This window comes from Metallosphaera sp. D4-4 (assembly GCF_046245145.1).
Taxonomy (GTDB): Archaea; Thermoproteota; Thermoprotei_A; order Sulfolobales; family Sulfolobaceae; genus Metallosphaera; species Metallosphaera sedula.
The window spans coordinates 1,688,866-1,803,516 of record NZ_CP176412.1; the positions used below are offsets into that span (position 1 = coordinate 1,688,866).

At 46.7% G+C, this 114,651-nt stretch carries 111 protein-coding genes (2 of these 111 cut by a window edge); 56 read left to right on the forward strand and 55 right to left on the reverse strand.

Translation table 11 applies throughout. The features are described from left to right. Positions 1-1,493, forward strand: partial view of a proton pump complex cytochrome B SoxC gene (gene soxC / locus ACI49J_RS09175; RefSeq protein WP_248547294.1) — the 3' portion only. The gene continues 154 nt to the left of window position 1, outside the view; the window shows 1,493 of its 1,647 coding nt (coding positions 155-1,647); the start codon falls outside the window, past its left edge; its stop codon occupies positions 1,491-1,493. A gap of 31 nt (positions 1,494-1,524) precedes the next feature. Continuing rightward, positions 1,525-1,815, forward strand: coding sequence for an antibiotic biosynthesis monooxygenase (locus ACI49J_RS09180; RefSeq protein WP_248547293.1), 291 nt, complete (start codon positions 1,525-1,527; stop codon positions 1,813-1,815). Position 1,816: 1 nt separating this feature from the next. Here ACI49J_RS09180 and ACI49J_RS09185 read toward each other — a convergent pair whose 3' ends face one another. Next, entirely contained in the window at positions 1,817-2,554 is a 738-nt protein-coding gene (locus ACI49J_RS09185) for a 5-formyltetrahydrofolate cyclo-ligase (protein WP_248547292.1), read from the reverse strand. Further along, positions 2,526-3,458: an agmatinase gene (gene speB / locus ACI49J_RS09190; RefSeq protein WP_318552103.1), complete on the reverse strand. Its 933-nt coding sequence runs from the start codon at positions 3,456-3,458 to the stop codon at positions 2,526-2,528. Before speB ends, ACI49J_RS09185 begins: the two co-directional genes overlap by 29 nt. Before the next feature lie 126 nt (positions 3,459-3,584). On the opposite strand from speB, the gene ACI49J_RS09195 reads away from it, so the two are divergent. The 5 genes from ACI49J_RS09195 (at position 3,585) to cpsA (ending at position 6,913) form a co-directional block, all read left to right on the forward strand. Beyond that, positions 3,585-4,778 (forward strand): AAA family ATPase, encoded by a 1,194-nt coding sequence (locus tag ACI49J_RS09195; RefSeq protein ID WP_318552102.1) that lies wholly within the window; start codon positions 3,585-3,587, stop codon positions 4,776-4,778. Positions 4,779-4,809: 31 nt separating this feature from the next. Next, the gene (locus tag ACI49J_RS09200) at positions 4,810-5,037 is read left to right on the forward strand and encodes a HEPN domain-containing protein (RefSeq protein ID WP_248547289.1); all 228 of its coding nucleotides are present in this window, start codon (positions 4,810-4,812) and stop codon (positions 5,035-5,037) included. Continuing rightward, entirely contained in the window at positions 5,022-5,228 is a 207-nt protein-coding gene (locus ACI49J_RS09205; protein WP_248547288.1) for a hypothetical protein, read from the forward strand. The genes ACI49J_RS09200 and ACI49J_RS09205 overlap by 16 nt, the downstream gene beginning before the upstream one ends. Next, positions 5,213-5,536 carry a nucleotidyltransferase domain-containing protein gene (locus ACI49J_RS09210; RefSeq protein ID WP_318552101.1) on the forward strand — a complete coding sequence of 108 codons (324 nt, stop codon included), beginning with the start codon at positions 5,213-5,215 and terminating at the stop codon, positions 5,534-5,536. Before ACI49J_RS09205 ends, ACI49J_RS09210 begins: the two co-directional genes overlap by 16 nt. Before the next feature lie 201 nt (positions 5,537-5,737). Beyond that, complete coding sequence (cpsA, locus tag ACI49J_RS09215) at positions 5,738-6,913, forward strand: carboxypeptidase CpsA (protein ID WP_318552100.1); 1,176 nt, start codon at positions 5,738-5,740, stop codon at positions 6,911-6,913. Positions 6,914-7,107: 194 nt separating this feature from the next. Here cpsA and ACI49J_RS09220 read toward each other — a convergent pair whose 3' ends face one another. After that, positions 7,108-7,632, reverse strand: a complete 525-nt coding sequence (locus tag ACI49J_RS09220; protein WP_318552099.1) for a TRASH domain-containing protein — start codon at positions 7,630-7,632, stop codon at positions 7,108-7,110. A gap of 116 nt (positions 7,633-7,748) precedes the next feature. On the opposite strand from ACI49J_RS09220, the gene ACI49J_RS09225 reads away from it, so the two are divergent. Then, positions 7,749-7,916 (forward strand): YHS domain-containing protein, encoded by a 168-nt coding sequence (locus ACI49J_RS09225; RefSeq protein ID WP_248547284.1) that lies wholly within the window; start codon positions 7,749-7,751, stop codon positions 7,914-7,916. Beyond that, positions 7,906-10,140 carry a copper-translocating P-type ATPase gene (locus tag ACI49J_RS09230; protein ID WP_318552098.1) on the forward strand — a complete coding sequence of 745 codons (2,235 nt, stop codon included), beginning with the start codon at positions 7,906-7,908 and terminating at the stop codon, positions 10,138-10,140. Before ACI49J_RS09225 ends, ACI49J_RS09230 begins: the two co-directional genes overlap by 11 nt. Here the strand turns inward: ACI49J_RS09230 and ACI49J_RS09235 are convergent, their stop codons facing one another. The 3 genes from ACI49J_RS09235 to ACI49J_RS09245 all read right to left on the reverse strand — a co-directional run bounded on the left by ACI49J_RS09235 (position 10,141) and on the right by ACI49J_RS09245 (position 12,066). Further along, positions 10,141-10,476 (reverse strand): nucleotidyltransferase domain-containing protein, encoded by a 336-nt coding sequence (locus ACI49J_RS09235; RefSeq protein WP_318552097.1) that lies wholly within the window; start codon positions 10,474-10,476, stop codon positions 10,141-10,143. A gap of 218 nt (positions 10,477-10,694) precedes the next feature. Then, positions 10,695-10,838, reverse strand: coding sequence for a hypothetical protein (locus tag ACI49J_RS09240; RefSeq protein WP_318552096.1), 144 nt, complete (start codon positions 10,836-10,838; stop codon positions 10,695-10,697). A 37-nt stretch (positions 10,839-10,875) separates the two neighbouring features. After that, a complete protein-coding gene (locus ACI49J_RS09245; protein WP_318552095.1) occupies positions 10,876-12,066 on the reverse strand; it encodes an FAD/NAD(P)-binding oxidoreductase in 1,191 nt (396 codons plus the stop codon). Positions 12,067-12,431: 365 nt separating this feature from the next. Here ACI49J_RS09245 and ACI49J_RS09250 point away from each other — a divergent pair, with 365 nt between their 5' ends. Then, positions 12,432-13,181, forward strand: a complete 750-nt coding sequence (locus ACI49J_RS09250; RefSeq protein ID WP_318552094.1) for a CBS domain-containing protein — start codon at positions 12,432-12,434, stop codon at positions 13,179-13,181. Positions 13,182-13,230: 49 nt separating this feature from the next. On the opposite strand, the gene ACI49J_RS09255 is transcribed toward ACI49J_RS09250, so the two are convergent. From ACI49J_RS09255 to ACI49J_RS09265, 3 genes are all read right to left on the reverse strand, one after another. Next, entirely contained in the window at positions 13,231-14,943 is a 1,713-nt protein-coding gene (locus ACI49J_RS09255) for a cbb3-type cytochrome c oxidase subunit I (RefSeq protein WP_409366334.1), read from the reverse strand. Between the two features lie 283 nt (positions 14,944-15,226). Continuing rightward, positions 15,227-15,691 carry a hypothetical protein gene (locus ACI49J_RS09260; protein ID WP_240254434.1) on the reverse strand — a complete coding sequence of 155 codons (465 nt, stop codon included), beginning with the start codon at positions 15,689-15,691 and terminating at the stop codon, positions 15,227-15,229. A gap of 6 nt (positions 15,692-15,697) precedes the next feature. Beyond that, the gene (locus ACI49J_RS09265; protein WP_240254432.1) at positions 15,698-15,904 is read right to left on the reverse strand and encodes a hypothetical protein; all 207 of its coding nucleotides are present in this window, start codon (positions 15,902-15,904) and stop codon (positions 15,698-15,700) included. A gap of 340 nt (positions 15,905-16,244) precedes the next feature. Here ACI49J_RS09265 and ACI49J_RS09270 point away from each other — a divergent pair, with 340 nt between their 5' ends. The 10 genes from ACI49J_RS09270 (at position 16,245) to ACI49J_RS09315 (ending at position 24,878) form a co-directional block, all read left to right on the forward strand. Then, on the forward strand, positions 16,245-16,763 hold the full coding sequence (locus tag ACI49J_RS09270) for a hypothetical protein (RefSeq protein WP_240254430.1): 519 nt from the start codon (positions 16,245-16,247) through the stop codon (positions 16,761-16,763). Between the two features lie 451 nt (positions 16,764-17,214). After that, positions 17,215-17,826, forward strand: a complete 612-nt coding sequence (locus tag ACI49J_RS09275; RefSeq protein ID WP_240254428.1) for a quinol oxidase — start codon at positions 17,215-17,217, stop codon at positions 17,824-17,826. Positions 17,827-17,830: 4 nt separating this feature from the next. Continuing rightward, positions 17,831-18,073, forward strand: coding sequence for a hypothetical protein (locus ACI49J_RS09280; protein WP_240254426.1), 243 nt, complete (start codon positions 17,831-17,833; stop codon positions 18,071-18,073). A gap of 88 nt (positions 18,074-18,161) precedes the next feature. Then, complete coding sequence (locus tag ACI49J_RS09285) at positions 18,162-19,757, forward strand: ethylbenzene dehydrogenase (protein WP_240254424.1); 1,596 nt, start codon at positions 18,162-18,164, stop codon at positions 19,755-19,757. 37 nt (positions 19,758-19,794) lie between these two features. Continuing rightward, positions 19,795-20,703, forward strand: coding sequence for a hypothetical protein (locus ACI49J_RS09290; RefSeq protein ID WP_240254421.1), 909 nt, complete (start codon positions 19,795-19,797; stop codon positions 20,701-20,703). Between the two features lie 413 nt (positions 20,704-21,116). Further along, entirely contained in the window at positions 21,117-21,314 is a 198-nt protein-coding gene (locus tag ACI49J_RS09295) for a SepZ protein (protein ID WP_240254419.1), read from the forward strand. 9 nt (positions 21,315-21,323) lie between these two features. Then, on the forward strand, positions 21,324-21,932 hold the full coding sequence (locus tag ACI49J_RS09300) for a DUF1404 domain-containing protein (protein ID WP_240254417.1): 609 nt from the start codon (positions 21,324-21,326) through the stop codon (positions 21,930-21,932). Between the two features lie 98 nt (positions 21,933-22,030). Beyond that, the gene (locus ACI49J_RS09305; protein ID WP_240254415.1) at positions 22,031-22,183 is read left to right on the forward strand and encodes a hypothetical protein; all 153 of its coding nucleotides are present in this window, start codon (positions 22,031-22,033) and stop codon (positions 22,181-22,183) included. 9 nt (positions 22,184-22,192) lie between these two features. Beyond that, on the forward strand, positions 22,193-24,064 hold the full coding sequence (locus ACI49J_RS09310; RefSeq protein WP_240254413.1) for a hypothetical protein: 1,872 nt from the start codon (positions 22,193-22,195) through the stop codon (positions 24,062-24,064). Positions 24,065-24,101: 37 nt separating this feature from the next. Then, entirely contained in the window at positions 24,102-24,878 is a 777-nt protein-coding gene (locus tag ACI49J_RS09315; RefSeq protein ID WP_240254411.1) for a hypothetical protein, read from the forward strand. A 103-nt stretch (positions 24,879-24,981) separates the two neighbouring features. Here the strand turns inward: ACI49J_RS09315 and ACI49J_RS09320 are convergent, their stop codons facing one another. From ACI49J_RS09320 to ACI49J_RS09330, 3 genes are read right to left on the reverse strand one after another with little or no spacing between them, the layout of a single operon-like run. Continuing rightward, positions 24,982-25,176, reverse strand: a complete 195-nt coding sequence (locus ACI49J_RS09320) for a hypothetical protein (protein WP_012020437.1) — start codon at positions 25,174-25,176, stop codon at positions 24,982-24,984. Between the two features lie 5 nt (positions 25,177-25,181). Further along, positions 25,182-25,466: a hypothetical protein gene (locus tag ACI49J_RS09325; protein WP_240254409.1), complete on the reverse strand. Its 285-nt coding sequence runs from the start codon at positions 25,464-25,466 to the stop codon at positions 25,182-25,184. Beyond that, positions 25,459-27,561: an AAA family ATPase gene (locus ACI49J_RS09330; RefSeq protein ID WP_240254407.1), complete on the reverse strand. Its 2,103-nt coding sequence runs from the start codon at positions 27,559-27,561 to the stop codon at positions 25,459-25,461. Before ACI49J_RS09330 ends, ACI49J_RS09325 begins: the two co-directional genes overlap by 8 nt. A 473-nt stretch (positions 27,562-28,034) precedes the next feature. On the opposite strand from ACI49J_RS09330, the gene ACI49J_RS09335 reads away from it, so the two are divergent. Together ACI49J_RS09335 and ACI49J_RS09340 are read left to right on the forward strand one after the other, a co-directional pair. Next, on the forward strand, positions 28,035-29,894 hold the full coding sequence (locus ACI49J_RS09335) for a 4Fe-4S binding protein (RefSeq protein ID WP_240254405.1): 1,860 nt from the start codon (positions 28,035-28,037) through the stop codon (positions 29,892-29,894). A 9-nt stretch (positions 29,895-29,903) separates the two neighbouring features. After that, positions 29,904-30,884: a CBS domain-containing protein gene (locus tag ACI49J_RS09340; RefSeq protein ID WP_240254403.1), complete on the forward strand. Its 981-nt coding sequence runs from the start codon at positions 29,904-29,906 to the stop codon at positions 30,882-30,884. 15 nt (positions 30,885-30,899) lie between these two features. Here the strand turns inward: ACI49J_RS09340 and ACI49J_RS09345 are convergent, their stop codons facing one another. Beyond that, a complete protein-coding gene (locus ACI49J_RS09345; RefSeq protein WP_240254401.1) occupies positions 30,900-31,979 on the reverse strand; it encodes an MFS transporter in 1,080 nt (359 codons plus the stop codon). 244 nt (positions 31,980-32,223) lie between these two features. Between ACI49J_RS09345 and ACI49J_RS09350 the strand changes: the two genes are divergently transcribed. After that, positions 32,224-32,550, forward strand: coding sequence for a ribbon-helix-helix domain-containing protein (locus ACI49J_RS09350; protein WP_240254399.1), 327 nt, complete (start codon positions 32,224-32,226; stop codon positions 32,548-32,550). 24 nt (positions 32,551-32,574) lie between these two features. On the opposite strand, the gene ACI49J_RS09355 is transcribed toward ACI49J_RS09350, so the two are convergent. From ACI49J_RS09355 to ACI49J_RS09365, 3 genes are all read right to left on the reverse strand, one after another. Next, entirely contained in the window at positions 32,575-33,543 is a 969-nt protein-coding gene (locus tag ACI49J_RS09355) for an acetamidase/formamidase family protein (protein WP_240254397.1), read from the reverse strand. Positions 33,544-33,583: 40 nt separating this feature from the next. Next, on the reverse strand, positions 33,584-34,483 hold the full coding sequence (locus ACI49J_RS09360) for an alcohol dehydrogenase catalytic domain-containing protein (RefSeq protein ID WP_240254395.1): 900 nt from the start codon (positions 34,481-34,483) through the stop codon (positions 33,584-33,586). Positions 34,484-34,614: 131 nt separating this feature from the next. Beyond that, entirely contained in the window at positions 34,615-35,961 is a 1,347-nt protein-coding gene (locus ACI49J_RS09365; RefSeq protein ID WP_409366335.1) for an MFS transporter, read from the reverse strand. 184 nt (positions 35,962-36,145) lie between these two features. Here ACI49J_RS09365 and ACI49J_RS09370 point away from each other — a divergent pair, with 184 nt between their 5' ends. Continuing rightward, positions 36,146-37,483, forward strand: coding sequence for an MFS transporter (locus ACI49J_RS09370; protein ID WP_240254391.1), 1,338 nt, complete (start codon positions 36,146-36,148; stop codon positions 37,481-37,483). Positions 37,484-37,486: 3 nt separating this feature from the next. On the opposite strand, the gene ACI49J_RS09375 is transcribed toward ACI49J_RS09370, so the two are convergent. The 6 genes from ACI49J_RS09375 to ACI49J_RS09400 all read right to left on the reverse strand — a co-directional run bounded on the left by ACI49J_RS09375 (position 37,487) and on the right by ACI49J_RS09400 (position 45,344). After that, the gene (locus ACI49J_RS09375) at positions 37,487-39,022 is read right to left on the reverse strand and encodes an APC family permease (RefSeq protein ID WP_240254389.1); all 1,536 of its coding nucleotides are present in this window, start codon (positions 39,020-39,022) and stop codon (positions 37,487-37,489) included. Between the two features lie 140 nt (positions 39,023-39,162). Further along, positions 39,163-40,572, reverse strand: a complete 1,410-nt coding sequence (locus ACI49J_RS09380) for an MFS transporter (protein ID WP_240254387.1) — start codon at positions 40,570-40,572, stop codon at positions 39,163-39,165. 203 nt (positions 40,573-40,775) lie between these two features. Beyond that, a complete protein-coding gene (locus ACI49J_RS09385) occupies positions 40,776-42,425 on the reverse strand; it encodes an ABC transporter permease subunit (RefSeq protein WP_240254385.1) in 1,650 nt (549 codons plus the stop codon). Beyond that, positions 42,422-43,372, reverse strand: a complete 951-nt coding sequence (locus ACI49J_RS09390) for an ABC transporter ATP-binding protein (RefSeq protein ID WP_240254383.1) — start codon at positions 43,370-43,372, stop codon at positions 42,422-42,424. Before ACI49J_RS09390 ends, ACI49J_RS09385 begins: the two co-directional genes overlap by 4 nt. 2 nt (positions 43,373-43,374) lie before the next feature. Then, the gene (locus ACI49J_RS09395) at positions 43,375-44,823 is read right to left on the reverse strand and encodes an extracellular solute-binding protein (protein WP_409366336.1); all 1,449 of its coding nucleotides are present in this window, start codon (positions 44,821-44,823) and stop codon (positions 43,375-43,377) included. A gap of 185 nt (positions 44,824-45,008) precedes the next feature. Continuing rightward, positions 45,009-45,344, reverse strand: a complete 336-nt coding sequence (locus ACI49J_RS09400) for a hypothetical protein (RefSeq protein WP_240254380.1) — start codon at positions 45,342-45,344, stop codon at positions 45,009-45,011. Between the two features lie 188 nt (positions 45,345-45,532). Here ACI49J_RS09400 and ACI49J_RS09405 point away from each other — a divergent pair, with 188 nt between their 5' ends. From ACI49J_RS09405 to ACI49J_RS09420, 4 genes are all read left to right on the forward strand, one after another. Continuing rightward, positions 45,533-45,841: a hypothetical protein gene (locus tag ACI49J_RS09405; RefSeq protein WP_240254379.1), complete on the forward strand. Its 309-nt coding sequence runs from the start codon at positions 45,533-45,535 to the stop codon at positions 45,839-45,841. A 636-nt stretch (positions 45,842-46,477) separates the two neighbouring features. Then, complete coding sequence (locus ACI49J_RS09410; RefSeq protein ID WP_240254378.1) at positions 46,478-46,747, forward strand: hypothetical protein; 270 nt, start codon at positions 46,478-46,480, stop codon at positions 46,745-46,747. Between the two features lie 216 nt (positions 46,748-46,963). After that, the gene (locus tag ACI49J_RS09415; protein ID WP_240254377.1) at positions 46,964-48,418 is read left to right on the forward strand and encodes a CARDB domain-containing protein; all 1,455 of its coding nucleotides are present in this window, start codon (positions 46,964-46,966) and stop codon (positions 48,416-48,418) included. 70 nt (positions 48,419-48,488) lie between these two features. After that, positions 48,489-49,673, forward strand: a complete 1,185-nt coding sequence (locus ACI49J_RS09420; RefSeq protein WP_240254376.1) for an MFS transporter — start codon at positions 48,489-48,491, stop codon at positions 49,671-49,673. Positions 49,674-49,711: 38 nt separating this feature from the next. Here ACI49J_RS09420 and ACI49J_RS09425 read toward each other — a convergent pair whose 3' ends face one another. The 3 genes from ACI49J_RS09425 to ACI49J_RS09435 form a co-directional block, all read right to left on the reverse strand. Beyond that, the gene (locus tag ACI49J_RS09425) at positions 49,712-50,074 is read right to left on the reverse strand and encodes a single-stranded DNA-binding protein (protein ID WP_240254460.1); all 363 of its coding nucleotides are present in this window, start codon (positions 50,072-50,074) and stop codon (positions 49,712-49,714) included. A gap of 143 nt (positions 50,075-50,217) precedes the next feature. Beyond that, complete coding sequence (locus ACI49J_RS09430) at positions 50,218-51,138, reverse strand: lactate/malate dehydrogenase family protein (protein ID WP_240254375.1); 921 nt, start codon at positions 51,136-51,138, stop codon at positions 50,218-50,220. Between the two features lie 151 nt (positions 51,139-51,289). Further along, positions 51,290-51,766, reverse strand: coding sequence for a DUF4382 domain-containing protein (locus ACI49J_RS09435; RefSeq protein WP_012020419.1), 477 nt, complete (start codon positions 51,764-51,766; stop codon positions 51,290-51,292). Positions 51,767-52,161: 395 nt separating this feature from the next. On the opposite strand from ACI49J_RS09435, the gene ACI49J_RS09440 reads away from it, so the two are divergent. From ACI49J_RS09440 to ACI49J_RS09450, 3 genes are all read left to right on the forward strand, one after another. Beyond that, complete coding sequence (locus ACI49J_RS09440) at positions 52,162-52,911, forward strand: AAA family ATPase (RefSeq protein ID WP_240254373.1); 750 nt, start codon at positions 52,162-52,164, stop codon at positions 52,909-52,911. A 47-nt stretch (positions 52,912-52,958) separates the two neighbouring features. Beyond that, on the forward strand, positions 52,959-53,756 hold the full coding sequence (locus tag ACI49J_RS09445) for an aldo/keto reductase (protein ID WP_240254371.1): 798 nt from the start codon (positions 52,959-52,961) through the stop codon (positions 53,754-53,756). 62 nt (positions 53,757-53,818) lie between these two features. Continuing rightward, entirely contained in the window at positions 53,819-55,018 is a 1,200-nt protein-coding gene (locus ACI49J_RS09450; protein ID WP_012020416.1) for an NRAMP family divalent metal transporter, read from the forward strand. On the opposite strand, the gene ACI49J_RS09455 is transcribed toward ACI49J_RS09450, so the two are convergent. Next, complete coding sequence (locus tag ACI49J_RS09455; protein ID WP_240254369.1) at positions 55,015-55,344, reverse strand: DsrE family protein; 330 nt, start codon at positions 55,342-55,344, stop codon at positions 55,015-55,017. The genes ACI49J_RS09450 and ACI49J_RS09455 overlap by 4 nt on opposite strands. A gap of 102 nt (positions 55,345-55,446) precedes the next feature. On the opposite strand from ACI49J_RS09455, the gene ACI49J_RS09460 reads away from it, so the two are divergent. Further along, entirely contained in the window at positions 55,447-56,205 is a 759-nt protein-coding gene (locus ACI49J_RS09460) for a class III extradiol ring-cleavage dioxygenase (protein WP_240254368.1), read from the forward strand. 1 nt (position 56,206) lies between these two features. Here ACI49J_RS09460 and ACI49J_RS09465 read toward each other — a convergent pair whose 3' ends face one another. The 6 genes from ACI49J_RS09465 to ACI49J_RS09490 all read right to left on the reverse strand — a co-directional run bounded on the left by ACI49J_RS09465 (position 56,207) and on the right by ACI49J_RS09490 (position 61,956). Then, on the reverse strand, positions 56,207-56,986 hold the full coding sequence (locus ACI49J_RS09465) for a zinc ribbon domain-containing protein (protein ID WP_240254367.1): 780 nt from the start codon (positions 56,984-56,986) through the stop codon (positions 56,207-56,209). Positions 56,987-57,138: 152 nt separating this feature from the next. Next, complete coding sequence (locus tag ACI49J_RS09470; protein WP_240254366.1) at positions 57,139-57,648, reverse strand: hypothetical protein; 510 nt, start codon at positions 57,646-57,648, stop codon at positions 57,139-57,141. Then, positions 57,617-58,558: an ABC transporter ATP-binding protein gene (locus ACI49J_RS09475; RefSeq protein WP_240254365.1), complete on the reverse strand. Its 942-nt coding sequence runs from the start codon at positions 58,556-58,558 to the stop codon at positions 57,617-57,619. Before ACI49J_RS09475 ends, ACI49J_RS09470 begins: the two co-directional genes overlap by 32 nt. Further along, positions 58,555-59,541: an ABC transporter ATP-binding protein gene (locus ACI49J_RS09480; protein ID WP_240254364.1), complete on the reverse strand. Its 987-nt coding sequence runs from the start codon at positions 59,539-59,541 to the stop codon at positions 58,555-58,557. The genes ACI49J_RS09475 and ACI49J_RS09480 overlap by 4 nt, the downstream gene beginning before the upstream one ends. Before the next feature lies 1 nt (position 59,542). Further along, positions 59,543-60,955: an ABC transporter permease gene (locus tag ACI49J_RS09485; protein ID WP_240254363.1), complete on the reverse strand. Its 1,413-nt coding sequence runs from the start codon at positions 60,953-60,955 to the stop codon at positions 59,543-59,545. Further along, positions 60,952-61,956, reverse strand: a complete 1,005-nt coding sequence (locus tag ACI49J_RS09490; RefSeq protein ID WP_404809775.1) for an ABC transporter permease — start codon at positions 61,954-61,956, stop codon at positions 60,952-60,954. The genes ACI49J_RS09485 and ACI49J_RS09490 overlap by 4 nt, the downstream gene beginning before the upstream one ends. 337 nt (positions 61,957-62,293) lie before the next feature. Here ACI49J_RS09490 and ACI49J_RS09495 point away from each other — a divergent pair, with 337 nt between their 5' ends. Both ACI49J_RS09495 and ACI49J_RS09500 read left to right on the forward strand, forming a co-directional pair. Beyond that, positions 62,294-63,454, forward strand: a complete 1,161-nt coding sequence (locus tag ACI49J_RS09495) for a hypothetical protein (RefSeq protein WP_240254359.1) — start codon at positions 62,294-62,296, stop codon at positions 63,452-63,454. Positions 63,455-63,666: 212 nt separating this feature from the next. Further along, positions 63,667-65,952 carry an ABC transporter substrate-binding protein gene (locus ACI49J_RS09500; protein ID WP_240254358.1) on the forward strand — a complete coding sequence of 762 codons (2,286 nt, stop codon included), beginning with the start codon at positions 63,667-63,669 and terminating at the stop codon, positions 65,950-65,952. A 23-nt stretch (positions 65,953-65,975) separates the two neighbouring features. Here ACI49J_RS09500 and ACI49J_RS09505 read toward each other — a convergent pair whose 3' ends face one another. Further along, the gene (locus ACI49J_RS09505) at positions 65,976-67,586 is read right to left on the reverse strand and encodes a S9 family peptidase (protein WP_240254357.1); all 1,611 of its coding nucleotides are present in this window, start codon (positions 67,584-67,586) and stop codon (positions 65,976-65,978) included. A gap of 248 nt (positions 67,587-67,834) precedes the next feature. Between ACI49J_RS09505 and ACI49J_RS09510 the strand changes: the two genes are divergently transcribed. Further along, entirely contained in the window at positions 67,835-69,142 is a 1,308-nt protein-coding gene (locus ACI49J_RS09510) for a deoxyribodipyrimidine photo-lyase (RefSeq protein ID WP_240254356.1), read from the forward strand. Positions 69,143-69,212: 70 nt separating this feature from the next. Here ACI49J_RS09510 and ACI49J_RS09515 read toward each other — a convergent pair whose 3' ends face one another. The 4 genes from ACI49J_RS09515 to ACI49J_RS09530 all read right to left on the reverse strand — a co-directional run bounded on the left by ACI49J_RS09515 (position 69,213) and on the right by ACI49J_RS09530 (position 73,889). Further along, the gene (locus tag ACI49J_RS09515) at positions 69,213-70,196 is read right to left on the reverse strand and encodes an alcohol dehydrogenase catalytic domain-containing protein (RefSeq protein ID WP_240254355.1); all 984 of its coding nucleotides are present in this window, start codon (positions 70,194-70,196) and stop codon (positions 69,213-69,215) included. Between the two features lie 323 nt (positions 70,197-70,519). After that, positions 70,520-71,653, reverse strand: a complete 1,134-nt coding sequence (locus tag ACI49J_RS09520; RefSeq protein WP_240254354.1) for an MFS transporter — start codon at positions 71,651-71,653, stop codon at positions 70,520-70,522. Further along, positions 71,646-72,989: an FAD-binding oxidoreductase gene (locus ACI49J_RS09525; protein ID WP_240254353.1), complete on the reverse strand. Its 1,344-nt coding sequence runs from the start codon at positions 72,987-72,989 to the stop codon at positions 71,646-71,648. Before ACI49J_RS09525 ends, ACI49J_RS09520 begins: the two co-directional genes overlap by 8 nt. A 39-nt stretch (positions 72,990-73,028) precedes the next feature. Beyond that, a complete protein-coding gene (locus ACI49J_RS09530; RefSeq protein WP_240254351.1) occupies positions 73,029-73,889 on the reverse strand; it encodes a zinc ribbon domain-containing protein in 861 nt (286 codons plus the stop codon). Between the two features lie 153 nt (positions 73,890-74,042). Here ACI49J_RS09530 and ACI49J_RS09535 point away from each other — a divergent pair, with 153 nt between their 5' ends. Next, positions 74,043-74,984 carry an NAD(P)-dependent oxidoreductase gene (locus tag ACI49J_RS09535; protein WP_240254349.1) on the forward strand — a complete coding sequence of 314 codons (942 nt, stop codon included), beginning with the start codon at positions 74,043-74,045 and terminating at the stop codon, positions 74,982-74,984. Positions 74,985-74,999: 15 nt separating this feature from the next. On the opposite strand, the gene ACI49J_RS09540 is transcribed toward ACI49J_RS09535, so the two are convergent. Then, entirely contained in the window at positions 75,000-75,683 is a 684-nt protein-coding gene (locus tag ACI49J_RS09540) for a hypothetical protein (protein ID WP_240254348.1), read from the reverse strand. A gap of 213 nt (positions 75,684-75,896) precedes the next feature. Between ACI49J_RS09540 and ACI49J_RS09545 the strand changes: the two genes are divergently transcribed. Further along, on the forward strand, positions 75,897-77,513 hold the full coding sequence (locus ACI49J_RS09545) for a thiamine pyrophosphate-requiring protein (protein WP_240254347.1): 1,617 nt from the start codon (positions 75,897-75,899) through the stop codon (positions 77,511-77,513). 42 nt (positions 77,514-77,555) lie between these two features. Here the strand turns inward: ACI49J_RS09545 and ACI49J_RS09550 are convergent, their stop codons facing one another. From ACI49J_RS09550 to ACI49J_RS09560, 3 genes are all read right to left on the reverse strand, one after another. Beyond that, positions 77,556-78,452, reverse strand: coding sequence for a PEP/pyruvate-binding domain-containing protein (locus ACI49J_RS09550; RefSeq protein ID WP_144418724.1), 897 nt, complete (start codon positions 78,450-78,452; stop codon positions 77,556-77,558). Positions 78,453-78,642: 190 nt separating this feature from the next. Next, a complete protein-coding gene (locus ACI49J_RS09555) occupies positions 78,643-79,197 on the reverse strand; it encodes an isochorismatase family cysteine hydrolase (protein WP_012020395.1) in 555 nt (184 codons plus the stop codon). An 86-nt stretch (positions 79,198-79,283) separates the two neighbouring features. After that, a complete protein-coding gene (locus ACI49J_RS09560; RefSeq protein ID WP_240254346.1) occupies positions 79,284-79,928 on the reverse strand; it encodes a DUF3834 domain-containing protein in 645 nt (214 codons plus the stop codon). Between the two features lie 170 nt (positions 79,929-80,098). Between ACI49J_RS09560 and wrbA the strand changes: the two genes are divergently transcribed. Next, positions 80,099-80,692, forward strand: coding sequence for an NAD(P)H:quinone oxidoreductase (gene wrbA, locus ACI49J_RS09565; protein WP_318552106.1), 594 nt, complete (start codon positions 80,099-80,101; stop codon positions 80,690-80,692). On the opposite strand, the gene ACI49J_RS09570 is transcribed toward wrbA, so the two are convergent. From ACI49J_RS09570 to ACI49J_RS09585, 4 genes are read right to left on the reverse strand one after another with little or no spacing between them, the layout of a single operon-like run. After that, complete coding sequence (locus tag ACI49J_RS09570; RefSeq protein ID WP_240254344.1) at positions 80,682-80,975, reverse strand: hypothetical protein; 294 nt, start codon at positions 80,973-80,975, stop codon at positions 80,682-80,684. The genes wrbA and ACI49J_RS09570 overlap by 11 nt on opposite strands. 26 nt (positions 80,976-81,001) lie before the next feature. Further along, positions 81,002-82,360 (reverse strand): MFS transporter, encoded by a 1,359-nt coding sequence (locus ACI49J_RS09575; RefSeq protein WP_240254343.1) that lies wholly within the window; start codon positions 82,358-82,360, stop codon positions 81,002-81,004. 55 nt (positions 82,361-82,415) lie between these two features. Beyond that, positions 82,416-83,027: a phosphatase PAP2 family protein gene (locus ACI49J_RS09580; RefSeq protein WP_240254341.1), complete on the reverse strand. Its 612-nt coding sequence runs from the start codon at positions 83,025-83,027 to the stop codon at positions 82,416-82,418. A gap of 55 nt (positions 83,028-83,082) precedes the next feature. Further along, positions 83,083-83,676, reverse strand: a complete 594-nt coding sequence (locus ACI49J_RS09585; RefSeq protein WP_240254339.1) for a 2-keto-4-pentenoate hydratase — start codon at positions 83,674-83,676, stop codon at positions 83,083-83,085. Between the two features lie 50 nt (positions 83,677-83,726). Here ACI49J_RS09585 and ACI49J_RS09590 point away from each other — a divergent pair, with 50 nt between their 5' ends. Next, positions 83,727-85,478: a molybdopterin-dependent oxidoreductase gene (locus ACI49J_RS09590; RefSeq protein WP_240254337.1), complete on the forward strand. Its 1,752-nt coding sequence runs from the start codon at positions 83,727-83,729 to the stop codon at positions 85,476-85,478. 267 nt (positions 85,479-85,745) lie between these two features. Then, positions 85,746-86,381: a sulfurtransferase TusA family protein gene (locus ACI49J_RS09595; protein WP_240254459.1), complete on the forward strand. Its 636-nt coding sequence runs from the start codon at positions 85,746-85,748 to the stop codon at positions 86,379-86,381. A gap of 7 nt (positions 86,382-86,388) precedes the next feature. On the opposite strand, the gene ACI49J_RS09600 is transcribed toward ACI49J_RS09595, so the two are convergent. Beyond that, positions 86,389-86,865, reverse strand: a complete 477-nt coding sequence (locus ACI49J_RS09600) for a hypothetical protein (protein ID WP_240254335.1) — start codon at positions 86,863-86,865, stop codon at positions 86,389-86,391. A gap of 45 nt (positions 86,866-86,910) precedes the next feature. Further along, complete coding sequence (locus ACI49J_RS09605) at positions 86,911-88,149, reverse strand: MFS transporter (RefSeq protein ID WP_240254333.1); 1,239 nt, start codon at positions 88,147-88,149, stop codon at positions 86,911-86,913. 330 nt (positions 88,150-88,479) lie between these two features. Between ACI49J_RS09605 and ACI49J_RS09610 the strand changes: the two genes are divergently transcribed. Together ACI49J_RS09610 and ACI49J_RS09615 are read left to right on the forward strand one after the other, a co-directional pair. Further along, a complete protein-coding gene (locus tag ACI49J_RS09610; RefSeq protein WP_342781136.1) occupies positions 88,480-89,658 on the forward strand; it encodes an MFS transporter in 1,179 nt (392 codons plus the stop codon). Positions 89,659-89,813: 155 nt separating this feature from the next. Continuing rightward, positions 89,814-90,467: a DUF72 domain-containing protein gene (locus ACI49J_RS09615; RefSeq protein ID WP_240254331.1), complete on the forward strand. Its 654-nt coding sequence runs from the start codon at positions 89,814-89,816 to the stop codon at positions 90,465-90,467. Here ACI49J_RS09615 and ACI49J_RS09620 read toward each other — a convergent pair. The 3 genes from ACI49J_RS09620 to ACI49J_RS09630 are packed head-to-tail and all read right to left on the reverse strand — an operon-like array spanning position 90,442 to position 94,386. Further along, on the reverse strand, positions 90,442-91,536 hold the full coding sequence (locus ACI49J_RS09620; RefSeq protein WP_240254330.1) for an MFS transporter: 1,095 nt from the start codon (positions 91,534-91,536) through the stop codon (positions 90,442-90,444). The two genes, ACI49J_RS09615 and ACI49J_RS09620, sit on opposite strands and share 26 nt — an antisense overlap. Before the next feature lie 36 nt (positions 91,537-91,572). Next, positions 91,573-92,706 carry an MFS transporter gene (locus ACI49J_RS09625; RefSeq protein ID WP_240254329.1) on the reverse strand — a complete coding sequence of 378 codons (1,134 nt, stop codon included), beginning with the start codon at positions 92,704-92,706 and terminating at the stop codon, positions 91,573-91,575. 48 nt (positions 92,707-92,754) lie between these two features. After that, positions 92,755-94,386: an NAD(P)-binding protein gene (locus ACI49J_RS09630; protein WP_240254328.1), complete on the reverse strand. Its 1,632-nt coding sequence runs from the start codon at positions 94,384-94,386 to the stop codon at positions 92,755-92,757. Between the two features lie 117 nt (positions 94,387-94,503). On the opposite strand from ACI49J_RS09630, the gene ACI49J_RS09635 reads away from it, so the two are divergent. Further along, entirely contained in the window at positions 94,504-94,827 is a 324-nt protein-coding gene (locus tag ACI49J_RS09635; protein WP_240254326.1) for a hypothetical protein, read from the forward strand. On the opposite strand, the gene ACI49J_RS09640 is transcribed toward ACI49J_RS09635, so the two are convergent. Next, positions 94,824-95,114, reverse strand: coding sequence for a hypothetical protein (locus ACI49J_RS09640; protein WP_240254324.1), 291 nt, complete (start codon positions 95,112-95,114; stop codon positions 94,824-94,826). The two genes, ACI49J_RS09635 and ACI49J_RS09640, sit on opposite strands and share 4 nt — an antisense overlap. A 116-nt stretch (positions 95,115-95,230) precedes the next feature. Here ACI49J_RS09640 and ACI49J_RS09645 point away from each other — a divergent pair, with 116 nt between their 5' ends. Next, a complete protein-coding gene (locus ACI49J_RS09645) occupies positions 95,231-95,482 on the forward strand; it encodes a hypothetical protein (RefSeq protein ID WP_240254322.1) in 252 nt (83 codons plus the stop codon). Further along, complete coding sequence (locus ACI49J_RS09650) at positions 95,473-95,889, forward strand: type II toxin-antitoxin system VapC family toxin (protein WP_240254320.1); 417 nt, start codon at positions 95,473-95,475, stop codon at positions 95,887-95,889. The genes ACI49J_RS09645 and ACI49J_RS09650 overlap by 10 nt, the downstream gene beginning before the upstream one ends. 123 nt (positions 95,890-96,012) lie before the next feature. On the opposite strand, the gene ACI49J_RS09655 is transcribed toward ACI49J_RS09650, so the two are convergent. After that, positions 96,013-96,399 (reverse strand): hypothetical protein, encoded by a 387-nt coding sequence (locus ACI49J_RS09655; protein ID WP_240254318.1) that lies wholly within the window; start codon positions 96,397-96,399, stop codon positions 96,013-96,015. A gap of 64 nt (positions 96,400-96,463) precedes the next feature. On the opposite strand from ACI49J_RS09655, the gene ACI49J_RS09660 reads away from it, so the two are divergent. The 6 genes from ACI49J_RS09660 to ACI49J_RS09685 all read left to right on the forward strand — a co-directional run bounded on the left by ACI49J_RS09660 (position 96,464) and on the right by ACI49J_RS09685 (position 104,589). Further along, the gene (locus ACI49J_RS09660) at positions 96,464-98,044 is read left to right on the forward strand and encodes an APC family permease (protein ID WP_240254316.1); all 1,581 of its coding nucleotides are present in this window, start codon (positions 96,464-96,466) and stop codon (positions 98,042-98,044) included. Between the two features lie 134 nt (positions 98,045-98,178). Continuing rightward, a complete protein-coding gene (locus ACI49J_RS09665; protein WP_240254314.1) occupies positions 98,179-99,411 on the forward strand; it encodes an APC family permease in 1,233 nt (410 codons plus the stop codon). Between the two features lie 51 nt (positions 99,412-99,462). After that, positions 99,463-100,746, forward strand: a complete 1,284-nt coding sequence (locus ACI49J_RS09670) for an MFS transporter (protein WP_240254313.1) — start codon at positions 99,463-99,465, stop codon at positions 100,744-100,746. A gap of 92 nt (positions 100,747-100,838) precedes the next feature. Next, positions 100,839-102,425, forward strand: a complete 1,587-nt coding sequence (locus ACI49J_RS09675; RefSeq protein ID WP_240254312.1) for a PQQ-binding-like beta-propeller repeat protein — start codon at positions 100,839-100,841, stop codon at positions 102,423-102,425. A 33-nt stretch (positions 102,426-102,458) separates the two neighbouring features. Then, positions 102,459-104,153 (forward strand): acyl--CoA ligase, encoded by a 1,695-nt coding sequence (locus tag ACI49J_RS09680; protein WP_240254311.1) that lies wholly within the window; start codon positions 102,459-102,461, stop codon positions 104,151-104,153. 28 nt (positions 104,154-104,181) lie between these two features. After that, positions 104,182-104,589, forward strand: coding sequence for an alanyl-tRNA editing protein (locus ACI49J_RS09685; protein WP_318552105.1), 408 nt, complete (start codon positions 104,182-104,184; stop codon positions 104,587-104,589). A 1-nt stretch (position 104,590) separates the two neighbouring features. Here ACI49J_RS09685 and ACI49J_RS09690 read toward each other — a convergent pair whose 3' ends face one another. Beyond that, the gene (locus tag ACI49J_RS09690; RefSeq protein WP_240254309.1) at positions 104,591-105,325 is read right to left on the reverse strand and encodes a P-loop NTPase; all 735 of its coding nucleotides are present in this window, start codon (positions 105,323-105,325) and stop codon (positions 104,591-104,593) included. A gap of 198 nt (positions 105,326-105,523) precedes the next feature. On the opposite strand from ACI49J_RS09690, the gene ACI49J_RS09695 reads away from it, so the two are divergent. After that, positions 105,524-106,903: a TldD/PmbA family protein gene (locus tag ACI49J_RS09695; protein ID WP_240254308.1), complete on the forward strand. Its 1,380-nt coding sequence runs from the start codon at positions 105,524-105,526 to the stop codon at positions 106,901-106,903. After that, a complete protein-coding gene (locus ACI49J_RS09700) occupies positions 106,904-108,121 on the forward strand; it encodes a TldD/PmbA family protein (RefSeq protein ID WP_240254306.1) in 1,218 nt (405 codons plus the stop codon). Here the strand turns inward: ACI49J_RS09700 and ACI49J_RS09705 are convergent. After that, positions 108,107-109,714 (reverse strand): long-chain-fatty-acid--CoA ligase, encoded by a 1,608-nt coding sequence (locus ACI49J_RS09705; protein WP_275691923.1) that lies wholly within the window; start codon positions 109,712-109,714, stop codon positions 108,107-108,109. The genes ACI49J_RS09700 and ACI49J_RS09705 overlap by 15 nt on opposite strands. A 168-nt stretch (positions 109,715-109,882) precedes the next feature. Here ACI49J_RS09705 and ACI49J_RS09710 point away from each other — a divergent pair, with 168 nt between their 5' ends. The 3 genes from ACI49J_RS09710 to ACI49J_RS09720 are packed head-to-tail and all read left to right on the forward strand — an operon-like array spanning position 109,883 to position 114,004. Beyond that, complete coding sequence (locus ACI49J_RS09710; protein WP_240254304.1) at positions 109,883-111,091, forward strand: acyl-CoA dehydrogenase family protein; 1,209 nt, start codon at positions 109,883-109,885, stop codon at positions 111,089-111,091. Between the two features lie 40 nt (positions 111,092-111,131). Then, complete coding sequence (locus tag ACI49J_RS09715; protein ID WP_240254457.1) at positions 111,132-113,057, forward strand: 3-hydroxyacyl-CoA dehydrogenase/enoyl-CoA hydratase family protein; 1,926 nt, start codon at positions 111,132-111,134, stop codon at positions 113,055-113,057. Then, entirely contained in the window at positions 113,057-114,004 is a 948-nt protein-coding gene (locus ACI49J_RS09720) for an alcohol dehydrogenase catalytic domain-containing protein (protein ID WP_240254302.1), read from the forward strand. The genes ACI49J_RS09715 and ACI49J_RS09720 overlap by 1 nt, the downstream gene beginning before the upstream one ends. Positions 114,005-114,171: 167 nt before the next feature. On the opposite strand, the gene ACI49J_RS09725 is transcribed toward ACI49J_RS09720, so the two are convergent. Next, positions 114,172-114,651 carry the 3' portion of a Zn-ribbon domain-containing OB-fold protein gene (locus ACI49J_RS09725; RefSeq protein WP_240254300.1) on the reverse strand. It continues 54 nt past the right edge of the window, so 480 of the gene's 534 nt are visible here — the last part of the coding sequence; its start codon lies beyond the right edge, outside the window — the gene reads right to left on this strand; its stop codon occupies positions 114,172-114,174.

Below are 114,651 nucleotides of genomic sequence, written 5' to 3' on the forward strand. Positions count from 1 at the left end.
TAATACTCCTGCTATATTATAACGCAGCAGCAGGTTACCAGTCGACTGAGACCATAATCAATCAAGTGCCCTATGGGTCCGTGGTGCTTTATAGTCACCTATACGGCTCCTACGCCATGATTATCCTGGCTTACGTTCACATGTTCAGGAACTATTTCGTGGGGGCATATAAGAAGCCAAGGGAACTCCTATGGATACTTGGCGTTCTAATGCTCGTCCTCACTCTAGGTGCCTCCTTCCTGGGATATAGCCTTATCGGGGACGCCCTCGCGGTAAGTGCTGTTGACGTTGGAGCCGGGATCATCACCTCTATTCCGCAACTGTCCTTCTTAATACCCATCATCTTCGGGAATTATGACACTGGAGACTACACGAGAGTACTTGCATTACACATAATCCTTGTGGCCTTAATAGGTCTACTTTTCGTGTTCCACTTCTTCCTTGCGGAGCAGTATGGAATGATGCCTTCAAGGAAGGTGAAGCCAAAGGCGCCGGCAGTTTACACCAAGGAGGAATGGTCAAAGTTTAACCCGTGGTGGCCTAGGAACTTCGTTTACATGAGCTCGCTGATTTTCATGACTTGGGGTTTCATTCTGGCTATCCCGAACGCGCTCGCCTACCTAAACGGACTGCCACAATACTTCAACCCCTTCATGAACCCGAAGCCAGCTCCTCCACCCAATAGCCCTGCTGCAGCGCACATTACAACCTATCCACCGTGGTTCTTCCTGTTCCTCTACAAAATCGCAGACTTCACCAGCGACGTGGTAGTATTCCTAATGATAGGTGTAATAATACCGCTGGTATACCTCATCATCTTGCCATTCATAGATAGAACAGACGAACTTCACCCGCTCAAGAGGAAGGTATTCACTGGGATAGGTATTCTCATGATTACGTACCTGATACAGACCTCCCTGTGGGGTGATCTTGCTCCCGGAGTTGAAGTAAGTGTTAAGGACCAGGTAATCGCTTATCTCATACCAGCGATTATAGTAGCTCTAGGTTTAACCTTCATTAAGCCAATGGACGTCCAGACGAAACAGGTTAGGGGAATATCACCCCTTACATCGCTACTCTTCGTGGTGGTGGCAATGTTGTTCGCTGGTTCTGTCGTGGAGCTAATCGACTATCCAACCCTGTTTACCTTCGCCGTCACACTATTCACAGGCTCGCTGTTCTTTATAGGAAGTAAGGCCATGGGCAAGGTAGTTCTGAATAAGGGTCTTCCCAACAATGCTGTACCCGAAGTTAGAACAACCACTGAGACTCCCACCTCCAATGAGACCAAGAGGAAGTTCGCAGAAGTTCTCATGAGCATTCTCTTCATTTTAGTCGTGATAATAGTGGCGCAAATGTGGACCATCCCACCAACCGGGTATGCCTCAAACCTGTTCGGAGTGGATCTGGGACTGGTATTTCTGATGTTGGGAGAGGTAATCTCGCTCTACCACTACGTGGTCTACAAGAAGCCCATTGAGAAGGAAGAATAATTTTTTTAGCTTCTTTTCCTTTTTACAAAATATGATAAATGTAGGATTTTATTATAGGGTCAAGAAGGGTCATGAAAAGGAATTCGAGGAAACCTTTTCGAAGGTTCTCGAGTATCTGAAGAAGAACTTCCCAGGTTTCAAGGACGGGAAGCTATACAGAAGCGTATCGGATCCTCAGGAATACCTCATCTATAGTGAGTGGGAAAACTTGGATGTATTTAGACAATTCGTGTCAAGTCAGGCGTATAGGGACACCACCTCATATGGTAAAACAATCATCGAGGGAAGACCAACTCACAGGGTCTTACAGCAGGTGGAGTGATCTACGTTAGGCGAAGAACCTTGTTAAGTCTGCCAGTCTCCTTCAGATATTCCAGGAGGTAAGGAGTGTCTACTACTTTCTCTGGGGTTAGGTACTCAAGAAGGAGCCCCTGGGGTTTAGGTTTAGATGGAGTCTTGAAGAGTTCCTTTTCCGTTGCGAAAATGTCCACGGGGACATCGAAGGGCTCCAACGGAATACTTTCAACAACCTGGAGAGAGTGCACAGTGGTCACGACTGGTACTCTCTCATCCACTAAACCCTGTTCCCTGAGGATAGCATATTCAAGTTCACTGTAACCTTCCCCCTTTCCTACCCTGCCTCCGTCCCGTGAGACCGCTACCGAGCCCACCACGACTAGATCTATCCTTGGTATGTCCCTAAAGTGAACCCTTTCCCCGAAGGAGGAAAAGTTTGAGATCCTTGAGGCTTCCCTGGGACTCTCCCATGCCTTTTCGGTCATGAGAAAGAACTCTCCCCTCAACCTCGGGGTAGGGACCAGTAACACCTTCCTCGATCTCAGGACCAGTTCCCTGAGGGGTGCCTGAGGGGAGTCAGGGTTGCACTTGATAACCCTCGCGTTTCTGAACTCCTGGGTCCCTGAAAGAATCCTGGCCGCCTCTGCACTTCCCTTGAAGTTGGGTATTCTCCCCCTAACAGGTCTAGGGAATGAGGCTACGTTCTTCTCCTCCATTAATCTCCAGATTCTCTCCCTAATTTCCCGCTTTACCTCCCTCTCCATGCTTCATCCTCGCCTTCAAGCTCATGGCCTCATATATCAGGTTTGCCCCCAACATGGAGGTTATTTCGCTCACGTCGTAGGGCGGGGAAACCTCAACTACGTCGAACCCCACCAGGTTCAGGTTTAGGGATCTTAGGATCTCCAGTGCCTCAAACGAAGTTAGCCCGCCCACCTCTGGTGTCCCGGTCCCAGGGGCGAAAGCTGGATCAACCACGTCTATGTCAAAGGAGATGTAGGTGGGTCCCTCGAGACCATTAATTTCCCTGATCACCTTCTCCGGGTTAGCCTTCACCTCCCTAATGTTGTAGGAGGTTATGCCAAGTCTTTTGGAGTCCTCTACATCCTCGTGAGAGAAGAGTGAGCCCCTTATCCCAAGCTGTATTACCTTGTTCAGAAGACCCTCCTCGAGGGCCCTCCTGAGCCAGGTTCCGTGGTCGTATTTCTTACCCCAGTGAGAGTCCCAGAAGTCGTAATGCGAGTCCAGGTGAACCAGGTTTACCCTCCCGTGAACCCTGTGCACCGCCCTCAGCACCGGTAGGGTGACGGAGTGATCCCCCCCAGCTATGAAGAGGGTCGAGTTCCTCATCCTTTCCACGAGGACCTCCTCAATCCTTTTCATGGTATCTTCAATGTGACCCGGAATCACATCCACATCTCCCCCATCACAGGCGGAGAGCTCGTCGAGTGGATATACCTTCTGGAAGGGGTTGTAGGGCCTCAACAACCTAGAACCATCCCTTATACCCATGGGACCGAACCTTGCCCCTGGCCTGTAGGTTGTGGCATCATCGAAGGGAATTCCCATGAAAACTGCCTCGACCCTCTCGTCTCCGCAGAGGGGTAACCTAGCAAAGGTCGAAATCTGAGAAAATCTTGGGGATTTAAGGGCATCTATCTGCCTCATACTTAAGACAGTGTCACAAAACTAAAAATGAATTCATGGTGTTTTCTCCCTTAAACTGGTTTGAAACTCGTACCATTTTCACGATAAATTATATAACCAGGATTATATAACCAGAGCTATATAACCATGGAAATACAAAGAAGGGAACAAAGGGACGTAATGAGCCTCAGGGATTGGACCCTGATATTCGGGCGAAGGAAGGTTGGTAAGTCCTTTCTGATCAGGAAATACCTCAAACACGATCTCTATTTCACGGTGACAAGGAATCTACAGGCCTTCTATCTTGACGGGGAAATTAGGCCCCTCCGAGATGCGCTTAAGGAGTTGAGCGAGACTCTGAGGCGTGATGGAACCGTAGTGGTGGACGAATTTCAGAGAATGCCTGAAAGGTACTGGGAAATGTTTGGTCCCTTGAGTCAGAACGGTAAACTCGTGTTGGTAGGTTCGAGTTTCAGAATATCTAGAAGGGTATTTGATTCCAAGAGTCCGCTTCTCGGTCTGGTAATACCCTACAGAATGGGACTCATCCATTACGCTGAGACCCTTCACGCCGTGAGGGATCCCCTGCTGGCGGTCCTGTACAAGGATCCGTGGGTGATCTCCTTTCTGAGAGACGTAAAGGACTTGCAGGAAAGGGGGTACCAGCTCTACATGGTCACCAAGGGCCTTGTGGGGGAAGTCTTTGAGGAAGAGGAGAGGCAGTTAACAACCCTTTATGAGGCCATCCTCATGTCCCTCGCGGAGGGGGAGTGGAACACCTCGATAATAGCTGGGAGCCTTGCGGGGAAGGGGATCGATATCACGGCCTCCTCGGTCAGCGGTTACCTTGACGTATTGGCAGGCCTGGGATTGGTGGACAAGGTGGAGATCTTCGGTGCCAGGAGGAGAGCAAGGTGGTATTACAGGTTATCCTCTCCGGTTCTGTCGCTCATGTTTTACGCGGAGGCCAAGTACAACGTCTCCGTGACGGAAAGGGTGGGCGAGTTACCCCTGGGTAGGGAGGTTCAGTTCGCCGTTGGAGAACTTCTGGCGGAGAGGTATGATGGTGTGATGGCGTACTCGCCTTACGAGGATATAGACGTCGTGATACTCAAGGATGGTAAGCCAGTGATAGGGTATGAGGTGAAGGTGGGGGAAATCGATAGAAGGGAAGCGGAAAGGGCAATCTCCAGGATAAGGAGTTCTGGAATTCCGCGTGTGGGACTGGTGAGCCTCAGGGACAAACCCAAGTTCGAGGTCGAGGAGAGTCTGGGTCCAGAAGAACTCATGGAGGTCGCAGACGAGATATATGGGAGGGTCTTGAGTCAACAAGGCCCCTAAGATTATTTAGCTGGTTCGTAGATGATTTCAAATGGGATCATTGGATAAAGCACTCCTCATGTGTAGAAGATCCCTCTCCTACTTCAAGGTGGCAAAGACAGCTTACGAGCAGGGATATTATGATGTGTCTGCGACAAACTGTGAAATTTCATCCGAGCTACTCATTAAGTCAACCTTCCTCTATCTAGGTTTCTCGTACCTACAACGAGCCGAATTCGTCAGCTATTATCTCAACTTGGGTTATTGGTACCTAACCTAAAGGAGGAAATTTCATCATTGGTAAAGGCCAAGAGGAAGGACCTCAATCAGGTCGAGATTAGTCGCTTTGAAGGACAGTACGCACCAGTGGACGTCGATGAAGATATCTCAAGGGATTGCCTAGACACGCTGGAGAAGGACCTGATTCCCCTTATCAAAAAGGTGTGGGGTGACAAATGGTGTGGGGACTGAGATATATTGAGTATCTAAGGAAAAACTGGAGAGATATAGCAGAGAGAGTTAAGGAGGTAGCCCAGAGATACGGTAAGGTTCACAGGATAGTAGTGTTTGGGTCAGTGATAAAGGACGAGATTACAGGTTCAAGCGACCTTGATATAGCAATATTTTACGACGAAAATCTAAGTAATAAGGAGAAATTGAGGAGAACTTTGAACATCCTCAACGAATTAGAGGAGGAAGTGGCGATCGACCTGAAGGTAATGAGAAAGGATGAAGAGGAGTTCTTCCTCAACCTTGTGGGCAAATACGTTGATGTGTGAGCTACTTCGCCCTATGGACGGAGCATCTCCACCTCGCGATAGAGGTTTCCTGCTTTCTTGAGGGAACTAACTGCACACCGACTAGCGAAAGGTGACGGTTATAGAGTCTTCTCCTCGATAGGCAATGAGTCAGTCCAATCCCATTCAGAATCTTCATGAGAAGGTAACTCAGCTTTTAACGGGGGTTGTGTATAATATGTTATGGACGCTCAAAGGATTTACAACGAAGCGAGGGAAATAGAGGATAAGGTAATAGAGTTAAGAAGGAAGATACACGAAAATCCAGAACTCTCATACCAGGAGTATGAGACTGCGAAGTTAGTCGCCAACTACCTGAGGTCTCTTGGGATAGACGTCAGGGAAGGGGTAGGGACCGAGACAGGGGTCCTTGGTATCATCAAGGGAAGGAGAAGTGGAGTAGTTGCCCTAAGGGCAGACATGGACGCCCTCCCCGTGACCGAGGAGACAGGTCTACCCTTCGCCTCAAAGAAACCAGGAGTTATGCATGCATGCGGTCACGATGCTCATACTGCCATGCTCCTAGGTGCAGCCACAATACTCTCACGTCACCTTGACGAGATCGGAGAGGTTAGACTCATCTTCCAGCCGGCAGAGGAGGATGGAGGAAGGGGTGGTGCGCTTCCTATGATAGAGGCCGGAGTAATGGACGGCGTTAACTACGTTTTCGGGTTACATGTGATGTCGGGCTATCCCTCAGGTACCCTGGCAACGCGTGGAGGACCTATAATGGCCTGTCCCGATTCCTTCAGGGTTGAGGTAGTGGGAAGAGGGGGTCACGGATCCGCTCCCCATGAGACAATTGACCCGGTCTTCATCTCCGCCATGATAGTTAACGCGTTACAGGGCATAAGGTCGAGGCAGATCAATCCCCTTGAACCCTTCGTCCTTTCCGTGACCAGTATTCACTCTGGTACTAAGGATAACATAATACCTGACAGAGCAGTAATGGAGGGAACAATCAGGACCCTAAACGAGAAGGTGAGAGAGACGGCACTTAAGTCCTTCAGAAACATTGTGAAATCGGTGTGTGAGGCATATGGAGCCGAGTGCTTGGTTCAGTTCAAGGAGGACGCATACCCTGTCACCGTGAACGATCCCGATACCACGAAGAGAGCCATGGAAATACTCAAGGAGATTCCTGGGGCAGAGGTGAAGGAGACGCAACCCGTGATGGGTGGAGAGGACTTCTCGCGTTTTCTGCAAAGAGCTAAGGGATCTTTTATCTTCCTCGGAACCAGAAATGAGAAGAAGGGAATAGTCTACCCTAACCATAGCTCTAAGTTCACAGTGGATGAGGATGCCCTAAAGGTTGGGGTAACTGCGCTAGCACTCCTGGCAAGTAGGTTCTCGTCATGACGGTTTACTAGTCTCTTGTATTTTAGAACGAGATGACAGGAAAGGTTATCCAAGATGTGGAGTATCCTAAACGTTCCTGATCGCACGCAATTTCTGAGGAAAAATGAAATTGACCGTAGCTCGTTTAACACTGCAAAGGCCATACAATTCCTTGGTTAGAAATTCTTCCTGAATCATACTCCAACCTTACGTATCTATCCCTGATCCAATTCCCCTTTGGTCCTTAGTTTTTTGATGAGCTGGCTTTGGCAGGTCGCACAGCATGTATAGTACACCTTCTTTCCCCTCTTCACTATGAGAGGTTCTCCCGCTATCTCTCCTCCACAGTAGTCGCACTTTAAACCGGATCTCCTAATACTCCTTGAACCAACTTTCTGAACCGCAATGAAGTATCTCTCAGTCTTCAACTTGGATAATACATCTTCAATTTGATCCATGTTGCCCGTGACGGTCACCATGAATTTACCGTCAATAAGTCTGTAGCACTCCGCTCCCTCTGTGCAACTGTCCGCCACTGCAAAAACAGTGAGTTTGCCTTCCTCGTAGAAGTCAACCGTGAACCTTATTCCCTTCTCCCTTAGGGAACGAAGGATCTTTGCCACTGTGGCCCTGCTGACTCCCAGTTCCTTAGCCAGTTTAGTGGAACTTATCCTGGAGTCTGATTTGAGAATGGTTAGCATTCTGTACTCAAGTTCGCTTAATGAATTTACATCTGTCAAGTTAATCCCCCATAGATCACAGTTATAATGTCATTTTGATTGCATTTCATCGTAAACAATAGACAATGGATACAATGTATATTTAAACTTTCAACGAGATACTATCAAGATAAAACATGATGGATCCTGTCTGCGGAATGGAAGTTAAGGAGACCTCAACCTATAAGACCATGTACAAGGGAAAGATGTACTACTTCTGCAGTCCACACTGTAAGACGGCCTTTGAGAAGGACCCAGAGTCCTATCTCAAGGGTGGCCCAAGGGGAATGCCCCATGGGCACTGAGGAGAAGTCCTCACTTAGACTGAGGAAGGAAGAGGAACTCAAAATCCTGGGAATGCACTGTGCCACATGCGAGGTAACCGTAACCAAGGCGATTTCTGGAGTTAAGGGAGTTCAGGAGGCTAGGGTTAACCTGGCTTCTGGAAATGCTAAAGTTATACTGCAGGGGGGCAGGCTCAAGGAAGTTGTTGACGCTGTCAGGAAGGCTGGATATGACGTTGCCCTTCAGAAATTCACAGCGAAGGTTAGGGTAAGCGAGGAGGAGTCCCACAGGTTAACAGAGATTCTAGAGGGGATGGACGGAGTAGTCTCTGCCAAGATAAATCCCTCCTCAGGGCTAATCATTGTGGAGTACAACCCCGTGACTACGTCGTCCGACAGGATCAGGGAGGAACTGGAGAGACGCGGTTACAGGATAGAAATCGAGGAGGAGAGACTATCCAGATCAAGCGATTTCAAGGACCTTTCGACTCGTCTAATCGTGGGGGCTCTCATCTCCCCCTTTACTTTGATCAGTATTCCTGTTCTCCAATTCATTCTTTCAATCCCTGTAGTCTTCTTTGCGGGAATGAGGTTCCACACGGGTGCCTACAGGGCACTCAGGAATAGGACCACGAACATGGACGTCCTCGTTTCTCTGTCGTCCTTAACGGCGTGGGTTTATAGTCTGGTGTCCCTCCTATACCTTCACGCGGGATACTTCTTCGACTCGGCCTCCCTCCTGGTTACATTCATCCTTGCTGGGAAGACCCTCGAGGCATACATCAAGGAAAGGACCAGCAACGATGTTGTTAGTCTCCAGTCAGTGAAGGCCACAAGGGCCAACGGGGAGACAGTGGACTCGAGGAAATTGAGGGTTGGTGACGTGGTCGTGGTTAAGGCAGGGGAGGTGGTTCCAGCAGATGGCATTGTAGATGAGGGAGAGGGATACGTAAACGAGTCCATTTACACGGGAGAACCTCTGCCGGTAAAAAAGAAGAAGGGCGATTCAGTGATAGGGGGATCCACTCTCGTCTCCGGTTTCCTCAAGGTTTACGTTACCAGGACTGGGGAGAGAACCTACATATCTCAGGTTATCGAGGCATTGAGGGAGGCAGAGGCCGTGAGGATACCGATACAAGGTTTGGCGGACAGGATATCCGCAGTCTTTGTTCCCACAGTGATTGTGGTAGCCTTAATCTCCTTTGCGGTGTGGTTCTATACGTTACATCAAACCCTAACGTTCTCTATCCTAATCGCGGTTGCGGTTCTGGCATCTGCCTGCCCTTGTGGTTTTGGCTTAGCTACTCCCATGGCAGTCATGGTCGGGATTAGGAAACTCTTGAGGAGAGGGATAGTGGTGAAGAGGGGCGAGAGCCTGGAGAAGCTTGGTGACGTTAAGACGTTCGTGTTGGATAAAACAGGGACAATTACACGGGGAGAGATCAAGGTGGAGAGATTTCAGGAGTACGTGCCAGGTGCGGTGGAACTAGCCTCTTCCCTCGAGAGACTTAGTAATCATCCAGTGGGAAGAGCCATAGCTTCTCTCTCGAGTTCATCTCACGGCGTGGAAGGATTCACTGAGATGGATGGTGGAGTTTACGGGAAGGTGGACCAACATGAGGTTCTGGTTGGGAAGCCTGATCTCGTTAGGAGGAACTGTGAAGGTGAGCCTCGCGGAGATGTCAGCGTATGCGTAGACTGGAAAGTGGCGGGAGATTTCTGGCTAAATGACGAAATGAGGGAGGGGGTCAAGGAGGTAGTTGAGGAACTAAAGAGGAGATTCAGGGTAATCATTGCCACAGGGGATTCCAGCGAGTACGCTGATAGGATTGCGTCGGAGCTAAGAGTAGAGCTGAGAAAGGGACTAACCCCTGAAGATAAGGTAGAGCTAGTGAGGCAACTTAAGAGGGAGGGAGGTGTGGCATTTGTGGGAGATGGAGTCAATGATGCCCAAGCCTTGAAGGAGGCAGACGTGGGGATTGCGGTGTCTAGCGGGACGGACCTAGCAAAATACGCCGGAGACGTCGTTATACCTGGGTTGAACGCCTTGCCCTTTCTCATAAGGCAGTCCCACAGGACAGTTAGGAAGATCAAAGAGAACATTGCGTGGGCCCTTACCTACAACGCGGTGTTGGTGCCCGTAGCGGCTGGAATGCTTTATCCCCTTGTTCTACCACCCGAGTACGCAGCCCTAGGAATGGCCATGAACAGCGTGAGCGTTGCCCTCTGGAGTTTCGTCCAGTAACTAAATCTCAACCCATACATCTATGAACTTCTTATACCAGTTTTCGTATTCCTCCCGTGTAACGACGTGTATCTCAAAGAATTCATTGTTTAGTATTTCCATTATATCTCCCATGGTCTTAGCCTTGGTTCTCAGGTTCTTCCCTAGGACGTCAGAGATTACCAGAACGTCTATGTCGCTATCAGGCCTTGAGTTTCCCCTTGCCACGCTTCCAAACAGTAGAACTCTACCTTGAGGGTCCATAGAGATTACGAATTCCTTTATCTGCTTGAGGAAGTCGCTAAGCCTAGATAGGGCTTCCTGTCTCTTCCTTGCTAACCTCTGGTAGTCAGACATTGTCCCAGCTCCCTAAACTTGTTAGCAAGGGAGACTGCCCTTTCCGCATCGTCTCTTGTAAAGACAGTTCCAAAGTACCTTCCCTGAGTATACGAGAGAAATATATGACGTAGAGGAAGTCCTTATTGTCCCTTCTAAACACGTTGATATTGCACTTATCTTCATATAAATCCTTGATTCTCTCTGGGAGTGAAAGAATGTTGTGGGTCTTTGGGAAATCACCGGCCTTCAGGTAAATGAGATATAGCGTATAGTTGAATGAATTGTTCCACGTTGAAGAGGGCTAAGTTATAGGATCCCTTACCCAAACTGTATTTGGCATTGTCCGGGAATTCCTCCAGCCCATCCCTCAGGAAGCTCATGTGAGATAGAAGTTGACGTGGATTAAAAACTAGACCGTTAAGCCAGTTCAATATCCTCGTTACTCAACCTTTCTGGACTTACTTCCCTCCTTTCCTTGATAATGGAGTTAAGCGCCTCCAGCTCCTCCCCAGGTCTATTCACGGCAACGTACCCGTTCACTAGGCCTTGCTTGATATATATCACATTGAAAGACAGGTTCTCCATCTTTCCCCTTACCACATACTCGTCATAACCCGTGGTCTCCCCAGCAGATTCAATGTGCAGGTCAAAGATATCTGACCACACAGTGGAGAGAAAGTCATACTTCTCCTCCTTCCCCATCATGTTTCTAGCTGCGAGCCTTCCTGTATACTCAGCGTTATTCCAATGTTCTATCCTCCTCCTCTTCCCGGAGACTGGATCCTCAATATTAGCAACGTCTCCTGAGGCGTAGACGTTGTCGAGACTCGTTCTCAGGTGCTTATCCACCAAAATCCCGTTGTTCACTGAAATACCACTCCTCTCGGCAAGTTCCACATTGGGCTGAATTCCCGTCGCAACTAGAACTAGGTCAGCCTCAATCTCACCGCCGCCACCAAGAGTAGCCTTCACCTTTCCTCTTTCCTCAAATGCGTTAACTGACTCGTTAAGGAGGAACTTCACCCCTCTCTTCTCGAAATATTCCTGGAAGAATCTAGAGATCCTCTCATCCACGAAGGTACTCCAGATGTAGGGCTTAACCTCCACCATTTGTACCTGGATTCCAAGTTTTGTGAGGCTTGCTCCAACCTCCATTCCTATGAACCCAGCGCCAACAATGAGGGCTGATTTCGAGGTCTTAGCTTTCTCCCTGATTCTGTCAGCGTCATCAAGAGTCCTAAGGTATTTCACCCTATCTCCCCCTGGTACATTGAGTTTTCTAGGCCTTCCTCCTGTTGCAATCAACGCCTTTTCAAACTCAATTTCATCCCCGTTACTTAGCTGGGCCACGTTAGTCTTGATCCTTTCCACAGTTATACCCGTGCGGATCCTGTCCCTGTGGGTCTCGGGTAACTTGAAGAAGATCGACTCCCTATCAACTTCCCCTCTCATATACTCCTTGGAGAGAGGGGGTCTATCATAGGGAAGAGAACTATCGTTAGTTACCATAATCATGTCAACCTTTGGATCAGCGTTGATCAGTTCATCCAATGCGTGATAGCCCGAAACTCCGCTCCCTATTATGAGGTAACGAGTGGAGGTTCTCATACAAATAAATTATTTATCGCAATTATAAAGATATGGAAAACACTTAAGGTGTTAGGGTGTCATTAACTTCATTGAGTGTGGCCTAAGAACCAGTAATGGTGCTATTATATATGATTAAATTCCAAAATATCGTAATATCAAAATATTTGAGATTTTAAATCTTTCGATCTAGATTGTTGGTTCGAACTACGAAATTAAACTCTCATCTTTACGTAATAATTAACTATATCATATCGGGATTCATCACATCATGATTTTTATCTCTGGAATCATTTTAGCTCTTTTCTCATATTCTCGTATTCAATTTTAATCAGTAACCGTAATCTAGAGAAAAGCTTATGTCATTTAAATCATTAATATTAATCATGATAAAAGTTTCCGACGTAATGACTCCGGTGATCGTGTCAGTTACTCCCGAGTCAGATATGCGAGAGCTCATAGAGGTGTTGGGCAGGGATAAATCTGGAAGAGTTATAGTACTGAAGGACGGTAAACCCGAAGGTATAGTCACTACAAGGACTGTTGTAAATGCCTATGCTCAGTATGGAAGGAAGATAATGGAGTTAAGGGTCAAGGATCTAATGAGTGAGAAGTTAATCAAGGTTAACGTGGACGATAGTGTCCAGGACGTTTTGAGAGTATTGATAGCCCATGACATTGGTGGCGTTCCAGTGATGGATGGAGATGTAATAGTAGGTATATTCACTGAAAGGGATTTAGTTAGGTTGATGGCTAAAAGAACGTATTCAGGGCTTGTGGACTCCATAATGTCACCTAACGTATTCACAGTGGACAAGGAGACGGACTCACTAGAGGCCTCTAAACTTATGAGCTTGCATAAGGTGAGAAGGTTGCCCATCATGGACGGGGATAAACTCGTGGGAATCGTTACCGCAGCAGATATTGTGAAATCCCTCTTGAGAAGTGTGGAACCACAAAACGTACTCGAAATTGGATCTAAAGACCCCATCACGGTGAAAAGGTTGGATACAATCATGAAAGCGGTTAGGATAATGGAGGAGAGGAGAATAGGTACGATACTAGTTGTCGAGGAGAAACTAGTTGGGATAGTTACAGAGAGAGATCTATTATACTCAGCACTTAATAGTTTATGAAGAAGATGAGAGAGGGAAAAGCAAAAAACATTTTTCTTTTTGCAAAATCTTAACTTTTTCCTAGATCCGTCAGTCCCTTACTAGGACTTCCCTTACTAACATCAAGAGAGTTGTTATCTAGCGCCTTTGCTCCAACAGGGGTCCCATTGGAGATTCCCGAGTTCTCCTCTAGCCTTATCATACCGTCAGCGGGAAGAGCCACAGGTAGCTCCTCCTCCTTGTATCCTTCCCTTCTCATAGCATACCTTTCTATGGCAACCGTTTGAACTGCCCATATGGGTATGTCTGTCTTGGGTACCTTCTCGCCATATAGCAGAGTTAATATTAAGTTGTAGGCAAATATTATGGTTGCGAAGCCAGCTAACCAACCTGCTATCAGGATGAGCTGGTAGTAAACCTCGTAGAATCCGGCCCACGCCACTTCCCTTCTGATTAGCCCGAAGAATCCACCCTCACTCGAAACGGCTGAGAACAACCCCATACCTGCTTGCCATCCCCAGAAGTGTAACCATCCTAGCTTAGTACTGTACCAGTTCTTTCCAAGTAAGTAGGGTCCTGCAATATATACTACACCCAGTACACCGCCTACAGAGTATAGTGTGAGCATTATGTGGAAATGACCGAATATCCATCCCGTGTTGTGAATCGTCGGGTCCAGCGCAGGGGTTGGGTTGGTGGGCTCAGCCTGTATTCCTCCGATGATGTTCCAGACAGCTGCGGCGTATATGAAGGCAAATCCTGGATCCCACTTCAACTTCCTAGGATCTCCTAGGGTGATGAAGAAGAGTAGCCAGAGGGCAGCGAAGGGAACTGCCACCAAGGCAGTGCTGGTCTGGGCGAATATGTCCCTCAGGATCAGGGGCCACGGGTCGTCCACTATGTGGTGAACGTAGACGCTAGATCCCAGTACGAACATGACTGGGATGAGCCACCTAGTGAATCTCACGCTGTACATTGGTCTCCTTGCGTAGAGCGGGGTTATGGCGACTATGGCGCCTGTTAACGTGTAAGGAACGAAGTACACCAGGGGATGGTCAGCGAACCAGAACAGTCCCTTCCACACCTCTGCGTTGGGAATACCGAACAGGTATATGTTCAGTCCACCTATGGGCGAGAACAAGCTCCACATGTCAGCGATAAACACGGGAATATTTGCCAAGGCCATCATTATCATGTCCATGACAATGAAACCTATGGGAGTAGGTACTAGCTTACCCTGTACTCTGCCCTCGAAGCTAGTACCAATTACCGAGGCCATCTCCAACCATTCTGCAACAACCATGGTTCCATATCCTATGTACCACGTGACTGATGCCTGCAGGGGATTGAGGAAAGTGAACAGATACTGGTTCTGTATTCCTCCCAAGTTCATCATAAAGAGGGCGAAATTGTTTAGCCAGAACCCGAAGTTCGCCACCTTGGGCCATTTTACCAACCTAGAACCATTCAGTGCAGGGATCATGTAGAATGCCAGCGAGAACACTGCCGTGAAGGCTGCACCGAACACCATGTCCATGACGTGGTTAGTCATGGCCTGGAAGTAGTATGCTGGATCGAGGACCACCGGTACGCCTTGGCTACTGAGCCCCGCTTGTCCCCTGAGAAATAGCGCGAACGCACCGCCTATGAACAGCCATGCTACTGCCGCTAACAGTAGCTTTATACTCAAGGCCTTGTAGTCTTCGGTGTAAAGGACTTTGACCAACAGGGATCTTTTTGCCTCTCTTTCTTGGACTTGCTGATACTTTCTACTCCATTCCATCAGTTTCTCCTGTTCGAGTCTCCTAATTTCCTCTCGAGTAGCCATTTCTATCAAGATCAACTTGAAGGAGAATTCTTTAAATCACAACGAATTTTTTGAAACTCGAAGGACTCATGGAGATCAGGAAAGATCAAGTTTATCGTTTACAAAGGGGCCACAAAATTTCACAAAAATGATTAAAAATAGTGGTTATTTGATTAATGGTGCTTATTCTACGGATAGTTCTGATCTAAAGAAGAACGTTAATTTTTCGGGTTTACTCTACATCACCAAAAAACTTTGCTTAAGTGGAGACGTTAGATGTAACAGTGAAGGAAAATTGATTCCCATCAGTTAGGACTATGTTATATTGACCAGGGGACAAGTTGACTGGGATAATGAGAGTGTCATAGCCCACGTATATCTCGTAGACGGGAGCGTAGGCACTCGCAATGGAACCGTTTGAAAGGGGCACGGACTCGAGGTAATAATAAACCGAGGGTGTTGTGGAGAATGAAGAGTTCGAAATGGACGATATCCTCACAACAGTGTTGTTATCCTCGTTATCAATTACTAACTTTAAGCCCTTGATTGTCTCATAGGAAATGCTCCCGTGAGAGTATACAGGGATCGTGTAAACTCCGTATGAGACGTTGTAGGTCGGAATAAACTCGGAATTAGGTATGAGACTTTGAAAGATAAAATAACCCGTTAAGCCTACTAGTATAACCACAGAGGCTACCACAAAAAAAGTTCTTAACTTCGCCATCTCATCTCAATCCTGCATATATGCACCGGCCATTATAAGTGCTAGCCCAACAACGGCTATGGCTAGACCTGCCAAGTCAGTGCCAGTGACAGAGAAGGCGAAGGAAGCTGGATTGGGCTTCAGCAGAGTGTAGCTGTACATTGTTAACATGATCACCGAAATGGCCACCAAAAAGCCTCCAGGAATTATTAGACCCCAGACCTTCATGTTCATTTTATACTCACGTATAACTTTCGAATCTAACAAAAATAAAAACCTTTCCTTATTTTCCTCGATAAGTGATATTTAGATTATATCGGCTCATAACACTCAGCGCTCTAAGTCGATAACATGATCAGGCATTCATTCAATCTATTTTACGAATTCATGATCCTGTGAAATCACCATCTCATGGTCTTGTTACTTTGAAGAACTGTTGCGTGTTCAGGAATGAGTTGTGATTTCTAGACTTTAAGGTGGTCATACCATCCTTGTTGAAGATACTTCCATTATTTGAGGAAAATAAAGCTTATAAATATCAAATCAATGGTTACATCAAAAAGAAGGATGTCTCATGTGCCATTACAAGATCCTGAAGGTCAACAGGCCCATAAAAAAGTCGGGCAGGATCCTTCTCTTGAAAGAGAATATCTTTGAGATGATAATGAATGAGCCCTATTTCTCCGTTCTTGTCTCCGATGACAGGAACGAGTCCGGAGTCAGTAAGAGCTATTACTACTCGCTACTAAAGGATCTAAGAAAGTTAAAGCTTGTGGAAGATAATGCACTGGCATTTAAGATTATTTTATCTCATAGATATGAGACAAACTGTATAAAGCTTATTCCAGACAAGATAGCCTTTGTGTCTGACGGTAAGATTCAGGTAACCATGGAACTGGACGAAAAGGCTAACTGTCTTTCTTGTTCATTAATGGCCGAGTGTGTATACGGGCTCAAGTTGTTAAGGAATGAAATTAAGATCAAGATTCCTTCGTCCATCACTGATCCACACTCTAGATGGCTTAACACAATCCTAGGATTAATAGAGGACATAAAGAGGGCAGAACGTGAAGCAGAGATTATTATAGGGTAGTCCATATTCTTCAATATTAAGGATTTATTTAAACCTAATTAGATTTATTGAAGAGCATGAAGTGATACGTTGTACTTAAAACCATTTAACCATAAACACTTTTACAACATTAGTGAAAACATAATGAACAATCAGTGAAAACAGTCTCTTTCAAACTAAGCTAGTTTATCCCTAAATTAAAAAAACTTACCATGATTACCCATTCAATAGCTATACTAAAAAATCTTTAAACCCTGTTAATGTACAGTATGATGTAAAAGTTTTTTGGGATTTTACAAAACTAGTAGATATATCTATCGAAGTGAAGCCGACATGTCGATGGCTCAACAGTATGTCCAAATCTCGATAATGTTCTGTAATCATTATTTTAGAAATACAAGAAAATGGTATCTTACTAAAGAAACAAAAGGTTTTTAAGTAGGTTTATTGGGGTTGTTATTAAGGTGAAAAGGTGAAACGTGGTACTGTAATTGCTCTATTCTTCGTTTTAGTTATCGTAGCTATTATATCATTGGAGACACAGTACAGCACTTACGACTACCTTGGGTTTAACCCAAATTTTGTCTCTGATCATATTCCTGCCGGTGAAGGCGTCGTGCACGCTGAATTCTCTAATGCCATAGGCTCCTATAAGGGTCCATATGTCATCATTTACGTTACAGGACAGCAGTGGCACTGGGACTTCTACCCCCACGATAAGGTTTACACCAACTTCACGGTGGTGCCCGTGGGTGAGCCAGTGGTTTTCGTGATACATAGCGTAGACGTGTTCCACGAGTTCTTCATTCAGGCTGCAACATCTAACTTCACTATTCCACTAAGCGTAGGTGCAGAGGCAGTACCTGGCTACTACTCGTATCTTGTATTCGTCTTCCCGAAACCAGGGCTATATCACGTTGCCTGTGCTGAGTATTGTGGTACTGCTGCCACTGGCCTAGGCCATTCGTGGCTGGTCGGGACAATACTAGCCACCTCCAACGCAACGCTAGCCTCTGAGATAACGGGTGGAATAATGCCACAGGGAACATGGGATCCATACGTGAATTCCTCGTCCAGCGGGTGAGAAAATGGCCAACAGTAATTCCTTCTTATATCTTGGAATTATCCTAGCCATAATTGGGCTTATAATACTAGTAGCAGGAACAAGGACTGTTACGTATCCTGTGGAATACTTCGACGTTAATGGAATGAACTTAACAACTGGGACTACAGCCAACTACTTCATAAACTTCTTCGGCCTTGCTATCTTCCTATTCGGGATAGGTTCCCTATTATCTCACGCGGAATTAAGGAGGAGGTCAAGGAAATGATGTTTTCACAGTTCATGGTTTATGAGGTGAAAGCGTAATGGCAAATGGAAATAATGTAAAAACTCTTCTTATATTAGGTTTCGTTTTTATGTTAGTTTTAGTCGGTGTAGCATACGGTGCGGATGTTCTATTGAACGCTGCTTCTAACGCTGCCAACACTGTAACCGCCTACTACATACCCAACGCTCAGATAAATGAAGGAAACCCGGGATCAGAGTCATTCTGGCAGCAAATACCCTATAGCGCAGTTCCATTGGAGCCAACAGTTCCAGTTCCCGATGGAATATCAGGGCATACGACGATAGTGTATGTTAAGGCTGCCTGGACATATGTCCAGGGAGTACCCTACATCTTCATTCTGATGAAGGCTCCAGTGGTTGGACAGGAATCTTGGTTAGCTTGCCCAGAAAGGACACCAACAGGACAATTATGGCAACCATTCGTGGATGCGGTTCCAGAGGGCTGGTGGGTTGTGAATGTGTCCTACAGCTCGAGCAACCAAGGTGTGGCTTCAGTCTATACTCTTCCCACATCAGAGCAACTAGGTTATCCACCAGGTCAGGCGCTCGTAAATCCAATAACGATATATGTGTATAACCAAAGTGGAAAGCTATATGGCCAGATAATGGGTGCTGTAGATGCTCAAGGCAATCCTCTCAACAATGGAAATCCAATAAACATAACCTCCATCAACCTGAACTACAATGGTACTCCAGTGACATCATTGAGCCAGTTCCTTGCCATGGGGCTTAACGGGAGTACATGGGGACAGGATACCTACAACCTGTTCTATCCAGAGGACACTGCTGGGTATGTATCCCTATTCTATAACAGCACGTACATGTATCCTGAGAGGTTAGCCATCCTGTGGTTGTTAGGTGGAGTTCCCAGTTCATGGACCCAGGTAGCTTACACACCTCACATGATGCCTGGAACCTCTGGAGCCCTATCTGCCGGGCAAGCTGAACTCTGGATATTGAACAATAACCCAAGGGCGAACAACACACAGGACGCTGGTTATCCAGGTCCCACCCTATTTAGCAGAAACTCTCCACCACCTTACACTCATTATCCTCAGTACAAGGACCCGCTTAACCTAGGATATCTGCAAAATCAGGGATTAATAGCTGATGCCTTCGTGAACGGTTCATCGATCTACTACATAGGTGGCGACTACCAAGTTGCTTTCCCCTCGCTTAACAATCCCCACGTCAATCCCTTCGAGGTCATAAATGGTATGGTCAATGGGTCGCAGTTATGGGATCCCTCAGTAGTAGCTACAGGCTTCCAGTTCGTCAACTCCCCAACAGGCCCATACATGATTGCTGAGTTCGCTAGGACCTTCTCCACTGTGGGAGTGTCTGGAGGACAGGGTGAGTCCCACTATCAGATCCAGCTACAACCAGGGCAGACCTATCACGTGGCATTTGCCGTCTTCCAGGGAGGCTCAGGCGAGTCCGTAGACTTCAAGTCTATATCCTTCTGGTGGAACCTCTACATCCAGCCAGCTAACTCCAGTTCCACAGGATTCCTGCCATTTATACTGCTGGGTAACGCCTTTGCAGCTCCAGCTATTGCCTTCTTCCTATTGAATTATAGGACTCTTCCAACCCAACTGATAAGGCTAAATACAATAATCAAAATATTTAGGCAGATAGGAAATGGACCACAAAACAGGAGTTAATTTAACTCTTTTTTCCTTTATTTATGTTTTGGCCCTTATGTTCGAGCTCATGTTTAATAGGGAATTTCTAGCTGGGGTCATTCCCATTGGTATGGCAGCAAGTACGCCTATCGTGGAAAGGGTATTTTCAGTCATGTTCGTAATAGGGGAGATAGCCTTTGGCTTAGTTCTTATCATCCAGCCAATACTTATTGGTATGGCGGGTTATTACTCGGGGATTAACGCCAAGGGTAAGGCTCTGATTTGGGCAAGCCTCTATCTTTCCTTGCTTTTAGACGCAGTTCATCTTTACCTAGGTTACGACAATACTTCCTTCAATCCACCAGTTTTATACTCCCTGGTCTACGTCTTTGTGCTTATTTCAACCTTTATTGTGGTGACGGTATATCTCAAAGAATGGATTCTCTTGTTTGCTTTCATACCAGATCTGCTAGCTTACTTTGTACTGGTGGGGAACTGGCTCATCGAGTTAAGTAATAGTTCGGCTTACGGCGTAATTACGTCATTTGCAGGCGAGATCATGGCCTACACTGTTATCATTTCTGGCTCTATATTCATAGCATACGCAATCAAGCGAGGCATTTCGAAGAAATATTTGGCGCCTATAGCAGTTTTGGCGACCGCTATTGGTGCACTGGTGTATATGAACGCTATTCCTGGACTTGGAATTATGATAGGGGTCGTATTTCCCTACGTCTTAGGCATTCTAGGAGTAAGGAATTGGATGCCCCCCATAATATTCGCTGTAGCGATACTGGGGCTAGGTTCAGCCTTTCTCCTTTATAAGAAAGATCCTGCTGTCTCCTTGGCCTCTCTGGCGTTGTTCTTTGGGGCTCTAGTATTTGATACCGTGGATACGACTGTTTATCTTCTGATACCTGTAACTGCGATCTCCATACTCGCTCTTTTACATGGACGTGGGGTTCCTCAAAGGACCGAAGGGTAATGCGACTCTGTTTCAATGCAAATTCCTTCCCCTTTCTAGACAATTTTAGTGACATAGTAATTCAAACGATTCCCGTAGAGAAATAATAGGCAGAAATGAACTTGTATACTACATTCCTAAAATGCTGGATTCATGTAGGTTAAGGGAAATAAAAGGACCGGAGCAACAAAGTCCTTATATATAAGTTAGTTATCACTTTATTGTATTACATGAGTTTAATTTGATATTCAATTAATTCCATTAGACTAATAAAAGTAATATCATACTACGGCCACTGTGCCCAATCTGGATATTAATGTTGTTCTCTACTTGATCCTTAACTAACTTGTAACAATTCTCTGAAAGATCGGGGAATCGAATCCTCTAGTCATAAACATTTATAAAGTAGAATAATAAAGTAAAACATGATAAGTATGGCTGGAGTAAAATTTGCTCGAAGGGTATTAGGCTCTGTTATAGCAGCTATAGGTGTAGCTGCCTGGATATCAGATTTATTCCTGATCCAGACTTTACCATACACACAGTATGCCGATGATGCGCTTGTAGCCATAGTTCCACTTTCAGGTGCGGTACTGGTCGCAGGAGGCGTGATTCTAGGACTATGGAATTAGGGGGTGAACGTGACGCCTAAGGCAAGTGACTCATATCTTTTTCTAGGGTTGGCCCTTGTGGTGGCCAGCATAAATCCTTTCTCGTTGCAGATTTCCGCGTCTCAGGAAGTTGCGAAATTCTCCTTTGATATGATGCTAGTTTGGGGTGCAGGGCTCATAGGGATATGGCTTGCGAAATTCATGTACTCCAAGGGAGGCAGGACTTTCTCCTCCTTCCTAGACTTTAACTATAAAACAAGAGGACTAGTCCTATCTTGGTTAATAGGGGGCGCACTTCTGACCTTTTGGTATATTCCAGGTCCATTTGAGGCTAGCGTGATAAACCCGAGTGCTAGAGCTCTTCAGTTGATCTCCTTCACGGTGGCTGGACTTGTATCAGGTATAGGTTGGGATGCCATGACGAGGGTGTGGAAGAGTATTACAATCTTCGCGGTCTTTAGCATGATGGCCACCATGGCGGAGATCTTCCTAGAGATGGGTTCTTACTATGCCATAGACGTGTATAAGCCGTATTCAGTCTCACAACTAGTGGAAACGTCCTATTTCCTATTTGCCATGGCCTTTGTACCGTCGACATATTACATGGTGAAGATACTCAAAGACCTAGATATATTCTGAACAAGTTTTTCTTTATTCCAGAATATTTTGAAAGCATTCCTATCAAACATCCTCGAAAGGTTTTTATATCATTTCTAAGTATTCTATCTTGATAAATAATGGCACTTTTAGAGACTCAGCTAAACCTCTACCAGGTTAACTATTTTCTGATGTCAATAGTATTTCCGATCTGGTACTACATAATAATGTGGAAGGCTGACAAGGATCCCCAAGTTGACCTGGATCAGCTAGTCAAGCAAGAGTCGTCATGAGGGGGTCCTTTGGAGTCAATAAAGTTAACTGATATTTTTAACATTAGGAGGAACAAAATTATTTTTTTCACCACTTTTGTCCTTTATTTTCTCTTCTATCAGTACGTGGATAGGATCCTTCTCGTGAGTAATGTACTTCTTCCCCAAGGAGTTAACGTAATAGTCACTACTTCAACACCAGTTCCTCCCTCACAGATGCCATATCCCCTATGGGGTCCGTTCCTCGCAATTACCACGAGGTATTTTGATTGGGCCATGACACCTCTGTCCTTGGGGATATCCTTCATTCTTTCCTTCCTTGTTGCGCTGAACGTCACGCTTTACGTGGCTCTCTTCACGCTCATGAGGACTAGGACTACGCATAAGCTTGCTGTATCCCTAGGTCTCCTTGCAACCTCGCTCTCCTGCTCATGTGAGCTCTTCACTGCGTTGATCGGGGCTACGGTCTCCAATATTCCCTTTCTAGTCTCAATTGCATTCATGGACACCTTAGGTGAACTTCTAACCATAGTTGCCGGCGTGATACTAACGATTTCCTCGTTGGTGATTGCCTCTGAAATTACCGGATCCAATCCCTTTGCCTGGATGAAGTGGAATCACGGAGTTGTGCCAGCCCTTGTGTTCACTGGAGCTATGTTCTTGATACCGAGCTCAGAGACTTTCTTCCTTGTTAGAATTATTGATGGACTCTTGGCGGGTGGGATATGGGGGTACATCCTTTCAAGGAAGCTGACTGAAAGGATTAACTTGTCCCAGGGTGTAAGGAAAACACTGTTCCTGGCTTCAGCGGTCCTGGTTAGTATACAATTTCTTCTCTTTCCCCTAATGCCCATATGGTCTTTTTCCGCGGTTTCGTTGCTGGCCGGTTTGCTGGGATCACTTGGATATACATCCCTCAAGCCCTGGGTGAGACTGGGTCTACTGCACGTTATTGGTTGGTCCCTTATCATGCCTGGTCCTATCTCTCTCATTTTAGGATCCCCCATCCCCTTCTTCAACATCACGGGGGGACAGGCCATTCTCCTTTGGATAACTGCGTGGATATTTGGAACCCCCATAGCCTGGTTGGCAGGGATACAGTATCTCCAGTACATCAGGGATAAAATGAGTCAGTACTCCCTAACTCCTTCCCAATTGAGAATACCTCAGAGGTCTAGAACCGACGGATTAACCTGGATAGTCCTAGGAGGGGTTGCAGTCTTCTCTCAGATCGTCTTCTTCATTACCCACTCGGCCTACTTCCTTGATTATAACGGCTACGATCTAGTCTTCCTGGAGACCATGACCCTTTCAGCAACAGGATTAATGATCGCGGGCCTAGTTCTCATGGGTTACGGAGGTTACCTGATGATCAAGTCGAGGTATACCATACCTAAGATCAACAGGAGGTACTTTGTGATAGCCAGCGTAGCCTACGCGATAGTGGAGATGCTTGTCACCAAAATGATGATAATAGCGCCTACAGGCTATCCCTACCCTCCAGTACTACTTCTAACGTATGGGGAGCCCATGTATGCCCCAGCGGTCACAATTTACGTACCTGGGATCATAGGATTTTACCTTTATCCGGCCTCAGTTCTGGCCCTTATAGCTTCCTCTGTTTTGTCAGGTGCAATATGGGCACTGGTGTTTCAGACTAGGAGGAGAAACCTAGGTTCGCTAACAGCCTTCAGCGTTCTCACTGCGTGTCCCTCATGTGGACTCTCCGCTGTGGGATACGCGGTCACCTCGGTAGTGACGGCCTCAAGTGCCCTCATGACCTTCTACGGCGATCTAGGTTTTACCCTAGCCTCTGTGGGAATATTGGTGGGGCTACTAGTCTACGTTATTAAGAGCACGACCACCTGTAGGGTAGACCTCACTAAGATAAGGCAGTCTTAAGTCCTATACTTTTTTACCCTTTAGGTAATCTTTATTTATGGGAAATGTTAGTCTGGTTCTTTTGATAGGGATTGCCTCCCTCATGGTAGCGATAATAGTAGCACTTCTTTACTACGTTTTCAAGGTGACAACAAAGATAGGGACCTTCTTCCTTTACTTTGCCTTTTTCATGATGGCATTCATGTTGGTAGGCGCATCCATTTATCTCTTCAATCCCACAGAGACGAATCTTGGAATAGCTGTCGGGGTAAACATGGCGTCCATGATACTCCTCCTGGGATATTTCTTTGCAGTCGCTGAGAGGCTTACGGAGAGGATTGAGTTCAAGTGGTATCATTACTACTCCCTTTCAGGGCTTGTGGTGGTCAATGAGGCACTCATGGGACTCACCTTTGGTCTGGCGCAATTTGGGGTGAAGAGTTTCTCCTCCCTGGTTTCGGCCGTTGACAACTCCTTGAATAGCTACTGGTTCTTTTACCCCATGATGGCCGAGATGCTCTCGCTTTATCTCATCTCACTTAGTAGGGGGAGAAACAACCTGAGTCTCTTCCCGCTAATAGGTATCTCCACTTTTCCGCCTGTAATCTTTCAAAACTTGCTGATCTGGAGATACTTCTCCCTTATTGCCTCCCTAGGATTTTCGGTGGTGGGAATAACGTTCAAGGGATATTGGAGATATATTTACGTGGTGTTGGCCTTGGGGTCTCTCCTTAGCATAATCACTCCTTGGTTGTTTGACCTAGGTATACTTGCTGGCATGATTGAGTATTATGCCACCTCCTTCAGGGTTGAAAGAATTTCGAGGTCTAGCTGATTGTAAAATGGTAAGGACGAGATTTTGGCTCTCAAAATCTAACTTGCCAAAGGTAGGCCACAGCTTCTTTGCCCTAACCGGTCCCGCTCGCAAGTCCCAGGAACTAGTAGTCGAAGTACTTCTGAATATCCTTAATTACGAAGAACAGAAGAACAGCGCAAACCACAAGGTCCAACGCCAAGATTCCCATGAACAAAACAGAACTCTTAACGAATATTATATCAAGGAAAAGTACTATTGCGAAGAGAAGTCCTATCTGAACCAAGTTTACTAGTGATCTCATCCCCTCCGTCGGCATCTTCTTCACCTTCTGAATATCTTACGTGAGAACAAAACCACGAGGAATGGAATCATTTCCACCATTATGATGTAAGCTGGAGTGTACACTACTGTTCCCTCCAAGAAACCAAGAATACCAAGATATAGAATTATCATGAATATAAGTTTTATCTCGATACTTGATAAATAGAAGAGATCTAGCCAACTCACGAAATCCTGCCATCCAATACCCAGGACTATCAGCGTAAATATCCCTGACATTCCAACGGAGTAAACCCAGAGTCCCGCAATGGAAAATATTTCAAGCATATGTGCCAGTTAACTTCACCCTTTCCATGAATGAATTATAATAGTTTACCATGGCTTGAGTCACCGTGGGCTTCACCGATTTCAGGGACTCCACAAGGTCCTCGAAGGTTATTCTTGAGGTTTTCCCTTCTTTCAATGACCTCCTGATGGCCAAAAGGACTGCCCTGTTAACAACCCCCTTGATGTCGGCTGGGGTAAAACTCTCGGTCATCTTAGCCAAGTAGGAGAAATCAATGGATTCGTCAAAGGGATGTTTAGTGACCAGCCTCTGGAACATTATCTTCCTAGTCTCGAAATCGGGTGGAGGGACGTAAACTAACTTCTCAAGTCTTCCAGGCCTGATGAGTGCAGGGTCCACTATGTCCGGCCTATTTGTGGCTGCCATAAATATCACTCTCTCCTTTCTTGAGGAAACTCCGTCCATCTCTGTGAGCATTTGGCTCAGTGCCCTGTCTGTCACCTTGTTCGGGTCTGATCCCCTAACAGTGGCAATTGCATCAATCTCGTCAAAGAATACGACTGTTGGTGATGCCTGTCTTGCCCTCTTAAACACCTCCCTTATGGCTCTCTCGGTCTCACCAACCCACATGTTCATGAGTTCAGGTCCGCTCACCGCTATGAAGTTAGCCCCACTCTCGTGGGCCACTGCCTTTGCCAACATGGTCTTACCTGTTCCTGGAGGACCGTAAAGCATTACGCCAGATGGCACTTCAGCTCTCATTTCCTCGTATAACTTGGAGTACTTGAGAGGCCACTCCACGACCTCCTTCAACTCCTGTTTTACCTGGTCCAGTCCTATGATGTCCTCCCACGTTACATTTGGAATTTCTATCCTAAACTCCCTCAAAGCCGACGGCTCCACAATCTTCATGGCGTTTTGAAAGTCTGCAATTGTTACCTTAACCTCCTCTGGATTCTGAGTCCTGCGCAGGGCACTCATTGTGGCTTCCCTAACTAGGGCCTCAAGGTCTGCCCCAACAAACCCGTTAGTCATGGAAGCTATGGCCTCTAAGTCCACATCCTCCGCGAGCGGAATCCTCCTGGTATGTATCTTTATGATGTCCAATCGCGCCCTCTTATCGGGGACAGGTATTTCTATCTCCCTGTCGAACCTTCCAGGTCTCCTGAGGGCAGGATCAATGGCGTTAGGCCTGTTTGTTGCCCCCAAAACCAGCAGTCCCCCACTTGAGGACACTCCGTCCATGAGGGTAAGCAATTGGGCCACAATTCTCTTGTCAGCCTCGCCGTTAGTTACATCCCTATTGGGAGCAATTGCATCAATTTCGTCTATGAATATCATTGAGGGGGCGGATTTCTCCGCCTGTTCGAATATCTCCCTCAATCTTTTCTCGCTTTCTCCGTAGTACTTGGAGCCTATTTCAGGTCCACTGATGAAGAAGAAGTTTGCCATAACGGAGTTAGCTAGGGCCTTAGCTATCAAGGTCTTTCCTGTACCCGGTGGACCATATAGGAGTACCCCCTTGGGAGGGCGGAAGCCAAAGAGTCTCGGAACCTCGGGCTTTACCAATGCTATATCTATGATTTCCTTGAGCGACATAATTTGATCAGTTAGACCTCCTACGTCCTCCAATGATACTAGCGGTATGTTCTTTTGGGTTTGCTTGATTATTTCGCCAGTTATTTCAATTTCTGTCTCCCCGACTATCATGCCAACCTCGGCCCTAGGTTCAAAGGAAACCACGGCAAACTCTCCTTGCTTAGTACTTAGGGGTATGCCCCTCGACACGGGAATGCTTCTCAGTTCTAGGTTGAGCCTCTTGGTGTCAAAGGTCTTTTGTGATGAGGGGGCTAAAACAAGGGAGTTCAAAGGAACTGGCTCAACTTTCCTAACAACCACTTTCTCTCCGTTCCTTATCCCAAGATATCTCATTACCTCCTCATGGACTGATATACCTCCTGTGCTCTCCCTATCCTCTTGTACAAGGAGAGGGTAAATCCTATTGGTTACGAGGATTATGGTCTCGCCATAGGAGACACCCTTAGACCTCATGAGCTCTGGGTCCAGGAGACAGGTATTCCTATTCTTTACCTTTCTAGTCCCATTAAAGACCTTAGCGAAGAACTCGTTAGTCATCACTATCAAATAATGTAATACCCCTTGGGATAAAAACTTTCATAAGAAAATCTAACGCATTTGAAGCTCCAATTTTGAAGAAGACTTCACGATGAATTGGAAGCCTGTCTGGTTAGACAATTGGATTGAAAGAGGCAGAGGATGAGACTGGAACCGGAGTTAATCCATTAAAATATGAATCTAAAATTAGGCACTAAAGTTAACATCTAACTCTATTCTACGGTCTTTAATAAAAAGAGTACATCGATTTCCTTATCTATTACTTAAAAAACTAACTTCTGTTCATAAGTTATTCATAATTATAATTACATTATTATAGCAAAGACACTATAAAGTTTAAATAATTTATTATCAAACTTCATGTAAGTTAACAAATCTTAGAAATCTTTATAAATGATGTCTTCTCTAGAGAAAGAGAGGTTGTACACAAAAATGGTTAGTCATGTTAAATTATGTATAAATATGGTGAGACTATGGAGAAGTTAGAGTACAAGGTTACTAACAGGATTAGGAATTATGAAAGGAGATTCAATTTTTATGTGGCTCTCTCAACCGTGGGAACAGGGGCATTCACTGGAATAGCAGTATTACTTAAACAAGTTTTGATGATAGAGACCGGTATATTACTTTTCACTACAGCTCTCACAATTCTGGCCGTTAATCTCGTACTGGATCTAACGGTGAAGTCCCATTCCAACACCTGGGTCTTTGCCTCTCCTCCTAGAGAGATAGTGAAGAAGGTTGACAGGGTGGGAAAGGAGATCTGTGAACATCGTCCATCCCTACTTGAGGGGAATAACCCAGTGTCCAGGTTGGTTTCTAAGCTGTTTAAGAAGAGCTGGGCCCATTTCGCAATCATTCTTCCAAGTTTCATAATATTCTACGTAGTAATGGTTGTGGGTTTAGTGGGGTATCAGAAGCTTGGTCCTGCAGGGATATCCTTGGTGAATTTTGCCTCAGACATTAGCTGGTTGTTCTGGTTTCCCTTACTCTGGTTGTTGACCTGGCTAGCTAACGGCAGAGCGTGGTGCCAGACCTGCCCCTTTAGCGGTCAGGCAGAGTGGGTCCACAGATTGCATCCCTGGAAAAAGATGAGCAAGAAATTAGGGCTCAACCTCAGGTGGCCCATAAAGTACAGCACCATCTTCTATTCTGCCGTAGGCTTCTCGGTCCTAACCTGGATGGAGGAGTTTTACGGAATTGGAGGTCCTGGAATTCCGGAACTGACCTCAGTGGTGTTGATATACATTGGTGCCCTGGAGCTCTTCATTAGCCTGCTCTTCCAGGACAGGACCTTCTGCAGGACAATTTGTCCCCTAAGCGCCCCTTTGGCCATAACCACGACAATCTCTCCACTTGGAACCTTCAGGGCGAAGAATCCTGAGGTATGCAAGTCCTGTACCACTAAGGATTGCATGAAGGGGAACGATAAGTTCCACGGTTGTCCTTGGTTCGCCTCCCCAGGAAGTAAGGAGAGCTCACCCATGTGCGGGCTAGCCTCGGACTGCTACAAGGCATGCCCCCACGACAACATTGACTGGCAGGTTAAGAGGTTCCCATGGTTGAGCGATCTCGCCGGAGGCAAGAAGAGGTTTGATATAGCCCTCTCAGTGACTCTCCTAACTGGGGTTGTCCTCTTCCAGTTCCTTAATGCATTACCCTTCTACTCCATGATAGATACCTGGCTAAGCAAAGTGACAGGATGGGTTAATTTCGCCCAGCTACTAGTTCCTGGACTGTCCAAGTTTGGCTATTCGACCCAAGGTTATCCCAACCCCCTGGATTACTTTGCCATCAACATGATACCTATCCTTGTGGTCCTGGCTGCAGCCAAGTTTGAGGAAAGGAGGGGAGTACCCCTGAAGTGGGGATTCACGTCGATATCCTATGCACTGATACCCATCTTCGCGGCATCGTTACTGGTGAGAAACCTACCCAAGTTTCTAGGCGGATCTCCGTTGATCCTCAACGAGATCCTTGACCCCACTGGGGCCGGTATGCATAACAGTGAGATCTACTCAACCTTCTGGGGAAGCCTGCTTCACTCCCTGGGTCACGATCCGCTCAACGCCACGGCTGCCTGGTGGGTTCTCCTTGTGATGGAAGCTGTAATGGCCTTCGGCATCTACCTAGGATTGAGGGCTTCAAACATGCTCGCTGAGACTGACGGAGTGAGCAAGTGGACATACTATGCCGTAGTTCTGGGGTTTGGGCTAACCTTCATGCTAGTGACCTACTGGATGTCTTCCCCGGCCTCTCCCACGGCGCCCTTCTACAACCAGTATCTCGGAAACCTCCTCTACAACCCACTTCAGGCTACTCCGCCGTTCTGAGGTGATAACATGGATCCCATAGTTCTGATTGATGTGGATAGATGCGTAGGATGCTACATGTGCCAGAGGGCCTGTGCCCTGGCTCAGTGCATAGAGATCAACGAGGTGACTAGATTTGCGGAGGTTGTTAGGCCCGAGGATTGTACCGGTTGCATGGCTTGCGAAAGGGCTTGCCCATATGACTGTATAGTTGTGCTAAGTGATGAATCGCAGGTCCCCTTGAGGGCAAAGATCACCCTTTCCAGGGTGAGGAGATACGCCACGAAGAGACTGGTGATGGGTGATCCAAGGTGGAGCGTGAGGAGGGGAGCTGAGGAGATGACTAAGGAAGGTGTGGGATCTCTCCTGCTGATGAACGGAACCAAGATCGTTACTGAGACCGACGTACTGGAGGCTTGGATAGGTGGCAGAGAGGAGGAGCCACTAATTAACTTCTCCAAGGACGCAATAACCATTGAGGGAAAGGCTACGGTTGAGGAGGCCCTCAGGATCATGCTTGAGAAGTGTATTAGTCATTTGCCTGTCATAGAGAGAGGGAAATTATCAGGCATGATCTCCCTCAGGGATGTGTTGAGGGCTTCTTCCGTGACCTCTCCAATACTTGACGAGAGTATTCTTCCCATAAATCCTAGGGAGAAAATTGAGAAATACGCGATTCAGGTTCCTGTCGTAGGAAGAGTAACTAACAGGGAGCTATACTCTATCCTTAAGGAGAGGAAACTTAAGGCTACCGTAGTGAGAGAGGGCGAGAAGGTAGGTTTGATCTCAATAAGGGATCTAACCAAGGCCCTGGCTAAGGGTAAAAGTCTCGATGATTTGATAGATCCTAGATGGATAAATCCTGTATCCTCAGAGGAACAGATTTCCAAGGCAATAGCAATAATGATGGAGCATAACCTAAGGCATCTGCCGGTGTTCCAGGGGGCAGAACTGAAGATGCTCAGCGTAAAGGAGATAGCCAAGCATGCAGTGTGGATCAAAGTGACATGACCTTCATAGACTTTTTCACTCTACCTTTTCTATCCTAGTTTCTTCTAAAAATGGTAAAATAAGGCTTAGAACCATAAGGGAAAGGGAAGTCGCAAGGAGCACCTCTTTCAACTCGTATCTAAGAAGTGGATAAGAGAACGTGCCTATGGCTCCTCCTAACCTTCCCATAAAAAAGAGGAATCCATTGAAGGTTCCTCTATCGGTGGCGCTTCTAAGTTCTCCCACGTACAAGAATGAGAATCCGAAGGCTAAACCCGAGAAGAACCAGACAGAGACAATTGCACTGAACCAGCCAGTGACGGAATATGTAACTAGCAAAACCCCTATTAGAAAGTAGGAAAAGAAAAGCATGTGCTTTCTCCTGAGTGCCGAGATAGTCAAGACTGAACCTATCGCGAAAAGTGTCCAATTGATTAACTGAGTTCCCATGGAGTATCCAGGTACGTAAACAGCAAACGATGCTAAGACCATGGTGAGGACAAGTTGACCTAACCCGGTGACCAAGGTTGCTATACTTGAGGCGTTATTAACTGTAAACTTTGAGGCGTTATTAATCCTGGACGAATTGAGCCAAACTTCGCTCTCCCTAATCCACCTGTGGAGGGCCACGGCAATTAGCGGTGGAACTACTCCTAGCAACAACGCAATCCTCCAGGGATATACGAAAAAAGGTATTATCGTGGCACTGAGTGCTCCTATGGCCCAAGAAGCAAAGATAAGACCTACCCATTTTTTCGAAATCTCCGTTAGAAGGGTGGTTGAGGATGGAATTTCACCTCCAATTCCTAGACCTACCAACAACCTTCCGAGGATAAGTGCACCGTAATTCTGTGCCGTGGCACTGATTAGAGACCCCACAATGAAAAGGATTAACGAGATGAGATAGCTCTTTCTCCTTCCCATGATGTCACATACTAGTCCAAGGATAATTGCCCCTACAATGGATCCTAGAAAAGAAGTTGAAACTAGAAGTCCAGTCTCAAGCTGTGTAGGTTTAAAGGCCTTAAGTACTTCTCCCAGTACTCCTGCAATAATCAGGAGATCAAATCCGTCGGTGTAACCACCCATTGCCAGTACCAGGAGTGTCTTTTTCATCGGGCATGATAGGATCAATAACTTAAATGATCAACGAAAAATGCAAAAATTGCACATATCTAGAAAGGACTCAGGGTACCATAATGTCAATGATCTCTAGGCACGTTGATGACTCAGACAAGGCAATCTCCTGTCTCCGTCCTGTTTCTCAAAATCTCGAGGAATCTCTATTTTCTAAAAAGTTAAACATTCACCCGCAAAATTTAACTAAAATTTATTATCCGGTGGACGGTATATTACCTAAATGAAAGTAATATCCTTTAAACTAGAAAGAAACAAAGCCGAGGAGGCGCGGGAAATTCTTAGGGGGCAGAAGGCCACGCTGTCCTCCCAGATAAGAAAATATGTGGAGAGAGTAATTGACCAAAACATTCCAGTTTCCGCTGAACTTGAGGGAGACAGGCTTGTGATCATTACAGTTAAGGTCCCAGATGAACTGTATCAAAAAATATCGAGATTCGTTGAGGAGAAGCATGTAAAGAGAAGTGCCCTACTGAGAACTGCAGTCTATATGTTTGTCGAAGAGAATAAGAGGGCCAAAAACGATCTTACCCCTCTCAATACCACATGAAGGAATGTGATCTATACACTAGGGCTATCTAATTAACCTCAATTTAGGCCTTATCTCCTCAGGGAATATGTCCCTAGGCAAGTATGCCGTCACTATCCAGTTCGGAACATCGACCACTTGGCTTACCTTAAGGTCCACAACGGCGCTAGCGAGCATGTAAGCCTCTACAGGGGTCATATGAGAGGAGAGAACGCCAATAATCCCCTTAATCGCCTTCTTAGCTGCTTCCCATAAGTTGGGATCTATTCCAGGGTATGCCAGGTATTCCTTGAAGTCACCTTCTTTGACTGCAGTAGTCTCAAAGAGGGGTTGAGTAATCCCAGCGTCCTTGTGCAAGGTGACTTTAATTGTCACGTCCATCGGAGCCTCTATTGCAGTCCCGCATACCTCTCCGTCTCCTTGCGCCACGTGTGTGTCCCCAAGGGATAGGAGACCCCCTCTCACAAACACAGGGAGATAAAGCTTCGTACCCTTGGTCAGGTGTTTAATGTCCATGTTTCCACCGTTCTCCCTTGGAGGTATTGTGCTGAATTTACCAGGTGTAGGAAGGGCAGTACCTATAACCCCGGGGAAGGGTCTTGATGGAACCCTTACCTCTATGTCACCGAACTTAGCAATTGCCTCCCTTTCCACCTTCCATATTTTCAGGGCTGGACCTGCTAGGTCAATCGGGGTAGTGTAGGGTTCATTGGCCAGGAATCCGAAGCCTGGCAGAACCCCTGTCCATCCCCATCCCTTCGTCGCAAAATCCAGGAACTCTATCTCAAGTGCGTCCCCCGGTTCTGCTCCCTCAATCTCAACAGGTCCTGTAAGCGGATGAATCCTTGAGAAATCTAGCTTCAGTAGGTCGGAAGGGGAAGATGAAGGGGTCACCTGACCATCTGATGCCTCTCTGGACTCGACCGTTATCACGTCGCCAGACTTGATGGTTAGGACAGGAGACAAGGAGTTGTCCCACTTATTGTGAATTTTACTTGAATGAATTGTGTACATGTTATTACATACACAGGTTAGGAAATTAAGGATTTAGGCCCTAGATCATGAGGACCGCCTTAACCACTCTACGGTTTAGAACGTCTCGGAAAGCCCTTTCGTATTCCGTGAATGGATATGTGGTAACTATTCTCCTTAAATCGAGCTCCTTGATAAGGTGCATTGCCTTATCCCAGAGATAGAACGGACCACATCTGCTCCCTATTAACTGTACCTCATTGACTACGGCGTGGGTTACGTCCAAGGAAACTTCGAGACCATGGGTTGACTTAAGGGCTATCTTCCCCATGGGTCTCACATATCTCATTGCTTCCTCAAGGGCCCTTGTACCCGTGGCCTCAACAACCACATCGTACTTGGGTGAAGATCTAATCGTGGGAATCCCGAGATTCTCAGCAACTCTCATCCTCTCCGGATTATGTCCGTTCAATTCCACGTCGAAACCGTAGTGCTTAAGGACCGCTGCAGATATTATGCCCACGGGACCGTCTCCCAGGACAAGAACCCTGTCGGAAGGTGAAGGATGAACGAGCTCCACCATTCTCAGAACGGCAGCAGTAGGTTCCATCAAGGAAAGTTCCTCAGGTCTAAGACCAACCCTGTCCTCGTGGAGTAGATATCCTGGTAGATCCATGTATTCCCTCATGGCTCCATCCACATCAATCCCCAAGGCCTTCCTATTCTCGCAATGGGTATACATCCCCCTTCTACAGTATTTACAAGTCCAATCAACTAAGTTGATCTCCGAGGTGTAGAGAGCCCCATCCCTCTCCATCGCAAATTCATGACCCAGCACTAGGGGATCCTTCCTAGGAGGATAGTTCCCCTTAACCATTGCAACGTCCGTACCGCACACTCCCACAGATCTTACCTTGAATTCTCCCTTTGTTTCCATCTCCTCCATGGATAATTTCCCTTTCCTTAAAACTAAGGCCCTCATGTCTGAAATGAGATGTCACAGTTAACATAAAAGTTGGTAGGTCTTATCGAGGGCGTAATCAAGCTGAGACGTGAATATAAAACCTTTCAACTAACAACTGATTTATCAGTTCATGAAATAAAAAAGAAGAATTAGTGGGACAATTCTTCCAATTCAATCCTGGATGCTCTTGGACCTAGGACTCCAACGTCTAGAGCAACTATCACAGCCATCACAAACACCACTGTGTACATGCCGACCGCGCCATACTTGGCCAGAACCAGAGGCAATACGCTGAGCCACACATAGTTACCCAGCCTACTAAGGGAGTATTGTACTCCGTCAGCGAAGGCCCTCATCCTAGTGGGATAAAGTTCAGCTCCGTATTGATGGAACGCATTAGAGAATATGTTTGAGAGGAACCCAAACAGGAACCCAGTCGCCACCACTTCCACTGGCGTGATAGCGAACCCAAAGGCCAACCCTGTTATCCCCATGAGTAGCATCACTATACTCACTTGCCATTTCCGGTCAAACCTTTGACTATCAATGATGAAGACTGAGGCAAGAGAACTAAGGAAATAGGACGTGTATATCAACATGGAGTACTCTAACGTATGAACTAGTGTGAAACCCTTACTGGCGAGAACAGATGGAGCCAGTGAGGCGAAACCGTAATAGACCCCGGCCTGAAGGAACTCGAAGATCCATAACATTACCGTCCTTTTCCTATACTCGTTGCTGAAAAGTTCACTTATTCTCACCCTTTGGGACGTGATTACCTGAACCTGTAAAGGCTCCTCCAATGACCCCTTCTCCCTCATTGCTATACTCTCCATGTTGCTGACTATCTTGTCGGCCTTGTCAACTCTTCCCTTGGACTCTAGCCATCTGGGGGACTCTGGAATAAGGAACCTGAAGGGTATTATGGTGAATATCCCCAGGCCTCCTATAATGAATAACCATTTCCATCCAGGAATAAGGTATACGTGGGGAATAAGGAGATAAGCCAGAATCGCCACCACTATGGGAGCTGTCCAGGACGCGGTGTACGCTATGGCAAGGGCTCTTCCCCTAATCCTCGAGGGAAAGAACTCCGTGATTAAAACGTCTAGGACGATGAGGGCCTCCGGACCTACTCCCAGACCCGTAACGAACCTTAAGGCACCCAGTACCTGTATGCTAGGTGAAAACGGGGTTAGCAATAGACCAATACCTGCAATGACCATGTTCAGAATAAGTGATGTTCTTCTGCCGAGTGCATCTCCCACATATGTGAAGATTATGGCTCCCAGAAATGCGCCTAGGAAGAACACGGCAATGTTGTAGTATATTGCGACCGCCGTGGATACCTTATAAAATGCAGAGATAGGGGCAACCACGAAACCCCCCACGAATAGGTCGTATAGCTCAAAGAACTCCCCTAGACTTAACAACACCAGCAACCTGGTGTGGAATGAGGTCCAGGGAAGTCTTTCTATTCTTCCTGCAACAGTCATGACTAACAATTGAATGTTTAGATAATATCTTTTGCTTATACATCCTTCAACTCCTGCTTATTCAGCATTACAATAAAACATTAATCAGGTGTCATTTTTCCTGATAAAATGAAAATAAACTTCATTATATTGGACTTGAATTGAAAGAAAATTCTATTAACCTATGATATTATGGACAGTTGCCATGGAACCTGAAAGATTTGGAGTTGATTCTGTAAAGGCGGTCTCATCCCAGTTTGTGGGATTCCTTCTCGACTCCTACGATCTCACAATGATTTTGAGTATAGCTCCCATCTTAGCCAAGGTTCTTCTACCTCCCGAGTCCCCCCTGCTTGCTACCTTCAACATCATTCTGAGTTACTCCTTAACCATCATCTTTAGACCCCTAGGCTCAGCCATATTTGGAAACCTTGGCGATAAGATTGGGAGGAGAGCTGACCTAATCATCACAGTACTTGGCCTAGGCTTGGTAAGTGCACTCACTGCTGCCCTTCCCACATACTCGGAGGTGGGAATACTCTCCTTCGTTCTTTTTGTTCTCCTCAGGGTACTGGTTGGGATTTTCGCTGGCGGCGAATACTCGGCAGGCCATCCCTTCGCCATGGAGTGGACCCCCTTCAAGTGGAGAGGTTTAATAAGCGGATTTGTACAGGGAGGTTTTTCCTTTGGAGCTGCCTTAGCAGCTGTGGTTGAGGGGGCTTTCGTGGGAATATACGGGTTAAAGGGAGTGGAGGACTTTGCATGGAGATATGTTTTCCTTACTGCTCTAGCACCCGCGGTCATCGCCCTAGCTGTGAGGCTATCAATGAAGGAGACTCCCGTGTTTCAGGATGTGAAGAACAGGAACATGGTCAGGAAAAGTCCGCTCACAGATCTGTTTAGAAAGCCCTACAGGAGGGACTTCTTTCAGGTTATGGTGTACATGACTGGTATGTTCTTTTACGCCTATTCTCTATTTGCCTTCGTGCCAGCGATTCTCGAACATGCTCCCTCGGTGTTTTCCCTTCAAGAGGCTGAGAGCATCTACTCCTACGGTACTTACGCAGCCTTTGCAGGTGCAGTGATGTTTGGGGCCCTTTCCCAGTACCTAGGGAGGAGAAGATTGACACTGATTTGGGTCTTCATTACCTTAATTCTCTCAGTCCCTGTATACTATCTTCTCTTTACCTCCGCGAAGTCAGGTAATGTGATTGGCGCCTCCCTAGCCTCTATGTTGATAGGTATAATAACTCAGGCTCCCTGGGGAATAATACCCATTTATCTCTCCGAGAGATTCAAGGCCTCAATGAGGGCGTCGGGTGTAGGTTTTGGGTATTCATCGGGAATTTTTGTGGGAGGTTGGTTTAGCATATACGTGGAACTCATGCATGAGTATCTGTTCAAGGGAATTGACACGCCAGAGAACGTTTGGTTCTCCACAGCAGCCCTGCTGATTCTAGGTGCAATATTTGTGGGCATAGGACAATACCTGGGTCCAGAAACCCTGGGAACGAGACTAACCGAAGAACTCCAAAAGGTATAAAAATTATTGATTTTCTATTTCTTGTTCGGTTGGGATTTTTATATCTCTCTTCGCTGATATTATACCCCATGGGAAAAACACTGCAACCGAGATTACGGCGACAAGTGCAGATGCCAGATAGAAGTTGATCAAGGAGAGTGCTCCATCACTTCCTATATAGGTCATGAGGGTAATGAAAGCTATATAGGCAATGTACCATAGAGAATTGAAGACGTTTTCAAAAGCCCTGTATACAGCACCGAATATCCCAACAGCTATGGCAATTATGATCACCGAGTAAGGCACCGATGGCCAGCCACTCCAGAATGCAATGAGAGACGAGAACACGAAGGCTAGAGCTGCTATTATTGGTCCCCCCTTGAGTTTATACTCGTATTTCTTCCTCATGGCCATCATAGCCACTGGGTTCACTGCAAATCCTAGATAACCAGCAACAACGGCATCGCTAATCAAGCTGTATATTGTGGGTATTGGGGATGTCAGGAAAGTTATCACTGCGCCCACAATCCCGAACACGAGGAGAGCCCAAACGGGGATTGAGTAGGTACTGTGTAGCTGTTTCATAAGTTTAGTGACTATACCTGTCCTCCCCATGGCAAACAGAACCCTTGTCCCAGCCCCAAGGTAGATGTAACCTGTCACGAATGGCCCAATCAGTGCCACGATGAGAGCCAGTATCAGAAGAGCTGAATTGCTCTGCGATAGGTCCACGAATGGGTTTCCTGGAAGGGCTGAGGTTACCCCTGTCCAGTTTCCTGGAGATAGGGCAACTTTACTCCAGTTTACTCCCCCAACGAATGCGATAGCAAATAATACGTAGATCAAGGTTTGTCCAATCACGGTTAGAATTATGGCAGACGAGAGCCTTCTCCTATCCCTGGCCTCCTCTGCGTAATCCGGTATTACCCTTATTCCTCCGAAGGCAAACATGGCGAGAGGTATTGCCGTGAACATTCCCGCTAGTCCAAATGGTGCTAAACCGCCGTAACTCACGAAGTTCCTGGCAGAGAAAAACACTCCCATAACGCCTAGCGCAAGGGCTACGTACAATACTAGTTTAACTGCTCCGAAGGATGTGGTTGACCTTCCAAAAGCCTTAACGCCGAAATAGTTGAACGGAATGAAGAGGATAAGGAGGATAACTCCAACAAGCCCTCCGATTAGGGTTGGAGTTCCAGCTGGGGTAAGCAAGGAAGGGAAAAAGAAAGTAAGTCCCTCAACCACGGCCAGGGCCTCTATGGGCGGAATGAAAAGGTACCATACTAGATCTGCCATCGCATTAATCAGATTGGTAAGTTTCCCATGCGAATACAGACTGTACCTGGATGGACCACCAGCCTCAGGCAGGTTCATGGAAATTTCGCTATACGTAAGTCCGATAAAAAGGTAGAATACTCCCCCAAGTATCCACGAAATAACCGCTGAAGGACCCGCATCTGCAGTCATTCCTGCGGTGCTGAAAAGAGCACCAGTTCCTACAGCCCCGGCTATTCCGAGGATAATTAGATCCAGATAGCTGAGTTCTTTTTTAAGAGGCATACGTGCTCTAATAATAAAATCATAATATAAGCTTTTTTCATTAAAAGGAATTATTTTTAGCTAGTTCTCGTGAAAACAACCAGTTGAGATAAAAACTAGAAGATGTTCAAGGGAAAAAACTAAATAATATTTAAGAAAATTTAGGTTCCTGCCTCGGCCTCATTGACGCTCTCTAGGCTCCGTCCAATGGTGTTGGGCAGAACCTTAATCAGTATTAACCCCATGATTACCATTGGAACCTGGAACAGAACCCAGGTCTGAACGTTGCCTAGAACTGGTATGAAGTCGAATATAATCGCCGTTGATATTGCAGCACCGAGATGGGCAAATCCGTCGGAAAAGGCGAATGACGTTGCCCTGGCGTAAGTGGGAACATTTTCAGTCCCATTTAAGTAGTTGAGCTGGTTTGACCATCCAACGCCTATGAAATTGGCGAGCACAAGTCCTAGGAAGGTTAAGGGAATATCCCTAGCTATTGCCCCAACCACGGCAATCAGAACCCCAAGTAACATGCCAACAAAATACGAGAAGGTGACCAGAACAGCCCTTCTCACCCTTTCCACCACAAACCTAAGACCTATTGCCCCTAGGAAAGTTGCAATCCCAGCAAGTCCAAACAGGAACGTTATCTCGTTACCCAAGGCTCCGGAGTAGTGAAGGAAAGAGGATGTCCATAGAGGATACTCGGTGAGATAGGGATACTCCCCGAAGTAGAAGAAGAAGATCGATAGCATCACCGCTATTACCCTAACCCTGTACACGGGATTCTTGAAAACCGCGAATGGATCAACTTTTCTCACCTTGTAGTTGAATATAACTGGTTCAGGAAGCTGAGTCATACCCGTTTTCTGCTTTGCCTTCTCCTCCATCTCCTTCACTAGATTCTCAGCCTCTGCCACGTGCCCCTTCACTGCCAGCATTCTCACAGTCTCAGAGGCATGAGATCTTATTACGAGCACAATGAACGCTAAGGTCGCACCGACAGCGAATACTATCCTCCAGCCTATCACTGGATTTGCCAGGACTATTTCCGATGCCAGGAAGGGACCTAGCCCAAGTCCTGCCCATCCCGCAATATAAACTAGATTGAAATATGAAGCCCTCTTCACTGCAGGTACCATCTCCACAAGGTAGACTGGAACGAGAATGAGGTCGCCTCCTATTCCCATTCCCGTTATGAACCTGAAGACTGTGAATGTGGCGAAATTGAAGGATAGGGCATTACCTAAGCTCCCTATACCCGTGAGCAACGCAGTCAAGATCAGTGTAGGTTTCCTTCCTATCTTGTCAGCTAGGTAACCCAGAATCAATGCTCCCGGTATGTATCCAAAGAGACCCATGGATACAACCGTAGGTGCCTCAGATGCTGTTAATCCGGTGTAGGGCAATGACGTAGGAGAGAAGGCTAACCCTATATCTATCACGTCGTAGAGGGCTATGAAGTATCCGAATGCCAGCGAAAGTATCACGGATATGGGCAACACTATGGTGGGAAGCCTATCCACCCTGGCCGTGAGTTCGGCTATTTTTCTATTTGCCTCCTCGGACATGATCCATCAAGTCAATAATACGTTAGGTTCATAAAAACCGCACTTATGATTAATTCACTAAAAGGCTTATGTAAGTGGTATTACTCATAAGTACAAAAGTTAATGTTTTAAGAAGATTTAGAAAAATCTAATACTATACATAGAGAGATTTTAACAATTGAAACAGATTAATCTCGTGGGTTAAGGTAGTGAATGGGGCCCGGCTAAATGAATTTCACCCCACTTCTCTGATCTCCTCTTAGAACCCTGTCAATGGCGAACAGCGTAACGATCATGACAGGTAAAGCTGCCACGAGGGCTGAGGAGGCAAGAAGTCCCCAGTTCAATGACTGATCCCCAATGGCGTCAAGTGCGTACACGGTGATGGTTAGCGCACCGTATGGTGGAAACTTCATGTTGTAGGGTGTGTTAGCGAAGATTAGTGGATAGAAGAGTAGGTGCCAGTTGAACACGAACGAGAGGAGGAAAACCGTGAAGAGGGTGCCCCTTGACAAGGGGAACACTATTCTTGTTAATTTCCTCTTTATTCCAAATACGGACGCCGCGTCGTCATACGCCCTGGGAAAGTCCAGGTAGAAGTTGTAAAATATCCAGGTTGCAAAGGTGGCAGTGAAGATGGGAGTTGAGAGGATTAGTGCCCACCACGTGTTGATGAGTTTGACTGTGGTGAAGAGGAGATAGAGGGGTATGATGAAGGAAGCAGCTGGTAAAGAGTAAAGGTAGATTGATAGGAAGAGCATCCAGCTTAATCCCCTCCTACTTGCCTCATATGACGCTGGCAAGGAAATTAGCACCGTGAATACCGATGCGAGCACTCCCACCACGGCGCTCGTTATGAGGTACGGGACGGCACCCTCAACTGAGGTAATGAAGTAGGAAGGGGTCAGCTTAACCGGCAAGAGCACTGGAGGACTCCTAAAGTCCAGCGAGGCGTTCCTGAATGCTACAAGGACCATCCAGTAGACAGGGAAGTCCAGAAGGAAGAGGATGACAGCACTGAGAACGTAAATTAATACCCGGAATAGGTTATCTGGGATTCTCACGTTTATCGAGGGAAGAAACTTCTTCCTCCTAGACCTAAAGAGAAATATGAGAGCTATGGAGGGCAGTGTAGCCATTAGGCCTAGGATAGCTGCAACGACCTCTCCGCCTGAGAAATTTCCTGTCAAGAATATCTCATCGAAAACCAAGAGAGGTAGGGTTGTTGAAGCGTAACCCGGTCCACCCTGTGTGAGGACATAGGGAAGGTCAAAGTTGCCCATGGCTAGGACGAATTGAAGGAGGAAGGAAATCCAGAAGGCTTTCCCTATCATGGGTATTGCCACCTTACCGTAGAATTGGGATAGGGAAAGACCATCCATGAGGGAGGCCTCCCTCACTTCCTTGGGAATTGACCTTAGAGAGGACACTATCACCAGAAATGAAACTGGAATTGAGGACCACACGCTCACTCCAGTGACCGCCCAGATAGCGGTGGAGCTGAGATATAGCGGATCGAAGGGTACGTGAAAAATGTAGGAGAACCACCCAAACTTGCCGTAAAGGCTTATGGTCCAGATCAGGGCTGAAGACGTAAAGGGGATCGTGTAGGGTAGCATTGTAAGTAGGGAGATGAGTCTGGACCCCCTCCTTGTCATGTCGACTAGAACGGCAAGGATTGTACCAATCACTGCAGATAGTAACGCAGTAAAGAAGGCAAAGATCAAGGTGTTCACGATAATCTCTCCCACGGGAACTAGGGCGAAGATCGAGAAGGCAGACCTAAAATTAACGCCTAGAAGGGCAAACGCACCCAAAAAGGGGATAAGCCCAAAGGCCGTAATATATACCAGGTAGGGATAGACGTACCTCATGACCAAGGACCCGCGTATTTTCTGAACTTAAACCTTACCTCCTCTCCTATTCTTAGCCTGTACGGGTAAAAGGCCCTTATTTCCTCTCCCTCAACTGAGATGTACACCAGATATCTGTCACCCCAAAACTCCACGTCTGTGACCTTGCCCTTCATATCTCCCTGTCCTAGCTCAACATCTTCAGGTCTAACTCCTATCCTCCCCTTCAAGTCCAGGACTTTACCGCTCACTAGGGACATGGGAGGGTTCCCAAAGAACGTAGCAACAAATTCATCCTCGACACGGGAGTAGATCTCCTCTGGTGTACCCATCTGTATTATCCTACCCTGATTCATGATAGCTATCCTATCTGCAAGCGCCATAGCCTCCACCTGATCGTGGGTCACGTAAAGCGTCGTGATCTCGTTCTCCCTCTGAACGTCCCTAATCAACTTCCTGGCGGAAACCCTCTGAATTGCGTCCAGATTGGAGAGGGGTTCATCCATTAGGAAAACCTTGGGCCTCTTGACTAGGGCTCTGGCTAGGGCCACCCTCTGTTGTTGGCCTCCCGACAACTCTGAGGGAAAACGTGAGAGGAGATCACCTATACCCAGCATTGAGGCCATATCCCTGGCCAGCTTTACGGCCTCTTCCCTCTTCATCTCACCCTCCACTGGCATTAGAAGGTTCTCAAGCACGGTCTTGTGGGGATAAAGGGCATAGTTCTGGAAGACCATTGCAACTTCTCGTTTATGAGGAGGTAAATCTGTTATGTCCTTCCCGTCCAGGATAATCCTCCCAGACTCGACTCTCTCTAGTCCTGCAACTGCCCTTAGTAGGGTAGTCTTTCCCGAACCTGAAGGACCTAAAATCACAAAAAATTCTCCCTTATTTATAGATAGATTTACGTTATCTAGGGCTTTAACACTCTTGTAAGTCTTGTTCACGGACTTGAGCTCAACGCTCAAGCTTATCCACCATTGTAGTAGCTCTCAACCGCCGTAGCCCATTGCTGAGCTGCAGTTTCAAGCGCCTGTTGTGGATTACTAATCTGTCCCGTGAGGTAGGAGAAAACTTGATTGTTAAAGTCAGTAATCAATGAGATGTACGTTGGTGGCACGTTCGGTGGGTTGGCCCAGGCGTTCAACGCTGCGTGATAGGTCGCGTTAAGCCACTCCCTCTGATAGCTCGGGATTGAGGTATTGGAAATCAGGTCCTGGAAGGCCTCCTGGTTCACGGGGAACTTTCCGAACTTAAGGAAGGCAATTTCCTGTACCTGAGGCGATACTAGAAACTGTAGGAACTCCTCGGCCAACTGCGGATGAGCCGAGTACTTGCTCACACCTAACAGATCAGTTCCTGTTTCAGCGTATCCGCCAGGTAGCGGGGCCAGGTAGGTGTCCTGTGCAACACTACTATTTAGATATGAGAGTTGACTAGTGAACATGAATCCTCCGGGGGCTTGCGGGAATAGCTCTGGTAGGTTATCGTAGCTAACCTGTAACTGCGAGGGGTTGGGATCGTATTTTACCAGTTGCGCATAGGTCTCAAGCGCCTCCACTCCAGCACTGGAATTGAAGGAAGGAACTGGGAACTTCATGCCAGCAGGAATGTAACCGGTGAACATGATGTTGAAGCCTGGTATCCCAGTGGTTCCGTTGGATATGGAGTTATCCCTGATGTAGTACCATCCATAAACTGCTGGGAAGGCATCAATTATTCCGTGGGACACATGATCATCTATAAGGAATCCGTATTGAGTGATGTTGTGAGAGGTGAGGAACTGGTCTGCCCAGATAACCTCAATCCAATTAGTCCAGTCGTTGGGATTAAAGGGCACGTGATACTCGCTTGTGAAGTCATTGGCTAACGTCTGGTTATTGAAAATGGACTCCCTATAGGCCATGAGATATACCGCAGTTTCATAGGAAACACCTACAACTTCCCTCTGTCCTGTTGTAACGTTATAGATTATCCCGCCGAAGTCCTCCTGCTGCGCTATCACCTGTGAAAGGTTGAAGTTTGTTAGATTCAAGAGATAGGGAGAAACTCTTTGAGCCGACGTTGAGGTAAATCCAATAATGTCGTACTGGGAGGAGTGACCTGTGAGTACTGTAAGCTCCTTGTCAATGTAGTCGCTGAACGGATATTGGATTACTTGTACCTGCACATTGGGGTGCTCCTGATGGAAAAGTTCTCCCGCATATTGGATGAATTGTGCTGATTCCCCTGAAAACGTTACAACCGTGAGAGTTACGTTTGAGCTCGTGGTCGTTGTAGAAGTGCTACTAGTGGATGTATTAGATGGAGGTGTTGTGACGTGGCTTGGTTTAGATGTGAGCTCTATTATGGCCACGGCTGCAACTACGACTACTACGACTACTACAAGGGCTACAATTTTACCTGAAAGACCCTTCATAAGTTTCTATAACGATACAGGAATATAAACTTAGTATTTTACGTACTATCCCAGGGAGAGTAAGTTTTAATCTCAAACCAAGATTCAAGGGATTAATAATGAACGACTTCCATGAAGATGGAGAGACCTCAAAAGGTTGTGATTTAATCCTCGTTCTAACCAAATTGAAAAAGGTTTACTTAATCCTAGGAAGTCTTACTTTTCCTGGCAGTTATATATGCCAGCGTAGTTAATATTACAATTATAATGTCTAGTACGAAAGTACCTATTACATAACTGTTTATTGCTGGTAATGGAAATCCGAGGACTGGTGCTGGATAGATTCTAGACTCTGTAAGAAGAAGGTAATTAGCCCAATTAAGGACTAGAACAGGAAGATAGAGTAGCCTGAATCCAACGATCAATACTACGGCGCCAACTATCATTAGGACAGCGTCGATTATGAAAAATTCTCCCACCAGGGGTAACCTCTTCAGGAGTTCTGTCGACAGAAAAAAGTGGATCACAGACCAGACTACCATCAGGACTCCTCCTAAATATCTTAATACACCGTTTACTGTTGAAGTGTTACTCATTAAACTGGGTTTGACGTGGAGTATAAATATGCCTTTTCCCAAATTGTAAAAACTTAATCATATACAACGTGAGTTTCTAAACCTGACAAGATTTGGGTAAAAGTATTATAATGTTGAATAACCCTGTTAAAGTAATGAAGGCTCTAGGCGTTTCTCAAATAGCCGTCATAGCAATAACAGTAATAGTTCTAGTTATGGGCGGAGCGTTCATGGGAATGGCCCTGACCCACATGTCCTCCCACGCTAAGACTCAATCATCAAGCACCACTACAATGACATCTTCGAGCGGTTCATCTGGAACTTCGTCAACGGGATCATCTAGCGGTTCATCTTCATCAGGTAGTTCCTCTAACAGTAGTTCATCAGGCAGTTCCTCAAGCGGTTCATCTTCGTCAGGTAGTTCGAGTTCCTCTGGTTCCTCAGGAGGATATAGCTGGGGTTAACATAGCTAAGTTAAAAATTTTTAAAATAAATTCTATATTTTTGATTTTATTTCTTAAGGTTGTAGAAAAGTAAAATCTCTATAACGGAGCCAGGCATAGAGGAACAGTAAGAGATGTCGGGGATGAAACACAATAATTTGATTTCACATTAACTAATATTGAGAGGGGAAGGTACTATCAATTTAAGTCAACTGGGAAGGCAGTAGTCTGGAATAAGATGAATTATGAACGTCTGGGGAGCCCTATACCCTTTACATCTGGCTAAATCCCCTAGTTCATTGCTAGGTTCATTAATGAGTAGGTATACGGACATCAGGTAATGATGACAGGTAACTCACTGTACAATGTTCTCTGAAGAACTTCAGAACACAGTGCCCCTCCTAATCAAATGTTTAAGTTTACATGCATGGATTATGTTTGCGTCAGAGAATCACCGAAGCCATGGCTCAACTCATGAGGAGTATAGGAAGCAAGGCTTTCAGAGGCTAAATACAAGGCAAATATAGCTAGAAAGTTTCTAGACAAGAATCTCACAAGGAACTTCTGCCGGCAAACCATTTCAAGCTTGGAGAGCGCTAGTCTCAGCCTTTGTAGCCGAGAATAAAGATAAATTAGCCAAATCTATTTCCAGGAAAGGTGAAAATAAAAGGCAGTAAGAAGGTTGAAAAAGTTGACTGGATCATTGCCATGATGCCTGCAACTCTCCTGAACCGGGTGGGTCAAGTAATTGGCGGTAAAATTGATGTCTATACTAACTTAGCCCTTCTCCTTCACTCCTATCAATACAATGACCCCGACTCACAGGGTATTCTAAGTCCTTATTTAACCGAGGAGTCAGCAAAATATGACATAATTACTCTTCTTAGGGTCATAGATGAGTTACTAAAGGAAAAGGGATTTTCTTGACGTAATGTTAAAATTCAGGGGGTCTAGTTACAGTACAAAGTCCTATGTTAGCCTTGTACGTTCTGTGTGTCGTATGACCCATTCGCCATGTCATGACATCGCGTGATGAGATATCATTGTCTTATTCAGGTTTCTCACTTAGTGTTCTTTGGTATAGTGACAATTGGCCTGTTCTGATAAAGTTTTAATATTGGTGCTCAAAAAATGCTTGGGATCATGAGACAAATCTTAGGCTCAACATTGTTAATTTTACTACTCGGATCTTTCATAGGATTAATTGCCGGCTCTATTGGCACTGGAGCCTCTACTACTCAAACTTACAACGTCACCTTTATGGAGCATGGATTGCCCAGCGGAACCATGTGGTCCGTTACCTTTAACGGACAGACAAAGAACTCCACGAGCAATGAGATAGTGTTTCAAGTTCAGGGAGCAAGTTACTCATCCTTCTCAATTCCAAACGTGGGCAACTACATTCCAACGCCTTCCAGTGGGCAAGTGTTCGTGAATTCCTCGCTTAGTATAAACGTGACGTTCGCTCTTCCATTCGTTAAGCTAGTGATTGCTAAGTTAGTGGTTTTACAGCAAAGTACCGGAGCCTCAGTCACGGAGCTACAGCCTGGCACATCATATGTTGTTGGTGTGGAGGTTCAGAATCAGGGGAACGTTAATGCGCTCACAGAGGTGAATGAGACAGTCCTCTACAACGGAAAAGTCGTTACGTCTGACGTTCCCATAGCTAGCATAGCTCCTGGGGCCTCGGAGACACTAAGCTTTATCTGGACCCCATCCACTGCAGGTATATATACGTTCCTTGTTAACGTCAAGGCCAATCCCAACATCTCAGTAAGCGAGACGTATCCACTTTACGTGGGAGTATCGCCAGTGAATGTATACAACGTGAGCTTTGTGCAGACAGGCCTACCCGCGGGGACACAATGGTCCGTTACCCTCAACGGCACAACTAAATCATCAACCTCCAACATGATAACCTTCCAGGTTCCAGCCGGAACCTACACCTATTCGGTGCAGAACGTTACAGGTTATCTAAGCAAGGATGTTACCGGTGAAGTCACGGTGAAAAACAGCTCGGTAACTGTACAAATCACTTTCCTCCCCTTGGTGTTTAAGCCAGTGGCAACACTATTAGTTTCCTATAACAGTCAGGAAGTTACCCAGTTACAAACCAACATTACGTATGACTTAATAGTCACTGTAAAGAATGAAGGGAACACTTCAGGTCAGGGTTATGTTCTCGTCATAGCATCTCAGGGTTCGACGACCGTCCTTAACAAGGCCTTGAACTATACCTTAAAGCCAGGGCAGGCTGAGAATTTTACCCTGCTCTTTAACCTCAACTCGACGCAACCCCTTTCCATCAAGGTAAGCACATACTCTTTGACCCCCAAGGGAGAAGTTCCAGTCTACAACTCATCCTCACAGTTCACAGTTGTTCAACAGCCTACCACGACTAAGACAGCAACCACTAACACATCCACGTCAACGACAAATACGACGAAAACCACAACCACTAACACATCCACGTCGACAACCACAACATCTACTTCGTCTACATCGTCCTCGAGCTCGTCTAATACCTTGCTGATTGTGGGAGTAGTTGTAGTCGTCATCGTTATAGCGGTGGCAGTGGTTTTCCTAAGACGGAAATAATTTTTATTTTCCTTTTTATCTAGCTTTTTCGCAATCAAGTTTTTAAATTATAATTTCTATTTCGGGGTTCATGAGATCTAATTTCATAGGCGCATATCTCTCGTGGGTGATGGACTCTTACGACCTCGGGGCAGTGGTGATAACGGCAACCATCCTAGAGAAGGTATTTTACCCCACGCTAGGTTTGCTTGGTGCAGTTTTACCCATTATTTTTACAGTGGTCACGAGACCCCTAGGCGGTTTCCTTTTCGGGTTTTTCGCTGACCTTCAGGGGAGAAAGAAGGCCCTCATTATCACGGTCTTAGGTTATTCCCTCTCCATAGGTCTCACGGGATTGGTACCACCCTACGCTCAGATTGGCATACTGGCCCCTGTCACAGTTTCCCTGCTGAGGGTAATTCAGGGGATTTTCATTGGCGGTGACGTGTCGAGCTCATTCACCCTAGCCATGGAGAGCGTATCAAGGTGGAGGGGGCTTCTTTCTGGCGTCATGCAGTCAGGTACTCTACTAGGTTTCGTGATCGTAGACTTACTTTTCACATCCCTAGCAAAGACGCCTGGTTTCTTCGTCACAGGTTGGAGGTATATCTTCTTCATAGGCGTAATCCCAGCAGTTTTGGCCCTCCTGATACGCGCCAAGGTTACCGAACCCAAGATATACGTGGAGGCACAAAAGGACTATCCAATTAAGGGTCTATCTCCGTTATGGCAAACTATCCTGGTTATGATAGGTTTCTGGGTAATGATATACGCCGGACCACAGTTCATACCCGTGTATCTAGGACAGGTTCTTCACCTATCTCCGCAGGTGTACGGTTTCCTGGCGTTGATCATGAACGTTGTTGGCATACCTGCAATGGTGCTCTCTGGCCTCCTCTCTGACTTCGTGGGAAGGAAAGTCATGGGCATTGTGGGGGTAGTTGTGGGGTTGCTCACGGCTTCATGGTTCTACCTTGCAGGGTCTCCTACATTATTGGCCATGGTGCTTTTCGGCTTTGGAATGAACCTTGCTTCAGCCATATCTCCCAGCTACCTGGCTGAGAGGTTTAAGACGTTTAGTAGGGCCACGGGAGTGGGCTTCTCTTACAACGGAGCCTTCATAGTTGCTGGTTTTACTCAACTGTTTATTTCTCAGCTTTCCACGGTGACCTCAGTATCACATTCGGCAGTGATTGTTCTTGGTCTAGGGGCGATAATAGCTGGGATTGGTCTAGGAGTAGGTCCAGAAACCTTGAAGGTCTCAAATCTTAACTAGAATAAAGCAAAATAATGAGTTAAAATAAAAATAATTTTTTAGTACCTTCCGTACCTTCTTCTTGGTTCCTCTTCAACAACTTTATTGGACACATTGTTTTGAGTATTTACCTCAAAGGTACCCTGGGTCTCCACCATCTTCCCAGTCCTACCAAGGGATAGCCTCATGGATCCCCTATGTACTGAGACGAAACCGTCCTCTATTGCAAATACCTTTCCCTGGGATACCTTCTGAATATTTGAATCCCATACACTCATGAGGATGGAACCTGTCTCATCCCCAACAAGAACGTCCATCACCTGATGAGAAGAACCGTCCTTTCCAATTACATTTCTTTTTTCTCCAAGACTAACTACCTTTACAGTTACGTCTGCCCTTCTTCTGGGCTCTAGGTCTTTCACTTTCAATTTTTGAACCTAACTTATAGTGGAGTCCGTAGATATTAAAGTAGTGTAAATCAAAGCTCATCCGAGTTAAACACCAAGGGTTTTAGGGAAGAATGTGAAAATACTAAGTCGTTGAAAAATTGGAAAATAAATGAGCCTTAAGCCTTGGTTGCCTGTTCCAGCTGCTTTAGATTTTCCTTGTATGCCTCGTAGAAGTCCTTCATTGCGGAGTTTAGATGCCACCTATCCTTCTCATCTAGAAGGGACTCCAGGGACGGACCTATACTAGACCCTACAACTGTGGGAGCGCTCACGTGTATTATCTCCTTCTCGTACTCCTTCGGAGTTGCGATACTCATAACCCTATTCTCGCTGAACGCAATGGACTTGATGATGTCAGCTATGATGGTCCCAGGACCCCAGGTGGTACCACCTATTACCCTGATTATCTCGCCAGGAATCTTCTTGACGTAATCGCTTACCTCGTCCTTGTTAATGTTGAACTCATCCACGGGTTTTCCCTTAATCTTCACGGTACTCCACAGGACCACGGCATCCTCCCCATGTTCACCTCCCACGAATCCATCCACGGAGGTCACGGGCATCTTGAGCTTCTTTGCAATGAAGGATCTCATTCTCATGGTCTCTACCTGATCTCCGGCGCTTATGGTGAACTGCTTGGAGTATTTCATGAACACCGATGCCATCATGTCAACTGGGTTTGCTACCATTAGGTATATCGCTCCAGGATTCTTAGGGGGAAGTTTCTGAGCTAGGTCTATCATTATCTTAGCGTTGTCCACGAATAGATCTCTCCTGCTCATACCTGGTTTCCTAGGTTTACCAGCCGAGATAACAACGATGTCCATTCCAGATACGTCATCTAGGGAATTGGTCCCTAGAACATTTGCCTTTATTCCCTTGGTCGCGAAGGCGTGCCTAAGCTCATGCTCAAATTTGTCTGGGAGTTCAGGAATGATATCATAAATTACAGCCTCATCCACAGCCCCGCTCACCAGGGCCGAGTAAGCTATGGTTTGTCCAATTTTTCCCGCTCCTATGAAACCTACCTTAGCCATTTTTACTCATTATAGATTTGAAACGGTTTTTATTAAAGCTTAGGAAAGTGGATTTTCGGGAAACCATGTAACAAGAGTAAATGATCAAAGGAGCTTAATTCCAAAAATCTAGTTGGCATGAGAGACCGCCCATCGAGGAGAACGGGTGAGTCTAGTTTATAGCTTCAGCAGTAATTGATGGGGAAATTATAAGTGATCCGCTGGATATGGACATATGGGGGAAGCTTATTATCACTTCGGCGTTTTGGGTAGGAGATACTATTAGGTCCTTATCTGCAATGAAATGAATCTTCAAAACGTTGCTAGGTATGGTTACACTTACCCCTAGAACTGATGTGGATGCGTTCTTTATATAGAGGAATATTTCGTTATATTTCCCTGCGGGTATTCTGCCTGATACGAGTTGAGTTAGGTTAGACCCTAGTTGATAGACTATGGTCTTATTGGAAACTGTAATCCAAGAACCATTAACTTCGTGCAACATAATTGATGTGATTGTCAAGGTCACTGAAACGCTAGGTGCATCCTCTGCGTACACCGTTACGGGACCTGTGGTTAAAAATTGATAACCGAAGTATCCCACCACGATTAAGACTACTACCGCAACACCTACTAACCACAGCTTCATATTACTCCTTTTAGATATCACGATTAAAAGTTTGTCAATAGGCAGTTTACTAATTAAGGGACTAGCAATTTAGGGGTATGATCACGATTCAAAACAAAGCACCATCTCGCAATACTAATCAAATTCCAATATCACGCTATTAAACGTAATGATGACAATATTGGAAACATAATTAGAGGAATTCCTCCCCATCAAGACCAGATACTAGCTTTCTTTAGTTACAGGTTTAAATGTATTATTGATCAGAGCATATTTAAAAATGCCAGGAGAAAATTGTAATTGGAAGAACGTTGTTTAATACGGTTTATTTTCTATATGATATCTATAGTCTTCATAGAAGATTCATGGAAAATTTCTTACAAACATTTAAATTAGGTTCCTCCTAGAAGATAATAATGCTTATAATTGAAGTTACAGGTGTCAAGGGTGGTGCTGGTAGATCTACGATTTCTGCCCTTCTCGCACTATCTATGGCAAAGAAGGGAACTGACGTTATCCTCTTAGATCTTGATCCACTTGGATGGAGTTCGTATCTCATGGAGGTTAGGCGGGAGGGATTACTTCCATCCATACTGTCAAGTAACACGGGGGACCTATGGACTGATATCGAATTGGAAGGTCAAACAATTAGGGTTATCAAGATGCTGGGCAACGGTAGTAAGTTAAACGATGGCTTGTACGCCATTTACAGTGATGCAAAGAAGAGAGAGATGTTTGAACATGTCATGGTCTCTGCAATTCAGGAGAGATTCGGAATAGTAATTGCAGATTCATCAACTCAGATAACTGAGGGAAGTAGTATTCTTTTTGATAAAATTAGAGAAATTGTTAAGGAACCGATTCACATTCGGAAAATCTTCGTAACTGATATGAATAAATTTGATGTTGATAGCACCCTTAACGCGATGAAGAATGAAAGGGGTGAGATCCTAGGAACAGTCATTAACATGGTCCCGCCTATTCCATCCTTCTTTGAGTTAGCTGAAACTTATGCTTACCTGTTCAAGGGAATTGTCACTATTGTCCCCTTTATAGAATCCCTATTTAATGCCTCGAGTGTGACCCTATCTCTAGTTCCTCCCCAAATTCAGGAGTTGGCAAATCACGTATTCAAACCAATTCCTGATTTCATGTTGATAATGTAGGCCATCCACGGCTCATTCTTATTAATTAGGCGTGAGAGAAACATGTCATGAATCTGTGTGATAAGAAAGTATCAAAGATAGGATTTGGCACGTGGAAAATTGGAGGAGGTTACTGGTCCGCCGACAGGACCCGTGACTCTCAATGGATCGAGTTAATTCGTTACGTGTACGAAAAGGGGATCAACCTATTTGATACGGCCGAAATGTATGGTGGAGGACACACAGAAGAACTCATTGGTCAGGCGCTGAGGAATTACGATCAGGAGGATTTCACCATTGTAACCAAGGTCTGGAATAATCACCTCTCCCACGACGATGTGATAAAATCTGCAAAGGCAAGTCTTAGAAGGCTTGGCCTAAAATCCATCGATGTTTACCTAATTCATTGGCCATCTCCGAGCGTCCCGCTCAGGGAGACCATAAGGGCCATGGAGAAGCTGGTTGATGAGGGGGTTGTGAGGTGTATCGGAGTTAGCAACTTTGACGTTGCCCTTGTACAGGAAGCTATGGAGGTAACAGCCAAGTGTCAGATTGAGGCGAACGAAATAGAGTACAGCTACATCCATAGGGATCCAGAGGTCCAACTTATTCCTTTCCTAGAGAAAAACAACATCAAGGTTATAGCCTATTCACCCTTGGGTAGGGGAGAGATCTCTAGGGAGCCTAGGCTAGAGGAGGTTGCGAAAAGGTACGGGGTTACCCCCATTCAGGTGGGTCTGAACTACGTTGCCAGAAGAGCTATACCCATTCCAAAGGCATCCACTAAGGCCCATGTGGATGAGCTCGCTAAGGTCCTGGAATGGGACCTGAGAGAGGAGGACTACCTCTACCTATCCAGGTCGTGATTCCCTTCTACCTAAGTCTTTAGGGCTAAAGTTTTTATTCAACAAAGTTACTATTCTTTACGATGAATCGTAAATGGAATACGCCGACTCGTAAATTGACAAATCTGCTAGTGTTGTTCGGACCCGCCTGGCTCGTTATGATGGCGGACATGGATGCGTCTAGCACTATTGGGGCTGCAGAGACTGGGGCAGTGCTGAAGTACTCTCTGGTCTGGTTTCTGCTCCTGCTCACCATCCCGCTCTACTTCATTCAGGAGGTTTCTGGGAGGATCGGAATAGCCACAGGAAAGGGGCTGGGGGAGATAATCAGGGAGAGATATTCCAGGAAGGTTTCCCTGGCAATGGCATTACCCATGGCACTCACTGACGTTCTCACGTATGCCGTGGAATATGCAGGAGCTGCGGTTGGTCTTGCAGTCTTTGGGATACCCGTCATTGTATCGGTTCCCATAATTTTCACTGCTCACTTACTCCTGATGCTGGGGAGAAAGTACGAGCAGGCAGAGAGGGTACTCCTCTTCATCTCGCCCATTCTCTTTGTGGGTTTTGCCCTCGTCCTGGTGGAGAGCGGAATAAAACCTTACCCCTTGTTCTATTTCTCCCTTTCACCAAGCTTCGTGTTCCTCTTGGCAGCTAACGTGGGGGCCGTGGTAATGCCCTTCATGCTATTTTTCCAAGCCTCGGCCACGGCCATCAAGTACTCCACTAGAAGATTTGTGCCCAAGCGAGTTGCTATTAACAGGATAAGAATGGAAACTGCAGTGGGGGCATTGGCCACAGAGCTCCTCATGGTTCTGGTGGAAATGAGTATGGCTGGGGCAGACCCCAGCACGAACTTTCTCTCTCCCCAGTCCATCTCCAAAGCCCTGAGCTCCTTTGCTGGTCCGCTCTCGCCCATCTTCTTTGGGGTAGGACTAGTTGCAGCAGCCTTCCTGGCCTTAGTGGTAATATCCTTAGGAAGTGCTTGGGGGGTTGTGGAAGCTCTAGGCGTAGGAAGAGAGAAGACCTTCATTGTCTATATACTGGAAAGCGTTCCAGCTGCACTGGCCATATCCCTAGTTCCAACCCAGGAGCTCGCAAACGCGGTGTTGAATCTACTAGTATTTCTTGTTCTTGCCCTAGTGGGTCCTGGGGTAATTCAGGGCCTAATATCCTCGGATGAGAAGGTTATGGGAGATCTAAAAAACACGAGACTGCAATCTCTCCTCTATTGGGCCAGCCTCGCGTTTGTTCTCGTGTTTGGGTTCCTTGCGATATTTTAGAATGTGATGACTTCGTAGCCTTGATTCACATACTTGGAAAGAGTCTCACCCATGGGCGTTAGCCTCACTCCCATCTGTATAAGGGTGTCCTTTATTCCCATGTTCTCCGCTACGCCCACACAGGCGGAATCAATACTTCCGTTCTTGAGCATCTCCTCAAACATGTTCCTTAGGTCTCCCTGAAGTGTTGTGAGTGCCTTCTGGCTAGGTCCGAAAAAGAGTAACTTCAGATCGTCATACCTCTTGTTCTTGATTGAATTGTACGCCATCCTTAGAGCTAACCCTAATTTTTCGTCTCCTGACATTACGAGGAAAACTACTTTCATGGTAAAATTAATTAGTTTTATCGCTATTTAACATCTTCTTACCAAGAATTGGCAGAAAGAATTATAAGTAAAGAAATCTAGTTTACCTAATAAAGTGATCCCATGATAGGCCTTTTCGTGTCCCACGGATCTCCAACCATTCTAGTGGAGGACATACCTTGGAAGAAGTTGATGAGGGAAGTTGGGGAGAAGATTAGGAGTGAGGTGAACCCCGAGACGGTGGTCGTGATTAGCCCTCACTTTATATCATGGAGTGGAAAACATCTAGTTGAGGTTCAGGAGAAGCTTGAATGCATCCAGGATTATTACGGATTTCCAGACGAACTTTACAAGTTCTGTTACTCGGCAGACAATGACGTAGAGTTAGCAAGGCAAATAGTCAGTGCGGGAAAGAAAGCTGGACTTGAGGTTGAGGAAGATTCGTCCTGGGGACTGGATCACGGAGCGTGGATACCCCTGAGCTACATGTTTCCCGGCCTGAGGGTTGTGAGTATCTCAATCACGGACGGGTCACCTCAGGAACACTATAAGTTGGGGCAGGTAATAGCCCAGGCATCCTCAGGGAGGAGAGTCCTAATCGTGGGAACCGGATCACCTACACACAGGCTTGACGGGTTATATCTCGGGGTTAAACCTAGACAATCAAGATTCGATCAGGTTCTAATGGACCTGCTAAAGGAAGGAAAGTTCGACGAGATAATGGAGTTGCCAAAGACGAAAATGTGGGTGGAGGCACAGCCCGAGGGACTACTCAATCCCCTATACACCGTGCTAGGTTTCGTGAAGCCGAGAAGGGCCGAGATACTTGGATACGACGTCCCTTGGGGAGGAGTTAGCATGCTTGCGGTAAGATTCGAGTGAGTTATCCAGAGCTTCTCCTATTCCCGTGAATTAAAGTCCTTGACTCCAGATAAATTAGAAATTGGCCTCCCATGAGGAGAAACCCAAGCTCTGGAAAAAGAAGAAATGATATCAAACCTATGAGGGAGAGTAGCGCTCCTACCTTGAGTCCTGGCCTTGTCATGGCGTTAGCTATTTTGTAAACTCCGATGGTTATTCCCAATCCGCCAATTAGGAAGAGGATAAACCCTAGGTCAATTAGGATTACCGCTAGAGGATTTTTTGACAAATCAGTTAGATTAAGTTTCGTAACGTTGAGCTCCACCACACCTATTCCCGATACAAGGAGAAGAAAGCCTGGTAGGAGGAGGAAAGAGAGTAGTGATGAATTCCTTAACCTTTCGTCGAATAGCCTGAAAGCTACCGAGTAGCTTCCAGTTCCCATGCCTAGAAAAACCACCGAGACTAGTCCGAAAATACTTTGAACCAAGGTATTTATGGGTGGTAAAGAGAGTAGGAGGAAAAGGATTCCAATCATTAGGTAGAGTGCGCCATCTCTTAGTCTAGTCATGGATTCTTCCCTGGATCTCTCCTCCCTTCTAGTTTCCTCCACTTGAAAGGGAATAATCTTTAGTGGATATCTGCATCGCTCACATATGGACGCTCCGGGAGGATTCTCGTAACCGCATCTGGGGCACCTCGTGGAGAAGCTCTCTGACGAGAGCGTTAGTGGATATCTGCATCGCTCACACATAGTGGCTGAGTCGCTATTCTCGTAACCGCATCTGGGGCACCTTTTCATACCTCAATCTATTCAGCGCTCATTTTAAACACTCATCAACATAGTAAAGGGGAACATTCATTAATACGGAAAAATGCTCAAGTTTGTTATGGCATGCAGATTTGCACGTTTAGAATGTGCAACAAATGGATCAAGCCCCTAGTGGTTTAGGCTCATTTCAGTGACCAGCCGTAATCCTTCATCACTACGTCATCCCTGAACGATGTCCAGGTGTAGAATTTCCTTAGCTTCTTCCCTGTCCTTTTCTCTATAGCTAACTGGGCCATCCCCTCTAAAAGGTTAGAGGCAGGCCAAGACATTACGATAGCCATGGTTATAGCTAGCCAAGGAAGCGGAGAAAGGAAGAACGAGAGGACCATAGGCGTAGCTATAAGCAAGAGAACCACAACCAGGCTTCTATTAGCTTCTTTCCTGTTGGTTTTAAATCTAGGCTCAAACCTCAAAACCCCAGTCCTCTGAAGTTCCCGCATTCCCCTAAAGAGCTTCCACTCCTTGAAGAGGAGAACGGAGACGGACAGGGGTAGTATCACTAAGAAAAGCTCGGGACTCGTCTGGATCCCAACGAATCCCCCTGCTATCACGAAGATCGTGGAGAAAATGAGCTCCTTTCTCGTAACCAGGGATCTCTCCTCAGTATAAGAAGCATGCGACGTAGTGGTCACTTGACACACCCGACAATTCTGGTTCTTTTTCCCTGCAGGAGGCCATGGCAAAGGGACATTTCGGATAGTATTTGCATCCTTTCCCGTTATAGGGCTCAGTTTCCTCCTTCACCTTCACGGAGAACAGACTTGTCCTACCAGATGGGTCGGGAATTGGAACCGCTGAGATCAAGGCCTGAGTGTAGGGATGAAGGGGTTTATCTAGAACGGAGTCCGTGGAACCATGTTCTATAACCTTCCCCTGATACATTACGTATATCCTGTCCGCTACATATCCTAGGGTTGAGATATCGTGGGTAATCATCATTATACTTATCCCTCTCTCATCCCTGAGACGCTTAAAAATGTCTAGAACTCCGGCCCTTATGGACATATCCAGCATGGACACCGGTTCGTCGGCGACCATGAAGGAAGGATTAAGGACTAGGGCCCTGGCTATAGCTACCCTTTGTAGTTGTCCACCAGAGAGCTGATTGGGAAGCGATTTCGCATATTCCTCCTCAGGCGTAAGGCCAACGTCTCTCAAGGTATCCAAGACTATCTTCCTCTCCTCCTCTCTATTCTTGGGAATGTTGTGAACCCTAAGACCCTCCGCGACGATGTCGTAAACCTTCAGTCTAATGTCCACCGCCTCATACGGGTTTTGGTAGATGATTTGATTTTGTCTTCTGAACTCCTTCTCCTCTTTACCCTTCAACTTGAACACGTTCTTTCCATTCCAGAGTACTTCTCCCGACTCAGGTTTTTGTAGGTTAAGGATTGTCCTTCCCAGGGTAGTTTTACCGCTTCCAGACTCGCCAACTATCCCCACAATCTCCTTATCCTTGACGCTAACATTTACTCCATCAAGGGCCTTAACTAGGACATCCCTGGACTTGAAGTAGACCCTTAAGTTTCTTCCTTCTATCATTTCTTATTCACCGCGTGGCAGGCCACGTAATGGAATCCCTCAACCCTAGCGAACTCAGGCTCCTTCTCGCTACACACCGGCATGGCTAGGGGACACCTAGGGGCAAACCTGCAACCCTTCGGCGGGTTCTCCAGGTCTGGCGGGAAACCTGGTATGGCCACCAGTTTCTTCTGCTTTCTAACCCTGAGATCTGGGATAGCCTTTATGAGAAGTTGCGTGTAGGGGTGGAGGGGATTGCTAAACACCTTCTCCACATCCCCAAACTCCACGAGCTTTCCTGCATACATTATCGCGATACTGTCGCTCACGTTAGCTAAAAGGGACAGATCGTGGGTTACAAACATCATGCTGAACTTCCTGGATTCCTGAAGAGACTTCATGAGCTCCAGGATCTTAGCCTGAGTGATAACGTCCAAGGCCGTGGTGGCCTCGTCTGACACTATCATGGAGGGATTGAGGAGGAGGGCCATGGCTATAACCACCCTCTGCCTCTGTCCCCCAGAGAGCTCATGTGGAAACATGTCAGCCTTCTCCTGTGGAACACCAACGCTTTCAAGTGTCCTGTATATCCTCTCCATTGCCTCTGCTCTCGACACATCCTCGTGTGCCAGGATGGTCTCAAGCATCTGGTCCTTAACCTTATACACTGGATCCAATACGTCCATAGAGGCCTGCGGTATGTAGGCCATATCCTTCCAGACCACCTCCTTCCTGAAGGTCTTCAAGTCCATCTTTAACAGATCCTGTCCTTTGAACTTGACCTCGCCAGACATCACCCTAGCGTTTCTAGGCATTACCCTGAATATGGTCGTGACCAGGGTTGATTTTCCGCATCCAGATTCCCCTGCTACTCCAAGGACCTTAGATCTATCAAGAAAGAGTGACACGTCATCAACAGCCTTAACGTAACCTGTCTTTGTCGCGTAGTATGTCTTCAGAGAGTTAACTTCAAGGAGAGTATCAGTTGATTCCTCGAAGATCATTTCATTCACCCCTAAGCTTGTAGGGACTAAGGACGTCAAGCATTGCTGTCCCGAAATAGTAGAACGCTGTACTTAACAATATTATCCCAATTCCAGGTGGAAGCACCCACCACCATGCAAACCCATTGGCAAAGGACAAATCATTGGTGGCGAATCCAAGCATGTTTCCCCAGGTCGGGAACTCTGTAATTCCCAGGCCCAGGAAGTCGAGACCCGACTCAGCCAGGATAACGCCTGGCACGTCATATGCCAGTTGAGCAAATAGAATTCCCATCAGGTTGGGAACTATATGTCTGAACAGGATCCTAAACCTTCCCTCGCCCAGAGCCCTAGAAGCTTCCACGAAGGTTCTGCTCCTGAGGCTTAGTGTCTGTCCCCTAATTATCTTAGCAGTCCCAGGCCATGATAACAACGAGATAATGAGCAGGATAAGGACGGCCTTGTTCACGTTAACTATGACCCCAGTGAGATCGAAGATAGAGATCAAAACAATCAAGAGAGGTAAACCCGGTATTAACAGGAAGAAGTCTGTAAGAGCATTCAGGGCCAGATCCGTAAAACCGCCCACGTAGCCCGCTATCAGCCCAATAATGAGTCCTATTCCTATGATAAGAGCTGAGGCTACAAGGGCAAGAAAGAGATCGAACCTAGCTCCATACACGAACTCCGAGAACACGCTGGCACCGTTATTGTCTGTTCCCAACCTACCATAGGCGTAACCAAGAGAGGAGTAATGTGGGTTGGAAACAAGGAAAGTCTCAGGTGAATTTCCTGTATTCTGGAATGATATAACAAGGTAATATACCCCGGGTTTAGGCAGGACAGCCTTGGGAAACTCAAGTGACGCCAAGGGTTGATCTTGGAAGGGAAGGTAGTTCACATAGGGAGAATTGCTTGGGTTTATGGTTTGTGAGGAGAAGGTGACGTAATTGGCCTTCCCGGGAGTGACGCTAACTGCAGGAGGTATTGGTAAAGGTGACAGTTCCATGAAGTAGATATTGTTCATATAAAGATTTACGTTAAAGTCGCTTGTAGATGGCGTAACTAGGGTAAAGGACAGAAGTACGTTGTATGGAGAACTCCAATTCCATCTAATGGCGTAAGTCAGATTAACCTGACCCCCTGCAGGAACCTCCACCTTAACCATAGACGAGTTAATGGGGGTAACTCCCAAGGTCTCAGAGGGAGACAACGTCATTCTAACATCAGGGGGAAGACCATGATATTGAGGGAAGATTGTGGCCCACGAAGGAACAGCGTAGGGGGCCGCAACAAACTGTTGTGAAACTAGATAGGGATTGTTGTATGACGTTAAAACTGGAGCTAAAAGAGCAATAGCAGCAAAGAAGAGGATTACAACTACCGAGAAAATGAAAGTTTTCCTGCTTAGCAGGTCTCTCAATACCTTGTTCATTCATACTTCACCCTGGGGTCAATGAGCGGATAGATTAGATCGAGTGCGAGCAATATTATGACTGCAAATAAGCTAATTATGTAGAAGTCTCCCCCTAGCAAAGGTACGTCGAGGTTCTCTGCACCTCTCACCAAAAGTCTTCCTAGACCCGGTATGTTAAAGATGTCCTCTATGAACACAACTCCAGCAAACAGGAAGGCTAAGTCTATTCCAACCCTTGTAACTACGGGAATTACTGCATTCCTTGTTACGTGCTTGTATAGGATCTTCCTCTCGTCTATTCCTCTTGCCCTCAAGTAATTAACGAAGTTGCTACCCATGAGTTCAACACCATTGTTCCTAAATAGTATATTTCTAACGCCATAACTAATCACTGTAATGAAAAGAATAGGCAAGGTTAGGAACTTTAAAAGATCAGCCCAATACGCGATTCCCACCAGGGAATGACCATTCGAGGATGTGATGGCCTCGGCCAGATTCGTCGGGAATATCCTGAAATAGAACCCAAAGAAGTAGAGAACTATTTCCCCTAACCAAAAGGCTGGTATGAAGTAGGTCATTATTGACGTAAAGCTTACGGCTACATCTCCCACTTTTCCCTGCCTTGATATGGAGTAAAGTCCCAGAACCAATGCCAAGATCGTGCTTAGAATTAGGCTAGGGATAACGAGGAGAGCCGTTACAGGGAATCTGGCCTCGATCAACGAAATCACAGGTTGCTGATAGCTCATGGAGATCCCCAGGTGGAAGGTTAGTAGTGATTTCATGTAAACAAAGAATCTCTCATCTAGCGGAAGATTAAGACCAAACTGGTTATCCAGTGCCTTAACAAGTTCGCTCCTTGGTAGGCCCTTATAGGTCAAGGGTACGTAAAGCTCAGCCGGATTTACACCATAGAGTGTAGGTAATACCTGAAAGATTAGAAAATTAAAGACTATTATTCCAAACAGCAACGCTATCCTTTCAGCTATTCTCTTCGCTAGATATCTAAGAAGAGACATCATTAACCAAGTAAAAATATGTCCCTTCTTTATTAAAAAACTTTATGTTATTACGTTCAAATTACTGTCTGAAATGTTAATCCCCCAGACAGTCTTTTTTAAACAATTCAAATTAGGAGGCACATTATCTTTAATACATGCAAATATGCTCTCATGCGATAAACGATATAGATTCAGATTTCAAATTTCACGTAATTCAAGATTTTTAATAGAATGATACAAGATATAGATCAATTTAATATCTGGATTTTCGTGCAGATTTCTATCAGGATTACACGGACTTGGAAATGCGGATAAAATCTAAATAACTCGGCGTCCTTTTAGTGAAGTAAGCTAAATGAAGCATGAAAAGACGAAAAAAGAGAAGAAAAAATCTGTAAATGTTATATTAGTTGTATTAGCCATACTTGTTATAGTAGCGGGCATTATACTTTTGCAGACAAGAGCTACCTCATTCTCAGTTGAGATCATAAGTGGTGTAAGTGAGGTTAATCAGGTCGTGGAGATCTCTCCCAACGTTATTGCCTTTGTGGGCTCGTCCTCTGCGCACAATTACGTAGAAGGAGTTGCCGGCCTATTTTACGTTCAAAATCACTCTTATGAACTGTTTAACATTAGCCATTATTTTGATAACGGCTCTATCTATGCAATAGGCTACAATGGATCTGCGCTCCTAATTGGTGGAGCTCGTTACGTTCCACAGGAGAACACATCAATACTGGAGCCAACCTTGATACTCATTAATGGGGGTAAGGTCTATAACCTGACAGGTGAAATACCGAGTTTCTATATCCCTGGCCAAATATATTCAATTAGTTGGCAGAAAAACTTCTGGTTGATTGGCGGCTCAGCTCTAGTAATCGAAGGAAGTAGTACCTTTCAGGTACCTTTCCTTCTCAAGTTCTCAAACAACGTTTCAGATCTAACTGCTCTATATCCTTCCTCACTCTACAAACCACTTAGCGTGGGTAGTGGAATTTTTACAATATCCTCAAATGGGTCCTTCTCCTTCATAGGCGGATCTCATCTGTTTAATTACACCGTCACGTTGTTCAATGGAAGCAATTTCACGGATAGTCAGCAGGGATTAGGTGCCGTGATAACGTCCGCGTCAACCCCCTCAGGATGGTTATTTGGTGGTTTCAATTACTCCCTTAACAACACTCACGTAACTCTCACCATGCTCGGTCTCCTAAATGGGTCACGGGCTGATTTCATTCCATTAAAGTATGAGGTGGGTCTCGTTAACTCTGTGGGTTACGGGGATGGGAGATACATAGTTTCCCTAAGAATTCCTGTAATAAACAATTTCACCGGTACAGCCTCAGAGGAGGGGATAATACTATCAGGTTCGTCTCTATACACACTATCACCAGTCTTCTCCAAGCTAAACACTAGCATTAATTCAGTAATAGGAATTCCTGGTTATCTTTTGGGTGGAGGTTATATTTCGTCATCTCAGGGAAGGGAAGGAATAATTATTTTGGTTAAAGCATGACAATTCAAATAAAATGAAGAGAACATATCCTGAATATTAAGGCCAAGTTTAACTCGAATTGATAATTCATTTAAAATAATAATCTACGTAGATATCCTTAGAACAGCAACAGAATCTTTTAATTCTATTAAAAGAACTTCACTAAGCTATTCGACCACTATGAAAAAGTTTAAATTGATTGAGCATGTTCACTTTAAATGAGTGATATGAGTATGAGCCGATTGTTTATTCTTGCAAGCCTAATCCTAGTATTTTCAATGATTATGGCCATACCAATGGAGGTTTCAAGCTTCGCCATAGCGAACTTCAATACGCCTATACTTACACCCTCGCAGGCCATCTATAACGAACCATGGGTCGGAACAATAGAATACACTTACGCCTATACAACACACACCGACGAGTTTAATGCTCTCCTGGACGGTAAGGTCGACTTCATCACGCTTACCCACGTCTCAGAGATTAACGAGTTGAAGACAGCACCCTATAATCAGACTGCATTTTTGGCCATTGCTCCTCAGGAAAGCTTTGGACAGGTCGTCTTCGCCTTCGGAAATAACCTGACATCAAACATTTACTTCAGGTATGCCATAAGCTCCCTCATAAACCCAGAGAACGTAACGTCGTACGTCTTGGATAATGGGATATTCGGCGTTGATGTCCCCTACTTCGTTAACCCGACTCTAGCAGTGTATAAACAGTGGTTCAACCCACAGGTCGAGTCCTATTATCAACAGTATGAGTCCTATAACCTCACTAGGGCTGTGATGTACCTCGGGATGGTGCCCGGGATAACCCATAAGAATGGGCAATGGTATTATAACAATCAACCCCTTAGATTAACCTTCTACTACACCTTCCCACCAAACATTCTCAAGAGATTTGCTTCTCTGCTAGCCGATTCTGCGGCTGCAATTAACCTGTCAATAACTCCCGTGTCAGAGACCTTCGGTACACTAATTACGCAGGCCACCACTCCACCCTTCAACGACTTCAATCTGACCACCTTCGGATGGATTAGCCTAGGTCCGTTCCCCAACTCCTGGATGAACGGGATTTACACGTCACCAGGTAACGTTGGCGGATTCTCGAACTCTACCGTGGATCAGGTCCTACAAAACGCGCTAAATGCCCCCACCCTGTCACAGGAGATAAATTACACCAAGCAAGCTGAATACCTCCTTCAGCAGCAGCTTCCCTACGTGATCTACACCTGGAGTAACGGCATCCAGGCAGTGTACTTGCCAGGATGGGCCGACTACATCTACCTATCCAGCGGAACTCCCACTTACGCAATAAACATAATGGACGTTCACCCCACGAATCAGGCGCTCAATGGAACCTTCATCTTCTCATCCATATCTAGCGACCTACCTAGGCACATAAACATATACGCTAGTGTGTCGCTTTACGCCTTTAATACCCTAGATGACATGTATGACTCTCTGGGCATCTCGCCATTTAATAACCCAACTCAGGTACTTCCATGGGTCGCCTCGTCCTGGACGGTCCAGAAACCAGTTAACTTAACTCTTCCCAATGGTGAAAAGATAGTAAACGGTCAGGTAATTACGGTCAACCTAGTCCATAACGACACTTGGATAGACGGAGTTCCACTCACAGCCTACGACGTTAACTTTACGGTATGGTATTACGATCTTCCTGGAATGATGGGAACTAACACCTTTGACGGGGTGACACTGAACTACACCTACCTGGCAAGCGAGGGCTTCATTAACACTGACCTCTTTGGCACAATTCCGTCACTAGTGTGGACCAATGTCACTAACCCCTACCAGATAGTCTTCTACCTCAACTCTTCCTCATACGTTAACGAGTATCTAGTCCTCACTGAGTACCCAATAATGCCAGCTCACGCCATAGGTCCAGTTAACGTAGTAACGCTATACCACTCGACGCTAGCCCCAGAGATATCCTCAGGGCCCTACATGTTCTCGTCCTTCAACAGCGAGGCAAAGACAGTGACAGTGACCTATAACCCATACTACTTCAGGATCAATCCGCTCATCTTCCTGCAGAACGTGACCGCTGGAACCCCCGTAAACTTCACGGCGAACTTCGAGTACTACACCTGGGACAACTCGACCTCCTCCCTTGTGGCTAACCCTGTCAATGGAACGGCCTACGTGTGGCTCAAGTACCTCAACGTGTCCGGTGAGAGCTACGGTAACGCGACTGCCCCAGTCCAGATGAAAATGGTCTCACCCGGAAACTACGTGGGGACAATAAACACGACCGGGCTTAAACCAGGAATTTACGAGATCGTGAGCAAGGTAACATGGGATAACGGAGCGAGGGAGCTATTCAGGTATGGTTCACTCAATGTTAGCGCACCGCATGTGGTTACGCCTCCGCCTACAACGACTCCACCTCCTACTACCACGACATCCTCTACGACAACTATAGCAATTGTTGCCGGAGTGATAGTGGTTATAGTAATAGTTGCTGTTGTTGTGGCAGTGGTCAGGAGAAGGTAAACCCTTAAAGTGAACTTCTTTTTCTATTTACAATTTTTATCTAGAAATTCCACTACCCTTATTATGGAATCCACCAGGTTTTCCCTCTTAACGAATCCATGACCCTCGTTCTCGTAGATCTTGTACTCCACGGTTCTTCCCATCTCCTTCATCTTCTCCACTACCTGTAGCGTCTCCTCAGCAGGACATCTGGGATCGTTTTCCCCAGCTAGAAGGAGGAGTGGTGCCCTAACCCTGTCCAGGAAATACACGGGGGACCTATCCCTGAGTAGTTCCTCGTCATTACCTATCTTTACCTCGTCGTACTGCCTGAGTACCTCTCTTTCCATCTTCTTTTCCGTGAACCAGTTAACGAATGGAACCACAGCAGCTGCGGCGCACCATTTCTCAGGGTACTTGGTTACTGCCATCATGGTTAGGTATCCTCCATAACTCGCCCCTGTCACCGCAACCTTGGAAACCTTCAAGAGGCTAGCTGACTCCACCACATCCACTAGGTCGCCTCCACCAAGGTCCCTGTCATTGAGGTGATTGAACCTCCTTCCCCTACCGGTCGAGCCCCTATAGTTTGGGCATATGACCTTGAATCCCTGGTCCACCAACATCTGAATCTCAGCTGAGTAGTTACTTAGGCACTCGTAATCTGGACCTCCGTGGATGTAGACTACTCCACGTTTCTCCCCGCCCCTTTGGTAGAGGAGCCCATCAATCTCCTCTCCTAGGGAGACGTGCTTGACGAGAGTGGGTTTCACGAATTCTCCCTTAACCTCCCTCATCGAGTCCGTTAACCTTTCAGTCACGGTGGAATGCCTGTAAAGATCGTATGCCCTGTCGTATGACGAGTGAAGGAAGAAGAGGTCTCTATCGACCTTCACGTCAGTTACTACCCCCTGGTTAGTTAGGGGCTTTCCGTCCACCATGAGCAGAATATGACCTCGCACGTCCACAGTGTACACCAACCTGTCCCTCCACATCAGAGCCTCGAACTTGTCCTCCTTGCTCGTGACTAACCAAGAAACTGTGTGATCCCTTAACGAGAGTTTCCCGACATCAAGGAAGCCGTTGTGATTGCTAAGAAAGAGAAGCGAATCCCCTGTGAAGCATTGAGACGAACTTGGATACTGCTCTGAGTTAGGATATGACACGACTACCTCTTCCCCTGTCTTGCTATCAAGAAGGTAAAGGTCATTATCGTAGATTCCTGAGGAGTAGGCTACCCATCTTCCCCCAGGGGAGACACAAACGTCAGATACTGGAAGGTTACCCTTGCTTACCTTCGTGATCTGTCCTCCGTCATATAGGTAGAGGTGAATCGTTTCCCTATCCCTGTTGGAAAGGAAGTAGAATTTGTCCTCCTTGAGGAAGACAGGTTCCATGTTGTCAAATCCGTCGGAAAGTAAGGGATGTGGAGCTTCATCCACCAGGTAAATGGACCTAACCTCTGCCCCACCTTGATCGGCGACCACAGCCAGCCTAGATCCCACCCAGTGAACGGTCTCTGGCTCCTCTATCTGCACCTCTCCCACTCCGAGAATTTCAACCTTAGGAGAGTCCTTCAGGATCACGTATGCGACTCGCCCATCCTTAACATCGAAGTCTTGAACGGGCGTGTAGTTAAGGTAAGATAGATTCATGTTAAAAAGTGGGATTGCCAGTAAATATTTCCTGTTTCGGCCGTGTCTAGCGGAGCACGCTTAACATGTCCAGAAATAAAGACTTCCGGGCTCCCCATATCTAGGCGACAACTGAACTGTCTAAAAGCTCTCTGCAGGAACTTTTCCTCTGGGCGAACCTTAACGTTGCGCAACTTTTACCCATTGATCGACCACAATGAGTTAGATACGCTAACGCTAGCTTTTAAACAAACTCTAGATCTAGTCGTATGCCCTGTGCCTTTGTGTTCAGGAGAGACCTTAGGCTAGATGACAACACTTGCCTTCTGAGAGCGCTTCAGGAATGTGATGAAGTGGTTCCAGTATTCGTGTTGGATCCCAGGCAACTGGGCGATAATCCATACAAGTCCGCCTTTGCCTTAGGCTTCATGGTTGATTCCCTCCTGGATCTTGACATGCAGTTGAAGCATCGTAGTTCAAGGCTCCACATTCTGCAGGGATATCCTGAGAAGGTGTTACCAGAGCTCAAGGTTGAGGCAATATACTTCAACGAAGATTATACTCCCTTCAGCCTAAGAAGGGATAACGCAATAAGGGAGGCCATGCATGGAAGGGTTAAGTCGTGCGAGGACCTTCTCCTGACCCCAAAGGACTTCTTCGTAAGAAAGGGAAAACCCTACACAGTTTTCACGCACTTCTACAACGATACGAGGAAGCTCGAGGTGAGGAAACCCATGAAGAACGACATGAGGAATTACCTCACTCTCGATCTCCCCGGAACTGAGGTTCTGAAGCTAGAGGTTGAGAGGGGTATTTCAGGCGGGAGACAGGAGGGGCTCAAGAGGCTGGAAAGGGCCAGAAACCTGGACTACTCCATGCGTAACTTTCCAGGAGTTGAAGGTACTACGAGGCTCTCGCCATATATCAAGTTTGGGGTTGTCTCACCGAGGGAGGTGTACTGGGCGGTCAACGAGGAGATAAGGAGGCAACTGTACTGGAGGGACTTCTACACACTTCTGGCCTACTATAATCCCCACGTGTTCGGTCATTCGTACAAGAGGGAGTACGACTGTATACCCTGGAAGTGGAACGAGGCTCATCTTGAGGCATGGAAGCAGGGTAAGACGGGTTATCCCATAGTTGACGCGGGGATGAGGGAACTTAACGAGACTGGATTCATGCATAACAGAACCAGGATGATAACGGCCTCATTTCTCGTGAAGGTATTGCATGTGGATTGGAGGATAGGGGAGAGATACTTCGCTACAAAACTGGTGGACTACGACTCATCAGTAAATAACGGAAATTGGCAGTGGGTCGCCTCAACTGGTGCGGATTACATGTTTAGGGTATTCAATCCTTGGTTGCAACAGAGAAAGTTTGACCCAGATGCGGTGTACATAAAGACGTGGGTACCAGAACTGAAGGATCTTCCAGCCGAGAAGATTCACGAGATTTACAGGTTCAAGGTTTCAGGCTATCCCTCCCCCATAGTGGATTATAGTGAGGAAGTCAAGAAAGCTAGGAAGATGTACGAAGACTCGGTGGCGTTGTGCAGTAAGAAGGGTCTCTTTTAGGTGGATCATAGTAGACTAAGGCGAAGTAGGAGTCATGGACGATTGATCCAGACTCAGGACTCCCCACCAGCTAAATCCTTATGAAGATCCTCCCGTCCCTGTTTCCCTGCTTAAACTCCTTGAAGGCTTCCCTCGCTTCATCAAGAGTGTAATACCTGTGTACCTTAACCTTGAGGTCCCTCGCCACTTTCAGCAACTCCAGGAACTCTCCCATGTTTCCCCTGTTCGTGCCCACTATGGACACGTGCTTGGCGTAAAGCTTGTTTACGTCAAGGGACACCTTCCCGCCGGTGAGTCCTCCATATGTGATTATCTTTCCATGATTTCCCACAAGTTTTAGCCCCAAGTCCCAGTACTTCTCTCCCAGGGAGTTCACCACCACTGAGGCCATTCTACCGTCAGTGAGCCTCTTCACCTCCTCCTCGGCGCTTGGATAATCCACTACTTCGTCCGCGTACTCTTTAACCCACTCCCTTGACGTCACTGCAATAACCCTCGCTCCCATCCTCTTTGCCAGCTGAACCGCGAAAATCCCCGTATTTCCTGAAGCGCCCAAAACCACGACAGTGTCATCCACCCCAACTCCCACAGTTCTAAGGGCATGATAGGGTGTGAGAATGGCTATTGGAAGGCTCGAGAGTACCTCCTCGGACAGATCCGACTTCATAACGTTCCTTCCTGGTATCACTATCTCCTCAGCGTAACCTCCTTGACTTTCCACACCAACTCTTTTACCGTTAACACAGTAAGTCTGGTCTCCCCTCATACAGGAGGAACAGGTACCGTCAAATAGCCTCGTGTAAACTGCGACCCTGTCTCCCACGGAGACGTGAGTCACCTTTTCCCCAACCTCCTCAACAACTCCGTAGAACTCGGAGCCTGGTATGTGGGGTAGAGGGGAGACGGGGAGAGACTCTATGGCCATGAGATCAACGGGATTTATCGATGCTAGTTTCACCCTCAGCCTTACCTCGTCATCTCTGACAGGTGAGGAAGGGAAATCTCTTACCTCTAGGAAGTCTATTCCTCTCTTCTCGAAGACTAGGGCCCTCACGGGTTTAGTACAAGGCCTAACTTAAAAAAGTCATACCTCATCATCTGGAGATTTTCCATCAACGAGAACTACCCAATGTAAGGAGAGAGAATTATGACAAGGTTTAATTACATCCTTTTAGCAACTAGCTTGTGTCATTACTACTCAAAATGAACAGAGCGACCTCTAAGGTACTCGTATCTCTTCTTCTCCTTTCCATGAGGCTTCTATCGCTCCATCAGCTTATGTTTTTGGTCATTCCCTTCTTGTTTGAGGTAGAGTCCGGCTCCTTCGTTTTGACAAATTTGGCCCTTATACCTGTTGCTCTCTTCTTGTTGCTTATCTCAGCCATTGTTTACCTTGTCAGGAGAATTAGAGGGATTAACTCTGGGTGGTAGGTTAGATTCCCTAAACATGAAGTAGAACAGACCTGTAGAAACGCTGTAGAGAGTACCTGTGAACACGAAGGGTACCCACAAAACCCCTAAGGAAAGAAAATATCCTCCAAGGGTTGGTCCCACCGAGCGAGGTATAGAGTCCATAAGCTGAATCAAGGTCTGTGCTCTTCCCCTCTCCTCCCTAGGAACCAGTTGTAGAACTAGACTTGAAAACAGGGGCGAGGTCATGTTCATGGACACATTCCTCATGACGTAGAGTGCTGAGGCTATGAGGAAGGTAGGTGAAAAGGGAATGAGAAAGAGGAGAATAATGGCGATTACGTGAGTATAAACTATAGCCTTCACCTTTCCAAATTTCTCTCCAAGCCTAGGAGCGATTAAGGTTCCAAGGGACAGCGACACCTGAGAGGCTATAAACACGGGCGTTAATAGAAGCCTTGACACCTTGAAAGCAAGGGAGAACCAGAGTGATATCAGGGGCAGGAGGGCACCCGCACCTAAACCTATGAGCGAGTCCACGGCAAATTTACCAACCACTCCTGCAGATTTTAGTCCGAACGACATTTCCCTTTTCTCGTAGTTTTCCCTTACTGATAATACTAGAACCAAGGATATCAACAACGTAACTATCTCAAGAGCATATAGGACCCTGAACTGGAGTAATCCTCCCAAGATATTTCCCAAAACCACGAATATCTGAGATATTGAAGTCTGAAGACTGAGGGACCTCTCCAAGTTCTTACTCTTGTCGGCAAGAAAGGAAGTGGTTAGGCTTCCTCCGAACTGATTTACGATGAGGTAACCAAAGGGGATCCTCAGAATCCCAAATGCAAAAATTCCTAGAATAGAGAGAACCCTGTTCATCAAGATAAACCTCTTTCTCCCATACGCGTCAGCCAATATTGATACCAGGACAGACACTCCAGACCCTGTGATTATCCCGACACCTAGGATAGTACCTATGAACAGCGGATCGTAACCTAGACTCCTCAGGTAAAGTGAGGTAGCGAGGGAGTTGGCACCCCATAGAACCCCAAGGGAGGAAGTGGATAGAATTAGGAATAGTTCGTCCCTATTCATTTCGCTCCTGCTTCATTGTGTTATAGGCGAGTTCTACGTATTTCCCAGGATTCATTATCCCCCGTGGATCCACAAGATCCTTAATTCCTTTCATTATCTCAAGTACCTTCATTCCCCCGTGCCTCTTAACCTGAATACCCATCAACTTTGCCTTCTGGACCCCAATCCCATGCTCGCCCGAAACTGATCCACCTAGCTCCACGGCTATCATTCCGACTTCGTCAAAGAGCTCATCCGCAATTTCCTTGTCCTTTAGGAGTATATTGGGATGCAAATTACCGTCGCCTATGTGGGCTATCACTGGCATCTTTACCTGATACTTTCTCTCCAGCTCCTTGAGTCTCTTAACAGCCTCCATCAGCCTAGAGACTGGAACCACTATATCCTCCACGTACATCTCCTTTGCCATAGCCTTGAGTGCGATGGCGGATTGTGCCCTCAAGGAGTACAGTCTCTCCCATTCCTCGTCGTTAAGGATTGATACGTCCCCGTGCCACTTTCCTAGAATCTCCTTCATCTTCTCAAGGTCGTGCTCCTCCACCCTAAGCATCAATAGGCCTCCCTTGGACTCCCTCAACCCAGCATTTAGCTGGGTGTTTAGTGCCATGATAACCTCACTGTCAATGTATTCAGCTATCTCTGGGAGGATCCCAGACTTTCTCATTTCCTGAATCACACCCGCAGTTGAATCGAGGTCGGGCATGAAAGACACGATGGGGATCATCTTTTCCTTGGGAAGGGGAATGATCCTGAACCAGATCTCTGTTATCACACCAAGGGTCCCCTCACTCCCTGTGAAGAGGTGAACAAGATCGTAACCTGCCCTATTCTTCCTAAATGGTTCACCTACCTGTACTACCTCTCCAGTGGGTAGAACTACCCTCAGCGACAGGACCCAGTCTCTGAAAGTACCATACTTTACTCCCCTCATCCCTCCCGAGGAATTGGCAACCGCTCCTCCCACGGAACATAGGAAGAATGAGGCAGGATCGGGCGGGAGAAAGAATCCCTTCTCCATTAACTTCTTGTTGAGAAATTCGAGGTTTACCCCTGGCTGAGTCCTCACGTACCAGTCTACGTCATTTATCTCCAGGATATTGGACATGTGCTTCATGTCCAGGAGAATACATCCTTCACAAGACACTGCGCCAGTTAGACTAGTCCCTGCTCCCCATGGAACAATTGGTATTCGATTCTCGTAGGCGTAACGAACAACCTTCACGACCTCCTCCTCATTTCTTGGATATACCACAACGCTTGGGTTAACCTTGAAATTGACGAAATCCTCCCTGGTTTCCATCGAAGTTTCAAGTCCCATGTCCTTTAGGCTTTGCATAACAAGAATTGGACATGACGTTAATAATCTTCTCTTACCTTACTTGAGCTTGGTTCCGCACGAGGAACAGAACTTGGCGCTGGGAGGGTTTGGGGATCCGCATTGGGGACACTTTACCTGTTGAAGAGAAGCTCCACAGTTGGGACAGTACTTAGCCGAGGAAGGGACAGGTTCTCCACAACTCCAGCACTTCTGTGACGTTTGGGGTTGAGGTGTTTGGTTGATACTAGAGGGAGGCTGAGCTATTTGACCTGTACTCGAAGTGGGTTGTGTGGGAGGTTGTGGCGGTCTACTCATTGGAGGCTGTCCCTGGGGAGAATAAGGCGATCCTGGTTGACCTTGATAGGCCGGCGGAGCCTGCATGACCAACATGGTTATCATGTTAAATAGCTGTTCCTCCTGAGAGTACTGTTTATACATTTCATACGCATCTAGTCCACCACCAGCCACGGTTAAAAGACCGCTATGCAACACGTCGTCAGCTATGAAAGCTGTTGCGCCTGCAGTTATTAGGTCCTGCATTAAGTTAGCCATCCCAGTCTCGACTATCACCATTCCCTGCCCTTGACACAACCTGATCGTGTAGGCCTTGTTACTATCGGTCAGGTATCCAAGCAGGGACTTATGTTGTGCCTGAATTATAGCTAAGTTATAACCTATCATCGGAAAAGTTTGAAAGCCCTGCCCCATGAGAAACATTACTACCTCCTGTACCACGTATTGAAGATTGATCGGGTACTGGGTCGGAATTATCTGCTGTTTTCCGCCAAGACCAGTAGACTGCTCACACGCCATGATCGCAGTGAAGTTGGATCCCTGATTTGGACCGTAGGGGCCATAGGGGCCCCCAGGGTAACCTGGAGCTGGACCGTAAGGTTGGCCATAATATGGATATCCCATCTTGTTTTTCAGTTAAGACAACTGTATAAAAGTATATCCTTTTATGAACTGAGATAACTTTAGAGTATATTGTTAAAATTTGGGTAACTGCCTAGTCCAAAGATTATCTAACACCTACTAAATCATTTTAAATTTTAGATCCCTTGATTCCTCATGAAGTATCTTTTAGCGGGCTTAGGTTTCATCTCGACCCACGTAGCGTTGCATCTGAGTGAAGTGGGCGAGGACGTTACGGTGACGTACAAGTCCTTGAATCCCGTAAAGGAAGAGTACATCTCTCTGCTCAAGGGGAAGGTCAAGGTGGTAAATGTTGATCCACTCTCAGAGGAGATGACAAAGTTGATTTCTCAACATGACATCGTCGCCAACTTCATAGGAGAAATTTCGGGTGGAGAGGATAAACTGAGATTGGCCAACGTGGAGATTCCCAGCAGGTTAGCGAGGGATGCCTTTGATCAGAATAAAACATTCATCCACTTGAGCGGGGCGACCTCCACAGGAGAGACTGGGGTAAACGTGAAGGAGGAGGCAGAGCACTGCAAGGATTCTAAGGCGTCAACGCCCTTTGAGGAGTCCAAGTGTGAAGGTGAGAAAGAGATCATGAGGTTAGCACTAGAGAAAGACGGCAATCTCGCCATATTAAGGCCCACCCTGGTGTACGGAAGATATGCAGCTCACGTTCAATTCGTTACCATGTATAAGCTGGTCAAGGCTAGAGTTGTTCCTGAGCTGGGTTTAAGGATGGCCACTGTAAATGCCTGGACTCTTGCCAAAGCGGTTCACACGCTTGGAAGGGTTTCTCCTAAGAGTGTTTACCTTTACGCCAGTGAGTGCGGAAGCGTAGCAGTTTCTAGGTTCTTTGAACTCATGAGTGAAGAGGTGGGTAAAGGTATAAGGCTACCCATTCCCACATGGCTAGCCAAGGCTGTTCTACCCAAGGATATTAGAAACCTGCTAAGATACTCTGGTACCACATATGACTGCTCAGCATTCAAAGAGGTTGTAGGAGACATGAAATTTGACGAGGAAGAGATTAGATCCAACGCAAGGTTCTTAAAGTATCTTGAAGAAAAGGGTAAACTAATCCCCACTTGATTGTGCAAGGCCTAGTCAGTATTTCCTTACCATTAACGTTGCCAACAGCTCTGTGTAGGGTATTACGAATAGATTAAGAATGGGGACTAGTGAGAGGATCGCTCCAAGGAGTAGAATAAGAGAGGAGACTCCGTCTTTCGAGAAAGCCGAGGAATACCAATTGAGGGATTGCTCAAGGCTGGGCCTTATACCTGACACTATTCCCGAGCTCACCACGTAAACTAACACTAGGAATAGACCTTCTATAAGGAATGCTCCAGGAATCCTTAACGCTGACAGAACCCCAAAGATCAACCCAGTTAATAACGCAGTTGGCAGGAACTTTTCCCACGTGTTCTGTGTACTCTGCCAGGCTAGTCCTATGTCTGGTAAGTTTCCATTGACGACGCTTCCGGCCTCATAGGCCTCAATCAATATGAGGAAGGAGATGATTATCCCCGAGATAAATCCTATTACAAAGCCTATTGCGTCTACTATCCCTATGGAAAGACCAGTTAAAGCTAGGGCAGCTCCAATGGCACCCACTACGAACCCTACTATTAGAGAAATTATTAGGGCGATAATTGCAGGTATTATCATACCAAGATTTTTTACAAAAAAGTCGAACGCTTGTAGGTAAAGGGGTCTGTAATTATAGGTTGGCCATCCACCATAACCCCTGAACCAGCCACGTAATCCCGATTTCAGGAAATCTCTCATAGACCATTGTCTCTTGGTTTTTAAATAAAGTTAATCAGTATGTCTAACTCACTGCGAGTTGGTCGTCAAAGGGTTAGAGTATTACCGGACAAAGTTTGCCAGAAAAGTCATGGGTCTACTTTCTAGACGTAACTAGCAATTTCACGTCTGCTTAATCCAGTATCGCTGAACGTTCACGGTAGAACTTAACTATTTGATCATTATAAATAAGCCATGGAACAGACAACAGCTAGGTCCAGCGCAGGACTTATCCTAGCTCATCTCAAGGAGGAAGGCATTGATAAGATCTTCATGGTGTCAGGCACAGATTACGCGTCCTTTATAGAGGAAAAGGTTAGGGATCCTAACTTACCCGACTTTATCGTGGTTCCACACGAGATTACAGCCTCTGCAATGGCTCTAGGTTACTCCTTGGGAGGTAAGATGGGAGTAGTAGCTGTTCACACAGTGCCTGGAACCCTGAACGCTCTAGGAATAGTGAGTAACGCCTTCACCAGTAGGATCCCACTTCTGGTCTTAGCGGGGAGATCTCCTTATACTGAGGAAGGAAGTACAGCCAGCAGAAACCTTAGAATACATTGGACACAGGAGGCACGGGATCAGGGCGAGTTTGGGAGGCAATACCTGAAGTGGGACTTTGAGATAAGGGATCCAGGCCAGACCTCAGTGGCGGTTAGGAGGGCACTTCAAATAGCTCAAAGTGAGCCTAAGGGGCCAGTTTATCTAACCTTGCCAAGAGAGGTTAGCGTAAGCCAGGCTAAACCGGTGAAGGTGAACATGTCACCCTACGAGCCAGGTCCGTCTAGGGAGGCAATAGCCAAAGCAGAGAAATTAATAGAGGAATCCGAGAGACCGGCCATCATTACATGGAGGGGAGGCAGAAGAAGGGAATGGTATGATTCCTTGAGGGAGTTCGCGGACAGGCTAGGGGCACCTGTCCTAAACTATGTGGGAGAGGTGGTCAATTATCCCTCAGCTGGGGACATGGCCTTGGACAAGCTGAACTTAGATGAGCCAGACCTTATCATAATCGTGGAGTCTGAAGTTCCCTGGATACCCAAGAGAGTCAAGGTAAAGGCTCCAGTGATAAAGATTGACGTAGAACCAGCCTATACCTACATACCCTATTATGGCTTTCCGTGTGACGTATGCATTCAATCAACTCCTCTCGCCTTGAAGGAGATCCATATACGCGGAAAAGACAAGTGGGGTGAGGAAATTAGGGAGAGAGTAAAGAGGCAGAGGGAGGCCAAGAGGAGGGAAATCTCGAGCCTTGAGAACTCATCGAGTGTTCACCCAAGGCTACTCTCTAGCTACGTCTCAAGCTTCAGGGCTGTCGTGGTCAACGAATACCCATTCAACCCCAGATACGGTAATTTCGAGTTCGGGGAGTATTATGGCGACCTTTCGGAGGGCTACCTAGGATGGGCGCTCGGAGCTGGTCTAGGTATTAAAATGGCCACAGACAGGGACGTCATTATTACCACAGGAGATGGCTCCTTCATTTTTGGAGTTCCCGAAGCTTTCTACTACGTAGCTTCAACGTACGGCCTACCTGCAATGGTAGTCATTTACGATAACTCTGGGTGGTTAGCCTCTGCTGAAGCTGTGGAGGAGGTTTTTCCTGAGGGACTTGCAAAGGCAAAGAGGATGTTCCCAGGTGCAGATTTCAAGAGATATAACATAGGCGAAACTGTGAGGGCCTTCGGTGGTTACTTCAAACTAGCCGAAACTCCAGAGGAGGCAAAAATCGCTTTGACTGAGGGGTGGAACTACATGAAGAAAGGAGGACTCTCCGTGGTGCAGGTTGTGGTAGAGAGAACAAGATAGCCTAGGGGGAAGTGGTGAGAGACCGTTAAGTTACTCAAGCCCCTAGATCTCCTCCCACATGGTCTTGACTCCCCTCACCTCAAGGATATACAGCTTGTTATCCTGAAGTGCCCACTCCAGGTTAACATGTCTCCCGAAGAACTCCTCTATCCTCAGGGATAGATTGGCCAGCTCTATGGCCTTCTCATCGCTCAGGCTAGGTTCCATGGCCTTTCCTCCCAGGGGAATCTCCCTTATCCCCCCAAACCTGGGGTCAAATTTCAGCATTACGTGTTTATGCCCTATGCTTTTCTCGACTATTATTCTATCCCTTTTAGGTAACACGAAACGATCTGGCGTGACCAATCCCCTGGTCACTGCCTGTCCCAATCCCCAAGAGGATTCGATCACTACCCAGTTTGGATTTCCAGTTACTGGATGAATTGTGAAAGCTGTTCCGGCCGACTCTGGGTTTACCATCTCCTGTACGAGGACAGCAATCTCCAACGGCATTCCCTGGGCAATCCTGTACGCCAACGACCTGGGATTAAAGTAACTTGCCCACGCTTGCTTCACGTAAAAGGGAAGGTCCACCTTATTCACGTAAAGGAAAGTTTCCGTTTCCCCAGCAAAGCTTGGCCCTGACATGCTCGAAGTTATTGTAGGCCTTACGGCCACCAAATCTGTGGAGATCTCCCTGGAGAAGTGTTCTATCTCAAGGGAAATGTCCAAGGGTATCTCGGTTTGAGTCATGATCTCTTTGATCGTCTCATATCTTCTCTCCAAGTCTCTTGGATCCTCAAGGTTAACGCCCTTAAGCGCGTCGCTGATCTTGTCCCTATTTATCTCCATGAACCTACGGAAAGCGGACCTGGTGATCACGAATCCCCATGGTACCCTAATCCCCATCCTCGTAAGTTCGCCTAGGTAAGCAGCTTTCCTGCCAACGGAACGGACCATGTTGGATGATGATTGGTCGATCGTAAATACATACATATACGTGGATAGGAAGTACAAAGATTTAAACATGTTCTAGACTTTTATGAAAACAGGAAAGCGAGGAGAACCGCACTCCTTAGACTGTATGGGTAAACAAAAATTCTGAATTTCTTACTAAAATTACTAGCTTGAAAGGAAGTTCACTCCTGTTTTACTGTAGTATTTTTTCTAACTCCTGCGATGTAATCATTGGGAAGAAGTCCTTCATGTTTGTTAGGGACCTTTCATGCCCTTCCCTATTGAATGAGGAAACCGCATCACTCACAATAACGGGCATGAAACCCAAGGCAAAGGCATGTCTAGCGCTGGTCTCTACTCCTATTTCCGTGGCAATCCCTGTGAAGATTATGGCATTTCTTCCAGAGTTCCTAAGCAGGAGCTCGAAATTAGTTCCCACAAAGATACTCCATGTGTTCTTCGGAAGGACTATCTCACCTTCAGCAGGCTTGACGTAAAGTTCCAGGTCCTCACTTGTGAATCTGAACTGTCTTGATGAGACCCTTGATGCGTAGGGTTCGAATCCACTTGGATAGGGCGTTATCTTGGTATACACGATAGGTATCCTTGCTTTCCTAGCAGCTCCAATTGTCCTTTCCAGACCACTTACAAACTGATCTCTGTTGAAAATCCCCTTCACCAATCCGTTCTGTACGTCCCATACAACCAGAATCGAATTACTTGGAGTTAGAATCTGTTTTAGGTCCATGAACAACTTAACTGGTTTACATTTAAAAAACTAATTCTTTTTATAGAAAATATCTAGTGGATATTCCAAAAAAGAGATGAACTTCTTTACAGATACTTCTTGACTAAGTTCTCGAACTGCGAATTGTCCTTTAGCCTCTCCACGGTCAGGACGGTGGTCTTGGGTAGGTTAACTATCATCTGTAGATTTGCCTGTATGGGTAACTTCTTGGACACGTACTCCGCTACCCCCTGTGGGTCCTGCTTCATGAGCTCGATACCCTCAGAGTAGGCTGAGATGAACTCCTCGTGGTTGGCGTTGACGCTAGCTCCACAGCTTCCAGGTATTCCAAGTAACTCCTCGAAGGTCTTTCCCTTAGCGAAGGGCGAGGCAATCACTATGGAGTCTACTTCCTTCTTGTTCAGCATCTCTACTAGCCTGGGCATCTCGTCGGCGTATACTACTTCTCCCCTTATTCCCTTCATGTCTAGGAGGGCCCTTGTTAATACATCTGCAGCACTTCCCTTCCTCCAGACTCCAATTCTCTTCCCCACGTCCGGCGACACTACCATGAGTCCCTTTATCGTTACGTAGTCTGTCCTCAATCCTCTCCTCACGAGAGAGACTGTGGAGTCCAGTATCACGTCAGCGCTACCATCCTTTCCGAAATCAATAATGATATCCTTGTTTTTCATTGTAGAGGCTATCATGGGGTAGGAAACTGGTCCAGGTGCAGCTATTACCTTTAACATGGTTATCTAGGTATCAATGTTACCCATGAATAAATATTTTTGCCAAACTTTTCCCTTAATGATACTTATTGAGGTATCATAATGAAATTGAAAGGAAAATTATGGAGTTTAATATTTTAAAGTTTAACTTTTAGTAAATCTTTTAAGATTGCATGAATGAGGACCTTCCTATGGCTTGTCCCAAAATACTTGTACTATTCTATGGCTACGGTAGTATAGTTGACCTAGCCATGGAAATAGCTGAGGGAGCTAAGGCAGAGGGAGCTGAGGTTAAGGTAGTAAGGGTTCCAGAACTTTTCCCCAAGGAAGTTGTAGCCAAGTTCAATGTGGATCTATCTAGGATAGAGAAGATCCCAGAAGCCACAATGCAGGATCTGGAATGGGCTGATGGAATAGTTATGGGATCCCCCACCAGGTACGGCAACATCACTGGTCAGCTGAAGTTTTTCTTAGACCAGACCAGGGACCTCTGGTTAAAAGGTGCCCTTTATGGAAAGCCCGTGGGGTTCTTCACAGAGGCCGCTACCATTCATGGAGGTCACGAGAGCACTATCCTAACCATGAGTGCCTATGCCTATCATCAGGGAATGGTGATAGTCCCATTGGGCTATGCAATAAAGGAGATATCCACAACAACCACTGGAGGCTCTCCCTATGGTCCCAGCCATCTCGGAAGCATGAAAAACTTGGATGATAACGAAAAGGCCATAGCTAGGTTCATGGGTAAAAGGATTACCGAAGTCGCAAGAAAGCTTAGATGCTAGCCTTTCTAGTTTTTTGCCTTCTATTTCTCTCCCTTCTTGGTATAGCCCTGAACTCTGAGATCCTGGAGAGGGCCTCCCTGGGGCTAGAGACTCCCCTTAGGATTTCAGCCAATCCCCTTTCCCCAATATAATTTAGCCAAGCAACAATATGCCCCTCCTTTAGATGGTATTCCACACAGGCCGGATCCTCTCTTGAGAGCCTAGCCAGTTCCCTCTCGAGCTCTGGTAGGTCCCTCGCTACACCTATTACTCTATCATAACTCTTAAAGTAGAACGGTTCCATAAAAATGGATTTCCCACGCATTTTCCTTATAATCCCTCTCCCACGTTTCTCTCCTTAACAACTTTCTCTAATTCCTGTCCCTTTGTTTCGGGAATGACGAAGAGTGTTATTATGGTGGAAATTAGTGCTATTCCTGCATAAAATCCAACCATAGCTCCTAGTCCATAATGCGAGAGAAGTAACGGGAAGGCAGTTATGTTAAGGGCAGTAGCCAATCTGTCGACGCTGACGCTTATGGCCTGGCTAGTTGCCCTAACCTTAGTGGGAACTAGCTCAGGCGTCACCATCGCCGAGCCTATGATTGATGCCGGACCTATGGCCGAGAAGAGGTAGTTTAGCATGTAAAACGAAAAACCCAGAACCGCAGCCTCTCCCACTAACTTGGACACGGAGAGTTGAGCCTCCGGAAGTCCAAAGATTCTAGGATCCTCCAGTAGAAGGGAATAGGCGAAAAGCCATAGGGCCACTCCAGTGTAGCCTATCACGATTAAGGGCTTTCTCCCTATTTTGTCCACAAGATAGATGCATATTAACTGTCCCGGAATTCCCGCAAAGAACTGCGCGACATACGTGAACTCTATGGGAGAGAGTCCCAGATTGGAGGCTATCGTAATAGGGCCGAAAATGGCAAAGGTCGAGGAGTACATGTCGTAAAGTAGCCAGAGGACAGAGGCTGCCACGATTAACAGTGCAGAAGAGGAAAGCCTCCTCAAGAATGGGGTTGTGTCCTTAGCCTTGGGCAGGGGTTTCCCCAATTCCTGCTCTATCTTGGACACATCCTGGTGCTCTGGGTTGACCCTGGACACGAACAACATTGTCTCGTATATCTTCCTCCTCAGAAAGAAGACTGAAATCGCTGGAATAGCACCCATTCCCAGAACTACTCTCCAGAGTAGGGTTGCAGGAAGGTGGGCTAGTAAGCCCATCTGTTCCACGAAGGCAGCAATTACTGCACCGAGACCCCACATAACGGCAAAGGTCACTACCATCGCCTTTCCCCTGTTCCTTCCCTCCGCATTCTCAGCTACTATGACAGGTGAAAGGACGTAATCTGCCCCTATGCCCACTCCAAGAATTAACCTAGCTAAAAAGAGCTCCAGATAGGACTGTGAGAAGGCCTGCAGTCCTGCCCCTATGGCCATGATCAGGACATCAAAGCCGTAAATCCTCTTTCTTCCTATCCTGTCAGCTAGGAGACCAAACAGAAGAGCAGCGATCGCAGCACCGTAATATGACCCTGCCACGAGTAATCCAAGCTCGGCACTGGAGAATGTGAAAGAAGAGGGAATGAAGAACGAAGTGAGGGAGATCGAGTAAAGATTATACCCGTCAGTGAGAACTCCCATCCCTGAGACTATTACGTTTCTCCACGTCAGCGATGCCATAACAATTGGTAAATACCAAAGTTAAAAAAGCTTTAGTATCTACTCCTTGAAATAATCATGCCTTAAGGAACTTCTCAACAAAGGCCAGAGTTCCTCTCCTTTCTAGGTCCACCGTTAGAAGGGAGGTCCATCCTCCCAAGAGCCAACCTGCTATGACGTCATAGGGCCAGTGAACACCAACGTAGACCCTTGAGTAGGACACTAAAAGTGCCTCTATCATCATGATGATCCAAAGCCATCTGGGAGCCATCCTGGCTAGGACAAGTGCTCCATCGCTCACGATTAAGGCATGCCCCGATGGGAAACTGTAGTCAGTAGGCGGCGGAACTAGGAGGTAATCCGGATGGACGTAGAGGAATGGCCTTCCCTGGGCAAAGGCGTACTTGCTAATCTCTCCCACAATTATAGCTAAGATAAATGACGCAGCGAGGGTAATTGCAATTCTCCTTGTCTTTTTGAAGACCAGAAGGATTGCAGTTAACGGAATCCACACATATTCTCTCCCGTACTTTGACAGGAACACCATGACCGGGTTAAGAGCACCCACCTGGTGATAATTGATTAACTTGAAAAGATACACGTTCAGAGGCATGTTAGGCTCAGACACTACCTTCACAGCTATGCCTATGACTAGAAAGGCCAACAGCAGGAGCCAGTAGTACTTCATCCTCTCCCAGGATGGTTAGAAATCTATAAAGTTTTTCGCGACTTAGATTCGCGAATTAGGTTGCCCTAACCTGGATAGTCTTCTTACCTTCTACCCTGATGAGGTCTCCCTTCGAGATCTTCACTGGTCCAATAAAGGCTCCACAGGAGACATACCCTGTCTGGTCTGGCTTGACCACGTTCTGCGGGTTGTAAGTGGGAGCTCCCTCACCCACAAGTTCCCCGTTAATGAAAAGTTTGAAGTGTCCGTAGGGGGGCTCTATCTCTTTCCCCACGAAAAGCCTCCCCGCGAAGGCATCATCTGCAATCATGTAGTGCTTAGGAAGATCCCACGTGGTAAACCTAGTTGCAGGGACCTCAAGTCCCAGGTAGGTTCTTAGGACTCTCCCGTTCTCCACAAGGGCAATAATTTCCACCTCGAGTTTGTGAGTCTTGAACCATAGCTCTAGCTCGCTCTTCGAGATCATTCTCTTAGTGAGGACCCCCCACAAACCTGACTTGGTTATCTTGTAGCCCCCAAGGCCCTCCTTCTCCACAAGCATCTGGGCAAATCTCTCTCCCACAATCTTGGCCTCATCCTCGGTCAAGTCGAAGGGCTGTATCTCCTTTCGTGACGTGTACGCTTCCATGAGAATTTCTGCCTTATCCATGGGTAAAGATCATAAATGACGTTTAAAAGCTATAATGTGGATTCGTACTCATGATAGCGTGTACTAGGGACTGTTACGATACGTGCGTCTTTGACGAGAATTATCAACCAGTGAAGGGTGAACCTACCTTTGGTTTCACCTGCTCCAGGGGAAGGATGGATCTAAGAAGAAACGAGATGAATAGGGTGGACTCGGCCTACGTGGATGGAAAGCAGGTTGGTCTAGAGCAAGCAGTCTCCCTAATCTCAAGAGCCTTAAGGGGAGTGAAACCTGACGAAATCCTTCACGTGGAATATGATGGTAATCAGGGTCTTCTGACCTGGTATTACCCAGCGAGGTTATGGAACGTGATAGGAGCTGTCAGCACGGATTACTCCATCTGTAGCCTGGAAGGTCATGAGGGGATCAAGGCTCATTACGGAACCAGTATGGGGGCTCTTCCAGAGGACATGGAGAAATTTTCCGCAGTTGCCTTTTGGGGTTCAGAGGCGGTCTTCAGCTTCATCCATGGCTGGAGGATTTTCAAGGACAAATACAAGATCGCGATTGACGTCAGAATGAGTGAGACTGCAAAGAGGAGCGAAAAGGCCTACGTAATAAGACCTGGCAGTGACGCTTACTTGGCAATTGCTCTCATGAAGATATTCCTCGAACAGGGTTACGCTAAACCTGATCTCGTGGACCTGGAGCTTCTCAGAAAGAGGCTGGAAAAATTTGATATGGATGAACTCCTCTCCGCCGTGAACTTGAGCGAGGATCAAGTGAGGGAGCTGGCGGACCTTTACGCATATTATCACCCGCTCACAGTGATAGGTTTCGCCATTGGGAGGTCGTGGAACGGGGGTCACTCTGCGGGACTAATTTCACTGATACCGGCAGTTCTCGGCGTGAAGAGGGGTTTCTACTACTCGAACTCTGGGGGATGGGGTATTGATTTCCAGTATCTTCGCGGTACTCACGTCTTTCAACCTAAAACTGTGGGTATGGGGGAGGTTGGTTATAACCTGGACAGGTTCAAGGTCCTATTTGTCTGGAACTCTAACCCCGTGGTTACCCTACCCGGTGGGAACAGGATAAGGGAGGCTGTGGAGAGCGGAAAACTTCTCCTCGTGGTCCATGACCCCTTCTGGTCAGAGACTGCAAAAATCGCCAATGTGGTCATACCGGGTTCCACTTTCCTGGAAAAGGAGGACGTTGTGTATAGCTATTGGCATCCCTACCTCGTTTACAATACCCCCTTGAGACCTAAGAAAGGAATAACGGAGGTGGAGCTTATGCATGCACTATCTTGGGAACTGGAACTCGATCATCCCTTGCTTAGTGAGGATCCATGGGATGCTGTAAACGTGGCGATCAGGAAAACCGGAACCACAGTTGAGGAGTTGAGAAGGAAGGGAATGGTTAAGATCAAACCCTTCATTACGCCCGAGAAAGCAAGCGTAGATCCGTTTCCATCTCCCGAGGAGTTAGGACTACCAAGGGGAGAAGTTCTGGTGTTCTCTGCCCATCCCAATTACACCAATTCCCAATTCACGGAAATTTACGGGAAAAGGGAGGCTGTGATATACTCAGGAAAGTATGAGGGAGAAGGCTTTCTAGAGGGTGAAGGTGGGAGGATAAGGGTTAAGTTCGTAAGGGCTGACTTGCCGGAAAACGTCCTCTTCGTGTATAAGTCCTCGTTACTTAGTGGGGAGAGGACAGTGAATTCTATCCTAAGACCTGTGAGGAATAAGTTCGGTGGGCCTAGGCTCAACGGAGAAGTGAGAGTAATTCTGGAGGACTCTGAAAATCCTCGACGCTAGAGGGGGGATTGAAAACTTAGTACCTTGTAACTTGTTCTAGGCTACAAGCTAATTTTCTTGTTTAAACTCTTTTACGTCTTTTGACGTTCAAAAATCTAGTTTCCTTATTAAAAGTAAATTATAATAATTCTATGTAATACCTTTTAACGATATAAGACTTTTTAGAATACATAAGTTTAATAACTAGAAGATCTTTTAAGTATAATATAGAAGGCTATGAGGTGATTTTACATCGCGTCAACCAATTCGCAGGAGTTCGTCTTGGATGTGAGAGGGGAGGAGTGTCCGATCCCTGAGATGAGGGCTGCTAAGGAGCTCCAAAAGATCCCCTCAGGTAAACTGGTTGTTTTAACGGATCACGAGCCTGCAATTGACGTTACTTTGCCCTCACTATGTAAGTCGCTTGGTCTTAGATACGAAACAGTGAAGGAAGGCGAATATGTGAAGTTCATTATTTACAAGGAGAGGGGTTCGGCGAAGATAGATGAGATTGAAGGCGTAAGCGATACTGAACGACTAACTCTAGGGGATGTGAGGTTGAGGGACAAGTTGTCAGATCCAACCATTTTAATGTCCTTCGTCCCTCAGATTAAGGCAGTAGATAATGTGGCCCCTGGAAGTTACATTCTTCACATGAAATGGTTTATTAGCTGGGAGACCCCCTTGTACGTTACCTTGAATCCCTTACCTAAGGGGGACATAGTTTACTATACCGCGTATCAGAAACTACCCATGACCAGGATTAGTTTTGGATGGAGATTCGTCTCCAATAGAGTTGGAAATGAGGTCAACTTAGATATAACAGAGTGGTATAAAGGTCCTCTTAGTGGTCAAGCTAAGAAATCCATAAGGAAACATTTAGAAAAGGCTAAGGAAACTCTTCCTAGGGTGCTCACATCCTAAGGGGTCTCTATCTTTTTCTTCTTACTAGCGCAAATATTGTTACGAATGCACCAATGATGAGCATGGGAATCCCGGAAAGTATTAATATTCCCAGCAAGGCACCTCCCTTAACAAGATAGTAGGTAGAGGAGAATTTCAAGGAGGCATTTTGGCTCCAATTATTCACGAGGATAATGTTACCACTGCCGTTGGGTATAACGTAGTAAATGCCTGAGCTGGTCACGGAGGAGTCGTTTTCTGGAACTCCCTTAACCTCTAGGGGAGATGGAGTGGAGTTATAAAAGAAAATGTAGATTGCCCTTCCGTTAGCGTTATAGGGGAGAGATATGCTTTGGTTTGGAGTCAGCGTCCTAGACGTCATATTTGAGTTTAGCCCCTCAAGTATCTGTTGAGACGCTTGCGAATCCAGGTAAGGATAAAGGCCAAACACTAATACAGCTCCTAAGACCAGCAAGATTAAGCCAACAATAAGCAAGACCTGCATTACCTTCTCCTATCCTCATGTGTTAAATGTTTTGTCCCTATATCCTTATCCTTCCTCCAAGTACTTGAAGATGCTCCCGGACAGGTAGAGCAGGATCCCAGCCACAATAAAATCTCCAGTGTACCCAATAGCCTTTGAGAGAAAGCCTGAGATCAAGGAACCTGAGAAGAGGGCTATGCCAACTAATGTACTGTAAACCCCGAGCGTGGTTCCCTGTCTTCGTCCACCAACCACCTTAAAGATAAGCGTGTTGGAAGCTGCATAAAACAAGGAGAACGCAACGCCGGCAGATAGCGGGTAAAATAGGAAACCCAATACTATTGCAGTAACAGGGGTCACGAGAGATATACCCATCACGATATATCCTGTCCCCCTCAAGAGCAGGGACCTAAAGGACGCCTCCCTTTCATCCCTGTCCTCAAGGTAATGGCCAACAAAATGAAAGGTCAGTATCTGGAACAGCATTCCCACGGTGATTATGCCCAAGACAAGGCTCTTGTTTATTCCCTCGTTGTAAAGGCTTGCAGGATAAAGGGTATTGAACAACCCGCTTGAGATGTAGAAGATTGTTATTGCAATGTAGAGAAGCGGAACGTAGTTAATGGGCTTCTTCGTAAGCCTGCTTAGGCTGAACATCTTGAAAAGGGTTAGCCTGGGCCTGTGAAGGAAAATTAGGGGTAGCATCTTGAGTCTAACCGCGAACGACTCTATACTGTGGAGCATTGAGGTCCTTTCCAGCATCATGGATTTTGGAGTGAAGAGAAGTGCCAACACAAAGGCTGAAGCCGAGAACAAGGCCAGAACAGCATACATTACCGTGATCCTGATAACTAAAACTAGAAATGTGGACAAGAGAAGGCCTATCAGGTTTCCTATGGAGGAGAGCATCGAGAGCATTGAGAAACTAGTGGCCCACTTCCTCTTATCGGCCGACTCCATGATGAGCAAATTCATGGGTGTGCTATAGGCAGTGGAAAAGAACGTAAATCCCGCGTAATTCAGGTCGATTTCAGGTATGCTATTACTCTGAGATGCTAGCACTAAAAAGAGGGTGGAGAACCCGAAGCCAGCTAGAATGAGCTTTCTCCTGTCAAACCTATCTGCAAGGAAGCCCCAAAACATAGACGCTGGAATCAGGACCACGTTAGACAGCGTGATGGCGTAAGCCACCATAAGTGGACCTCCGCCCATGTCGATTATATTGAGAGTAACGAGCGTTGAAAGAGGTCCACTCGAGACCCCGAAAACCAGTGCAGACCACATCCACCTTAATGATCTATTCATCAATTTCGCATAACCCCTCTTTTAAAGAACTGTAAGAATGCGTAAACTGAACTCCTGAATGATCTTCCTCGTCTTCCACTCGATCTTGATTTAAATTATGATTATAAAGTTAATTTAAGATTCAGGGATAGGGACATCGTTGATCCTGTCAGGGACTTTCGTATTGGATCACCTCAACAAGCTCATTACATGCGAGAAACTTCCTACACCAGGTTTCAAGGATGATCACTTCTATTTTTAGATTTCTAATCTTAAGTTATTGAGGAAATCATGAATTTTGTATCTTTATGCAAAAGATTTTAAGCCGATTAGGTATCATTGATACTCATCATGGAGTCAAAGAGCTTAAGGACACTAATATTCACATCATTGGCGCACTTCTCAAATGATGGTGTTTTTCTAGTCTTTCCGCTTCTCATTGTGTACTATACTACTGACGAAAGGATAAGCGTCGTGTTCCTTGGGGCGCTGGCCATAGTTTACACGCTTTTGTCGGGCCTCCTTTCACCTCTCATAGGTGATGTGGCAGACAAGAGGGATTCCGACGCGGAACTTATTGCGTTGGGGATATTCCTAGAGGCTCTTGCCACGGGCCTCTTTGCACTTTCGTTTCTGGATAGGGGACTAGCTATTCCTCTGATAACCCTGGGAGTGGTTCTCCTAGGGTCGGGACAGGCATTTTACCATCCCCTAGGAGGTGCCATACTTGCCAGGATCTTTGGAAAGAGCTCAGGAAGAGCCTTGGGAATCAACGGTGCCATGGGTAGTCTAGGAAGAGCGGTAATGCCGTCAATAATTACATTCCTTATCCTAGGTTTAGGGGAAGTCCTGGGGTTGGGAATATTTACGGTCTACATGGTCTTGGTAACTCTGGTCATTTACTTCGGACTTATGAACGTTAGAAGAGGGAGCACTAGTCTAGTGAGGAAGGCAACGGAGAAGTTAGATAGAAGGTTTTACAGGTTTCTGATAATTCTTGGGGCCCTAGTTTTTATGAGAAGTATGTTCATAAGCGGGACAACCACTTTCCTTGGGGAATTCGTCTATCAAGTTTACTTTTCAAAGGCCTTCACAGGAATATTTTTGACTGTTGGATTCTTGGGATCAGTTTTCGGACAGCCCGTGTTTGGCTGGTTGACCGAGAGACTTGGAGGGAGGACAACCTTTCTTTTGAGTAGCGTTTTGAGTCTTGTGTTCTTTGGACTTTTCCTGGTGTTTCCAAGGAACCTTTTCATTTCCTTGAGCTCTTATACACTGTTCACTTTCGCAGCCTTCACAGGGTTTCCAATCCTGTTAGGTTACATAGGCCAGGTATTTCCTAAGAACTTCTTCACCGTAGCCAACTCATACGTGTGGGGGATTGGAAACACAGTGGGAGGAGCTGCCGGGACTGCTCTGGTAACATGGTTACTGGATCTACACTACGACCTCATCTTCTCGTTCACGGTTCTCTTCGTGATAGCGGTAATATCGACGGTTCTGACTCCCCTAATCCCCAAGAAGATTTAACACGCGTAGTATCTTGAACAGCGGGTCTCACACATACTGGAAGGTCGAGCATAGAATACTCGTGATTCTTTCAATGACGTGTATTTCTGTCTAAATCCTGGCGGGAAAGTGAAGATTATTCCAAAGATTTTTATCAATTCCCTCCAACTTATCCCATGAAAATTTACGTGGGGACGTCAGGCTGGTCCTACCCGTGGAATAAGAGAAGGTCTCTGGAGTGGTATGTCGAAAACACCCCCTTTCAGGCTGTGGAGTTAAACTCGAGCTTTTACAGGCTACCTAAACCTTCAACTGTGAAGGAGTGGTTGAGCTTTAACCTGAAGTGGTCAGTAAAGGTTCACAGGGAGATAACCCACGTAAAGAGGCTCAAGGACGTGGATATGAGGAGCTTCATGGAGCTATTTCGCGACCTCAATCCAAGGTTCTACCTGTTTCAGTTACCTCCGAGCTTCAAGAGGAATGAGGAGAATGAGAGAAGGGTCCTAGACGTGTTGAAAGAGGTGCCCAACGCTGTATTTGAGTTCAGGGATAAGTCCTGGTTTGAATCCCCTCCTAACGTTCCCCTGGTATCAGTTGATTCGCCCATTGGAACATACATATTCCAGGGGAAGGTGGTGTATCTCAGAATGCATGGAAGAGAGAGATGGTACTTTCACAATTACACAGATCAGGAACTCATTGACGTTGCCAAGAAAATAGTCGAAATTAACCCTGAGGAGACCTACGTCTTCTTCAACAACGATCTCTGGATGTTAGAGAACGGGAAACGCTTTCTAGATATCCTCAAATCAATGCTAGGTAAAGAATAGCTGAGGCTATCCCAACACCTCCCACTGATGACCACGTTACTTCTCCTCCCCTAGTGAGTAGGAAGGCGGACATGGAGGAGCCAAGGGTTCTCCCCATGGAACTTACTAGTCCGTATATCCCGGAGTAGGTTCCCCTCGTCTCACTTTCAGCTAGGGATGTGGAAATGGATTGGGATAGGGGAGACACAATCATCTCAGCCAAGGTAATTCCCACGACGTCTAGAAGGGCTTCCCATACGTTAGAGACCAGAGACACAAGCCCGTAACTCAGCGAGTACATGAGCATTCCCACGGATATCCAGGTCCTATAATTTCCAGATACCCTTTCCCCAATCCATCTCTGTAGGAGTATAATGAGCCCTCCGTTAACGGCGTAGAGGAGACCCACCTGCCAGACCGCAATGCCAAGTCCACTGTAGTAGGTAACTAGAGGAAATCCCAGCTGTCCCATTACAGTAAAGGTGAGAAGGGTGGGTATCAGAAACATGGCAAACTTCCTGTTGGGAAGGAAGAACCTAACCCTCCCCTTGTGATCTGGAAGGGAGTACACAAAGGGAATGGCAACCACTGACAAGACTCCGCCCAGGAGTAGCAGTGGTTTGAATCCTATATCCCCCAGAAGTAAACCTCCAATTGCAGGACCTATGGCCCATCCAGCATTGATCCCAACGCGTATTACACTAAACGACCTCACAAGTTGCTTAAAGTTACCTCCCATGTCCCCTACACTGGCCATGTTAGCTACAGCATAAATGCTACTGAATCCTGACTGGAGCAGAACCATTCCTATGACTCCTGCAGTGTTAAGGAAAAAGGCTAGGACAAGCACTAGCGAGGAAAGTGATGTGGCTAGCGTCATCACCAGTCTCCTCCCCAAGTAATCTGTCAAGTATCCCCCAATGACATAGGCTATCGACGAGATCAAGAGCTGGGTTAAGTAGAACTGGCTGACCTGAACCAGGGACAAACCAAGGTACTTATAGAGGCCAAACCCTATATACGGCCAGATTAGAGATGACGTAAAGGATCTTATCCCACCGGAAAAGGCCAGCTTCGTTACGTGATTCATTTAACATGATTGAGCTCAAGGAAAAATAAAGTCGAGTTATCCCCTGATCTGTTCCAGTGGTTTTCCAGTCGTCTTGACTCCCCAGGCCAAGACTATAACCCCAGCTAAGGCAGTGACGCCAGATAGCATGAGGAATGAGCTCAACTGGTTTGACATGTAGGTAGAGGCAAAGAGTATTGGTCCCACGGCACCTCCAAGATGACCCAAACCGTCAGCAATTCCGTAGCCAAGGGTCCTTATTTTGGTTCCGAATATCTCCGAAGTGTAGGTGTACATTACCGGGAACTTGAAACCCTGCAGGAACATCTCTGCGAAGCCCAGAAGCAGGAAAGTTAAACCGCTGGAGAAGAACCACCCTACGATGACAACGCCTGCGAGTATGTTAACCAATGCCACACTGAACTTCCTCTCGAACTTATCGTTTAGGAGTGTGGCCAACACCACGCCAAGGGGATCTCCGTAAAGTATGTACGTGAAGTAGAGCGAGGTGTTGGTGAAGCCATGGGAGCCTATGAACTGAAACACCGGATCTGCAAAAAGGGCGTAACCCGTGAAGTAACTCAGAAACCACACTAAGGTCATTATGGCTATCCCTAGGTCAAATGAGAGCTTACCTCTCCTCTCAGCCCACATCCTGGACTCGGGTAATCTGACCCTAGTTATCAGGGCTATCACAGAAACTAACAAGCCTGCCAGGAAGAGGAACCTCCATTGTCCATTCAATAGGACGGCGATTGGACCTACTATCAGGGTTGTGAGGAAACCCGATGCCGTAACTAGACCCACGGATCTCCCTCTCTTCTCGGGGCTCACGGTCTCCGACACGTAAGCGGGAACAACGCTCAGCTCACCCTCTATCCCTAGACCTATTAGCAGTTCAGCGGGAATTAGCCAGGAAAAGGATTGCGCCACGAACCCCACAAGTGAGCCCACTGCAACTAGTCCCATGGATAGAAGTAGCCCAGGCTTCCTCCCCCTCAGGCTAGAGAGGAGCCCATTCAAGGCCCCACCCAAGGCATAACCGATCATCTCAGCGGAAAGGGGTAAACTCGCGAGGAGAGGTGACGCGTGAAACTGCGTCCCAGCGTAATTTATGATGTATGGGACGTTAAAAATATCCCAAAAGGTTAACGACATTCCTAGTGATAGTATTACCAGTTTCCAATTCATAAGGGTAGGTAGGATTTAAACTATTTAAGCTTTCCTAGATCTTTTTAATCATGGTTCGTAATCTAGGGCCATGAAGAACCCTCTGGACACGGCTTGCCCTATGGTGGGCTGTTGCCTAACGAACTCCCTGAACTCCACCTTTCCCTTTCCCTCCTTGACCACTGAGATTCCCCTCTCTGCATACGCCTTCTCTAGAAGGTATCTCCTAGTCCTGTCTAGATGGTGAAGGCTTCTCTCAGTGATCGCGACCTTGTTGTTCTCAGCCCATTTGAAAGCGTAATCCTGGTAGGCGTAGAGGTTTGAGTCTATGAGGACCTCCGTGTTATTTATTTCCTTGAATTGCGGTTGTGTCCCGTCAGGAACTGCCCATAGTCCCTCGTCCCTGCTTCCCTTGGTATTGAGATGTATCTCCACGTTAAGTCTGGCCAACTCCTTCTCGTAGTACTCCACGATGGAGAGGAACTCCCTCTTCCAGGGATCCATGATCCAGTTCAGCTGACCGCCCAACCTATCCCCCTGCTCCAGAAGGGTTACCCTGAACCCCCTCTTTGCCAGAACCCTAGAAGCCTCTAGTCCCGTTAGTCCTCCTCCCACCACTGTGACTCTACCTGTACCGGGTTTTAGGGGAAGAAGCTCCCATCCCAGTTCTGGGTTGACGTCACATCTCACCTCCCTGCTGGCAAATCCCCTGCACAGCTGATTGCATCGTATGCAGTATCTCACGGGTTCACCCTTGAGGCTCTTGGGCAACCAATCTGGGTCTGCAAGGAGTTGCCTACCAAGGACCACGGCATCTGCGACCTCCAGCACCTCCTCTGCGTCCTTCAGGGTTATGACGGATCCCACGAGGAGAAGAGGGATCCTAGGTCTTCGCATTTCCTTGGCGTACTCGAGGAAGGCAGGTCTCTTCCAATACATGGGCATGGACGAGCCTAGAGGTCCGTCCCTTCCAGCCGATAGGTGAACGTAGTCCAGTTGGGTCTCCACACGAGAGACTATCTTCGAGACCATCTCAGGTGTAAGTCCCGCGTCGTCAAATTCCGTTACGCTGATCCTTAACCCCACAGGGATGGATACACGACTCCTTACCTCCTTTATGAGTTCCTCTAGGAAAACCACTCCGTCAGCGTACCTATCTGTCCTCTTGTTAGTGGCAGGGGATAGGAACTGGGCAATTAGGTAACCGTGGGCTCCATGTAACTCAATTCCGTCAAATCCTGCCCTTTCCGCCCTCTCTGAGGCCTTGGCGAAGTCGTCTATAACCCTGTTGATGTCGTCCTCAGTCATTTCCCTAACAGGATCCATGACGGGAATCGGTGAGGGAGCTATGGGCTCGTTCCCCCAGATGAAACTTCTTCTGGTTTTCCTTCCCACGTGAACCAGTTGTACGAAGACCTTTGACCCCCTTCCGTGAACGGCGTCAACCAACCTGGAGAACTTCGGGACTACTTCGTCGTCGTAAAGTCCCAATTGGTTCGGGGATCCCCTTGCGTCCCTTCTGTTAACGTAAGTGTACTCCGTGATGATGAGCCCAGCTGAGATCGCTCTTCTGGAAAGATAAGCAATATGCTCTTCACTTGGGTAACCCTGAGGCGTTCCCAGGTTCGATATCATGGGAGACATTACAACCCTATTCCTGACTTCCACATCTCCTATATTGAATGGTTCCAAAAGTTTCATAAGCTGTAGATGTGGCCCAACAAAATTTAAGATTATCATTCAAAGTAAGTACGTTAAAATAGCTATATAGATGATAATAGTAAAAAAAGTTATAAGTTTCAAAACAGAAAAAGTAGTATGAGAGTTAAGTCGGTAAACGTGGAGAAAAGCGGAATCGAGTTTTGTTATAACGCGATATCCGTCATGGTTTACCTTAAGGAGAACGAGATGAGGATAGCTGAGGAGATCACGTATGAGGTAGCAACGGGACCAGTTGTGTCAAACGTGCAGATTGTGCTCAGGGATGGGAAAGTCTACCTTGATTCCCCCTTTGGGGAGAACGTCATAGAGAACCCAGCCAACATAGTGAAGGGCCTTAGGGAGATACTGGAGGGAATAAGGGAGAAGCACCCTTCAGTATACGAGAAGTACAACGAGTTCCTCAAGGCGTTCCAGGCCTAGGCTAACTTGCCCATTTCCTGGATTTCTCCATCCATATCCTCAAATACCACGCTCCCGTCCTGTTTTATCACCACGTAGCCAGGCTTGCCTCCACAGTTGTAGGGAAACGCGAGTAGGCCCTGAGTTTTGAGGGCAGAGATGGCGTAAATTGGCATGAGGGAGTCGTCCATGTTCAAGGCCATGCAGTTTGGAATCACCTTGAAGAGAGCATTGAGTACGTCGTTCAGGAGGGACTCATACTCGTCGCCTATCTCCCTCATCCTCTTGACCTTATCCATGATCTGCATGAGGGAATCAATACGTTGGGAAATAAAATATTCATCCCTGAGGGGATGTATAGCTGTGTAATTACACATCACGAATACGCGTAATCCTTATAATATACGTGAACAAGTATTTACATGTGCCTACTATTACCATAAGGGTTGATGAGGAACTCAAGAGGAAAATGGACGAGCTTGGTTACATAAACTGGAGCGAAATCATTAGGAGAAAGATAGAAGAGGTAGTGGAGGAGGAGAGCAGGACAAAGAGGAAGAAGGATAATCGAAGAATCCAGGAGGCGTCTGTGAAGTCCCACGAGTTTTCCCTTGTTTATGGAGGTAAGAGATCCGAGGAGAGTATAAGGGAGTGGCGGGATAGGAATTGGCAGTAGTTGACGCCTCGGTTGTTGTGAAGTGGTTTGCAAATGAAGAATATAGTGATGAGTCCGTCCTGCTAAAGGAGGCATATGCAAGAGGATTGGAGGATTTGTCTGCACCTTGCATTCTACCATTCGAAGTTCTCAACGGCTTAAGGTATACGTATGGACTAGGGGAGAGGGAGCTTGAGGAGGTTGGCAAGATACTTGAAGATTTTCAATTTACCCTATACGGTTTCGAGAGCTTCATCAAGGATGCAGTGCACCTCTCCTCCGTTTACGGGATAACCGTTTACGACGCATCCTATGTAGCACTTGGTAAGATCCTTGGGCAAACGGTCTACACGGCTGACGAGAAGTTGCTTAGGAAAGTGAAGGAACTCGGCTTTGTGGTACACATAAGGGACTATAGGGTAACATGATCTCGTTGTACACTGATGTTTTGGGAGAAACTTCTTCTCGCTAAGGTCTCAGGCACAACGAGAGAATTAAATTGAAGCATTATATATTAAGAAAAGATTAGGTATAGACACAGAGTTACTATTCTAGACACATTCGGGCATTCCTTCTCTCATCTTGTTCAAAATTTTAGACACAGCCTCCTCCAGCCCGACGATGCTCGCTTTCCTAGATATCTCTCTCATTGCATAGAGGGATATGGAAGACTTTGCAATCCCGATAGCACGCACTATTTCAACCCTTTGGGCAAGGTTCACCGCTTCGCAATTAGACACAGGCTCCTTGATCTTGACCTCATAAATAACGCAACCTCCCTTAATACAATGTTTCATGCAATGTACTAGAATCCCGTCCTCAAGAAGGACATCCTGAAACGGATTTCTGCTCGTAAATACCCCATCAGCGATCTTCACCAGTTGAATCCTTTCGCTCCCTAAGTCCTCCATGTTCCTCCTTACCACACTCTCTTCCATAATGTTGATTACTAAGGAAAGTTTATATACTTTAGGTTAACCCTAATTTTAGGTCGACCCTAAAATGTCCAATCAAAAGGCAGTTCCAAGATTAAGAAGAGGAGTAGTTGGCACGCTTGAGGCTGTAGCTCAGGAAATAGCTGCAATGGCGCCCGCGTGTGATACTGTCGCCTTCATTACCTCAGCTGCGGCCTTTGCGTTCGTGCTAACTCCCTTCGCGTTCTTACTAGCGATGCTTACCATGTTCATAGAAGTAAACACGTTATATCATCTGTCCAAGAGACACGCAAGTGCAGGTGGATACTATGGTTACGTGGCCACTGCCTTAGGTCCCTTTACAGCAATAGTAACCGGTCTCATGTATCCGGTATATCAAATAGCTAGTACTGCGGCCATTCCGGTTTACGTTGCTGGTGTGGTACTCCCAGGGGTGTTGAATTACTTCTTTGGGATCAGTTTGCCCGGATGGATTTGGATTCCATTCATCTTAGGCTTCATTCTTGTTCCAATTGGGCTCGCCATTGTGGGGATAAGGCCTCAAATGAAGTATATCAGATATGCTGCTATGACGGAAATAGCGTTTCTGGCTATAACCTCTTTATACATAATCGTAATGTCCCCTGACAATACCCTTAACGTATTCAACCCGTTTGCCTGGAACTCGGTTTACGGAGCTCAATTCGCGCCCCTTGGGGGTCCAATTGCTGGATTAGGTCTTGGAATGATATTCGGGTTGACAAGCTTCATTGGATACGGAGGCTCAGCACCCTTAGGTGATGAGGTCAAGAGTAGTAAGGCGATTACAAAGGCACTGATGCTTGGGGTAAGCATTGTGGGAATAGTGCTCACCGAGGTAAGTTACGCTTTAACGGTGGGATGGGGAGTGAATAACATGACGAGCTTTGCCAACAGCAGTATACCTGGGATAATTGTGTACGCCCATTTCATGGGAATTGTGGGTGGACTCATGCTTGCCCTATTCGCATTCAATTCAGCTTTCTCGGATAGCGTTGCAATGCAATCCAATGCAGGAAGGGTCTACTTTGCCATGGGAAGAGACGGAATACTTCCCAAGTTCTTTGCCTATGTTCACGAGAAATGGATAACTCCTAGTAAGGCACTTCTATTTGTGGGTATTGCCTCAAGTGTTACAGCAGTGCTATCGGGTTTCGTGATCGGGTCACTATCAGGTGTTTCACCTTTACAAATGCTTACGTTAAGTGCCACTTCTCAACAGGTGTCTTCAGCATTGAGTAACGTTTTTGACTTCCTCACTACCATTGCACTTGTAGGATTTATTGTGGCACATTTTGCGAACAATACTGCGGTAATGGTAATGTTCTACAGGCTCAAGGAGAAACATACCGGGATTAACAGGATCCTTCATCCCGTGATGCACTACCTTTTACCAGCAGTAGCAACAGCCATATTTGCCTTCGTTCTCTACGAGTCCATATGGCCTCCAGTATTTCCAGTAACGCAAGCGGTAATCGTGGGCGTAGCCTTCCTGGTATTTTCAATATTTTACACTCTCAGGATAAAGAGAAATAACCCGAAGGCCTACAAGAACGCAGGGATCACGGTGAATATTGTGGAGGAAGAGAAGTTGGAGCAAATGAGCAAAGCTGAAAAAGATCCAGATTAATGTGCTGAAATGAAGTAAAATGTCGGATACTATAAAAATTTTTCAGAGATATACATGCTTCTAGAGTCATGCATTTTCTCCTTATACTTAACTACTCGATAGGTAAATTAACCGTTGTCTATACATTTCCGTGAATGAAGAAACTTACCTTCTGGCAGGCCCTCTTCATAGGCTTAGGTAACATAATTGGGGCAGGAATATTCGTCATGGCGGGCACCACCATATCCGCTGCGGGCCCTGGGGCAATTCTAGCCTTCGTCATCACGGCAATTTATGCCATGACCGTGGGCCTCAATAGCGCCGAACTATCCTCGATTTACACTGATGTAGAAGGTGGAGTTTACAGCTTTACCCTAAAGACCTTGGGCGGAATGAGTGGTTTTCTCGTGGGATGGTTTAGGGTGATTGCATATTCTATTAGCGGAGCTGCGACGGCACTGGGTTTCTCGGGATACATGACTCAACTGGATATTCCGTCAATTTTGTATTACCCTATGGCTGTGATCCTTATCGTGGTATTACTTTTTCTCAATTATTTGGGATTGAGACTCGTGGCCAACGTGGAAACGATTCTCGTCCTCGTGAACCTATTTAGCCTTATCATGTTTACGGTATCTGCTCTCGTCATAGCAGGGGTCAGAGTCCACAACTTCACGCCCTTTCTCCCTCACGGCGTGACGGGGTTATTTCTGGCCTCAAACTTAGCATTTTTCGCTTACTCTGGATTTAACACCATAGCGACCCTCACTCCCTCAACCGAGAACGGCGAGAAGGTGATTCCCAGAGCTATCGTGTGGTCTCTGGTTATAACATCCCTCATTTACATTTCGGTCATCTTTGCCATGGTGGATGCAGTACCTTACACATACTACGGGCTGTCCTCGGCACCGCTCTCCCTCGCCCTGAGTTCCATACATGCGCCGTCCGTAATATATTACGTAATTGGCGCCTCTGCCTTAATTGCCACCGTGAGCGTCACGCTCTCAATAATTGTGGCAGGGCAAAGGACTCTTGATCAATTATCCAAGGACTTTCAACTTCCAGTGAGACATCCCCTCCTTCTCGTGGGGGCAATTATGGTTGTCTCCCTATTCCTAGGAAACGTAGAGAGCATAGCTTTAGCCAGTAATTTCGGAATAGTGTTCTCCTACATGTTAACAGGACTTGAGGTAATGATTTCTAGGCACAGGGGTCTTCGCGGAGTTTTCAGATCGCCAGGCTATCCTGTACTTCAGTTGATCTCCACAGCCCTGTCTGCGGTGTTCCTTATCTCACTGGGAATTCAGTCCCTTGAGATAGGAGTGGTGACCCTTTTCCTTGGAATACTAGTCTACGAGGCCCTAAGGGAGACCAGGCTAAGAAAATAGTTTCCCGGTTCTCACGAGTATTTATAATATTGTTTCTCAAATATTATCTTGATGAGCAATCAACCCTTGAGGAGCATATCCTCGTCCAAGAGGATAGTTAGGTTGTTGCCCATTCTTTTTTACCTCTATCTAGTAAATTTTCTGGATAGAGTTAACATATCCTATGCAATTTCAGCGGGGATGTTCAGGGATTTGGGAGTTCCCAAGACTAGCGCGGATCTTATAGCCTCCATTGCCTCTAGTCTATTCTTCGTAGCTTACGCTATCCCTCAGGTATTCTCCAACCTAGGCATAAGCAGAATTGGAGTTAGGAAGGTATTCGCGTTAGCCTTCACTGCATGGGGGATAATCACAATTCTCACAGGGTTTGTTCAGAACGTTCCTGAAGTATACCTGCTTAGGTTCCTCCTTGGACTCGCTGAAGCTCCTTTCTACGCGGGCGTAATCTTTTACCTCAGCGTGTGGTTCCTGAGGGACGAAAGGGGATTCGCAAATAGCCTGTTCAATGCAGCCATCCCTGTCTCAGGGATAATAGGAGGACTCATAGCTGGTTCATTCTTCTCTGTATTTGGAGATGATCCCGGATGGAGATACCTATTTGTGGCTGAGGGTGTACTGGCTCTCGCGTCGGTGGCCGTTATCTGGCTTTTCCTCACCGACTTTCCCAAGGATGCAAAGTGGCTAAGTGAGGGGGAGAAAGAGGAACTTCTAAGCAAGATGAAGGTTGAAAAGGAGGAGAAGCAGAAGCTAGTTTCCCACGCCTCGTGGAGGAGAGCTCTAGGTGATAGGGATGTAATTCTACTGGTTCTGATATATTTCCTTGGCGTAACGTCGCTGTATGGTTACACCATCTGGTTGCCGTCAATCATTAAGAGCTTCGGCGTCTCCGCCTCAACTGCAAGTTACCTCACAGTCATACCATATCTTGTTGCCTCAATCTCCCTCATCTTCATCTCCAGGTATTCAGACAGGGCCGGGGTTAGGAAATCTCTGGCCTTGGCAATATTTCTCGTTGCAGGGATTGGGCTATCCTTAAGCGCATTTACACTCAAGACGCCAGTGATTTCGTTCCTATTCTTCGTAATCTCTGCTATTGGAATTTACAGTTTCATTCCAGTATTCTGGACTATACCCACTGAATTCCTAAGCGAGGAGTCAGCTGCAGCGTCCATAGGCCTAATAAACGCACTGGGCAACTTGGGTGGGATCGCTGGTCCCATCATAGTAGGCTTCCTAGAAAGCTTAACGGGGGTTTTCACGGCAGGTGTTTACTCCCTCGCCCTCTTCGACATCCTAGCAGGGCTTGTGGTATTACTAGTCAGAAAGAGCAGATGAAATCGCGTCAAAAGTGAGATTTTAAAAGTTAAATATCATTTTTAAAAAATAAACGTGTAAGTTTTTATAGTTGTAAGAATCCTGTTTCTTTCATGGAATACAAGTTTTTCCTCGGAGTAGTTCTTGCGCTACTCGTTGGAATTGGGATAGGGTATCTGGTTTCGGGATCACATCAAAACGTGGTTACAACACATCAAAACGTTGTTATAACAACGCAACCTGAGTTTGTCATGAACCTTTTCAACATGGATGGCTTTCCAGTGTGCGTATATTACTTCCCGCAGAACTCCCCAAACATGTCGCAGGGAGGATCGTGGACCGTGTTTGACAACTCGCAAAATAGAGTGCCGTATATTTCCGGGAACCTTAACGTGAGCTGGATTTATCAGCAGATCATGCCTGCCTTCAATTTCAATAATATCACAGGATGGTTAAAATTAATTAAAACCTTCACTCCAGAGTTTAGGGAAGGATACGTTCAAATGATGGGAGATGCGGTTCCGCCCTCTTACGCAAACGGAATAGTATACGTGTCCGCCTCCGACGGAATAGTTTACGCTGTTAATGCATTCACTGGTAAGTCAGTTTTCGTTGCCATGTTGCCTGATACCCTTATGTCCCAACCCCTAGTGTATCACGGGCTGGTTTACGTTGGACTAGGAGGTGCATTTTTCACCTACGGCCAAGGGTTACTCAACGCCTTTGGTGGAGGCCATAGGGGTCAATTCACAGGTCTTTCAGGGCTCATGGCGTTGAACGCGTCAAACGGGAAACCTGTATGGTTCTTCCAGACCAAGTCCCAGGTGATGCCAACGCCAGTGATCATCAATGGCACTATTTATTTCGATGACGGTGACGGTTACATGTATGCAGTTAACGCTGAGACCGGATCTCTCCTCTGGAAAGTTGGCCCTTTCGGAACAGCGAACATGGCCAGCTTGGATTACGTTAACACGTCTAGTGGGAACATAGTAGTAGCAGGCTTTTCTTCAGCCTATCCTCAGAACACATCATCATTGGTTGGAGTCTACCCCTCAGGTAAGATTGCGTGGATTGCAAAGTTACCCTTTACGTATGATTCAGGACCTGGAGACGCCGTAATGGCAGTTTCTGGAGATTATGTGGTGGATGGGTTTATATCGGGTTATCCACTTCACGAGGGTCCACTATTCAATGAAACTCTCGCGAGGGAGATAGTGGTAACATTGAACGGAACCAATGGGAACATCATCTGGGTCAGGAACATATCTGGTTACGTACTTCCCACCGGGGCTAATAACGGCGAAAGTCCCGCAATTGTGAACGGCCATATCTACATTAACGACAGAAAGGACGGGAAAATACTGGCCCTAAACCTGAGTAACGGAAACGTGCTATGGGAGGATTCCCTGGTGAGGGGTGCACCGGGTCTCATAGGACCTACTTACGTTGACGGATATATCTTGAACCCAGATTTTGAGTACATCCAGGTCATAAACGCGAGCACAGGAAAAGTCGTGAACTTGTATTCAACTGGACAAGATCTAGTTATCGATACTCCACTAGTCGTGGGAAACACGGTGATAGTTGACGGTGGCTTCGGATACATTGAGGCCATACCGCTCTACTACGTTATCCATAACACGACATCAATCCTGAAGATCTATGAAGAGAACTTATCAGTTGCTCTTCCCTCCTAAGATTAATAATCATGTTTTTGTATAGATTTATACATGGTTACTGTTCAAGACTTTTTCCGGAAGTTCATAGAATTTCAGAACTCTCCCAATGAGAAGTCCCTTCAGGAGATAGTTAAACTCCTTGGTCAACTGGACCTGAGGAGGTTCAACTGGGTAAGAGACGTCTTTGAGAACATTCACGTTATGGCGAGGGGGAGTAAGACGGCCCTGATCTGGAGGGACATGAACACGGGCGAGGAAGCGAAGCTAAGCTATCACGAGCTGTCCTTGATGTCCAACAGAGTGCTGAACACGTTGAGGAAACACGGCCTGAAGAAGGGAGATGTGGTCTATCTAATGACCAAGGTTCACCCCATGCACTGGGCAGTGTTCTTGGCCGTAATTAAGGGAGGTTTCGTGATGGTTCCAAGTGCAACCAACCTAACTGTAACAGAGATGAAGTACAGGTTCTCGGACCTGAAGCCCAGTGCCATCATCTCTGACTCGTTGAGAGCCCCAGTGATGGAGGAGGCACTAGGCTCCCTAAAGGTCGAGAAATTCCTCATCGATGGGAAGAGGGAGACCTGGAATTCCCTGGAGGATGAATCCAGTAACGCGGAACCGGAGGATACCAGGGGTGAAGACGTGATAATAAACTACTTCACCTCAGGGACCACTGGGATGCCCAAGAGGGTTATCCACACAGCAGTGTCCTACCCTGTGGGATCGATCACCACAGCCTCCATAGTCGGCGTCAGGGAGAGCGACCTCCACTTGAACCTGAGTGCCACAGGATGGGCCAAGTTCGCGTGGAGCTCATTCTTCTCTCCCCTTCTAGTAGGGGCAACCGTGGTGGGAATAAATTATGAGGGAAAGCTGGACACTAGAAGATATCTGGGTGAGGTAGAGAACCTGGGAGTGACCAGCTTCTGTGCTCCTCCGACTGCCTGGAGGCAGTTCATTACCCTCGACCTTGATCAATTCAGGCTTGAGAGGTTAAGGTCAGTGGTCAGTGCTGGGGAACCCCTCAACCCTGAGGTCATAAAGATCTGGAAGGACAAGTTCAACCTTACCATAAGGGACTTCTACGGCCAGACTGAGACCACCGCAATGGTGGGGAACTTCCCCTTCCTCAGGGTGAAACCTGGGTCCATGGGTAAGCCACACCCCCTCTATGATATTAGACTTCTTGGCGATGAAGGCAAGGAGATTACGAAGCCCTATGAGGTGGGTCATATAACCGTGAAGTTGAACCCTAGGCCCATTGGTCTTTTCCTCGGGTATAGTGACGAGAGAAAGAACATGGAGTCCTTTAGGGAAGGATACTACTACACGGGTGACAAGGCGTACTTCGACGAGGAGGGATACTTCTACTTCGTGGGAAGGGGGGATGACGTAATAAAGACCTCAGACTACAGAGTAGGGCCATTTGAAGTGGAGAGCGCTCTTTTGGAACATCCCGCAGTTGCCGAGGCCGCAGTCGTTGGAGTCCCAGACCCTGTGAGATGGCAATTGGTGAAGGCATACATAGTCCTAAAGAAGGGATACACACCTAGCAAGGAGTTGGCAGAGGAAATAAGGGAGAAGATGAAAACCCTTCTCTCGCCTTACAAGATACCTAGGATTATCGAGTTTGTGGATGAACTTCCGAAGACTATTAGCGGCAAGATCAGGAGGGTTGAACTCAGGAAGAGGGAGGAGGAAAAGAGGAAGAAGGGGGAGGTGGGACAGAACGAGTACGTCTTCTGAGGTGAGGACGCACACGGCCCTTCACGTGATGAAGGGGGCCCTTCAAAATGTGCTTAACACCAAGATCACTTATTCAACATACGTTAAGGAAAATCACGGAAGAATATCTGTAATCATGGACAGGAAACCCACAGACCTAGAAATGGAGAACGTCATTCGTGATGCCAATAGGATTGTGAGTGAAGGGTTACCTATCCTAAGGGAAATAGTTCCCAGGAACGAGGCTGAGAAAATTTACGGTAACGATATTTACGACTACTTCCCTGTCCCCCCAGAGGTCAAGGAACTGGTTATCGTGAAGATTCCCGGATGGAACATAAACGCCTGCTCCAAGGACCACACCCAAACAACCAAGGAGGTGGGTATAATACGCCTAGATTACTGGAGATTCAGACAAGCTAAAAGACTTCTTGAGGTAGCCTTTGACGTTACATGAATCAACTAAAGGATGAAACAATGGAACTCATTGAATTTATCACTGGTAAATCCTCAATCTTACCTGAATACTCGAACAGTTCCTCCATGAATGGTACCTGAACCACTGTATTAAACCTGGTAAGATCAAGCTTGGGAAGCTTGTAGCTTGGAGGTACCATGTTAATAACCAGGGACCTCCCCCTCACGTTAAGGTTCTTTGACCATTTACTCCAAAGGTAATCATCGTAATCAAGGGTCATTTTCAGGTTTATCTCCAGCGAATCAGACACGTAAACCCAATAGGAGTGGGTGTGCGGATACTTACTCAGGTACATCCCTATCTCAAGGCTAAACTCGATCTCGCTAGGTTCTATCATGCCCCTGTTATCATATACTACATGATCGTGGGGAAGGGAAATAACTTCCCTATACTTCTCCCTCACCTCCGTAGCTATGTCTTCCCTTGAGAATTGTCTCACGTCCTCCACAAGTCTCGGTCCGTCACCGTAAAACTTGAGAATGTGGAGAACTCCCTTGTCCACGTTTAACGTTTTCAAGTAATCATGTTCCTCATTATCTATGATACTAGCCATGAGACCTTTTCCCTTAATTCCTGCTAACCATGAGATGTAACCTGTCATGTCCCTGTCCACAACTATAATTTTCTTTCCCAGGGAGAGAAGGAACCTCACTAGAAGGAGAGTGATCATCGACTTCCCAACTCCTCCTTTGGCCCCCAATACTACAATCCTCATACATGAAAATTAGATTGATGGTACAAAAGAATTTTGTAAGATTGGTGAAGTTAGTGTCTTTCAGGTCTGAAACAAGTCCATATAAGATTTCTCATCTGGGGGGGTGTTCGTTTAGTTACCGAAAGTCTACCCCATATTACTCTGCATATATACTGTAACTAGGGATGAGTTCATTAATGCGTGTTGTGCAATCATTGTATGACTCAGATAGAGGATGAGCTCGAATCTATTGCACGCAGATTTCCCTTCAGGTACATCGAGGTTAGGCATCATCAAATTTCATCAAGAGTAATTTCCCTTATGAACGGTGAGTTGCTCGGAGTTTACGACGAGATTGAGGGAGGGTACTCCGTTAGGTACTTCAATGATGCCCTCTTTTTCATGTCATCACAGAACCCGAACGACCTTGAACCCAGTCCGGAGAGGGTCGTGGGATGGTCAAGTGACTTTTTGGATAACGAACCTGAGAATGGAACCTACCAGGTAGAAGAGAAAACCCCGCTCTCCTCAATTTCCCTAGAGGAGAAGATTGCCCTCTTAAAGGACATATCCAAGGAGGTGTTATCTCAGAGGATAGAGTCAAAGCTTCACAACTTCGTTCTGACCTATTCCGAGAGCGTAGAGGAGAAGGAGATCCTAATCAATGGCTCCAGGATTGTGGGGCGAGTCCCTAGAATCCTCATCTCATACAACCTAGTTATGTCTGGGAACGGTAGAACCATTACGGCATGGCATGAGCTGGGGGAGAGTGGAGGACTGGAGAGATTGAAGGAACTCAAGGTGGGAACTCATCTCGTGGAAAGGGTCAAATCGCTAGATCTTATTCTCCAAAGGGGGAAAGGAATAACCACAGAAAGGAGGGACGTGGTTCTTAGTCCTATCCTGAGCGGAATTATGGCTCACGAATCGGTGGGACATCCCTTTGAGGCTGACCGTGTCCTGGGAAGGGAGTTTGCGCAGGCTGGGACCAGTTACCTGGCTACTATGAACTCAAGGAAAATTGGCAACCCTGCGGTGAACGTAGCAGACGATCCAACAATACAAAACAGCATGGGTTATTTCCTGGTAGACGACGAGGGAGTTAAGGCCAGAAGGAAGCTCCTAATAAGGGAGGGTGAGGTAAACGAGCTATTGCAGAATAGATTCACCGCTAAAAGGAGTAACGTTCCCGACAACGGATCCGCTAGGGCATCGAGCTTTGATAGGGAACCGCTAATTAGGATGTCCAACACGTTTTTCGTTCCAGGCGATATGAACTTCAGGGAGCTGATTGAGGATGTGAAAGAGGGGATATTCTTCAAGACCTACATGGAGTGGAACATAGATGACATGAGGATGGGTCAGAGATACATTGGACTTGAGGCCTACGAGATAAAACATGGGGAGGTTGGGGAACCGGTCCTTTTCCCTGTCCTTGAGGGAAAGACCACGGAGTTCCTCTCAGCTATTGACGGGGCAGACGACTCGTTGGAGTTTTACCCTGGCACTTGTGGTAAAGGAGATCCAGACCAAGGAATACCAGTCTCCATGGGTGGCCCAAACCTCAGGCTCAGGAACGTCATGGTTAAGGTGATTTAAATGAACGCGTACGCTGTACAGGAGATATCTAGTCAGACTCTAGTCATCAAGGTTGTGGAGAGCAAGATTGAGACCATTCAAAGGTTGAGGGACAAGTACTACAATGTGCTCCTGAGAAAGGGGAATAGGTTCACCGTGACCAAGGTCAGTTCCTTAGACAAGGTGAGCCTGGACAAGGCACTAGATCAGCTTCCCGAGTCCAGGATAGTTCCCACGGTGTTGGAGAGGTCAGGTAAATATTCCTTCTCCAAGGTTGATAAGGGGGTAGTGAACCTCTTTGAGGATTCCTCACGTCTCCTTCCCCTCCTCAACTCCAGGTACCCCCTATACGGCACTGTCACGGCCACCGTAATTACCAAGAGGCTCACCACAATTCACGGATTTGAGGGGGAGGAGAGTAGAACCTGGTTCCAGGGATATTTCAGGGCCAAGAACGGGGATTATAGCGGACAATGGGCGTTTGCCTCCTCCTTCTACGACGAGAGAAAGGTGAAGGACACGATCTCCAGGGCTGAGGAGTATGCCTCCATCACGGGAAAATACGAAATCTCAGACGGAAAGTATGACGTTGTACTCTCTCCTCTGGTCATGGGTAATCTCATGGCTACTGTGGCCTACTCTGCCTCAGGTTACAGTATAATGACAGGAAACAGCTTTCTCTCAACCCACAAGCCAGGTGATGTTGTGGCCAGCCAGAAATTCACGTTGATCGATAACCCCAAGGGAGACGAGTTAAATTCCTGGGAATTCGACGACGAGGCGGTGCCTACTAGGAAGACAACCATAGTGAACAAGGGGGTCTACACCAGTCCCCTCCTCAACATAGAGGTTGGGAAGATGCTTAATCAAGACACCACAGGAAACGCAGGTTGGGTCTACCCAAGGCCGTGGACTCTGGAGGTCCTTCCTGGAGAGATGTCAGAGAGCTCCCTGCTGGAGGGTAATGTGATCCTCTTCAACAACAACTGGTACACCAGGTTCCAGAACAGGGCTGAGGGACAGTTTTCGACCGTTGGGAGGGATGCAGTTGTGGTAATAAGGGGAGGTAAACCTGCAGGAGTGGCAGGAAGGGTGAGGATAGCTGACAAACTGGGAAAAATAATCTCCGGAATAAGGGAGCTTTCCAAGGAAAGATATCCTGTAGCTTGGTGGGACGCACCCTTACCTGGGGTTTACCCATTTGCCCTAGTCGAGGGAGTGAACTTAACCAGAGCTTAGTTGATTACGTAGAGCCTTTTTATCTATCTTATTAGTGGAAGTCTTCGGGAATTCCTTTACGAAGACGAACCTGTCTGGAATCCACCACTTCTGCAATTTCCCTTCCTCGACCTTAGTCAATAGGAACTGTCTTATCTCCTCTTCTTTTAGATCTCCCTTGGGAACAATGAATGCCACAGGTCTCTCTCCCCACTTCTCGTCTCTCATGCCCACAATGGCTACCTCTCCTACCTTAGGATGGGTGGAGATGATGTCCTCAAGTATAAGCGAGGGGATGAACTCGCCTCCGCTCTTTATGGCGTCCTTATCTCTGTCCACGATCCTGATGTATCCATACTTGTCCACAACCGCCAAGTCTCCAGTATGAAGCCATGAGTCCTTCCAGAGCTTTTCTGTCCTCTCAGGATCCTTATAATACGACCTCGTTAGCCAAGGCGCCCTGGCAATTATCTCGCCCACAGTCTTCTCGTCCCTAGGAACGTCATTTCCCTTCTCATCAACCACCCTTACCTGAGACAGGGGTATGGGTACTCCTGTCTTTATCTGCTGGAGGAACCTATCCTCCTCTGGCAACTTCTCCACCTCAGGTGTATAATAGGCCACGGTTAGTACAGGGGCTGTCTCGGACATCCCATATCCTACGGCAATGTTTATCCCCATCTTCCTAGCTGCATATGCCAGTCCAGTGGGCAAAGCCGACCCACCTATCATAACCTTCCAACCCTTAAACACCTCTGGATATTTGGACGCGTTGGGGTGAGATAGAATCATGTAAAGGATTGTGGGAACCATGGCTGAGAATGTCACATGTTCCTTTCTCATAAGCTCTATCTCCATCGCTGGGTCGTACCTACCAGGCAGAACATAATTTGCCCCCACAATCATTGTGACGTAGGGGAACCCCCACTGGTGAACGTGAAACATGGGAACGAGAATCATGAAGTTGTCGTCTTGTGACGACCGAAGTGGAGGCTTAGATGTGGTGAGTGCCACGCTCATGGAATGAAGAACCAGGTCCCTGTGCGTGAACCATACACCCTTCGGCTCACCTGTGGTACCAGAGGTATAGAAAACGGTCGCCTGCATGTCCTCCTTAATGTCCTGTGGAGGCAACCTTTCACCGCTCTCCTGGAGTTCCCAGAAATCGTGGGTAGGGAAACTGGTCTTAACCTTCTCTCTCTCATCTGAATATGTTATCACTCCCTTCAGCCCACTAAGAAAGGCCTTTCCCTTCTCGAGGAGCGGGGTAAACTCATCCCTGACAATGGCCCACTTATCCTCAGCGTGAAGCACTGTCTTGAGCATGACCTCAGGGGGATATCTAACGTTAACTGTGTGCAGGACAGCCCCTATCATGGGCACGGCGTAATATGCTGTCATATAAACGTCTGTGTCCCAGTCAACTACAGCCACCTTGTCACCCGGCTTCACGCCAATCTTAAGAAGCGATTGAGCGAAGGCTTCTACTCTCTCCCTAAACTTGGAAAATGTGTAACGCCTCCTATCCCTATACACGATCTCCTTGCTTGAGTACACGGTGGACCCGTAGTCGAGAAGCTTATCCACCGTTAAATTGTAGTTATAATATCCCATGCATATCATACCTTTTCTTAGCATTTAAGTTTAGTTATACATTTTTTCTATATGTAGTAAAACCCTGATTCTCTAGCTTGGAAAGGTGATATCTTACCTCCAGCTCTTGTATCAAAATTCACGAGCTAAATTTTATATTTTGCTCGATATATCTATACACGATCTAACTTGTTTCCTTTTGAAAACTTGCAGGATTTTGAAATAAAGATATCCGAAGATCATGAGCTGTTCAGGAGAACAGTGAGGGAATTTGCAGAGAAGGAGCTTCTTCCCAACGTTCAAAGAATAGAGAGGGAGAACTCTATCCCTGATGAAATCTACCAGAAGGCCTGGGAGATGGGCCTAATGGGTGTTGGAATTCCTGAGGCCTACGGTGGCCAGGGAGGAGACATGATGATGACCACCATAGCCAACGAGGAACTTTCAAGGGTGTCTCCAGCATTCATGGTAAGGATAGGAGCTAATCATCTTTTCACTACCCCTGTCCTAATCTTTGGAACCGAGGAACAGAAGAAGAAGTATATCCCACCAGTAGCTAGGGGTGAAGTTTTCGCCGCCCACGCCAATACTGAGCCTGGGGCAGGTAGTGACGTCGCCGGAATAAAGACAACTGCAAGGAAGGAAGGAAATAAGTGGATACTGAACGGGAGGAAGTACTTCATCACAGGGTCTGATAAGGCATCCTTCCTTGTGGTCTCAGCTAGGACAAGTCCTCCGCCCAGCAAGAAGGAGAGGTGGAAAGGGTTGACTTTCTTCATTGTGGAGAGGGACTGGCCCGGCGTTAAGATAGGATCTAAGATAAACGTTATGGGGCTTAGGGGAGAGCAACCCAACGAGGTAATACTGGACAACGTGGAAGTACCAGAGGAGAACGTCCTGGGAAAGGTGGATGAGGGCTTTAAGGTTGCGGTCACGACATACGATAGGGGCAGGGTTGGCGTAGCGGCCCAAGCCGTGGGAATTGCCCAGGGAGCATTCGAGAGGGCCTTCAATTACTCGCTACAAAGGCAGGCCTTTGAGAGGCCCCTAATCTCCTTTGAGGGGATAGCCTTTAAGCTGTCTGACATGTTGGCTCACCTTGAGTCAGCGAGGTTACTCACCTACTGGGCTGCAACCCTAGCTGAGAAAAACCACAACCTAGCAGTAACTGCGGCCTCGCTGGCAAAAATGATCGCTACTGAGGTAGCGGAACAGGTTTCTTCCCTGGCCATAAAGATACACGGTGGAGCAGGAGTAGAAGTTCAGACTGGAGTAGAACGTTACCTAAGGGACGCAATGATCACCACCATATACGAGGGAGCCAATGACATACAGAGGTTAATGGTAGCCAGGGATCTAGTAAGAAAACTTGTGGGGATAGACATACAACTTTCCTGAGGTCTTGATCTTGAAGGTAACCGTAATCGGATCAGGAGTAATGGGGCACGGCATTGCCGAACTTGCTGCCATTGCTGGTAACGAGGTTTGGATGAACGACATCTCGACGGAGATTCTGCAACAGGCAATGGAGAGGATAAAGTGGAGCCTCTCAAAACTGAGGGAATCTGGATCCCTCAAGGAAGGAGTTGAGCAGGTACTGGCGAGGATTCATCCTGAGACGGACCAGGCACAGGCCCTCAAAGGGTCTGATTTTGTAATAGAGGCGGTAAAGGAGGACCTTGAATTAAAGAGGTCTATTTTCCGAAACGCTGAGGCTCACGCATCTCCGTCTGCGGTGTTAGCTACGAACACCAGTTCCCTGCCAATTTCAGAGATAGCCTCTGTGTTGAAGTCGCCGCAGAGGGTAGTTGGAATGCACTTCTTCAACCCTCCAGTCCTGATGCCCCTTGTGGAGATTGTGAGGGGAAAGGACACATCCGACGACGTAGTGAAGGCCACAGCGGAGATGGCGAAATCAATGAACAAGGAGACCATAGTCGTGAAGGACGTTCCTGGATTCTTTGTGAACAGGGTACTTCTAAGGATAATGGAGGCTGGATGTTATCTGGTTGAGAAAGGTATCGCCTCGATTCAGGAGGTAGATTCGTCAGCCATAGAGGAACTAGGTTTCCCAATGGGCGTTTTCCTTCTTGCAGATTACACGGGACTCGACATAGGTTATAGCGTGTGGAAAGCCGTTATGGCGAGAGGCTTCAAGGCTTTCCCGTGTTCTTCCACAGAGAAGTTGGTGTCCCAAGGTAAACTTGGAGTCAAGTCAGGAAGCGGATATTACCAGTATCCATCCCCTGGAAAGTTCGTTAGGCCCACTCTTCCTTCAACCTCCAAGAAGCTGGGAAGATACCTCATATCACCCGCAGTCAACGAAGTGAGCTACCTTCTTAGGGAAGGCATAGTTGGGAAGGATGACGCTGAAAAGGGATGCGTTCTAGGCCTAGGGCTACCCAAGGGAATTCTCTCCTATGCAGATGAGATTGGGATTGATGTTGTGGTGAAGACCCTTGAGGAAATGAAGCAGACAAGTGGCATGGATCACTATTCCCCAGATCCCCTTCTGGTCTCCATGGTTAAGGAGGGCAAGTTGGGAAGGAAGAGTGGGCAGGGATTTCACACCTACGCTCACGAAGAGTCAAAGTACTCCACGATCCTCGTGAGGGTGGAACCACCACTAGCGTGGATAGTCCTAAACAGGCCCACTAGGTATAACGCAATCAACGGGGACATGATAAGGGAGATAAACCAGGCCCTAGACTCCTTAGAGGAGAGAGAGGACGTTAGGATTATTGCGATTACTGGGCAAGGGAGAGTGTTTAGTGCAGGGGCTGATGTAACTGAGTTCGGTTCCTTAACCCCAGTCAAGGCCATGATTGCATCTAGGAAGTTCCACGAAGTTTTCATGAAGATTCAGTTTCTGACCAAGCCAGTGATAGCAGTGATCAATGGTCTCGCCCTTGGAGGAGGGATGGAGCTAGCCCTTTCAGCAGATTTCAGGGTGGCATCTAAGACTGCGGAGATGGGACAGCCGGAGATAAACCTGGGCCTAATACCCGGTGGAGGAGGAACTCAACGCCTCTCTAGGTTGAGTGGAAGGAAAGGCCTAGAGCTCGTGTTAACGGGTAGAAGAGTAAAGGCTGAGGAAGCATATCAGCTGGGGATTGTGGAGTTCTTAGCTGAACCCGAAGAGTTGGAGTCTGAGGTAAGAAAATTGGCCAGCGCCATAGCCGAGAAATCCCCACTGGCAGTGGCCTCAGCGAAACTGGCCTATAAGCTGGGAGAGGAGACTCATATCTGGACAGGAACCTCCCTGGAGGCTAGCCTCTTCGGTCTCCTCTTCAGCACGAAGGACTTTGAGGAAGGGGTAAGGGCTTTCCTAGAGAGGAGGAAACCCAACTTTAGGGGAGAATAATGAGAGCTTTCGCTGCGGTACTCGAGAGGTTCTCAGAACCCCTAGTCTTGAGAGAGGCGGATGTGGGCGAGGGCCTCCCTGTCAAGGTTAAGGCTTCAGGAATGTGTGGGAGGGACCTGGTCATATGGAGGGGAGGATTCAGGAACCTGACGCCTCCCCTAATTCTCGGCCATGAGATTTACGGCGAGTATGAGGGAAACCCGGTGGGCGTATACGGTGTTGAGACTTGTGGGGAATGTAGGTACTGTAGAGCCGGGAAGGAGAACCTATGTGAGAACGCTAGATTCCTGGGAGAAGCTAGACCTGGAGGATATGCGGAAGTGGTTACGGTGAAAGAGGGGGGAATCTTCCCATTGCCCGATAGGGAATACGAGAAATACGCTGCAGGGGTATGTCCGCTGGCAACTGCCATACACTCCAGCAAGGTTGCGGGGGTCAAAAAGGGAGACACTGTACTCGTGACTGGAGCAGGCGGAGGAGTGGGAATACATACCATCCAGTACCTTAAGTCCTTGGGAGCTAGGGTAGTCTCTGTTACGTCTCCTTCTAAGAGCGAGATCGTGTCCAGATTTTCGGACCAGGTTATAACACAGAAGGACTTCTCCAAACAGGTTAAGGATGTTGACGTGGTTATTGAGCTAGTGGGTTCAGAGACCATAAATGAGAGTTTAAGAGCCCTGAGAAGGGAGGGAACCCTAGTCCTAGTGGGTAACGTGACAGGAAAGGAAATTTCCCTAGCCAGACCTGCCCTCACCATCATGAGGGAGCATAGAATAGTTGGGTCAGCGTCATACACGAGGGCTGAGGTAGGGGAGGCGGTCAAACTTATACATGAGGGGGTCGTGAAGCCTGTGTATAGAAAATATCATCTGAGAGAAGTTAATACAGCGCTGAAGGACTTAATGGAAGGGAGAGTGTTGGGAAGGGCGGTACTAGTTACAGGATGAGGAGATAAGTAGATGCGTAATCCTCGTTCACCATCAAACATGCAAGAACTTTCATCACCTTCCAAGAGAGTCTAACTTACTCACTCTCTCAACATCTAATCTCGAGAAAGGGATGAGACGGTGAGTAACTTTCCTCTACTTTTTGAGGAGAATACTTAAAAAAGTTATTAAACTAAGATTAGTCTATATGTAATATATCCCTCAGGCTCCCTTTTAGAGACGTCAAGCTTAACCCTCGAGCCAACCTTTATCTTCTCCCTAGGACCGTCCACCCATGCGGTCACATTTACGTCCCCAAACCTGGCTATCCCAACAACGTAATCAGGGTAGTGGGCAAATGAAGGAGGCTTCACTGAAATCACGGTGTACGTCAAAATTTCGCCTTCCCCCTGGATCTCCTTCCACTCTAGGTTTGAGGTTCTACACTTGGGGCAGTCATCCTGGGGCGGGAAATATACTGTTCCGCACTTTGAACATCTAGTGGCTAGGACCTTCCCCTTCTTAAGCTCATCAAAGAATTTCGATATTCTCTTTACCGGAATCTGATACCTGAGGTCAAGTTCCCTTACATCTGACCATAGGGGATTTCCTGTTTTCGGCTCAGGATAAATGGGTAGTCCCGTCATCTTGGTTAGCATGTCCAGTTG

What these genes read in the sequence shown, in the direction of transcription:
- ACI49J_RS09180 (WP_248547293.1), top strand. Translation starts at nt 1,525, where the DNA reads ATGATAAATGTAGGATTTTATTATAGGGTCAAGAAGGGTCATGAAAAG.
- ACI49J_RS09185 (WP_248547292.1), bottom strand. Translation starts at nt 2,554, where the DNA reads ATGGAGAGGGAGGTAAAGCGGGAAATTAGGGAGAGAATCTGGAGATTA.
- speB (WP_318552103.1), bottom strand. Translation starts at nt 3,458, where the DNA reads ATGAGGCAGATAGATGCCCTTAAATCCCCAAGATTTTCTCAGATTTCG.
- ACI49J_RS09195 (WP_318552102.1), top strand. Translation starts at nt 3,585, where the DNA reads ATGGAAATACAAAGAAGGGAACAAAGGGACGTAATGAGCCTCAGGGAT.
- ACI49J_RS09200 (WP_248547289.1), top strand. Translation starts at nt 4,810, where the DNA reads ATGGGATCATTGGATAAAGCACTCCTCATGTGTAGAAGATCCCTCTCC.
- ACI49J_RS09210 (WP_318552101.1), top strand. Translation starts at nt 5,213, where the DNA reads ATGGTGTGGGGACTGAGATATATTGAGTATCTAAGGAAAAACTGGAGA.
- cpsA (WP_318552100.1), top strand. Translation starts at nt 5,738, where the DNA reads ATGGACGCTCAAAGGATTTACAACGAAGCGAGGGAAATAGAGGATAAG.
- ACI49J_RS09225 (WP_248547284.1), top strand. Translation starts at nt 7,749, where the DNA reads ATGATGGATCCTGTCTGCGGAATGGAAGTTAAGGAGACCTCAACCTAT.
- ACI49J_RS09230 (WP_318552098.1), top strand. Translation starts at nt 7,906, where the DNA reads ATGGGCACTGAGGAGAAGTCCTCACTTAGACTGAGGAAGGAAGAGGAA.
- ACI49J_RS09235 (WP_318552097.1), bottom strand. Translation starts at nt 10,476, where the DNA reads ATGTCTGACTACCAGAGGTTAGCAAGGAAGAGACAGGAAGCCCTATCT.
- ACI49J_RS09240 (WP_318552096.1), bottom strand. Translation starts at nt 10,838, where the DNA reads ATGAGCTTCCTGAGGGATGGGCTGGAGGAATTCCCGGACAATGCCAAA.
- ACI49J_RS09245 (WP_318552095.1), bottom strand. Translation starts at nt 12,066, where the DNA reads ATGAGAACCTCCACTCGTTACCTCATAATAGGGAGCGGAGTTTCGGGC.
- ACI49J_RS09250 (WP_318552094.1), top strand. Translation starts at nt 12,432, where the DNA reads ATGATAAAAGTTTCCGACGTAATGACTCCGGTGATCGTGTCAGTTACT.
- ACI49J_RS09255 (WP_409366334.1), bottom strand. Translation starts at nt 14,943, where the DNA reads ATGGAATGGAGTAGAAAGTATCAGCAAGTCCAAGAAAGAGAGGCAAAA.
- ACI49J_RS09260 (WP_240254434.1), bottom strand. Translation starts at nt 15,691, where the DNA reads ATGGCGAAGTTAAGAACTTTTTTTGTGGTAGCCTCTGTGGTTATACTA.
- ACI49J_RS09265 (WP_240254432.1), bottom strand. Translation starts at nt 15,904, where the DNA reads ATGAACATGAAGGTCTGGGGTCTAATAATTCCTGGAGGCTTTTTGGTG.
- ACI49J_RS09270 (WP_240254430.1), top strand. Translation starts at nt 16,245, where the DNA reads ATGTGCCATTACAAGATCCTGAAGGTCAACAGGCCCATAAAAAAGTCG.
- ACI49J_RS09280 (WP_240254426.1), top strand. Translation starts at nt 17,831, where the DNA reads ATGGCCAACAGTAATTCCTTCTTATATCTTGGAATTATCCTAGCCATA.
- ACI49J_RS09285 (WP_240254424.1), top strand. Translation starts at nt 18,162, where the DNA reads ATGTTAGTTTTAGTCGGTGTAGCATACGGTGCGGATGTTCTATTGAAC.
- ACI49J_RS09290 (WP_240254421.1), top strand. Translation starts at nt 19,795, where the DNA reads ATGTTCGAGCTCATGTTTAATAGGGAATTTCTAGCTGGGGTCATTCCC.
- ACI49J_RS09295 (WP_240254419.1), top strand. Translation starts at nt 21,117, where the DNA reads ATGGCTGGAGTAAAATTTGCTCGAAGGGTATTAGGCTCTGTTATAGCA.
- ACI49J_RS09305 (WP_240254415.1), top strand. Translation starts at nt 22,031, where the DNA reads ATGGCACTTTTAGAGACTCAGCTAAACCTCTACCAGGTTAACTATTTT.
- ACI49J_RS09315 (WP_240254411.1), top strand. Translation starts at nt 24,102, where the DNA reads ATGGGAAATGTTAGTCTGGTTCTTTTGATAGGGATTGCCTCCCTCATG.
- ACI49J_RS09320 (WP_012020437.1), bottom strand. Translation starts at nt 25,176, where the DNA reads ATGCCGACGGAGGGGATGAGATCACTAGTAAACTTGGTTCAGATAGGA.
- ACI49J_RS09325 (WP_240254409.1), bottom strand. Translation starts at nt 25,466, where the DNA reads ATGCTTGAAATATTTTCCATTGCGGGACTCTGGGTTTACTCCGTTGGA.
- ACI49J_RS09330 (WP_240254407.1), bottom strand. Translation starts at nt 27,561, where the DNA reads ATGACTAACGAGTTCTTCGCTAAGGTCTTTAATGGGACTAGAAAGGTA.
- ACI49J_RS09335 (WP_240254405.1), top strand. Translation starts at nt 28,035, where the DNA reads ATGGAGAAGTTAGAGTACAAGGTTACTAACAGGATTAGGAATTATGAA.
- ACI49J_RS09340 (WP_240254403.1), top strand. Translation starts at nt 29,904, where the DNA reads ATGGATCCCATAGTTCTGATTGATGTGGATAGATGCGTAGGATGCTAC.
- ACI49J_RS09345 (WP_240254401.1), bottom strand. Translation starts at nt 31,979, where the DNA reads ATGAAAAAGACACTCCTGGTACTGGCAATGGGTGGTTACACCGACGGA.
- ACI49J_RS09350 (WP_240254399.1), top strand. Translation starts at nt 32,224, where the DNA reads ATGAAAGTAATATCCTTTAAACTAGAAAGAAACAAAGCCGAGGAGGCG.
- ACI49J_RS09355 (WP_240254397.1), bottom strand. Translation starts at nt 33,543, where the DNA reads ATGTACACAATTCATTCAAGTAAAATTCACAATAAGTGGGACAACTCC.
- ACI49J_RS09360 (WP_240254395.1), bottom strand. Translation starts at nt 34,483, where the DNA reads ATGAGGGCCTTAGTTTTAAGGAAAGGGAAATTATCCATGGAGGAGATG.
- ACI49J_RS09365 (WP_409366335.1), bottom strand. Translation starts at nt 35,961, where the DNA reads ATGACTGTTGCAGGAAGAATAGAAAGACTTCCCTGGACCTCATTCCAC.
- ACI49J_RS09370 (WP_240254391.1), top strand. Translation starts at nt 36,146, where the DNA reads ATGGAACCTGAAAGATTTGGAGTTGATTCTGTAAAGGCGGTCTCATCC.
- ACI49J_RS09375 (WP_240254389.1), bottom strand. Translation starts at nt 39,022, where the DNA reads ATGCCTCTTAAAAAAGAACTCAGCTATCTGGATCTAATTATCCTCGGA.
- ACI49J_RS09380 (WP_240254387.1), bottom strand. Translation starts at nt 40,572, where the DNA reads ATGTCCGAGGAGGCAAATAGAAAAATAGCCGAACTCACGGCCAGGGTG.
- ACI49J_RS09385 (WP_240254385.1), bottom strand. Translation starts at nt 42,425, where the DNA reads ATGAGGTACGTCTATCCCTACCTGGTATATATTACGGCCTTTGGGCTT.
- ACI49J_RS09395 (WP_409366336.1), bottom strand. Translation starts at nt 44,823, where the DNA reads ATGAAGGGTCTTTCAGGTAAAATTGTAGCCCTTGTAGTAGTCGTAGTA.
- ACI49J_RS09400 (WP_240254380.1), bottom strand. Translation starts at nt 45,344, where the DNA reads ATGGTAGTCTGGTCTGTGATCCACTTTTTTCTGTCGACAGAACTCCTG.
- ACI49J_RS09405 (WP_240254379.1), top strand. Translation starts at nt 45,533, where the DNA reads ATGAAGGCTCTAGGCGTTTCTCAAATAGCCGTCATAGCAATAACAGTA.
- ACI49J_RS09415 (WP_240254377.1), top strand. Translation starts at nt 46,964, where the DNA reads ATGAGACAAATCTTAGGCTCAACATTGTTAATTTTACTACTCGGATCT.
- ACI49J_RS09420 (WP_240254376.1), top strand. Translation starts at nt 48,489, where the DNA reads ATGAGATCTAATTTCATAGGCGCATATCTCTCGTGGGTGATGGACTCT.
- ACI49J_RS09430 (WP_240254375.1), bottom strand. Translation starts at nt 51,138, where the DNA reads ATGGCTAAGGTAGGTTTCATAGGAGCGGGAAAAATTGGACAAACCATA.
- ACI49J_RS09435 (WP_012020419.1), bottom strand. Translation starts at nt 51,766, where the DNA reads ATGAAGCTGTGGTTAGTAGGTGTTGCGGTAGTAGTCTTAATCGTGGTG.
- ACI49J_RS09440 (WP_240254373.1), top strand. Translation starts at nt 52,162, where the DNA reads ATGCTTATAATTGAAGTTACAGGTGTCAAGGGTGGTGCTGGTAGATCT.
- ACI49J_RS09445 (WP_240254371.1), top strand. Translation starts at nt 52,959, where the DNA reads ATGAATCTGTGTGATAAGAAAGTATCAAAGATAGGATTTGGCACGTGG.
- ACI49J_RS09450 (WP_012020416.1), top strand. Translation starts at nt 53,819, where the DNA reads ATGAATCGTAAATGGAATACGCCGACTCGTAAATTGACAAATCTGCTA.
- ACI49J_RS09455 (WP_240254369.1), bottom strand. Translation starts at nt 55,344, where the DNA reads ATGAAAGTAGTTTTCCTCGTAATGTCAGGAGACGAAAAATTAGGGTTA.
- ACI49J_RS09460 (WP_240254368.1), top strand. Translation starts at nt 55,447, where the DNA reads ATGATAGGCCTTTTCGTGTCCCACGGATCTCCAACCATTCTAGTGGAG.
- ACI49J_RS09465 (WP_240254367.1), bottom strand. Translation starts at nt 56,986, where the DNA reads ATGAAAAGGTGCCCCAGATGCGGTTACGAGAATAGCGACTCAGCCACT.
- ACI49J_RS09475 (WP_240254365.1), bottom strand. Translation starts at nt 58,558, where the DNA reads ATGATAGAAGGAAGAAACTTAAGGGTCTACTTCAAGTCCAGGGATGTC.
- ACI49J_RS09480 (WP_240254364.1), bottom strand. Translation starts at nt 59,541, where the DNA reads ATGATCTTCGAGGAATCAACTGATACTCTCCTTGAAGTTAACTCTCTG.
- ACI49J_RS09485 (WP_240254363.1), bottom strand. Translation starts at nt 60,955, where the DNA reads ATGAACAAGGTATTGAGAGACCTGCTAAGCAGGAAAACTTTCATTTTC.
- ACI49J_RS09490 (WP_404809775.1), bottom strand. Translation starts at nt 61,956, where the DNA reads ATGTCTCTTCTTAGATATCTAGCGAAGAGAATAGCTGAAAGGATAGCG.
- ACI49J_RS09495 (WP_240254359.1), top strand. Translation starts at nt 62,294, where the DNA reads ATGAAGCATGAAAAGACGAAAAAAGAGAAGAAAAAATCTGTAAATGTT.
- ACI49J_RS09500 (WP_240254358.1), top strand. Translation starts at nt 63,667, where the DNA reads ATGAGCCGATTGTTTATTCTTGCAAGCCTAATCCTAGTATTTTCAATG.
- ACI49J_RS09505 (WP_240254357.1), bottom strand. Translation starts at nt 67,586, where the DNA reads ATGAATCTATCTTACCTTAACTACACGCCCGTTCAAGACTTCGATGTT.
- ACI49J_RS09510 (WP_240254356.1), top strand. Translation starts at nt 67,835, where the DNA reads ATGCCCTGTGCCTTTGTGTTCAGGAGAGACCTTAGGCTAGATGACAAC.
- ACI49J_RS09520 (WP_240254354.1), bottom strand. Translation starts at nt 71,653, where the DNA reads ATGAATAGGGACGAACTATTCCTAATTCTATCCACTTCCTCCCTTGGG.
- ACI49J_RS09525 (WP_240254353.1), bottom strand. Translation starts at nt 72,989, where the DNA reads ATGCAAAGCCTAAAGGACATGGGACTTGAAACTTCGATGGAAACCAGG.
- ACI49J_RS09530 (WP_240254351.1), bottom strand. Translation starts at nt 73,889, where the DNA reads ATGGGATATCCATATTATGGCCAACCTTACGGTCCAGCTCCAGGTTAC.
- ACI49J_RS09535 (WP_240254349.1), top strand. Translation starts at nt 74,043, where the DNA reads ATGAAGTATCTTTTAGCGGGCTTAGGTTTCATCTCGACCCACGTAGCG.
- ACI49J_RS09540 (WP_240254348.1), bottom strand. Translation starts at nt 75,683, where the DNA reads ATGAGAGATTTCCTGAAATCGGGATTACGTGGCTGGTTCAGGGGTTAT.
- ACI49J_RS09545 (WP_240254347.1), top strand. Translation starts at nt 75,897, where the DNA reads ATGGAACAGACAACAGCTAGGTCCAGCGCAGGACTTATCCTAGCTCAT.
- ACI49J_RS09550 (WP_144418724.1), bottom strand. Translation starts at nt 78,452, where the DNA reads ATGGTCCGTTCCGTTGGCAGGAAAGCTGCTTACCTAGGCGAACTTACG.
- ACI49J_RS09555 (WP_012020395.1), bottom strand. Translation starts at nt 79,197, where the DNA reads ATGGACCTAAAACAGATTCTAACTCCAAGTAATTCGATTCTGGTTGTA.
- ACI49J_RS09560 (WP_240254346.1), bottom strand. Translation starts at nt 79,928, where the DNA reads ATGTTAAAGGTAATAGCTGCACCTGGACCAGTTTCCTACCCCATGATA.
- wrbA (WP_318552106.1), top strand. Translation starts at nt 80,099, where the DNA reads ATGGCTTGTCCCAAAATACTTGTACTATTCTATGGCTACGGTAGTATA.
- ACI49J_RS09570 (WP_240254344.1), bottom strand. Translation starts at nt 80,975, where the DNA reads ATGGAACCGTTCTACTTTAAGAGTTATGATAGAGTAATAGGTGTAGCG.
- ACI49J_RS09575 (WP_240254343.1), bottom strand. Translation starts at nt 82,360, where the DNA reads ATGGCATCGCTGACGTGGAGAAACGTAATAGTCTCAGGGATGGGAGTT.
- ACI49J_RS09580 (WP_240254341.1), bottom strand. Translation starts at nt 83,027, where the DNA reads ATGAAGTACTACTGGCTCCTGCTGTTGGCCTTTCTAGTCATAGGCATA.
- ACI49J_RS09585 (WP_240254339.1), bottom strand. Translation starts at nt 83,676, where the DNA reads ATGGATAAGGCAGAAATTCTCATGGAAGCGTACACGTCACGAAAGGAG.
- ACI49J_RS09590 (WP_240254337.1), top strand. Translation starts at nt 83,727, where the DNA reads ATGATAGCGTGTACTAGGGACTGTTACGATACGTGCGTCTTTGACGAG.
- ACI49J_RS09600 (WP_240254335.1), bottom strand. Translation starts at nt 86,865, where the DNA reads ATGCAGGTCTTGCTTATTGTTGGCTTAATCTTGCTGGTCTTAGGAGCT.
- ACI49J_RS09605 (WP_240254333.1), bottom strand. Translation starts at nt 88,149, where the DNA reads ATGAATAGATCATTAAGGTGGATGTGGTCTGCACTGGTTTTCGGGGTC.
- ACI49J_RS09610 (WP_342781136.1), top strand. Translation starts at nt 88,480, where the DNA reads ATGGAGTCAAAGAGCTTAAGGACACTAATATTCACATCATTGGCGCAC.
- ACI49J_RS09615 (WP_240254331.1), top strand. Translation starts at nt 89,814, where the DNA reads ATGAAAATTTACGTGGGGACGTCAGGCTGGTCCTACCCGTGGAATAAG.
- ACI49J_RS09620 (WP_240254330.1), bottom strand. Translation starts at nt 91,536, where the DNA reads ATGAATCACGTAACGAAGCTGGCCTTTTCCGGTGGGATAAGATCCTTT.
- ACI49J_RS09625 (WP_240254329.1), bottom strand. Translation starts at nt 92,706, where the DNA reads ATGAATTGGAAACTGGTAATACTATCACTAGGAATGTCGTTAACCTTT.
- ACI49J_RS09630 (WP_240254328.1), bottom strand. Translation starts at nt 94,386, where the DNA reads ATGAAACTTTTGGAACCATTCAATATAGGAGATGTGGAAGTCAGGAAT.
- ACI49J_RS09635 (WP_240254326.1), top strand. Translation starts at nt 94,504, where the DNA reads ATGAGAGTTAAGTCGGTAAACGTGGAGAAAAGCGGAATCGAGTTTTGT.
- ACI49J_RS09640 (WP_240254324.1), bottom strand. Translation starts at nt 95,114, where the DNA reads ATGCAGATCATGGATAAGGTCAAGAGGATGAGGGAGATAGGCGACGAG.
- ACI49J_RS09655 (WP_240254318.1), bottom strand. Translation starts at nt 96,399, where the DNA reads ATGGAAGAGAGTGTGGTAAGGAGGAACATGGAGGACTTAGGGAGCGAA.
- ACI49J_RS09660 (WP_240254316.1), top strand. Translation starts at nt 96,464, where the DNA reads ATGTCCAATCAAAAGGCAGTTCCAAGATTAAGAAGAGGAGTAGTTGGC.
- ACI49J_RS09665 (WP_240254314.1), top strand. Translation starts at nt 98,179, where the DNA reads ATGAAGAAACTTACCTTCTGGCAGGCCCTCTTCATAGGCTTAGGTAAC.
- ACI49J_RS09670 (WP_240254313.1), top strand. Translation starts at nt 99,463, where the DNA reads ATGAGCAATCAACCCTTGAGGAGCATATCCTCGTCCAAGAGGATAGTT.
- ACI49J_RS09675 (WP_240254312.1), top strand. Translation starts at nt 100,839, where the DNA reads ATGGAATACAAGTTTTTCCTCGGAGTAGTTCTTGCGCTACTCGTTGGA.
- ACI49J_RS09680 (WP_240254311.1), top strand. Translation starts at nt 102,459, where the DNA reads ATGGTTACTGTTCAAGACTTTTTCCGGAAGTTCATAGAATTTCAGAAC.
- ACI49J_RS09685 (WP_318552105.1), top strand. Translation starts at nt 104,182, where the DNA reads ATGAAGGGGGCCCTTCAAAATGTGCTTAACACCAAGATCACTTATTCA.
- ACI49J_RS09690 (WP_240254309.1), bottom strand. Translation starts at nt 105,325, where the DNA reads ATGAGGATTGTAGTATTGGGGGCCAAAGGAGGAGTTGGGAAGTCGATG.
- ACI49J_RS09695 (WP_240254308.1), top strand. Translation starts at nt 105,524, where the DNA reads ATGACTCAGATAGAGGATGAGCTCGAATCTATTGCACGCAGATTTCCC.
- ACI49J_RS09700 (WP_240254306.1), top strand. Translation starts at nt 106,904, where the DNA reads ATGAACGCGTACGCTGTACAGGAGATATCTAGTCAGACTCTAGTCATC.
- ACI49J_RS09705 (WP_275691923.1), bottom strand. Translation starts at nt 109,714, where the DNA reads ATGGGATATTATAACTACAATTTAACGGTGGATAAGCTTCTCGACTAC.
- ACI49J_RS09715 (WP_240254457.1), top strand. Translation starts at nt 111,132, where the DNA reads ATGGGGCACGGCATTGCCGAACTTGCTGCCATTGCTGGTAACGAGGTT.
- ACI49J_RS09720 (WP_240254302.1), top strand. Translation starts at nt 113,057, where the DNA reads ATGAGAGCTTTCGCTGCGGTACTCGAGAGGTTCTCAGAACCCCTAGTC.